This is a genomic window from Streptomyces rimosus, from assembly GCF_008704655.1.
In the GTDB taxonomy this organism is placed as follows: domain Bacteria; phylum Actinomycetota; class Actinomycetes; order Streptomycetales; family Streptomycetaceae; genus Streptomyces; species Streptomyces rimosus.
Genome location: NZ_CP023688.1, coordinates 6,216,031 through 6,327,500, shown reverse-complemented (window position 1 = coordinate 6,327,500; position 111,470 = coordinate 6,216,031). Strand labels below are relative to the sequence as shown.

The 111,470-nt window shown below is 71.9% G+C and carries 90 protein-coding genes and 4 tRNA genes (1 of these 94 running past the window's edge); 25 read left to right on the top strand and 69 right to left on the bottom strand.

What is annotated here, in order from left to right:
* Positions 1 to 657 carry the 5' portion of an AraC family transcriptional regulator gene (locus CP984_RS27355; protein WP_003984342.1) on the bottom strand. 120 nt of this gene lie to the left of the window's left edge, so only the first 657 of its 777 coding nucleotides appear in the window; its start codon is at positions 655 to 657; the stop codon falls past the left edge of the window.
* A 180-nt stretch (positions 658 to 837) separates the two neighbouring features.
* On the opposite strand from CP984_RS27355, the gene CP984_RS27350 reads away from it, so the two are divergent.
* Positions 838 to 2,070, top strand: coding sequence for an MFS transporter (locus CP984_RS27350; RefSeq protein WP_226048704.1), 1,233 nt, complete (start codon positions 838 to 840; stop codon positions 2,068 to 2,070).
* Positions 2,071 to 2,192: 122 nt separating this feature from the next.
* On the opposite strand, the gene CP984_RS27345 is transcribed toward CP984_RS27350, so the two are convergent.
* The 4 genes from CP984_RS27345 to CP984_RS27330 form a co-directional block, all read right to left on the bottom strand.
* Positions 2,193 to 3,512 (bottom strand): hemolysin family protein, encoded by a 1,320-nt coding sequence (locus CP984_RS27345; protein ID WP_003984340.1) that lies wholly within the window; start codon positions 3,510 to 3,512, stop codon positions 2,193 to 2,195.
* A gap of 14 nt (positions 3,513 to 3,526) precedes the next feature.
* The gene (gene ybeY / locus CP984_RS27340) at positions 3,527 to 4,024 is read right to left on the bottom strand and encodes an rRNA maturation RNase YbeY (RefSeq protein WP_003984339.1); all 498 of its coding nucleotides are present in this window, start codon (positions 4,022 to 4,024) and stop codon (positions 3,527 to 3,529) included.
* Positions 4,025 to 4,044: 20 nt separating this feature from the next.
* Positions 4,045 to 5,055, bottom strand: coding sequence for a PhoH family protein (locus tag CP984_RS27335; protein ID WP_030184597.1), 1,011 nt, complete (start codon positions 5,053 to 5,055; stop codon positions 4,045 to 4,047).
* Between the two features lie 159 nt (positions 5,056 to 5,214).
* On the bottom strand, positions 5,215 to 6,429 hold the full coding sequence (locus CP984_RS27330; RefSeq protein WP_003984337.1) for a carbohydrate kinase family protein: 1,215 nt from the start codon (positions 6,427 to 6,429) through the stop codon (positions 5,215 to 5,217).
* A gap of 67 nt (positions 6,430 to 6,496) precedes the next feature.
* On the opposite strand from CP984_RS27330, the gene CP984_RS27325 reads away from it, so the two are divergent.
* Positions 6,497 to 7,837 (top strand): family 4 glycosyl hydrolase, encoded by a 1,341-nt coding sequence (locus CP984_RS27325; protein ID WP_030184600.1) that lies wholly within the window; start codon positions 6,497 to 6,499, stop codon positions 7,835 to 7,837.
* Positions 7,838 to 7,844: 7 nt separating this feature from the next.
* Here CP984_RS27325 and CP984_RS27320 read toward each other — a convergent pair whose 3' ends face one another.
* From CP984_RS27320 to CP984_RS27310, 3 genes are all read right to left on the bottom strand, one after another.
* The gene (locus CP984_RS27320) at positions 7,845 to 8,483 is read right to left on the bottom strand and encodes an MBL fold metallo-hydrolase (protein ID WP_003984335.1); all 639 of its coding nucleotides are present in this window, start codon (positions 8,481 to 8,483) and stop codon (positions 7,845 to 7,847) included.
* Entirely contained in the window at positions 8,483 to 9,568 is a 1,086-nt protein-coding gene (locus CP984_RS27315; protein ID WP_003984334.1) for an S-(hydroxymethyl)mycothiol dehydrogenase, read from the bottom strand. Before CP984_RS27315 ends, CP984_RS27320 begins: the two co-directional genes overlap by 1 nt.
* A 105-nt stretch (positions 9,569 to 9,673) precedes the next feature.
* Entirely contained in the window at positions 9,674 to 11,032 is a 1,359-nt protein-coding gene (locus CP984_RS27310) for an enolase C-terminal domain-like protein (RefSeq protein ID WP_003984333.1), read from the bottom strand.
* A gap of 167 nt (positions 11,033 to 11,199) precedes the next feature.
* Here CP984_RS27310 and CP984_RS27305 point away from each other — a divergent pair, with 167 nt between their 5' ends.
* Entirely contained in the window at positions 11,200 to 11,991 is a 792-nt protein-coding gene (locus CP984_RS27305) for an HAD family acid phosphatase (RefSeq protein ID WP_003984332.1), read from the top strand.
* A 28-nt stretch (positions 11,992 to 12,019) separates the two neighbouring features.
* Here CP984_RS27305 and CP984_RS27300 read toward each other — a convergent pair whose 3' ends face one another.
* From CP984_RS27300 to CP984_RS41455, 3 genes are all read right to left on the bottom strand, one after another.
* Entirely contained in the window at positions 12,020 to 12,925 is a 906-nt protein-coding gene (locus CP984_RS27300) for a ribonuclease Z (RefSeq protein ID WP_003984329.1), read from the bottom strand.
* Positions 12,926 to 12,946: 21 nt separating this feature from the next.
* Positions 12,947 to 13,303: a histidine triad nucleotide-binding protein gene (locus tag CP984_RS27295; RefSeq protein WP_003984328.1), complete on the bottom strand. Its 357-nt coding sequence runs from the start codon at positions 13,301 to 13,303 to the stop codon at positions 12,947 to 12,949.
* A gap of 125 nt (positions 13,304 to 13,428) precedes the next feature.
* Positions 13,429 to 14,277 (bottom strand): hypothetical protein, encoded by an 849-nt coding sequence (locus CP984_RS41455; protein WP_063604361.1) that lies wholly within the window; start codon positions 14,275 to 14,277, stop codon positions 13,429 to 13,431.
* A gap of 215 nt (positions 14,278 to 14,492) precedes the next feature.
* Between CP984_RS41455 and CP984_RS27280 the strand changes: the two genes are divergently transcribed.
* Positions 14,493 to 14,921 (top strand): OsmC family protein, encoded by a 429-nt coding sequence (locus CP984_RS27280; protein WP_003984326.1) that lies wholly within the window; start codon positions 14,493 to 14,495, stop codon positions 14,919 to 14,921.
* A 102-nt stretch (positions 14,922 to 15,023) separates the two neighbouring features.
* Here the strand turns inward: CP984_RS27280 and CP984_RS27275 are convergent, their stop codons facing one another.
* The 4 genes from CP984_RS27275 to hrcA form a co-directional block, all read right to left on the bottom strand.
* The gene (locus CP984_RS27275; protein WP_003984325.1) at positions 15,024 to 15,767 is read right to left on the bottom strand and encodes a 16S rRNA (uracil(1498)-N(3))-methyltransferase; all 744 of its coding nucleotides are present in this window, start codon (positions 15,765 to 15,767) and stop codon (positions 15,024 to 15,026) included.
* On the bottom strand, positions 15,764 to 16,921 hold the full coding sequence (locus CP984_RS27270; RefSeq protein WP_003984324.1) for a nitronate monooxygenase: 1,158 nt from the start codon (positions 16,919 to 16,921) through the stop codon (positions 15,764 to 15,766). Before CP984_RS27270 ends, CP984_RS27275 begins: the two co-directional genes overlap by 4 nt.
* A 174-nt stretch (positions 16,922 to 17,095) precedes the next feature.
* Positions 17,096 to 18,232: a molecular chaperone DnaJ gene (gene dnaJ / locus CP984_RS27265; protein WP_003984322.1), complete on the bottom strand. Its 1,137-nt coding sequence runs from the start codon at positions 18,230 to 18,232 to the stop codon at positions 17,096 to 17,098.
* Positions 18,233 to 19,249, bottom strand: a complete 1,017-nt coding sequence (hrcA, locus tag CP984_RS27260; protein WP_003984321.1) for a heat-inducible transcriptional repressor HrcA — start codon at positions 19,247 to 19,249, stop codon at positions 18,233 to 18,235.
* A gap of 320 nt (positions 19,250 to 19,569) precedes the next feature.
* On the opposite strand from hrcA, the gene CP984_RS27255 reads away from it, so the two are divergent.
* Entirely contained in the window at positions 19,570 to 20,304 is a 735-nt protein-coding gene (locus CP984_RS27255) for an MBL fold metallo-hydrolase (protein ID WP_003984320.1), read from the top strand.
* A 28-nt stretch (positions 20,305 to 20,332) separates the two neighbouring features.
* Positions 20,333 to 21,166: a DUF3097 domain-containing protein gene (locus CP984_RS27250; RefSeq protein WP_003984319.1), complete on the top strand. Its 834-nt coding sequence runs from the start codon at positions 20,333 to 20,335 to the stop codon at positions 21,164 to 21,166.
* Here the strand turns inward: CP984_RS27250 and CP984_RS43040 are convergent.
* From CP984_RS43040 to CP984_RS27235, 3 genes are all read right to left on the bottom strand, one after another.
* Positions 21,144 to 21,668, bottom strand: a complete 525-nt coding sequence (locus CP984_RS43040; RefSeq protein WP_032921679.1) for a Uma2 family endonuclease — start codon at positions 21,666 to 21,668, stop codon at positions 21,144 to 21,146. The two genes, CP984_RS27250 and CP984_RS43040, sit on opposite strands and share 23 nt — an antisense overlap.
* Positions 21,669 to 22,074: 406 nt before the next feature.
* Positions 22,075 to 23,307, bottom strand: coding sequence for a radical SAM family heme chaperone HemW (gene hemW / locus CP984_RS27240; RefSeq protein ID WP_003984317.1), 1,233 nt, complete (start codon positions 23,305 to 23,307; stop codon positions 22,075 to 22,077).
* Between the two features lie 129 nt (positions 23,308 to 23,436).
* Positions 23,437 to 25,311, bottom strand: coding sequence for an ATP-binding SpoIIE family protein phosphatase (locus tag CP984_RS27235; RefSeq protein ID WP_050498846.1), 1,875 nt, complete (start codon positions 25,309 to 25,311; stop codon positions 23,437 to 23,439).
* Between the two features lie 1,339 nt (positions 25,312 to 26,650).
* On the opposite strand from CP984_RS27235, the gene CP984_RS27230 reads away from it, so the two are divergent.
* Both CP984_RS27230 and CP984_RS27225 read left to right on the top strand, forming a co-directional pair.
* Entirely contained in the window at positions 26,651 to 30,685 is a 4,035-nt protein-coding gene (locus CP984_RS27230) for a HAMP domain-containing protein (protein ID WP_050498845.1), read from the top strand.
* Positions 30,682 to 31,269, top strand: coding sequence for a response regulator (locus CP984_RS27225; protein ID WP_003987341.1), 588 nt, complete (start codon positions 30,682 to 30,684; stop codon positions 31,267 to 31,269). The genes CP984_RS27230 and CP984_RS27225 overlap by 4 nt, the downstream gene beginning before the upstream one ends.
* A gap of 110 nt (positions 31,270 to 31,379) precedes the next feature.
* Here the strand turns inward: CP984_RS27225 and CP984_RS27220 are convergent, their stop codons facing one another.
* The 3 genes from CP984_RS27220 to lepA form a co-directional block, all read right to left on the bottom strand.
* The gene (locus CP984_RS27220) at positions 31,380 to 33,269 is read right to left on the bottom strand and encodes an AMP-dependent synthetase/ligase (protein ID WP_003985017.1); all 1,890 of its coding nucleotides are present in this window, start codon (positions 33,267 to 33,269) and stop codon (positions 31,380 to 31,382) included.
* A 323-nt stretch (positions 33,270 to 33,592) separates the two neighbouring features.
* Entirely contained in the window at positions 33,593 to 33,895 is a 303-nt protein-coding gene (locus tag CP984_RS27215; protein WP_003985018.1) for a hypothetical protein, read from the bottom strand.
* 263 nt (positions 33,896 to 34,158) lie between these two features.
* Entirely contained in the window at positions 34,159 to 36,027 is a 1,869-nt protein-coding gene (lepA, locus tag CP984_RS27210) for a translation elongation factor 4 (RefSeq protein WP_003985019.1), read from the bottom strand.
* 191 nt (positions 36,028 to 36,218) lie between these two features.
* Here lepA and rpsT point away from each other — a divergent pair, with 191 nt between their 5' ends.
* Together rpsT and CP984_RS27195 are read left to right on the top strand one after the other, a co-directional pair.
* A complete protein-coding gene (gene rpsT, locus CP984_RS27205; RefSeq protein ID WP_003985020.1) occupies positions 36,219 to 36,485 on the top strand; it encodes a 30S ribosomal protein S20 in 267 nt (88 codons plus the stop codon).
* Positions 36,486 to 37,060: 575 nt separating this feature from the next.
* Positions 37,061 to 37,762: a hypothetical protein gene (locus tag CP984_RS27195; RefSeq protein ID WP_003985021.1), complete on the top strand. Its 702-nt coding sequence runs from the start codon at positions 37,061 to 37,063 to the stop codon at positions 37,760 to 37,762.
* A gap of 438 nt (positions 37,763 to 38,200) precedes the next feature.
* Here the strand turns inward: CP984_RS27195 and holA are convergent, their stop codons facing one another.
* Positions 38,201 to 39,184 carry a DNA polymerase III subunit delta gene (gene holA, locus CP984_RS27190; protein WP_003985022.1) on the bottom strand — a complete coding sequence of 328 codons (984 nt, stop codon included), beginning with the start codon at positions 39,182 to 39,184 and terminating at the stop codon, positions 38,201 to 38,203.
* A gap of 72 nt (positions 39,185 to 39,256) precedes the next feature.
* Between holA and CP984_RS27185 the strand changes: the two genes are divergently transcribed.
* Positions 39,257 to 39,502: a hypothetical protein gene (locus tag CP984_RS27185; protein WP_063604362.1), complete on the top strand. Its 246-nt coding sequence runs from the start codon at positions 39,257 to 39,259 to the stop codon at positions 39,500 to 39,502.
* A 108-nt stretch (positions 39,503 to 39,610) separates the two neighbouring features.
* Here the strand turns inward: CP984_RS27185 and CP984_RS27180 are convergent, their stop codons facing one another.
* Positions 39,611 to 40,405, bottom strand: a complete 795-nt coding sequence (locus CP984_RS27180) for an arylamine N-acetyltransferase family protein (protein ID WP_030179787.1) — start codon at positions 40,403 to 40,405, stop codon at positions 39,611 to 39,613.
* Between the two features lie 137 nt (positions 40,406 to 40,542).
* Complete coding sequence (locus tag CP984_RS27175; RefSeq protein WP_030179786.1) at positions 40,543 to 41,028, bottom strand: RrF2 family transcriptional regulator; 486 nt, start codon at positions 41,026 to 41,028, stop codon at positions 40,543 to 40,545.
* 181 nt (positions 41,029 to 41,209) lie between these two features.
* Between CP984_RS27175 and CP984_RS27170 the strand changes: the two genes are divergently transcribed.
* Positions 41,210 to 42,727, top strand: a complete 1,518-nt coding sequence (locus CP984_RS27170; protein WP_003985026.1) for a substrate-binding domain-containing protein — start codon at positions 41,210 to 41,212, stop codon at positions 42,725 to 42,727.
* Here CP984_RS27170 and CP984_RS27165 read toward each other — a convergent pair.
* The 5 genes from CP984_RS27165 to leuS form a co-directional block, all read right to left on the bottom strand.
* Positions 42,630 to 45,380 (bottom strand): ComEC/Rec2 family competence protein, encoded by a 2,751-nt coding sequence (locus CP984_RS27165; RefSeq protein WP_003985027.1) that lies wholly within the window; start codon positions 45,378 to 45,380, stop codon positions 42,630 to 42,632. The two genes, CP984_RS27170 and CP984_RS27165, sit on opposite strands and share 98 nt — an antisense overlap.
* The gene (locus CP984_RS27160; RefSeq protein ID WP_226048703.1) at positions 45,377 to 46,222 is read right to left on the bottom strand and encodes a ComEA family DNA-binding protein; all 846 of its coding nucleotides are present in this window, start codon (positions 46,220 to 46,222) and stop codon (positions 45,377 to 45,379) included. The genes CP984_RS27165 and CP984_RS27160 overlap by 4 nt, the downstream gene beginning before the upstream one ends.
* Positions 46,223 to 47,216: 994 nt before the next feature.
* A complete protein-coding gene (locus tag CP984_RS27155) occupies positions 47,217 to 48,062 on the bottom strand; it encodes a DegV family protein (protein WP_003985029.1) in 846 nt (281 codons plus the stop codon).
* A 148-nt stretch (positions 48,063 to 48,210) separates the two neighbouring features.
* Complete coding sequence (locus CP984_RS27150) at positions 48,211 to 49,020, bottom strand: hypothetical protein (protein WP_003985030.1); 810 nt, start codon at positions 49,018 to 49,020, stop codon at positions 48,211 to 48,213.
* 203 nt (positions 49,021 to 49,223) lie between these two features.
* Positions 49,224 to 52,112 carry a leucine--tRNA ligase gene (gene leuS, locus CP984_RS27145; protein WP_003985031.1) on the bottom strand — a complete coding sequence of 963 codons (2,889 nt, stop codon included), beginning with the start codon at positions 52,110 to 52,112 and terminating at the stop codon, positions 49,224 to 49,226.
* Between the two features lie 599 nt (positions 52,113 to 52,711).
* Here leuS and CP984_RS27140 point away from each other — a divergent pair.
* From CP984_RS27140 to CP984_RS27130, 3 genes are all read left to right on the top strand, one after another.
* Positions 52,712 to 53,698 carry a hypothetical protein gene (locus tag CP984_RS27140; RefSeq protein WP_003985032.1) on the top strand — a complete coding sequence of 329 codons (987 nt, stop codon included), beginning with the start codon at positions 52,712 to 52,714 and terminating at the stop codon, positions 53,696 to 53,698.
* On the top strand, positions 53,695 to 55,236 hold the full coding sequence (locus CP984_RS27135; RefSeq protein ID WP_032922857.1) for an NADH-quinone oxidoreductase subunit NuoF family protein: 1,542 nt from the start codon (positions 53,695 to 53,697) through the stop codon (positions 55,234 to 55,236). Before CP984_RS27140 ends, CP984_RS27135 begins: the two co-directional genes overlap by 4 nt.
* Positions 55,237 to 55,326: 90 nt before the next feature.
* Complete coding sequence (locus CP984_RS27130; protein WP_003986233.1) at positions 55,327 to 55,761, top strand: VOC family protein; 435 nt, start codon at positions 55,327 to 55,329, stop codon at positions 55,759 to 55,761.
* Between the two features lie 104 nt (positions 55,762 to 55,865).
* Here CP984_RS27130 and CP984_RS27125 read toward each other — a convergent pair.
* Positions 55,866 to 55,938, bottom strand: a tRNA-Ala gene (locus tag CP984_RS27125).
* Between the two features lie 163 nt (positions 55,939 to 56,101).
* Here CP984_RS27125 and CP984_RS27120 point away from each other — a divergent pair.
* Complete coding sequence (locus CP984_RS27120; protein ID WP_004571980.1) at positions 56,102 to 57,409, top strand: glycosyltransferase 87 family protein; 1,308 nt, start codon at positions 56,102 to 56,104, stop codon at positions 57,407 to 57,409.
* A gap of 14 nt (positions 57,410 to 57,423) precedes the next feature.
* Here CP984_RS27120 and phsA read toward each other — a convergent pair whose 3' ends face one another.
* The 10 genes from phsA to CP984_RS27075 form a co-directional block, all read right to left on the bottom strand.
* Complete coding sequence (gene phsA / locus CP984_RS27115) at positions 57,424 to 59,256, bottom strand: O-aminophenol oxidase PhsA (protein WP_004571981.1); 1,833 nt, start codon at positions 59,254 to 59,256, stop codon at positions 57,424 to 57,426.
* A gap of 197 nt (positions 59,257 to 59,453) precedes the next feature.
* Complete coding sequence (locus tag CP984_RS27110) at positions 59,454 to 59,687, bottom strand: hypothetical protein (RefSeq protein ID WP_004571982.1); 234 nt, start codon at positions 59,685 to 59,687, stop codon at positions 59,454 to 59,456.
* A gap of 3 nt (positions 59,688 to 59,690) precedes the next feature.
* Complete coding sequence (locus CP984_RS27105) at positions 59,691 to 59,936, bottom strand: hypothetical protein (RefSeq protein ID WP_004571983.1); 246 nt, start codon at positions 59,934 to 59,936, stop codon at positions 59,691 to 59,693.
* Between the two features lie 163 nt (positions 59,937 to 60,099).
* Positions 60,100 to 60,172 (bottom strand) — tRNA-Ala (locus CP984_RS27100).
* 151 nt (positions 60,173 to 60,323) lie between these two features.
* Positions 60,324 to 60,977 (bottom strand): histidine phosphatase family protein, encoded by a 654-nt coding sequence (locus tag CP984_RS27095; RefSeq protein ID WP_030179781.1) that lies wholly within the window; start codon positions 60,975 to 60,977, stop codon positions 60,324 to 60,326.
* Positions 60,974 to 61,408, bottom strand: a complete 435-nt coding sequence (gene rsfS / locus CP984_RS27090) for a ribosome silencing factor (RefSeq protein WP_004571985.1) — start codon at positions 61,406 to 61,408, stop codon at positions 60,974 to 60,976. Before rsfS ends, CP984_RS27095 begins: the two co-directional genes overlap by 4 nt.
* Before the next feature lie 173 nt (positions 61,409 to 61,581).
* Positions 61,582 to 63,429 (bottom strand): LCP family protein, encoded by a 1,848-nt coding sequence (locus tag CP984_RS27085; protein ID WP_004571986.1) that lies wholly within the window; start codon positions 63,427 to 63,429, stop codon positions 61,582 to 61,584.
* Positions 63,430 to 63,489: 60 nt separating this feature from the next.
* Positions 63,490 to 64,119: a nicotinate-nucleotide adenylyltransferase gene (gene nadD / locus CP984_RS27080; protein ID WP_043978447.1), complete on the bottom strand. Its 630-nt coding sequence runs from the start codon at positions 64,117 to 64,119 to the stop codon at positions 63,490 to 63,492.
* A gap of 44 nt (positions 64,120 to 64,163) precedes the next feature.
* A complete protein-coding gene (locus tag CP984_RS41450) occupies positions 64,164 to 64,325 on the bottom strand; it encodes a hypothetical protein (protein WP_004571988.1) in 162 nt (53 codons plus the stop codon).
* A gap of 172 nt (positions 64,326 to 64,497) precedes the next feature.
* Positions 64,498 to 64,677 (bottom strand): hypothetical protein, encoded by a 180-nt coding sequence (locus CP984_RS27075; protein WP_004571990.1) that lies wholly within the window; start codon positions 64,675 to 64,677, stop codon positions 64,498 to 64,500.
* 141 nt (positions 64,678 to 64,818) lie between these two features.
* Between CP984_RS27075 and CP984_RS27070 the strand changes: the two genes are divergently transcribed.
* Complete coding sequence (locus CP984_RS27070; protein WP_004571991.1) at positions 64,819 to 65,946, top strand: M48 family metallopeptidase; 1,128 nt, start codon at positions 64,819 to 64,821, stop codon at positions 65,944 to 65,946.
* A 30-nt stretch (positions 65,947 to 65,976) separates the two neighbouring features.
* On the opposite strand, the gene CP984_RS27065 is transcribed toward CP984_RS27070, so the two are convergent.
* The 13 genes from CP984_RS27065 to CP984_RS27005 all read right to left on the bottom strand — a co-directional run bounded on the left by CP984_RS27065 (position 65,977) and on the right by CP984_RS27005 (position 84,183).
* A complete protein-coding gene (locus CP984_RS27065) occupies positions 65,977 to 67,077 on the bottom strand; it encodes an SCO2583 family membrane protein (protein ID WP_030179774.1) in 1,101 nt (366 codons plus the stop codon).
* A 135-nt stretch (positions 67,078 to 67,212) separates the two neighbouring features.
* Entirely contained in the window at positions 67,213 to 67,836 is a 624-nt protein-coding gene (locus CP984_RS27060) for an SCO2584 family spore wall biosynthesis protein (RefSeq protein ID WP_030179771.1), read from the bottom strand.
* A gap of 117 nt (positions 67,837 to 67,953) precedes the next feature.
* Entirely contained in the window at positions 67,954 to 69,222 is a 1,269-nt protein-coding gene (locus CP984_RS27055; RefSeq protein ID WP_003986731.1) for a glutamate-5-semialdehyde dehydrogenase, read from the bottom strand.
* A gap of 197 nt (positions 69,223 to 69,419) precedes the next feature.
* Positions 69,420 to 69,911 (bottom strand): hypothetical protein, encoded by a 492-nt coding sequence (locus CP984_RS27050; protein WP_030179768.1) that lies wholly within the window; start codon positions 69,909 to 69,911, stop codon positions 69,420 to 69,422.
* A gap of 348 nt (positions 69,912 to 70,259) precedes the next feature.
* Positions 70,260 to 71,357, bottom strand: a complete 1,098-nt coding sequence (gene proB, locus CP984_RS27045) for a glutamate 5-kinase (protein WP_003986730.1) — start codon at positions 71,355 to 71,357, stop codon at positions 70,260 to 70,262.
* A gap of 155 nt (positions 71,358 to 71,512) precedes the next feature.
* Positions 71,513 to 72,949, bottom strand: a complete 1,437-nt coding sequence (gene obgE, locus CP984_RS27040; RefSeq protein WP_003986729.1) for a GTPase ObgE — start codon at positions 72,947 to 72,949, stop codon at positions 71,513 to 71,515.
* A 140-nt stretch (positions 72,950 to 73,089) separates the two neighbouring features.
* A complete protein-coding gene (gene rpmA, locus CP984_RS27035) occupies positions 73,090 to 73,347 on the bottom strand; it encodes a 50S ribosomal protein L27 (protein ID WP_003986728.1) in 258 nt (85 codons plus the stop codon).
* A gap of 14 nt (positions 73,348 to 73,361) precedes the next feature.
* Positions 73,362 to 73,682, bottom strand: a complete 321-nt coding sequence (rplU, locus tag CP984_RS27030) for a 50S ribosomal protein L21 (protein ID WP_003986727.1) — start codon at positions 73,680 to 73,682, stop codon at positions 73,362 to 73,364.
* Positions 73,683 to 73,907: 225 nt separating this feature from the next.
* Positions 73,908 to 77,861, bottom strand: a complete 3,954-nt coding sequence (locus CP984_RS27025) for an Rne/Rng family ribonuclease (RefSeq protein WP_030179763.1) — start codon at positions 77,859 to 77,861, stop codon at positions 73,908 to 73,910.
* Between the two features lie 250 nt (positions 77,862 to 78,111).
* Positions 78,112 to 78,855: a TIGR03936 family radical SAM-associated protein gene (locus CP984_RS27020; RefSeq protein ID WP_003987231.1), complete on the bottom strand. Its 744-nt coding sequence runs from the start codon at positions 78,853 to 78,855 to the stop codon at positions 78,112 to 78,114.
* Between the two features lie 116 nt (positions 78,856 to 78,971).
* Positions 78,972 to 79,880 (bottom strand): hypothetical protein, encoded by a 909-nt coding sequence (locus CP984_RS27015; protein WP_306464340.1) that lies wholly within the window; start codon positions 79,878 to 79,880, stop codon positions 78,972 to 78,974.
* A 409-nt stretch (positions 79,881 to 80,289) separates the two neighbouring features.
* Positions 80,290 to 82,215 (bottom strand): TIGR03960 family B12-binding radical SAM protein, encoded by a 1,926-nt coding sequence (locus CP984_RS27010; RefSeq protein WP_003987233.1) that lies wholly within the window; start codon positions 82,213 to 82,215, stop codon positions 80,290 to 80,292.
* A gap of 186 nt (positions 82,216 to 82,401) precedes the next feature.
* On the bottom strand, positions 82,402 to 84,183 hold the full coding sequence (locus CP984_RS27005) for a CYTH and CHAD domain-containing protein (RefSeq protein ID WP_030179755.1): 1,782 nt from the start codon (positions 84,181 to 84,183) through the stop codon (positions 82,402 to 82,404).
* Between the two features lie 297 nt (positions 84,184 to 84,480).
* Here CP984_RS27005 and CP984_RS27000 point away from each other — a divergent pair, with 297 nt between their 5' ends.
* From CP984_RS27000 to CP984_RS26985, 3 genes are all read left to right on the top strand, one after another.
* Positions 84,481 to 85,860 (top strand): family 2B encapsulin nanocompartment shell protein, encoded by a 1,380-nt coding sequence (locus CP984_RS27000; RefSeq protein ID WP_003985192.1) that lies wholly within the window; start codon positions 84,481 to 84,483, stop codon positions 85,858 to 85,860.
* Positions 85,847 to 87,622: a SufS family cysteine desulfurase gene (locus CP984_RS26990; RefSeq protein WP_003985191.1), complete on the top strand. Its 1,776-nt coding sequence runs from the start codon at positions 85,847 to 85,849 to the stop codon at positions 87,620 to 87,622. The genes CP984_RS27000 and CP984_RS26990 overlap by 14 nt, the downstream gene beginning before the upstream one ends.
* A 145-nt stretch (positions 87,623 to 87,767) precedes the next feature.
* Complete coding sequence (locus CP984_RS26985; protein WP_003985187.1) at positions 87,768 to 88,232, top strand: hypothetical protein; 465 nt, start codon at positions 87,768 to 87,770, stop codon at positions 88,230 to 88,232.
* A gap of 34 nt (positions 88,233 to 88,266) precedes the next feature.
* Here CP984_RS26985 and rodA read toward each other — a convergent pair whose 3' ends face one another.
* The 9 genes from rodA to CP984_RS26940 form a co-directional block, all read right to left on the bottom strand.
* Positions 88,267 to 89,475, bottom strand: coding sequence for a rod shape-determining protein RodA (gene rodA / locus CP984_RS26980; protein ID WP_003985186.1), 1,209 nt, complete (start codon positions 89,473 to 89,475; stop codon positions 88,267 to 88,269).
* Positions 89,472 to 91,613, bottom strand: a complete 2,142-nt coding sequence (mrdA, locus tag CP984_RS26975) for a penicillin-binding protein 2 (protein WP_003985185.1) — start codon at positions 91,611 to 91,613, stop codon at positions 89,472 to 89,474. The genes rodA and mrdA overlap by 4 nt, the downstream gene beginning before the upstream one ends.
* Complete coding sequence (gene mreD, locus CP984_RS26970; RefSeq protein WP_003985184.1) at positions 91,610 to 92,332, bottom strand: rod shape-determining protein MreD; 723 nt, start codon at positions 92,330 to 92,332, stop codon at positions 91,610 to 91,612. The genes mrdA and mreD overlap by 4 nt, the downstream gene beginning before the upstream one ends.
* A 3-nt stretch (positions 92,333 to 92,335) precedes the next feature.
* Positions 92,336 to 93,268, bottom strand: coding sequence for a rod shape-determining protein MreC (gene mreC, locus CP984_RS26965; protein ID WP_030179748.1), 933 nt, complete (start codon positions 93,266 to 93,268; stop codon positions 92,336 to 92,338).
* 175 nt (positions 93,269 to 93,443) lie between these two features.
* On the bottom strand, positions 93,444 to 94,463 hold the full coding sequence (locus CP984_RS26960; protein ID WP_003985182.1) for a rod shape-determining protein: 1,020 nt from the start codon (positions 94,461 to 94,463) through the stop codon (positions 93,444 to 93,446).
* Between the two features lie 287 nt (positions 94,464 to 94,750).
* The gene (ndk, locus tag CP984_RS26955) at positions 94,751 to 95,164 is read right to left on the bottom strand and encodes a nucleoside-diphosphate kinase (RefSeq protein ID WP_003985181.1); all 414 of its coding nucleotides are present in this window, start codon (positions 95,162 to 95,164) and stop codon (positions 94,751 to 94,753) included.
* 229 nt (positions 95,165 to 95,393) lie between these two features.
* Positions 95,394 to 95,753 (bottom strand): DUF4233 domain-containing protein, encoded by a 360-nt coding sequence (locus CP984_RS26950; protein ID WP_003985180.1) that lies wholly within the window; start codon positions 95,751 to 95,753, stop codon positions 95,394 to 95,396.
* Between the two features lie 2 nt (positions 95,754 to 95,755).
* A complete protein-coding gene (gene folC / locus CP984_RS26945) occupies positions 95,756 to 97,294 on the bottom strand; it encodes a bifunctional tetrahydrofolate synthase/dihydrofolate synthase (protein WP_003985179.1) in 1,539 nt (512 codons plus the stop codon).
* A gap of 69 nt (positions 97,295 to 97,363) precedes the next feature.
* On the bottom strand, positions 97,364 to 98,812 hold the full coding sequence (locus CP984_RS26940; RefSeq protein ID WP_003985178.1) for a peptidoglycan D,D-transpeptidase FtsI family protein: 1,449 nt from the start codon (positions 98,810 to 98,812) through the stop codon (positions 97,364 to 97,366).
* A 304-nt stretch (positions 98,813 to 99,116) separates the two neighbouring features.
* On the opposite strand from CP984_RS26940, the gene CP984_RS26935 reads away from it, so the two are divergent.
* A complete protein-coding gene (locus tag CP984_RS26935) occupies positions 99,117 to 100,340 on the top strand; it encodes a membrane protein (protein ID WP_043978451.1) in 1,224 nt (407 codons plus the stop codon).
* Here the strand turns inward: CP984_RS26935 and CP984_RS26930 are convergent.
* Positions 100,306 to 102,951: a valine--tRNA ligase gene (locus tag CP984_RS26930; RefSeq protein ID WP_003985176.1), complete on the bottom strand. Its 2,646-nt coding sequence runs from the start codon at positions 102,949 to 102,951 to the stop codon at positions 100,306 to 100,308. The genes CP984_RS26935 and CP984_RS26930 overlap by 35 nt on opposite strands.
* A 159-nt stretch (positions 102,952 to 103,110) precedes the next feature.
* Between CP984_RS26930 and CP984_RS26925 the strand changes: the two genes are divergently transcribed.
* Together CP984_RS26925 and CP984_RS26920 are read left to right on the top strand one after the other, a co-directional pair.
* A complete protein-coding gene (locus CP984_RS26925; RefSeq protein WP_003985175.1) occupies positions 103,111 to 104,013 on the top strand; it encodes a hypothetical protein in 903 nt (300 codons plus the stop codon).
* A gap of 45 nt (positions 104,014 to 104,058) precedes the next feature.
* The gene (locus CP984_RS26920) at positions 104,059 to 104,997 is read left to right on the top strand and encodes a hypothetical protein (protein ID WP_050498842.1); all 939 of its coding nucleotides are present in this window, start codon (positions 104,059 to 104,061) and stop codon (positions 104,995 to 104,997) included.
* Between the two features lie 87 nt (positions 104,998 to 105,084).
* Here the strand turns inward: CP984_RS26920 and clpX are convergent, their stop codons facing one another.
* The 5 genes from clpX to CP984_RS26895 all read right to left on the bottom strand — a co-directional run bounded on the left by clpX (position 105,085) and on the right by CP984_RS26895 (position 109,961).
* The gene (gene clpX, locus CP984_RS26915) at positions 105,085 to 106,374 is read right to left on the bottom strand and encodes an ATP-dependent Clp protease ATP-binding subunit ClpX (RefSeq protein ID WP_003983738.1); all 1,290 of its coding nucleotides are present in this window, start codon (positions 106,372 to 106,374) and stop codon (positions 105,085 to 105,087) included.
* Between the two features lie 162 nt (positions 106,375 to 106,536).
* Positions 106,537 to 107,220 carry an ATP-dependent Clp protease proteolytic subunit gene (locus tag CP984_RS26910; RefSeq protein WP_003983739.1) on the bottom strand — a complete coding sequence of 228 codons (684 nt, stop codon included), beginning with the start codon at positions 107,218 to 107,220 and terminating at the stop codon, positions 106,537 to 106,539.
* A gap of 71 nt (positions 107,221 to 107,291) precedes the next feature.
* Positions 107,292 to 107,894 (bottom strand): ATP-dependent Clp protease proteolytic subunit, encoded by a 603-nt coding sequence (locus CP984_RS26905; protein WP_030179729.1) that lies wholly within the window; start codon positions 107,892 to 107,894, stop codon positions 107,292 to 107,294.
* Between the two features lie 311 nt (positions 107,895 to 108,205).
* Positions 108,206 to 109,594 (bottom strand): trigger factor, encoded by a 1,389-nt coding sequence (gene tig, locus CP984_RS26900; protein WP_003983741.1) that lies wholly within the window; start codon positions 109,592 to 109,594, stop codon positions 108,206 to 108,208.
* Positions 109,595 to 109,884: 290 nt separating this feature from the next.
* Positions 109,885 to 109,961: transfer RNA gene (locus tag CP984_RS26895), tRNA-Pro, on the bottom strand.
* A gap of 182 nt (positions 109,962 to 110,143) precedes the next feature.
* On the opposite strand from CP984_RS26895, the gene CP984_RS26890 reads away from it, so the two are divergent.
* Both CP984_RS26890 and CP984_RS26885 read left to right on the top strand, forming a co-directional pair.
* Positions 110,144 to 110,217: transfer RNA gene (locus CP984_RS26890), tRNA-Gly, on the top strand.
* Between the two features lie 204 nt (positions 110,218 to 110,421).
* Positions 110,422 to 110,799, top strand: a complete 378-nt coding sequence (locus tag CP984_RS26885; RefSeq protein ID WP_003983742.1) for an arsenate reductase family protein — start codon at positions 110,422 to 110,424, stop codon at positions 110,797 to 110,799.
* Positions 110,800 to 110,843: 44 nt separating this feature from the next.
* On the opposite strand, the gene CP984_RS26880 is transcribed toward CP984_RS26885, so the two are convergent.
* On the bottom strand, positions 110,844 to 111,038 hold the full coding sequence (locus tag CP984_RS26880) for a hypothetical protein (protein ID WP_003983743.1): 195 nt from the start codon (positions 111,036 to 111,038) through the stop codon (positions 110,844 to 110,846).
* Between the last annotated feature and the right edge of the window lie 432 nt (positions 111,039 to 111,470).

The following is a 111,470-nucleotide window of genomic DNA, read 5'->3' as shown; positions in this document are numbered from 1 at the left end:
CGCGAGCAAAGTGACGGCCTGTACGAGCCTGGCCTGCTGGACCCAGCGGGCCAGGCTCATCCCGGTCGCGGCGCCGAACCTGCGGTGCAGGCTGCGCGGGCTGAGGTGGGCGTGGGCCGCGGCGGACGCGGTGGTCCAGCGTTCGCCGGGGCTGCGGCGGATCGCCGCGCAGAGGTCCACGAGCCGCGGGTCGGCCGGTGCGGGCAGGTGCAGCGCCGGTACGGGGCGCGGCGCGAGTTCGAGGAGCAGGAGTTCCATCACCCGGCCGTCGCGGCCCCGCCGGTCGTACTCGACCGGGATGCGGGTGGCCTCGTCGATCAACTCGCGCAGCAGCGGGGAGACCGAGACGACGGTGGGGTCGGCCGGCAGGTGCCAGGCCGATTGCGGCGTGATGTAGAGGGTCCGCATGGCGACCGCGCCCGCGCAGGTCATCGCGTGGGTGAGGCCGGCGGGCACCCATACGCCGCGGGTGGCGGGGACCGCCCATACGCCGTGCCCGGTGGCGACGGTGATCGCGCCGGTCGTGCCGTAGATCAGCTGGGCGCGGGGGTGGTGGTGTTCGGGGATGTGGTGGCCGTCGGGCAGGTCGCGGGCCATCGCGGCGACCGGGCGGGGCACGTTCTGGTAATCGTCGCGGTGCTCGCTCTTGCCGTACACGACGTTCGCCTCCGCCCTTCTTCCGTGCCCAGCCCCGCTCCGTACTCCGCCCTCTGCCGGGCTGAGCTCCGCCCTCCACCTGCGTGGGCTATGCCCTCCCGCACGCCTGGCACATTCTCGACACATATTGGCGCTACAACACAAGCCTGCCACCGCGCGCCCGTCTTAGCGTCAACTCATGTGATCGAACCTGCTTCCGCTCCCCCGCGCACCGACCGCCCACCCCGTCCCGGCCTGACCCGCCCGATGGCGCTGCTGCTCGCCGTGACCAGCGCCGTCACGGCCGCCAACGTCTATCTGAACCAGCCGCTGCTGGGCGCCGCCGCCGCCTCGTTCGGGGTGGCCCCGGACGTCCTCGGCGCGGTTCCCACCGCCACCCAACTCGGCTATGCGGCGGGCATCCTGCTGCTGGTCCCGGCGGGCGACAGCCACGACCGGCGGCGGCTGATCCTCGGCCTCGGCACGGCCTCCGCTCTCGCGCTCGCCGCCTGCGCTCTCGCGCCCACCGTCGTCTGGCTGGTGGTGGCCGGTTTCGCGGTCGGGCTGCTCTCGCCCGTACCGCAGCTGGTCACCCCGCTCGCCGTCGCGCTGGCCGCGGGCGGCGGCGCGGCCGGCCGGGGCCGGGTGGTCGGCACCGTACAGGCCGGTCTGCTGGTCGGGGTGCTGGCCTCGCGCGCGTACTCGGGTGCGCTGGCGGAGCAGGTCGGGTGGCGCGCGGTCTTCGGCTGCTCCTGCGTGCTGACGCTGCTGACCGTGCTCGTCCTGCGCCGGGCCCTGCCCCGCGTCCCGGCGGCTGCCTCCGCCCCGTACCGGACCACGCTCGCCTCCCTGCCGCGGCTGTTCGCCGGCCATCCGCCGGTCCGTCGGATCACCGTCTCCGGGGCGCTGGTGGGGATCGCGTTCGGCGCGTTCTGGACGACGCTGACGTTCCTGCTGGAGGGGCAGTACGGGTACGGGTCCACCGAGATCGGCCTGTTCGGGCTGGTGGCCGCGGCGAGCGCGCTGGCCTCGCCGTACGCGGGACGGCTGGCCGACCGGTTCGGGCGGCGCGGGGCGCTCGCGGCGCTGATCGGCCTGGTGATCGTGGGCTGGCTGCTCCTGCTGCCGGGCGGCGGCGCCCTGGGCTGGCTGCTGGCCGGGGTGATCGTCCTGGACGTCGGGGTCTGGGGCAGTCAGGCGGCGTCGCAGACGTCGCTGTTCGGGCTCGACCCCGCGCTGCACAGCCGCCTCAACACCCTCTACTTCACCCTGCGCTTCCTCGGCATCGCCGTCGGATCGCTGGTGGGGACGGTGGCGTGGTCCGGCGGCGGCTGGCCCGCCGTGGTGGTCACCGGGGCCACCACGGCGCTCGCCGGACTGCTCGTGGCGGTCGCTCCGGACCGGCTGCCGCTCCGACGCCGCCGCAAGCCCTGATCAGCCGCGGCCTCGCCGCCGGCCCTGACCGGGGCCACGGCCACTTCGCCACGGTCAGCCCGACCGGTCGTAGGCCCCGTAACCGCGGCCGGTCCCGACCGGCCGCGGCCCCGTAACCACGGTCAGTCCTGACCGGACTCCGCTTCCCCCTCGCCCCTGACCGGCTCGCAGAGCACCGTGACGATCTTGTTCCGACGGCCGGCCGGGGCCTCGGCGGTCAGCCGCAGCGCCTTCGGCGACAGCGCGGACGGGTTGTCGCTGAGGTCGATCTCGGCGGTGGCACCCGCGATCGGGACGCGGCCCAGGTGCTTGGCGAGCAGGCCGCCGACCGTCTCCACGTCCTCGTCGTCCAGTTCCGCCAAGCCGTACAGCTCGCCGAGGTCGCCGATGTCCAGCCGGGCGGTGACCCGGTAGCGGCCGTCGCCGAGGTCCTCGACGGGCGGCAGCTCCCGGTCGTACTCGTCGGTGATCTCACCGACGATCTCCTCCAGGATGTCCTCGATCGTCACGATGCCGGCCGTGCCGCCGTACTCGTCGATGACGACCGCGACGTGGTTGCGGTCCTGCTGCATCTCGCGCAGCAGGTCACCGGCGTTCTTGGTGTCGGGCACGAAGACCGCGGGGCGCATCGCCGTGGAGACCAGCTCCGTCTCGGCGTCCCGGCTGATGTGCACCTTGCGGGCGAGGTCCTTGACGTACACGATGCCGACCACGTCGTCCTCGTTCTCGCCGGTCACCGGGATACGGGAGAAACCGGAGCGCAGCGCGAGGGTCAGCGCCTGGCGGATGGTCTTGAAGCGCTCGACCGAGATCAGGTCCGTACGCGGCACCATCACCTCGCGTACGAGGGTGTCGCCGAGCTGGAAGACGGAGTGCACCATCCGGCGCTCCTCGTCCTCGATCAGCGACTCCTTCTCCGCGAGGTCCACCAGCGAGCGCAGCTCGGCCTCGGAGGCGAAGGGTCCCTGGCGGAAGCCCTTGCCGGGGGTGAGCGCGTTGCCCAGGAGGATCAGCAGCCGCGGGATCGGGCCCATGATCCGGGCCAGCGGCAGCAGGACGTACGCCGCGGCGGTGGCGGTGTTCAGCGGGTGCTGGCGGCCGATCGTACGGGGCGAGACGCCGACCGCGACGTACGAGACCAGCACCATCACCGCGATGGCCACGGTCAGCGCCTGCCAGGTCTCCTCGAAGGAGCGCAGACAGGCGTACGTCACCAGCACCCCGGCCGCCATCTCGCAGCCGACGCGCACCAGCAGCGCCACGTTCAGATAGCGGACGGGGTCGGCCGCGACGGCGGCCAGCTTGCCGCTGCCGCGCCGCCCCGACCGTACGGCCTCCTCGGCCCGGAAGCTCGTCGTACGGGCGAGGCCCGCCTCGGCGCAGGCCGCGAGCCAGGCGACAACGACGAGGAGGACCGCGACCGCGATCAACTGGGTGGTCACCGGAGCACCCGCCGTCAGGTGACGGTCGGGGCCGGCGAGGGCCCGGTCAGCCCGCGCTCGGCGCGCCAGCCGTCGATGATCGCCGCCTGGAGGCCGAACATCTCGGCCTTCTCGGAGGGCTCCTCGTGGTCGTACCCGAGCAGGTGCAGCACGCCGTGCACGGTCAGCAGCTGGAGCTCCTCGTCCATGCTGTGCCGGGTCGGCGCCTCCTCGCCCTGCTTCTTGGCGACCTCCGGGCACAGCACGATGTCACCGAGGAGCCCCTGCGGGGGCTCCTCGTCGTCCTTGGCCGGCGGACGCAGCTCGTCCATCGGGAAGGACATGACATCGGTCGGACCGGGGAGGTCCATCCACTGGAGGTGGAGCTGTTCCATGGCGTCGGCGTCCACGACGATGACCGACAGCTCGGAGAGCGGGTGGATACGCATCCGGGCCACGGCATAGCGGGCGACATCCAGGATCGCCTGCTCGTCGATGTCCGTACCGGACTCGTTGTTGACGTCGATCGACATGAAGTGCTGCTTCTCGTTTCTCAGGTTCGCCGGCCGTTTTGGCTGTCGTACTTCTCGTACGCGTCGACAATACGGCCGACCAGCTTGTGCCGGACGACATCCTGGCTGGTGAGACGCGAGAAATGCACGTCGTCCAGCCCCTCCAGAATCTCCTGCACCTGCTTGAGACCGCTCTTCGTGCCGCCCGGCAGGTCGATCTGCGTGATGTCACCCGTGATCACGATCTTCGAATCGAAGCCGAGCCGGGTGAGGAACATCTTCATCTGCTCGGGGTTCGTGTTCTGGGCCTCGTCGAGGATGATGAAGGCGTCATTAAGCGTCCTTCCCCGCATATATGCGAGCGGCGCCACCTCGATCGTCCCCGCCGCCATCAGCCGCGGAATCGAGTCCGGGTCGAGCATGTCGTGGAGGGCGTCGTACAGCGGGCGGAGGTACGGGTCGATCTTTTCGTAGAGGGTGCCGGGGAGGAAGCCGAGGCGTTCGCCGGCCTCTACGGCGGGGCGGGTCAGGATGATGCGGTTGACCTGCTTGGACTGGAGGGCCTGTACCGCCTTGGCCATGGCGAGGTAGGTCTTGCCGGTGCCGGCGGGGCCGATGCCGAAGACGACCGTGTGCTGGTCGATGGCGTCGACGTAGCGCTTCTGGTTGAGGGTCTTCGGGCGGATGGTGCGGCCGCGGTTGGACAGGATGTTCTGGGTGAGCACCTCGGCGGGGGTCTCGCTCGACGCGCCCCCGCCGTCCGCCGCGGAGCGCAGCATGCCGATGGAGCGCTCCACCGCGTCCTCCGTCATCGGCTGACCGGTGCGCAGGACGAGCATCATCTCGTCGAAGAGGCGCTGGATGAGGGCCACTTCCGCGGGGTCGCCGGTTGCCCGGATCTCGTTGCCGCGTACGTGGATGTCGGTGGCCGGGAAGGCGTTCTCGATGACCCGCAGCAGGGCGTCTCCGGACCCCAGGACCGTCACCATCGGGTGCTTGGCGGGGACGGTGAACTGGGCGTGCGCCTGCGGTCGTGTAGGTGTCTGAGTCATGGGCCGGCTCTGTGGCCTGCTCATCCCCCATTCGTTGCGCCGCGGACTGCTGCCCCGCGGCTCGGCTCCTTGGGATACCAAGGGTACGACGGTGCACTGACAAGCCCGAAGCCTTTTCCGGCGTTCCCCTGTTCCCATGTTCCCCGGGTGACGGGCCGCTCACGCGGGGCGGCGGAATCCGATGGTCGGGAGCGCGCGGGCGAGCGGCCAGCTGCGGGCGGCGGTGGGCAGCAGCGCGTCCAGGAAGGCGTAGCGGCGGCGGAGCGCGGCGGCGTCCTGGACATCGCAGGCGCGCGCCGGGCCGCCGTCCGGCGTGCGTCCGTACGCCCCCGCCGCGGTCACCCGCTGCCACCACGCCGCGATCTCCACCCAGCCCGGCGCGGACAGCGAGCCGCCGAATTCCTGTACGGAGAGGGCGGCGGTGAGTCCGGCGAAGGCGAGCCGGTCGGCCAGCGGCCAGCCGGCCAGCGAGCCGGTGACGAAGCCCGCCACGAACACGTCGCCGGCGCCGGTGGGGTCCATCGCCTCGACCGCGATGGCGGGCACCTCGGCGGTCTCGCCGGTGCGCCCGTCGACCGCGTACGCGCCCTCGGCGCCCAGGGTGACCACGGCGACCGGCACCAGGTCGGCCAGCTTGCGGGCGGCGGCGCGCGGGCAGTCCAGGCGGGTGTAGCGCATCGCCTCCTCGGCGTTGGGCAGGAACGCCTCGCAGTGCTCCAGTTCGGCGAGGTCGGCCGGGTCCCAGCGGCCGGTGTCGTCCCAGCCGACGTCGGCGAAGATCCGGCTGCCGCGGCGGGCGGCGCAGCCGAGCCAGCCCTCGGGGCTGCCGGGTGTCAGCGAGGCGACGCAGGCCCGGGACGGCGGCGGGCAGCCTGGCGCGTGCTTGCCGTCGAAGGCGGTGCGGGCGGGTCCGCTGGGCGCCTCGTGGCCGTGCGAGACCATCGTGCGTTCGCCCTCGTACGCCATGGAGACGGTGACCGGTGAGTGCCAGCCGGCGACGGTGCGGGACATCGACAGATCGACGTGCTCGCCGCGCTCCAGGGCCTCCCAGCAGTACTCGCCGTACATGTCGTCGCCGAAGGCCGCGGCGAGCGAGGTGCGCAGGCCCAGGCGGGCGAGCGCGGTGGCCATGTTGGCGACGCCGCCGGGGCTGGAGCCCATGCCGCGGGCCCAGGACTCCGTGCCGCGTACGGGGGCCGAGTCCAGGCCGGTGAAGATGATGTCCAGGAAGACCGTGCCGGTGAGGTAGACGTCAGTGGCCGGGTCGCCGTCGGCGCGTACGGCGGCGAGCGGGTCGAGCGCGGGCGCGGGGCCCGGCGGGACGTGGCCGCCCGTTCCGTTTCCGGGGGTCCGCTGGACATCGTGTGCGCTCACCGTGCCTGCCCCTCTCTTGTGTGCGCGTGCCGTCAGTGTGCCCGATGCTTACGGTACGTTCCGGCCCATGAGGCTCACGATTTTGGGCGGCGGGGGTTTCCGGGTACCGCTCGTGCACCGCGCGCTCCTGGACGATCCCGCGCAGGCCGTCTCCGAGGTCACGCTGTACGACACCGACGCGCGGCGGGTGGCCGTGATCGCCTCCGTGCTGGCCCGGCAGGCGGAGCGGCGGAGCGGGCCGGGCAAGCCCCCTCCCGTCCGCGTACGGATCGCCGATTCGCTGGACGACGCGCTGCGCGGCACCGACTTCGTGTTCTCCGCGATCCGGGTCGGCGGCACCGCGGGCCGGATCGCGGACGAGCGGATTCCGCTGGACGCGGGGGTGCTGGGGCAGGAGACGGTGGGCGCGGGCGGCGTGCTGTACGGGCTGCGCACGGTGCCCGTGGCGCTGCGGATCGCCGAGCGGGTGGCGGCGCTGGCACCGGACGCCTGGGTCGTGAACTTCACCAATCCGGCCGGGACGGTGACCGAGGCGATGTCCCAGGTGCTGGGCGAGCGGGTGATCGGGATCTGTGACTCGCCGGTGGGGCTGGTGCGGCGGGCGGCGCGGGCCGCGGGCGCCGATCCGGACCGGGTGACGTACGACTACGTCGGCCTCAACCACCTGGGCTGGCTGCGCTCGCTGACCGGTGAGGACGGTACGGATCTGCTGGGCGGCCTGCTGGCCGATCCCGACGCGCTCACCTCCTTCGAGGAGGGCAAGCTCTTCGGCGCGGAGTGGCTGCGGGCGCTGGGCTCGATCCCCAACGAATACCTGCACTACTACTACTTCCGCCGCGAGACGCTCTCCTCTCTGGTGAACACCGAGGAGACGCGCGGGGAGTTCCTGGACCAGCAGCAGGGCGGCTTCTTCGAGGCGGCTTCCGGTGTCTCTCCCGGGGAGGCGTACGCGCTGTGGGAGCGGACCCGGCTGGAGCGCGAGGAGACGTACATGGCGCACAGCCGGGAGGCGACCGGCGGCTGGCAGCGCGACACCTGTGATCTGGAGGGCGGCGGTTACGACCGGGTGGCTCTGGCGGTCATGCGCGCCATCGCGGGCGACCGGCACGCGCGCCTGATCCTGAACGTACGCAACGGCTCGACCGTGCCGCAGCTCGCGCCCGAGGCGGTCATCGAGACGGTGTGCGAGGTGGACGCGCGGGGCGCCCGGCCGCTGCCGTGCGCCCCCCTGCGCGAGGATCAGCTGGGGCTGATGCTCCAGCTCAAGGCCGTGGAGCTGGCGACCGTCGAGGCGGCGGAGTTCAAGGACCGGGACGCGGCGCTGCGCGCGATGGCGCTGCACCCGCTGGTGGACTCACCGGCCGTGGCCGCCCGCATTCTGGAGCGGGCGGCCACCACCGGTATCTGAGGGGACCTCAGTGCCCGCGCTTGATCCACTCGTCCAGGTGCGGCGCCTCCGCGCCGATCGTCGTGCCGTCGCCGTGCCCGGTACGGACCTCGGTCCGCGGGGGCAGCGTCAGCAGCCGCTCCCGGATCGAGTCGACGATGGTCGGGAAGTCGGAGAAGGACCGGCCGGTGGCGCCGGGGCCGCCCTGGAAGAGGGTGTCGCCGGTGAAGACCGTGCCGTGCTCGCCCAGCTCCGGCGCGTACAGGCAGACCGCGCCCGGGGCGTGGCCGGGGGTGTGCAGCACGGTCAGGTCGACGCCCCCGATGGTCAGCACCTGGCCGTCGGCCAGCGACTCGTCCGGCGCCCGGTCCGGGTGGGTCTGCTTCCACAGCGGCAGGTCGTCCGGGTGCAGGTGGATCATCGCGCCGGTGCGGTTGGCGAGCGCGGGGGCGGCGTCGATGTGGTCGTTGTGCGCGTGGGTGCAGATGATCGCGCGCAGCGTCCGGCCGTCCAGGGCCTCGTGGATCGCGTCGGCGTCGTGCGCGGCGTCGATGACGATGGCCTCGATGTCGTCCCCGACGATCCACACGTTGTTGTCCACGTCCCACGTACCGCCGTCGAGCGAGAACGTGCCGGAGGTGACGAGATGGTCGATGCGGGCCGCCATCAGAGCGTCACCACCGAGCGCAGCACGTCGCCGCGGTGCATCCGCTCGAACGCCTGCTCCACGTCCTCGATGCCGATCGTCTCCGTCACGAAGCCGGCCAGGTCGATGCGGCCCTGCTGGTGCAGGTCGACCAGCATCGGGAAGTCGCGGGACGGCAGGCAGTCGCCGTACCAGGACGACTTCAGCGCACCGCCGCGGCCGAACACGTCCAGCAGCGGCAGCTCCAGCTTCATCTCCGGCGTCGGCACGCCGACCAGCACGACCGTGCCGGCCAGGTCGCGGGCGTAGAACGCCTGCCGGTACGTCTCGGGGCGCCCCACCGCGTCGATCACCACATCGGCGCCGAAGCCGTCGGTCAGCTCGCGGATCGCCTCGACCGGGTCGGCTGCGCGCGAGTTGACGGTGTGGGTGGCGCCCATCGTCTTGGCCATGGAGAGCTTGCGGTCCTCCACGTCCACGGCGATGATCCGGGACGCGCCGGCCAGCCGCGCGCCGACGATCGCCGCGTCGCCCACGCCGCCGCAGCCGATCACCGCGACGGAGTCGCCGCGGCCCACCGCGCCGGTGTTGATGGCCGCGCCGATGCCGGCCATCACACCGCAGCCGAGCAGTCCGGCCACGGCCGGGGACATCTCCGGGTCGACCTTGGTGCACTGTCCGGCCGCGACCAGCGTCTTGTCAGCGAAGGCGCCGATGCCGAGCGCGGGCGTCAGCTCCGTGCCGTCCTTGAGCGTCATCTTCTGGCGGGCGTTGTGGGTGTCGAAGCAGTACTGCGGGCGGCCGCGCTTGCAGGCCCGGCACTTGCCGCAGACCGCGCGCCAGTTGAGGATCACGAAGTCGCCGGGCTCCACGTCGGTGACGCCCGCGCCCACGGCCTCCACGATGCCGGCCGCCTCATGCCCGAGCAGGAACGGGAAGTCGTCGTTGATCCCGCCCTGCTTGTAGTGCAGGTCGGTGTGGCAGACCCCGCACGCCTGCACCTTCACCACGGCTTCGCCCGGCCCGGGGTCCGGCACCAGGATCGTCTCCAGCCGCACCGGCTCGTTCTTCCCCGGCGCGATGACGCCACGCACTTCCTGTGCCATCGGTACAGCTCCCTCCAAAGATCACGTACGGGATGAATACGGTACGCGCCCCGGGCGCCGGGAGCGCCGGCCCGTCGGCGGCCGGGACGCGCCGCTCGGCACCGTTCACCACCGTGGCACCTGGGGCACCACCCACCCCGGATCGGCGGCCCGCATCGCCGCCGCGTCGTCGCGGTCGCGCAGGGTGCCGTCGTCGGCGAGCCAGCGTGCGTGGAGGGCCGCGAGGCGGTCGCGGTCGAGGGTGACGCCGAGGCCGGGCGTGTCGGAGACCGGGAGGCGGCCGTCCCGGAAGGTGAGGCGTTCGGTGAGCACGTCCTCCGTCTGCCAGGGGTAGTGGGTGTCGCAGGCGTACGCGAGGTCCGGCACCGTCGCGGCGACGTGGGTCATGGCGGCGAGGCTGATGCCGAGGTGGGTGTTGGAGTGCATGGACAGGGCGACGCCGAAGGTACGGCAGACGGCGGCCAGTTCACGGGTGTTGCGCAGGCCGCCCCAGTAGTGGTGGTCGGCGAGGACGACCTGGACGGCGTCGCGGGTGAAGGCTTCGCGGATCTCGGCGAAGGTGGTGACGCACATGTTCGTGGCCAGCGGGAGGTCCGTGCGGGACGCGACCTCGGCCATGTGGGCGGTGGTACTGGTGGGGTCCTCCAAGTACTCGAGGACATCATCGAGTTCGCGGGCCACATGGAGGGACGTGGGGACGCTCCAGGCGCCGTTCGGGTCGAGGCGCAGGGGATGGCCGGGGAAGGCGGCGGCCAGGGCCCGGATCGCGGCGATCTCCTGTGCGGGTTCGAAGACGCCGCCCTTGAGCTTGAAGGAGCGGAAGCCGTACGTATCGCGGAAGCGGCGGGCCTGGGTGACGATGCCGGGCGGGTCGAGGGCCGCGCCCCAGTCGTCCGGCTCGCCGCGGCCGCCGGGGTGGGCGGCCCAGCGGTAGAAGAGGTACGCGCTGTACTCGACGTGGTCGCGGACCTTGCCGCCGAGCAGGGCGTGCACGGGCAGCCCGGCGTGCCGGCCCCATGCGTCCAGGCAGGCCACCTCGAAGCCGGAGAGGACGGACAGGCGCAGCTTGTCGGCGGTGCGCACGCCGCGCAGGCCGCCCGCGGTGACGTCCTCGGCGCCGGTGGCCGCCGGGGAGTCGCCGCAGACCTCGGCCGCGAGCAGCGGCAGCGTGTTCAGCTCCGTGACCTGACGGCCGATCAGCGCGTCGGCCAGGGGCCGGGCGAGGTCGAGGTACACGGTGTCGCCGTAGGTCTCGCCGAGGCCGGTCGCACCGCCCGCCGTGGTCACTTCGATGATCAGGCGGGGGGTGTGGGGCTGGTGGACGCCCTGGACGTTGAGCAGGGGCGGGTCGGCGACGAGGACCGGGGTGAGGTGGACGGCGGTGATGGTGGTGGGCGGCGGCGCGCCGGCCGGCCGGGGAGGAGGCGTGGGCTGCGTTTCCGTACGTAGACGGTGTCCATCCATGGGGACGGAGCGTAAGGAGGCGGGTGGGCAGCGTCAACGGCGCCTACGGGCCGGCAACCACCGCGAACCGGGCAGCCTTTGCCAACCGTTGAATCTTCGCGCGTAGATGGCCACGTAAAGGCTCTGTTAAACCTAGGTGGCCCCCACCGTTCACCTAGGAGCAGCACATGCGCCACCCCCTCCTCTCCCGCCGCCGTGTCCGCTTCGGCGCCGCGGCCGTCACGGCGGTCGTCGCCGGTACCGCGGCGTTCGGCGTCGGCCAGGCCACCGCCGAACACTCCGTACCGCGTACGGACAAGGAGGTCCCGAACCTCACCCAGGTACAGGACAAGATCAAGGCGTACTACGGCGACACGGTGACCGCGGACGGGCAGCACTACGCCTCGCCCCGCAGCAACTACGCCAAGCAGGTGCGCGGCATCACCGACTCGGCCCGTGACTACCTGGCCAAGGCCGCCGGGAAGAAGCACCACGGCAAGCCCGCCATCGTCCTGGACATGGACGACACGACGCTGCTGACGTACAACTACGAGCTCCAGGTCGGCTTCCACCACACCGAGGCGGCCCAGGACAAGTACCTGGCGAGCACCGACATGGCGCCGGTCTTCGGCATGGACCGGCTCGTCAACTGGGCGCGCGGCAAGGGGTACGAGGTCTTCTTCGTCACCGGCCGCAAGGAGGCGCAGCGCGCGTGGAGCGTGCGCAACCTGAAGAACGTCGGCTACAAGGTGCCGCTGGATCGCACCCACGTCTACCTGAAGGACAAGAAGAACCCCCCGGCCTACCTGCCGTGCGGCGCCAACTGCACCACGGTCCAGTTCAAGTCCGGCACCCGCAAGCACATAGAGGCGCAGGGTTACGACATCGTCGCCAACTTCGGTGACCAGTACAGCGACCTGAACGGCGGCTACGGCGACAAGACGTTCAAGCTGCCGAACCCGATGTACTTCCTGCCCTGATCCGCCGGACGGCGTACGCGTCCCGTCCTCAGGTGCGCTTGGGGACCGGGACGCGCATCAGGTCGCGGGCGATCGTCAGCTCTCCTTCGAAGCCCGCGGACCGGGCCTGGCGCTCGAACTCCGAGGGGTCCGAGTAGCGCTGCGAGAAGTGCGTGAGGACCAGGTGGCGTACGCCCGCGTCGGCGGCGACGCGCGCCGCCTGGCCCGCCGTCAGATGGCCGTGTTCGGTGGCCAGCCGTACGTCCTCGTCCAGGAACGTGGACTCGATGACGAGCAGGTCGCAGCCCTCGGCGAGCGCGTGCACCCCGTCGCACAGCCGGGTGTCCATGATGAAGGCGAAGCGCTGGCCGCGCCGGACCTCGCTGACCTCGTCGAGGGTGACGCCGTTCAGCGCGCCCTCCCGCTGGAGCCGGCCGACGTCCGGTCCGGCGATGCCGTGCGCGGCGAGCTTCTCCGGCAGCATCCGGCGCCCGTCCGGCTCGGTCAGACGGTAGCCGTACGCCTCGACCGGGTGGGACAGCTTGCGCGCCTCCAGGGTGTACGAGGGCGTGTCGGCCAGTACCCCGTCGGCCGCCACCGGCTCCTCGGCCAGCCGCACCGTCTCCCGGTAGGCGGTGGCGTACCGCAGCCGGTCGAAGAAGCGCCGGCCGCTCGCCGGGAAGTGCGCGGTGACCGGGTGCGGCACCCGGTCCAGGTTGATGCGCTGGATGACCCCGGCGAGCCCGAGCGAGTGGTCGCCGTGGAAGTGGGTGACGCAGATCCGGTTGATGTCGTGCGCGGCGACCCCGGCACGCAGCATCTGCCGCTGGGTGCCCTCACCGGGGTCGAAGAGGATGCCTTCGCCGTCCCAGCGCAGCAGATAGCCGTTGTGGTTGCGGTGCCGGGTGGGCACCTGGCTGGCGGTGCCGAGGACGACGAATTCGCGTACGGACAAGGCGCTCGGGCTCCCGCTCCGTCAGACCAGGCGCTGGAGGTCGCGGCCGCCCAGGACGTGCGCGTGGGCGTGGAAGACCGTCTGGCCGGCGCCGGGGCCGGTGTTGAAGATGATGCGGTAGCCCGTCCCGTCGACCTTCTCGTCGGCGGCCACGGCGGCGGCCTCGCTCAGCACCTCGCCGGCGATACGCGGCTCGGCGGCGGCCAGCTCACCGGCGTTGGCGTAGTGCACCTTGGGGATGACCAGGACGTGCGTCGGCGCCTGCGGGCTGATGTCCCGGAAGGCGACGGTCGTCTCGGTCTCCCGCACGATCGTCGCGGGCACCTCGCCGGCCACGATCTTGCAGAACAGGCAGTCGGCCTGCGGTTCTCCCGCCACCGGTGGGCTCCTCCCGGGTTGCCATCACGTCTTAGGGTCCGGATGTTACCGGGCCGCCCTTGGGAGGTGGTGCGGCGGCCGGGCCGGTGGCGGGGGGAGCCCGGGGCGGCGCGCCGGACGGGTGGTCAGTGGTCGGCGGCCCAGGTCTGCTTCTGGCCGTCCTTTCCGTCGTGGCCGTTGCCGTTCTGGCCGTCGTGGTTGCCGTTGCCGTCGTGGTTGCCCTGGTCGTCGTGGTTGCCGTTGCCGTTGTCGTGACTGTTGCCGTTGCCGTTGTCGTGGCCGTTGCCGTCGTGGTTCCCCTGGCCGTCGTGGTCGTGCGAGTCGTCCGAACAGGTGTCGCTGGGCGACGGGTCCGGATCGGGCTCCGGGTTCGACGGCTGCGCCGTGACCGTGACCGTGACGGGCGGGGTGTACGGCGGCTCGTGCGACGTGTGGCCGCTGCTGGGCGGCTGGACGGTGCGGGTGACGGTCGGCCGCGAGGTGCCGGTCGGCTCGTCCGCGTTGCAGTTGCCGAGCACGCCCACCTGGAAGACGACCTGCCCGGCGACCCGCGCGGTCAGCCGGCCGCGTACGCAGCGGCCGTCGACCTCGGAGGTGACCCGGCCGGTGATGGTGATCTTGCTGTGGTGGGCGGTCTGGCCCTGGCAGTCCACCGTGACGACGGTGTGGTGGCTCGCCGTGGCCGTGGCGTTGGCGGTGCTCTGCTGGTCGCGCGGAACGGTCGCCGTACAGCTCAGCCAGCTGACGTTCACACCGATGCGCTTCAGCGCCGCGGTCCCCGCCTGGTCGGTGGTGTAAGCGATCGACGAGGTGTTCAGCCCGCCGGCCGGCTCACACGCGGACACCGCGACGACCGCCGCGCCCGCTGCGCCCACCACCGCGAGCAGCCTGCCGCGCCGGGCCGATCCGGCCCGGGACCTGCCGGTCCGCGCGAGCCGCGGCCGTACGTACGGTACGTCTCGTAAGCGCCCCATGGACCCCATGTCCGGCAGCGTCCCACCACCGCCCCCGGACCAACAGTCCCGGCTCGGCCAGTGTGCGCCGCCGCCCGTACGGACCGCGTACCGCCCGGTCCCTCCCCGTACGGACCGACGCGTTCCGCCTGTCCGGGTCCCGCCGTGCGCCGCGCCGGAATCACTAAGCTGATCCACACAGACCGCCAACCGCCCACGACCAGGAGTCATCCACCATGGCAACCACCCGCACCGCGCAGACCCACTGGGAAGGCAACCTCATGGAGGGCAAGGGCAGCGTCGCCCTGTCGTCCTCGAACGTCGGCACGTTCGACGTGAACTGGCCGGCCCGCGCCGAGCAGCCGAACGGCGTCACCAGCCCCGAGGAGCTGATCGCGGCGGCTCACTCGTCCTGCTACTCGATGGCCTTCTCGCACGGCCTGGCCGGCAAGGGCTACACCGTCGCGGCCCTCGACACCAAGGCCGATGTGACGTTCCAGCCGGGCGAGGGCATCACCGGCATCGTGCTGAGCGTCAAGGCCAGCGTGCCGGGCCTGTCCGAGGAGGACTTCCAGGCCGCGGCCGAGGACGCCAAGAAGAACTGCCCGGTGAGCCAGGCGCTGGCCGGCGTCAAGAACATCACCCTCAACGCCGAGCTGGTCTGATCCGGCAGGCGATACGACGACGGCGGGGCCGTGGCATCACGCATGCCGCGGCCCCGCCGTTCAGCTGTTGCGGGCAGGCCGTCGCCGCCTTCTGGCGCTACGTCAGCTCCAGCGCCCCGTACGGCCGAGCAGCAGCGCCGTGGCCGCCGTGCCCGCCGTGGACGTCCGCAGCACGCTCCACCCGAGCCGGTACGCCTTGGCCCCCGCCTCCTCGAACGCCGCCAACTCTTCCGGCGACACGCCGCCTTCGGGGCCGACGACGAGCACGATCCGGCCGGACGCCGGGAGTTCGACGGACGCCAGCGGGGCACTGCCCGCGTCCCGGTCCTCATGCAGGACGGCGGCGAAATCCGCCTCCGCGAGCAGCGCCGCGACCTGCTTCGTGGACATCAGGTCGGTGACCTCGGGAAAGCGCAGCCGGCGCGCCTGCTTGCCCGCCTCGCGCGCCGTGTTGCGCCACTTGGCCAGGGACTTCGCGGCCCGCTCACCCTTCCACTGGGTGATGCACCGGGACGCGGCCCACGGAACGATGGCATCCACGCCGGTCTCCGTCATGGTCTCCACGGCCAGCTCGCCGCGATCGCCCTTGGGCAGCGCCTGTACGACGGTGATCAGCGGCACCGGCTCCGGCTCGGACTGCTCGCCGGTCACCTCCACGACCAGCCGGTCCTTGCCCTCGGCGGCCCGCACCACGCCCACCGCTCCACTGCCGCGCCCGTCCGTCAGCACCACGGGCTCGCCCGCGCGCAGCCGGCGCACGGAGACCGCGTGCCGGCCCTCGGGCCCGTCCAGCACGGTCTCCCCCGGACCCGGGACGCTGTCGACAAGAAAGACCGGCGCCGTCACAGCGCACCTCCCAGCTCACCCGTGACCCCCGGACCGGCCTGCTGGTCCGGGTGCGCCGCCGGACCGGCGGCCTGTCCGGCGCCGAGGCCCAGCCCGGCGCGCGCCGCGTCCAGTTCGGCCATCAGCACCTCGACCAGCTGCCCGGCCGGCATCTGCCGCGCCAGCCGGTGCCCCTGCCCCGCCCACAGCGCCATGCCCTGCGCGTCGCCCGTCTTCGCGGCGGCCTTGCGCAGACCCGAGGTCAGGTGGTGTACGGCCGGATAGGCGGCCGGGGCGTACGGGCCGTGCTCGCGCAGGAAGCGGTTCACCAGGCCGCGGGCCGGGCGCCCGGAGAAGGCCCGGGTCAACTCCGTACGGGTGAACAGGGGGTTGGTCATCGCCTGCTTGTGCAGCGCGTGCGCGCCCGACTCCGGGGTGACCAGGAAGGCCGTACCGAGCTGCGCCATCGCCGCGCCCGCCGCCAGCACCCCGGCGATCTGCGAGCCGCGCATCAGGCCGCCCGCCGCGATGATCGGTATCTGCACGGCCTCGCGCACCTGCGCGATCAGCGACAGCAGCCCGAGCCCGGAGCCGGTGCCGTCGGCCTGCGGGTCGTCCCGGTGGGTGCCCTGGTGGCCGCCCGCCTCGACGCCCTGCACACAGACCGCGTCGGCGCCGGACCACTGCGCGGCCTGCGCCTCGGCCGCGGTGGTGGCGGTCACGATCGTGTACGTACCGACCTTGGCGAAGCCGTCGAGCACCGCGCGCGAGGGACAGCCGAAGTGGAACGAGACGACCGGCACCGGGTCCTCGCGCAGGATGGCGAGCTTGGCCTCGTACCCGTCGTCGACGCCGCCGTACGGGTCGATCTCGTCCAGCGGGGTCTCGTACCAGGCCGACTCGCCCGCGAGCTGCTCGCGGTAGACCTCGACGGCCGCGTTCTCGGCGAGCGAGGGCTGCGGCATGAAGAGGTTCACGCCGAACGGCCGGTCGGTCAGCCCGCGCAGCTGTTTGATCTCCTGGTACATGCCGTCCGCGGTCTTGTACCCGGCGGCCAGGAAGCCGAGCCCGCCTGCTCCGCAGACGGCGGCGGCCAGCTCCGGGCGGGCCACCCCGCCCGCCATCGGAGCCTGCGCGATCGGATAACGGCAGAGATCGGTCAGCGCTGTGGGCATGCGCACATCGTGTCACGCCACACGCCCGGGCCCGAACCGGGTCCGTCCGCACCAAGATCAAACACGCCTGGCCATCGGGGCAGTTCGGGCACGGACGGGAGGGCGGCGGGCGGGTGAACGAGAACGGCGGCCGGGCACGGAGCCCGACCGCCGTCCACCTGGCCCTCGTACGGATCAGCGCCCGTTGAACGCATCCTTCAGCCGCGAGAACAGTCCCTGCTGCCCCGGCTGGAACTGTCCCTGCGGGCGTTCCTCGTTGCGGAGCTTGGCGAGGCGGCGCAGCAGTTCCTCCTGCTCCGCGTCGAGCTTGTTCGGCGTGATGACCTCGACGTGCACGATGAGGTCACCGCGGCCGTTGCCGCGCAGGTGGGTGACGCCGCGGCCGTGCAGCGGGATCGACTGGCCGGACTGGGTTCCGGGCCGGATGTCGATCTCCTCCACGCCGTCCAGCGTCTCCAGCGGGCACTTCGTGCCCAGCGCCGCCGCCGTCATCGGGATCGTGACCGTGCAGTGCAGGTCGTCGCCGCGCCGCTGGAACGTCGGGTGCGGCAGCTCGTGGATCTCGACGTACAGGTCGCCGGCCGGGCCGCCGCCGGGGCCGACCTCGCCCTCGCCGGCGAGCTGGATGCGCGTGCCGTTGTCCACACCGGCCGGGATCTTGACCGTGAGCGTACGGCGCGAGCGGATGCGGCCGTCGCCGGCGCACTCGGGGCACGGGGTCGGCACGACCGTACCGAAGCCCTGGCACTGCGGGCACGGCCGGGAGGTCATGACCTGGCCCAGGAAGGACCGGGTGACCTGGGAGACCTCGCCGCGGCCGCGGCACATGTCACAGGTCTGCGCCGAGGTGCCGGGCGCGGCGCCCTCGCCCGAACAGGTCGTGCAGACGACGGCGGTGTCGACCTGGATGTCCTTGGTGGTGCCGAAGGCCGCCTCGTCCAGCTCGACGTCCAGCCGGATCATCGCGTCCTGGCCGCGGCGCGTGCGGGACCGCGGTCCGCGCTGCGAGGCCGTGCCGAAGAACGCGTCCATGATGTCGGAGAAGTTGCCGAAGCCCGCGCCGAAGCCGCCGGCCCCGCCGCCGCCACCCGCCTGCGAGAGGGGGTCGCCGCCGAGGTCGTAGACCTGCTTCTTCTGCGGGTCCGAGAGCACCTCGTAAGCGGCGTTGATCTCCTTGAACCGCTCCTGGGTCTTCGGGTCGGGGTTCACATCCGGGTGCAGCTCGCGCGCCAGCCGCCGGAAAGCCTTCTTGATCTCGTCCTGCGAGGCGTCGCGCCGTACGCCGAGGACCGCGTAATAGTCCGTGGCCACTTACGACTCCGCGAGGATCTGTCCGACGTAACGTGCCACTGCGCGTACCGCTCCCATCGTTCCGGGGTAGTCCATGCGGGTCGGTCCGACCACGCCGAGTTTGGCGACTGCCTCGTCGCCCGAACCGTAGCCGACCGCGACGACCGATGTGGACGTCAGGCCCTCATGGGCATTCTCATGCCCGATGCGTACGGTCATGCCGGAGTCCTTGGCCTCCCCGAGCAGTTTGAGGAGCACCACCTGCTCCTCCAGAGCCTCCAGCACCGGCCGGATGGTCAGTGGGAAATCGTGCCCGAAGCGCGTGAGATTGGCGGTGCCGCCGATCATCAGCCGCTCTTCGGTCTCCTCCACCAAAGTCTCCAGCAACACCGACAGGACTGTCGAGACCGTCCCCCGGTCCTCCTGCTCGAAGGACTCCGGGAGATCCTGCACGAGCTGCGGCACGTCCGTGAACCGCCGGCCCACCACGCGGCTGTTCAGCCGCGCCCGCAGGTCCGCCAAGGAGGTCTCACCGAACGGCGCCGGACAGTCCACCATGCGCTGCTCGACCCGGCCGGTGTCCGTGATCAGGACCAGCATCAGCCGCGCCGGAGCCATCGACAGCAGTTCCACATGACGCACCGTGGACCGGGTCAGGGACGGGTACTGCACGACGGCGACCTGCCGCGTGAGCTGCGCCAGCAGCCGTACCGTACGCCCCACCACGTCGTCGAGGTCGACGGCGCCGTCCAGGAAGTTCTGGATGGCGCGCCGCTCGGGGCTGGAAAGCGGCTTGACGCCCGCCAGCTTGTCGACGAAGAGACGGTAGCCCTTGTCCGTGGGGATGCGCCCGGCGCTGGTGTGCGGCTGGGCGATGAAGCCCTCGTCCTCCAGCGCCGCCATGTCGTTGCGGACCGTGGCGGGTGAGACACCGAGCTTGTGCCGCTGGGTCAGCGCCTTGGAGCCGACCGGCTCCTCGGTCCCGACATAGTCCTGGACGATGGCGCGCAGCACTTCGAGTCTGCGTTCACTGAGCATCGCGCACACCTCCAGTCCGGCCGTGTCACCGGCGCGGGGCCGGTTCTTTCCCGGGTCGTCTTCCCTGGCACTCATCAGGTCCGAGTGCCAGACCCGGACCAAGTGTACGGCCGGGTCACGTGGGCAGGGCAAGGGCCGCGGTACCGGGGACGTGCCCGGCACGGCCGGGGCGGCGCATCGCGGCGTACGGGCGGCGGGCCGCGCGTACGTGCGGGAGGCCGGGAACCACCGGTCCGGCGGGCCACCGTATCGCGGCGCGGAAGGCGCGGGTCCGACGGTCCGGCGGGCGGAGGTCCGCCCCCGGCGGCTAGCGTCTCGGTATGCGTACGACGTGGGAAGAAGCCGGGTGGGAAGAGCTCGGCGCGGGGGTCGGGCGGCGCCGGATGCCCGGCTGGGACGAGACCGTCGGTGCCGTCGTCGGCGCCACCGGCGTGCTGATCGTCGACACCGGCGCGACGCTCCGGGACGGCGCCCGGCTGCGCCGCGAGCTGCGCGGCATCGTGGGCCGTGACGTGACGCACGTCGCGCTGACCCACCCGCACTTCGATCACGTGCTGGGCGCCGCGGCCTTCGCGGGCGTCCAGGTCTTCGGAGCGGCGGGTCTCGATACGTATCTGCCGCGCGCCCAGGAAGAGCTGCGGCGCGACGCGGTGTCGTACGGCGTGGACCCCGACGCCGCCGCCGAGGCCACCGATCTCCTCGTCCGCCCGCACCACCTCGTCTCCGGCGAACGCGTCCTCGACCTCGGCGGCCGGCAGGTGCTGCTCGCCAACGTCGGCCCCGGGCACACCGCCCACGACCTGGTGGTCCTCGTCCCCGGTACGCACGGCTCGCCCGAGGTCGTCTTCTGCGGCGACCTGGTCGAGGAGTCCGGCGAGCCCCAGGCCGGGCCGGACGCGGTCCCCGGGCAGTGGCCCGCCGCGCTGGACCGGCTGCTGGCGCTCGGCGGGGAGGACGCGGTGTACGTACCCGGGCACGGCGCTGTCGTGGATGCCCGATTCGTCCGTGAGCAACGTGACGCGCTCAGCCGTCGCTTCGGCGTGTCGCGGCGCTGACCGGCCATCCCTTCTTATCGTCTGTCGGATGCGCAGCAGACAGTACGGCCCGGGCCTGACCCCGCCGTGGAAGAAGCAGCAGCCGGCCCCCGAGGTCGCGGCGGAGCCGGACCTGGTGGTCGAGGAGGCCGTGACCGGGTTCTGCGGCGCGGTGGTCCGCTGCGAGAAGACCGCCGAGGGCCCCACGGTCACCCTCGAAGACCGCTTCGGCAAGCACCGGGTCTTCCCCATGACGCCACGCGGCTTCCTGCTGGACGGCAAGCCCGTCACGCTCGTACGGCCGTCGGCCCGGCCCGCCGCGCGCGGCCCCGCCCGTACGGCGTCGGGTTCGCTGGCCGTCCCCGGCGCCCGCGCACGGGTCGCCCGCGCCGGGCGCATCTACGTGGAGGGACGCCACGACGCCGAGCTGGTCGAACGCGTCTGGGGCGACGACCTGCGCATCGAGGGCGTCGTCGTCGAATACCTGGAAGGCATCGACGACCTCCCCGCCATCGTCCACTCCTTCTCCCCCGGCCCCGACGCCCGCCTCGGCGTCCTGGTCGACCACCTCGTCCCCGGCTCGAAGGAATCCCGCATCGCGGCCTCGGTCACCGACCCGGACGTCCTGGTCGTGGGCCACCCGTACATCGACGTCTGGGAAGCCGTGAAACCGTCCTCGGTCGGCATCCCCGCCTGGCCGACCGTCCCCCACGGCCAGGACTGGAAGACAGGCGTGTGCCGGTCCCTGGGCTGGCCGGAGAACACGGGCGCCGCGTGGCAGCGCATCCTCGGCTCGGTCCACTCCTACAAGGACCTGGAGCCGGCCCTGCTGGGGCGGGTGGAGGAGTTGATCGACTTTGTCACGGGTGGGAGTGGGGCCTGACGTTGGTGAACGTCTGGAACTCGGTGGTGTCCAGCTTTACGCCGAGCAGGTCCAGTGGGATCGGATCGCCGAACTTGGTGGTGCGCTGCACCGTGTAGTCGGCGTCTTCGCGGGTGCCGGTGGGGTCGGTGAGCAAGCGGCATTCGGCCGCCGCCGGATCGATGATCAGGTAGGTGGGCACCTCGCCCGCCGCATAGATGTTGCGCTTGACGCGGTGGTCACGATCAAGGCTGTTGTTGGAGACGACCTCGACGAGCATGGTGATCAGCTCAGTCGGCACGGGCTTTCCGGCGACCTGGGTCTTGGGACGCCCCCGACGATCCCCCGGCACCTGGTCCCGAACGCTCTGGATGATCCGGTTGTGGACCACGTCGGTCCCGGCCGTCATCACGATTTCCCCCCGCAGGAGTTCCGCCTCGAACGTCTCGGGAACCTCGAGTTCTTCGAAGAACGCGACGAGGGGGTGGGTGGTCAGGGGCCGAGCGGCCGACGGAGCGCTCACCGGCGCGGCCGACAGTGAAGCTTGGCCCCGGGAGGCGTCGGTGGCGGCGTCCCGCGCCAGGATCACCAAGTCGGGCTGTGTCTCGCTGCCCGACCTGGGAAACGAGACACAGTGTCTCTGCTGCCGGTGCCGATGCCAGTACGGAACCTGATCTGTCACGGACTTGACGACGTCGTCATCCACCCAGTCGCACTCCGCCGACACCAGGATGTCGCCCCGGAGAAGCTCCGCCTTGCAGCCTTCCGGTACTTCCAGGCGCAGGCGCCGGAAAACCTCGATCGCGTCCGTGATCTGTCGGCTGTCCACCATGCCCACCCCGCTTCCACATCCTGTTACGTGGACCGCAGGCTAGGGACACCCCGGACAGCCCGCCGGAAACATCGCAGATGTTCACCCCGCCGAGTGATCAGTCCACCAGATCCCGCACCACCGCATCCGCCAGCAGCCGCCCCCGCAGGGTCAGTACGGCGCGGCCCGCCTCGTACGGGCCCGGGTCCAAGAGGCCGTCGGCGAGGGCGCGGCGGGATGCGGCCAAGCCGGCGGGGGCGAGGATGTCCAGGGGGCAGCCGGCCGCGAGGCGCAGTTCCAGGAGGATGCGTTCGACGCGGCGGTCCTCGGCCGAGAGGAGTTCGCGGCCCGCGCCGGGGGACCGGCCCTCGCCGAGGGCCTGGGCGTAGGCGCCGGGGTGCTTCACGTTCCACCAGCGGACGCCGCCGACGTGGCTGTGCGCGCCGGGGCCCGCGCCCCACCAGTCGGCGCCGGTCCAGTACAGCTCGTTGTGGCGGCAGCGGGCCGCCTCGGAGGTGGCCCAGTTGGAGACCTCGTACCAGTGGAAGCCCGCGCCGGACAGGGCCTCCTCCGTGATCAGGTAGCGGTCGGCGTGCACGTCGTCGTCGGTCATCGGGACCTCGCCGCGCCGGATGCGGCGGGCCAGCTGGGTGCCCTCCTCGACGATCAGCGCGTACGCGGAGACGTGGTCGGGCGCCGCGCCGAGCGCGGCGTCGAGCGTGGCCCGCCAGTCGTCGTCCGACTCGCCGGGGGTCCCGTAGATCAGGTCGAGGTTGACATGCTCGAAGCCCGCCGCGCGCGCCTCGGCGACACACGCTTCCGGGCGGCCGGGCGTGTGCGTACGGTCGAGGATCTTCAGGACGTGCTGCCGGGCGCTCTGCATCCCGAAGGAGACCCGGTTGAAACCGGCTTCCCGCAGTTCGGCCAGGTAGCGCGGATCGACGGACTCCGGGTTGGCCTCGGTGGTGATCTCCGCGCCGTCCGCGAGGCCGAACTCGTCGCGGATCGCGGCGAGCATCCGGCCCAGGTCGGCGGCCGGGAGCAGGGTCGGCGTGCCGCCGCCGACGAAGACCGTCTCGACCGGCCGCGGGTCGTCGCCCAGCACCTTGCGGGCGAGCCGGATCTCCTCGGCGACCGTGTCCGCGTAGTTCTCCCGCGAGGCGAGCGCGCCGCCCGAGCCGCGCAGCTCGGTGGCCGTGTACGTGTTGAAGTCGCAGTAGCCGCAGCGCGTCGCGCAGTACGGCACGTGCAGGTAGAACCCGAGCGGCCGGGTGCTCGCGCCGGTCAGGGCGTGACCGGGCAGCGCCCCGTCCTCGGGCATGGGCTCACCATCGGGGAGTGCGGAAGGCATGCCTTCCATTGTCCGGCATACGGCGGGGAGCTTGACGGGAGCTGCCGGGAGGCCGGGGCGGGCCCGGTGGGCGGCGCCCCGGCGCACCGCTTCGCCCCGCCGCTGCCGTCCCTCCAGCCCCTTCCTCCCCTACCGCCGCTCCGTCGCCTGGAGCACCAGCAACGCAAGATCGTCGTCCGGCGGGGTGGCGGCGAACGCGTGGACCGCCCGCCGGATGTGCTCGGCGACGGCGGTGGCGCCCAGGCCCGTACAGGCGGTGAGGTGGCCGGCCAGGCCGTCATCGTCGTCGAACAGCCGGTGGCCGCAGCGCCGCTCGGTCACGCCGTCCGTGACGCACAGCAGCGTCTCGCCGGGCGCCAGGTCGAAGGACTCGGATTCGTACGACGTGTCCTCCACCACCCCGAGCAGCATCTGCGGCGCCGCGGCGACCCGTACGCCGCCGCCCGTGCCGAGCACCAGCGGCAGCGGGTGTCCGGCGCTGGCGAGGGTGCAGCGGGCGCCCGCCGTGCCGTCGGCGTGCGGCACGATCTCGCCGTACAGGAGGGAGAGGAAACGCGTCTGCTCGGCCTCGGCGCGCAGTTCGACGGCGGCGTCCGGGCCGGGGCCCGCCGCCGCGACCGCCGCGGCGACGGCGGCCACCGAGTCCGTGGCCTCACGGGCCATCGTCTTGTTGAGCCGGTCCAGCACCTCGCCGACGCCGTACCCGTCGCGGGCCAGCAGCCGCAGGACGGGCCGGGCGAGGCCGGTGACCGCTGCGGCCTCCGGGCCACTGCCGCACACGTCGCCGAGGGCGAAGCACCAGCGCCCGTCCCCGGCGTCGAACAGGTCCCAGAAGTCGCCGCCGGCCCAGGCGCCCTCGCGCGGTTCGTACACGACGGAGGACTCCAGGCCCGGGACGGTGGCCGGGCCCCGGGGCAGCAGACGGCGCTGCAGCACCTGGCTGATCCGCTCCTGGTTGCGGTACGCGCGGGCGGTGGCCACGGCACGGGCGACCCGGCGGGTCAGATCCTCTATCAGGCCCACGACCTCGTCGGGGAAGCGCATCAGCCCGGCACGGCCGATCAGCAGCGCGCCCTGGTCGCGGCCGCCGGCCAGCAGCCGGCAGGCCAGCGCGGCGCCGCCCGGACCGTACCCGCTCGGCTCCTGCGGCCACGGCCAGGGCACCGCAGCCCCGGCACCGTCGCGCTGCGGACCGGGTACGGGCAGCACCGGCGGGTCCTTCTCCAGGGCCATACGGAGCGCGTCGATGCGGCCCTCGCTGGAGTGCCAGACGCGGGCGAGCCGCGGCGGCGCGCCCGAGCTGTCCCGGCTGCCGCCGTCGTACAGCCACACCGCGCACCAGTCGGCGAGCCGCGGTACGACCAGTTGCGCGGCCAGCAGCGCCACCTGCTCCTCGTCGAGCTGCCCGGACAGCAGGTCGGACGCCTCGGCGAGGAAGGACAGGGCGCCGTGGTTGATCCAGTCGGCGTCGGAGCGCCGCGCCGGGGACCGGCGGACGGGCGCGGGGGCCAGCAGCTCGGCGGCCCGCAGGTCGCGCTGGAGATCCGGGTCGTCCTGGGAGAAACGGGCCGGCGGGCCGTACACGCGGTCGTGCGGCCCGGCCAGGAGCCGGAACCACACGGTCTTCAGGTCGCGCCGGTACGTGATGCCCCAGGACTCGGCGACCGCGCCGACCAGTTGCAGGCCATGGCCCCTGGTCTCGTCGGCGGAGGACGCCTGGCGCGCCCGTACGGCACGGGCCGGGTGGTGGTCGGACACCTCCACGACGACCACGGCGCGCCCGCCGTCCGGCGTCGGCTCGGTCTCCAGGCGGCACAGCAGCTCGACGGTGGTCCCGGCGTGCACGACGACGTTCGTGACCAGCTCGCTGACCAGCAGGACCGCTTCGTCGGCGAGGCGGTCGCCGATGGTGTCGGCGCCGGGCAGCGACCGGACGAGCCAGTCGGCCAGTACGGCGCGTACGAACTGGCGGGCCGCGGCGGCGGCCCGCGGATTGCCGGGCAGGCTCGACCGGCGGACGCTGTCCCGGGCGTCACAGCGGTCACGCCAGTTACGCCGGGCCCGGCCGCCCCGTCCCTCGCGCGCGCCCTGACCGCCGCGTTGATCACGGGTGGCCGGCCCGCGCCGCTCCCGACGCGGCCCACCGGCCGGCGGCGCCGCGGGCGGATCGGGCGCCTCCGGAAGAGCGGCGGAAACGGTGCCGGGGGCGGAGGTGGGGTTTATGGGGGCGGGGGCGGGGTCGGAGCCGGGGGCTTCGGCAGGGGTGGGGTGCTGGACGGAGCCCTGGGTGGGGTTCTGCTGGGTGACGGGCTCCCGGGTGACGGTCTCCCGGGTGGCGGGGGCTTCAGAGGCGCCGGGATTCCGGGCGGCGGGATCTTCGGAGGCGCCGGGTTTCCGAGCGGCGGGATCTCCGGAGGCGCCGGATTTCCGGGCTGCGGGGGCTCCAGAGGCGCCGGGTTTCCGGGTGGCAGGCTCCGTACCGGGTTCCTCGGGAGCGGCGGCTTTCCGGGTGCGGGGCTTACGGGCGCCCCCTCCCCGTACGGCAGCCTCCTCGGAACCGGCGGCCTTCCGGGCACCGGACTTACTGGTGCCCGGCTTACGGGTACCGGTACCGGTACCGGACTTCCGGCTGCCGGACTGACGGGTACCGGGCTGACGGGTACCGGGCTGGCGGGCGTCCCCTCCCCGTACACCGCCCTCCGAGTCCGAGCCCTCCCGCCTCACACCCTTTCGCCCCGCGCCCTCCGGAACACCGCCCTCCGGCCCGGCCCCCTCGGCCCCACCATCCCCGCCACCCGCTGTCCCCGCTCCCCCGTCCGTGACCGAATCCTTCATCCGTACAGCCCCCGTTCCCCTGGCCGAATTCGTCGGGCGGGCCGCCTTCGTGGCCGCTTCCTTGCGGAAACCCACCGGCCCGCCCCCTTCGAGAAGCCCGCCGGAACGCTCCGCCCGAGGCCTGTCGGCAGCCGCTTCGGTCATGACCTGCGGACTCGTCCGGGCCTTGATCGCCGGGGCGGCCCCCGCAGGGGTGCCGCCGGAGGTCGCCGACCCGCCGGGCGCGCCGTCGCAAGGGCGGGGCCGCTCCCGGGCCACCGCGGCGCCCCGGTCCGGGACGTCCCTGTCCGACGAAGTTGTCGTCCGCATTGAGCAACTCCCGAGCAGTTCCGCAATAGCGCCGAATACGCCACCCCAGAGTGACAGACTGAGCGCACCCATAAGCACCGAGTTACTGAAGTGGGAAGCCATGGCGGTCGATTCGGCAGTGCCCCGAGTGTCCCTGGAGTCCAGTGGTGATGTGGTCCGCGCGGCTGACTTGCGACCACTTCTGACCGCCTTGACGTCAATGGCGGCCGGAGATTTCCGGACTCGACTGCCAGGGGCGCAAGAAGGTCTGGTGGCCGAACTGTCCGCGGTGTTCAACCAGATAGCCGCCCGCAACCAGCACCTGTCCGACGAGCTGTTACGCCTCCGGTCGGAGGTCGTACGCCAGGGCAGGCTGGACGAACGGATGTCCGCCAGCCCGGGCCCGGGCACCTGGGCCACCTCCGTACAGGCCGCCAACGCCATCATCGACGCGCTGGTCATCCCGACGAACCAGGCCACCCAGGTGCTGGACGCGGTGGCGGGCGGCGATCTGACCCAGCGGGTGGACCTCCACGACGGCAACCGACCGCTGCGCGGCGACCGCCGGCGGCTCGGCCGGGCGGTCAACCGCATGGTCGACCAGCTGTCGCTGTTCACCGGCGAGGTCACCCGGGTGGCCCGCGAGTCCGGTACGGAAGGCCGGCTCGGCGGGCGTGCCAAGGTGGCCGGGCTGTCCGGGAGCTGGCGGGACGTGACCGAGGCGGTCAACACCATGGCGGCCCGGCTGACCGCCCAGGTGCGCGACATCGCGCTGGTGACGACGGCGGTGGCGCGCGGCGACCTGACCCGTCAGGTGACGGTCGAGGCGGCCGGCGAACTCCTGGAGCTGAAGCTCACCGTCAACACGATGGTCGACCAGCTCTCCGCCTTCGCCGACGAAGTCACCCGCGTCGCCCGCGAAGTCGGCACCGAAGGGCAACTGGGCGGCCGGGCGCAGGTACGGGGCGTGTCGGGCGTCTGGAAGGACCTCACCGACAACGTCAACTTCATGGCGTCCAACCTCACCAGCCAGGTGCGCAACATCGCGCAGGTCACCACGGCCGTGGCCAACGGCGATCTCAGCCAGAAGATCACGGTGGACGCGCGCGGCGAGATCCTCCAGCTGAAGCTGACCGTCAACACGATGGTCGACCAGCTCTCCGCCTTCGCCGACGAGGTCACCCGCGTCGCGCGCGAAGTCGGCACCGACGGGCGGCTCGGCGGCCGGGCCCACGTACGCGGGGTTTCCGGCGTCTGGAAAGACCTCACCGACAACGTCAACTTCATGGCCGACAACCTCACCTCTCAGGTGCGCAACATCGCCCTGGTGGCGACGGCGGTCGCGGAGGGCGACCTGGGCCGCAAGATCACGGTGGAGGCGAAGGGCGAGATCCTGGAGGTGAAGTCGACGATCAACACGATGGTCGACCAGCTCTCCGCCTTCGCCGACGAGGTCACCCGGGTCGCGCGCGAGGTCGGTACGGAAGGCAACCTCGGCGGGCAGGCCCAGGTGCGCGGCGCCTCCGGCGTCTGGAAGGACCTCACCGACAACGTCAACTTCATGGCGTCCAACCTCACCTCCCAGGTGCGCAACATCGCGCAGGTGACCACCGCGGTGGCCGACGGCGACCTGTCGAAGAAGATCACGGTCGACGCACGCGGCGAGATCCTGGAGCTCAAGGACACCGTCAACTCGATGGTGGAGCAGCTGCGGGCGTTCGCCGACGAGGTGACGCGGGTGGCCCGCGAGGTCGGCACGGAAGGCAACCTCGGCGGCCGGGCCCAGGTGCGCGGCGCCTCCGGCGTCTGGAAGGACCTCACCGACAACGTCAACTTCATGGCGTCCAACCTGACCACCCAGGTGCGCAACATCGCCCTGGTGGCCACCGCCGTCGCGCAGGGCGACCTGTCCAAGAAGATCGACGTGGACGCGCGCGGCGAGATCCTGGAGCTGAAGACGACCCTCAACACGATGGTCGACACTTTGTCGTCGTTCGCGTCGGAGGTCACCCGGGTCGCCCGCGAGGTGGGCAGCGAGGGGCAGCTGGGCGGCCAGGCCCGGGTCGAGGGCGTGTACGGCACCTGGAAGCGCCTGACGACGAACGTCAACGAGCTGGCGTCCAACCTCACCACCCAGGTGCGGGCGATCGCCGAGGTGGCCTCCGCGGTGGCGTCCGGCGACATGACCCGTACGGTCACCGTCGAGACCCAGGGCGAGGTCGCCGAGCTGCGCGACAACATCAACCTGATGGTCTCCAACCTCCGCGAGACCACCCGTGCCAAGGACTGGCTGGAGTCGAACCTGGCCCGGCTGGCGGCTCTGATGCAGGGCCACCGCGACCTGATGGAGGTCGCCGACCTGATCCTGCGGGAGCTGACGCCGCTGGTGAACGCCCAGTACGGGGCCTTCTTCCTGGCCGACACCGACCGCGAGGACCTGCAGCTGGCGTTCATCGCCGGGTACGGCTCGTCCCAGGACGCCACGCTGGACACGCCCGGCTCCTTGGACCACGGTCTGGTGCGCCAGGCCGCGCTGGAGAAGAAGCGGATCCTGGTGGAGGACGCGCCGCCCGACTACATCAAGATCAATTCCGGGCTGGGCGAGGCGAAGCCGGCGACCCTCGTCATCATCCCGGTGCTCTTCGAGGACCAGACGCTCGGCGTGATCGAGCTGGCGTCCTTCTCCCGCTTCTCCGACGTGCACCTGGCCTTCTTCGACCAGTTCGTGAACACCATCGGCGTGGCCATCAACACCATCGTCGCCAACTCCCGTACGGAATCGCTGCTCGGCGAGTCCCAGCGGCTGGCCCGTCAGCTCCAGGAGCGCACCGGCGAGCTCCAGCGGCGCCAGGCGGAGCTGCAGCGCTCGAACGAGGAGCTGGAGGAGAAGGCCGCGCTGCTGGCCAGCTCGTCCCAGTACAAGTCCGAGTTCCTGGCGAACATGTCGCACGAGCTGCGCAACCCGCTCAACTCGCTGCTCATCCTCGCCCGGCTGCTCGCCGACAACCAGGACGGGCACCTGAACGAGCAGGAGGTGCAGTTCGCGATCACGATCCACCGGGCCGGGTCCGATCTGCTCCAGCTGATCAACGACATCCTCGACCTGTCCAAGATCGAGGCGGGCCGGATGGACGTACGGCCCAAGCGGCTGCCGCTGATCAAGCTGCTCAACTACGTCCACGACACCTTCCGGCCGATGACCCTCGACCGGGGGCTGGCCTTCGAGGTGTCGGTGAGCGAGAGCGTCCCCAAGGAGCTGTTCTCCGACGAGCAGCGCCTCCAGCAGGTGCTGCGCAATCTGCTGTCCAACGCGGTGAAGTTCACCGCGGCCGGGAAGATCGATCTACGGGTGGACCGCGCCGGCGACGGGTCGATCGCCTTCACCGTCACGGACACCGGCATCGGCATCGCGCCGGAGAAACTGCCGGTCATCTTCGAGGCGTTCCAGCAGGCGGACGGGACCACCAACCGCAAGTACGGCGGCACCGGCCTGGGCCTGTCGATCAGCCGGGAGATCGCGGGGCTGCTCGGCGGCCGGATCACCGCGAGCAGCCGCCCCGGCGTCGGCAGCATCTTCACCCTGCACGTCCCCATCGAGTGCCCCGGTTACGCCGAACCGCTCGACGCCCTGCCCGTCGCCCCCGAGCAGCATGCGGACGGCGCCCTGCACCTGGCGAAGACGCCGCGCCACGCCCCGCGTTCGGGCCCGCCCGTCGCGCGCGACGACACGCCGTGGCCGACCAGCGCCCGGCTGGAGGACTGGGTGAACGGGCCCTCGGGCCCTTTGCTGTCCGGCTGCCAGGTCCTGGTCGTCGACGACGACATCCGTAATGTCTTCGCTCTCACGAACGTCCTGAGCCGGGTCGGCATGCGGGTGCTGTACGCCGAACACGGCCGGGAAGGCATCACGATGCTGGAGAAGAATCCCGGCATCAATCTGGTCCTGATGGACATCATGATGCCGGAGCTGGACGGCTACGAAACCATTCGCGCGATCCGCCGCACACCGCGGTTCGCGAATCTGCCCGTCATCGTCCTGACGGCGAAAGCGATGCCCGGGGACCGCGAGCAATCCCTGGAGAGCGGAGCCAACGAATACGTACCCAAACCCGTCGACGTGGACCGTCTGCTGGCCGTGGCCGTCGAGCTTCTGTCCCGGCACGGCTCCGGCGCCCCGGCCCCGGGCGGTGAATCAGGCACGCAAGACCCCGACGCGACCTCTTCGAGGTCCCAAGGCATCGAAGGCCCATCATGACCCATGCACCCGACACCGACGGGACCGACGAACGGGCGGGCATCCTCCTTGTCGACGACATGGAAGACAACCTCGCCGCCCTCGAAGCGGTCCTGGGCTCGCTCGGCGAGCCCCTCGTCCGGGCCCGCTCCGGAGAAGAGGCGATGAAAGCGCTGCTGCGGCAGGAATTCGCGGTCGTTCTGCTGGACATTCTCATGCCCGGCATGGACGGCTTCGAGACCGCCTCCAACATCAAACGTCTCGACCAGACCAAGGACATCCCGATCATTTTCCTGACCGGGACGGAAAGCGATTCCGGCTTCGCCTTCCGCGGCTATTCGACCGGCGCCGCCGACTACCTCACGAAACCCTTCGACCCGTGGGTGCTGCGCGCCAAGGTCAATGTGTTTCTCGATCTGCACCGCAAGAACCGGCAGTTGCGCCGGCTCATCAAGCAGGACAACGCCCGGATGGGCGAACTGGCGGACCGTATCTCCGAGATCGAGCGCCGCCTCTCCGCCAGCGACGACCCCGGCGAGCGCGACCTGAGCGAGAGCGTGGCGCGCATGGCGGAGTCGGTGCGTTCCCTGCGGCGGGGGCGGTAGGAGCGCGCCGGGCCGGTGGCCGGTGCGCCGGGCAGCGACAGGCACGCCAGACGGCGCGCGCCGGTACGGTCACCGGGTGCCGGTGACCGTACCGGCGCGCGCCGCCCGTCTCACGCCTCGCGCGCGCCCTCGTACATCTCCTCCAGCAGGTCCTTGAAGGCCCGCTCCACCACCGGCCGCTTGATCTTGAGGCTGGGCGTCACCTCGCCGTGCTCGATGTCCAGGTCCCGCGGCAGCAGCCGGAACTTACGGATCCGCTGCCAGCGCTGGAGCCCTTCGTTGACCCGCTCCACGTACCCGTCGATCAGCTCGCGGGTCTGCTCCGCGCCCACGACCTCGGCGTACGTCCTGCCCTTGAGCCCGTGCTCGGCGGCCCAGCCCATGATCGTCGGCTCGTCGAGGGCGATCAGCGCGGTGCAGAAGTTCCGGTTGGCGCCGTGGACCAGCACATTGGAGACGAACGGGCAGACCGCCTTGAACTGCCCCTCGACCTCGGCCGGCGCGATGTACTTGCCGCCGGAGGTCTTGATCAGGTCCTTCTTGCGGTCGGTGATGCGCAAGTATCCGTCCGGGGACAGTTCGCCGATGTCGCCGGTGTGGAACCAGCCGTCCGACTCCAGCACCTCGGCCGTCTTCTCCGGCAGCCCGTGGTAACCCTCCATGATCCCGGGCCCGCGCAGCAGCACCTCGCCGTCCTCGGCGATCCGCACCTCGGTGCCGGGCAGCGGCTTGCCGACCGTGCCCGTACGGTACGCCTCGCCCGGGTTCACGAAGCTCGCCGCGCTGGACTCGGTCAGGCCGTACCCCTCCAGGATGTGGATGCCGGCGCCCGCGAAGAAGTAGCCGATCTCGGGCGCCAGGGCGGCGGAGCCGGAGACCGCGGCGCGCAGCCGGCCGCCGAACGCCTCGCGCAGCTTGGCGTAGACGAGCGCGTCGGCGATCTTGTGCTTGGCGCCGAGCGCGAAGGGGACGGAGGCGTTGCCGGTGCGCCGGAAGTTGTCCTGGGACGCCTTGGCGTACTCGCGGGCCACGCCCGCCGCCCACTGGAAGATCTTGTACTTGGCGGCGCCGCCCTCCCGGGCCTTGGCCACCACGCCGTTGTAGACCTTCTCGAAGATCCGCGGCACGGCCGCCATATAGGTCGGCCGGACCACCGGCAGATTCTCAATGATCTTGTCGACCCGGCCGTCCACCGCGATCACATGCCCGACGGAGATCTGCCCGGCGGTCAGCACCTTCCCGAAGACGTGCGCCAGCGGCAGCCACAGATACTGCACGTCGTCCTCGGTGACCAGGCCGGTCGCCTGGATCGCACGCGCCATGTACGCCCAGCAGTCGTGCGGCAGCCGTACGCCCTTGGGGCGGCCGGTGGTGCCCGAGGTGTAGATCAGCGTCGCGAGCTGGTCGGCCCGCAGCGCGGCGACCTGCTCCTTGACGCACTCCGGATGCTTCTCCAGGTACGCCGCGCCGCGTTTTTCCAGCTCGGCGAGGGAGAGCACCCAGTCCTCCGGGTCCCCCTCGGCGGATTGCGCGCCGGCCTCCTCGATGACGACGACGTGCGACAGCTCCGGCAGCTCGGCGCGCTTCTCGCGGGCCTTGGCGAGCTGCCCCGCGTCCTCGGCGATCAGGACCCGGCTGCCGGAGTCGGCGAGGATGAACGCCGTCTCGTCCGCGTTGGTGCTGGGGTAGACGGTCGTGGTGGCCGCGCCGGAACACAGCACGCCGAGGTCGGTGAGGATCCACTCGACGCGCGTACTCGACGCGAGCGCCACCCGCTCCTCGGGCCGCACCCCCAGCGAGATCAGCCCGGCAGCCACCGCGTACACCCGCCGGGCGGCATCGGCCCAGCTCAGCACCTTCCAGTCGTCGGGTCCCCGGCCCGCGGCGGACGGCACCGGATAGCGGTACGCCTCGTGGTCGGGGGTGGCTGCGACACGCTCCAGGAAGAGGGTCGCCACGGAAGGTGGCCGGTTCTCGATCAGCGTCTGGGTGTCCGTCACGGCATCCTCCGGGGCCCGCTACGTTGCTGGTGACTCGCGAGTAACCTTCGAGCAGTGATCAGACTAGAACGCGTCGCGCCATGGCGTAAGGGGCTGCGACCGACTGGTTCAGGATGTGACCAGCGCGATGCTTGGCGGGTACATATTTCGGCCGGGGCGGGCGGGAAGAGAGCCCCGGCGGGGGCTTTCCGGGGTGCGCGGGCCGGTTCCCGCGGTACGGGGGCCAGGTGCCGGGCGGGCCGCGACGGGCCCGGCCCGGACAGGTTCGAGTCGTGGCTACGGGGGTGGGCCGACGGCCCGGCGCGTGCAACGGCCCGGCGCCCTCAGCTCCCCATCGAAGCGGCCTGGAGCCCGATACCGTCGGCGCTGGGCGCGTTCGAGGCGGCCGAATCGCCGATCATGTGACCGACCCGTTCGTCGCCGCGCAGCGTGCCGTTGATCTTCTTCACCCCGTCACCGAGGGAGGTGACGGCCCGCTGCACGTCCTCCGCCGTTCCACTGACGCCGCTCTTGAACTTCTCCGCCCCCGTCCGGTCGGCGTAGGCGGGCGTGGCGAAGGCGGGCGCGGCGGCGCCCACCGACAGCGCGGCGCCGGCCAGCAGCGCGGCGGCCTTGACGTACTTCATCCGTATCCCTTTCCGGCGCGGACTCCTCGGCGGCACGGCGCTCATGCCGCCCGGACGCGCCCCTGGAGCGCCCGGAACACCGCTGCCACCCACGACAACGCCGTGCCGCGCGTCCGGGAAACCGTTTGCGCGCCGATTTCCCGGCCGACCGCCCGGATGCCGTACGGCCCGGACGGCCGTTCCGTACGGGTACACGGCACGCAGCCCCCGGCCTGGACCGGCCGGGGGCTGTGTGAGACGTGCGGGACGGGACTACGGGCGGGTTACTTCTTGCCCTTGGCGTCGCCGTCGGAGTCGGAGGACAGCACCGCGATGAAGGCTTCCTGCGGAACCTCCACGCTGCCGACCATCTTCATCCGCTTCTTGCCTTCCTTCTGCTTCTCCAGCAGCTTCCGCTTACGGGAGATGTCGCCGCCGTAGCACTTGGCGAGCACGTCCTTGCGGATCGCGCGGACCGTCTCACGGGCGATGACCCGGCTGCCGATGGCGGCCTGGATCGGCACCTCGAAGCTCTGCCGCGGGATCAGCTCGCGCAGCTTGGCGACCAGCCGCACGCCGTACGCGTACGCCTTGTCCTTGTGGCAGATCGCGGAGAACGCGTCGACCTTGTCGCCGTGCAGCAGGATGTCGACCTTGACCAGGTCGGCGGCCTGCTCGCCGGTGGGCTCGTAGTCCAGCGAGGCATAGCCGCGGGTCTTGGACTTGAGCTGGTCGAAGAAGTCGAAGACGACCTCGGCGAGCGGGAGGGTGTAGCGGATCTCGACGCGGTCCTCGGAGAGGTAGTCCATGCCGAGCAGGTTGCCGCGGCGGTTCTGGCACAGCTCCATGATCGCGCCGATGAACTCGCTGGGCGCCAGGATCGTGGCCCGTACGACCGGCTCGTGGACCTTGTCGACCTTGCCGGTCGGGAACTCGCTGGGGTTGGTGACCTCGTGCTCGGCGCCGTCCTCCATGTCCACGCGGTAGACCACGTTGGGGGCGGTGGCGATCAGGTCGAGGCCGAACTCGCGCTCCAGGCGCTCGCGGATGACCTCCAGGTGCAGCAGACCCAGGAAGCCGACGCGGAAGCCGAAGCCGAGGGCCGCGGAGGTCTCCGGCTCGTAGACCAGCGCGGCGTCGTTGAGCTGGAGCTTGTCCAGCGCGTCGCGCAGCTCCGGGTAGTCGGAGCCGTCGAGCGGGTACAGACCGGAGAAGACCATCGGCTTCGGGTCCTTGTAGCCGCCCAGCGGCTCGTCGGCACCCTTGCTGAGCTGGGTGATCGTGTCGCCGACCTTGGACTGGCGGACGTCCTTCACGCCGGTGATCAGGTAACCGACCTCGCCCACGGACAGGCCGTCGGCGGCCGTCATCTCGGGCGAGTTCGTGCCGATCTCCAGCAGCTCGTGGGCGGCGCCGGTGGACATCATCCTGATGCGCTCGCGCTTGCTGAGCGTGCCGTCGACGACCTTCACGTACGTCACGACGCCGCGGTACGCGTCGTAGACCGAGTCGAAGATCATCGCGCGCGCCGGCGCGTCCTTGACGCCGACCGGGGCCGGCACGTCGCGGACGACCTTGTCGAGCAGCTCGGCGACGCCCTCGCCGGTCTTCGCGGAGACCTTCAGCACGTCCTCGGGCTCGCAGCCGACGAGGTTGGCCAGCTCCTTGGCGAACTTCTCGGGCTGCGCGGCCGGCAGGTCGATCTTGTTCAGCACCGGGATGATCTGGAGGTCGTGCTCCATCGCCAGGTACAGGTTGGCGAGGGTCTGCGCCTCGATGCCCTGGGCCGCGTCCACGAGGAGGATGCAGCCCTCGCACGCGGCGAGGGAACGCGAGACCTCGTAGGTGAAGTCCACGTGGCCCGGGGTGTCGATCATGTTGAGGATGTGGGTCGCGCCACCGTCCTCGTCGGAGCGGGCCCAGGGCAGCCGGACCGCCTGGGACTTGATCGTGATGCCGCGCTCGCGCTCGATGTCCATGCGGTCGAGGTACTGCGCGCGCATCTGCCGCTGCTCAACGACGCCGGTCAGCTGGAGCATCCGGTCGGCGAGCGTGGACTTGCCGTGGTCGATGTGCGCGATGATGCAAAAGTTACGGATGAGAGCCGGGTCGGTACGGCTCGGCTCCGGCACGTTCGTAGGGGTCGCGGGCACGCAGGGTCCATTCAGAGAACGCGGGTAGGCGGGACTCGGTTGTTTTTCGTCTCCCCCATCGTCCCATGCGCGGCGGTCCTGGTCCGGTTTGGGAGGCTGTGGAGGCTGCTGGTAGCCTGGTCCACTGCGCTTTGTGCACTCTCTCGTGCGAGGCGCGACTCGTAATCCAACGAACCTGAAAAGGCTCTTTCGTGGCGAACATCAAGTCCCAGATGAAGCGGATCAAGACCAACGAGAAGGCTCGGCAGCGCAACAAGGCTGTGAAGTCCTCGCTGCGTACCGCGATCCGTCGCACCCGTGAGGCCGTGGAGGCCGGTGACCTGCAGAAGGCCGCCACCGCCCAGGCCGAGGCCGCCAAGAAGCTGGACAAGGCCGTCAGCAAGGGTGTCATCCACAAGAACGCCGCCGCCAACAAGAAGTCGGCGCTGGCCAAGAAGGTCGCGGCCCTCAAGGGCTGAACCCCGTTCTTGACGCACCACCTCTGCCGGTAAGGGCCCAGCGGCCCCTCTCTCCGCTCCTTCCGGTGCACCACCGCGCCGCACACGGCCAGCGTTCGCCACGCGGGTACGGCGCACACACAGCTTGAAACGACGGACCTCGCGGTCGCCCTTCCCCAGGGTGCCGCGGGGTCCGTTGTTGTTATGGGGGCGCCAGGGGTCGTACGGGCGCGCGCGACGGCGCGTTCGGCGGGGTGGCTGTGGTCCCGGTCACCGCGGGGGCCTGGGTGCCGTCCCGGTCGGCTACGCTGCCGCGCATGTCGATTCCGGGGGATCCGAACAATCCGTATGCGCAGCCACAGCCTGGGCCTGGGGCCTTTGGTTCGGGGGTGCCGCAGCAGGGGCCGTATGGGGCGGGGGCTGGGCCCGGTGCAGGGCCCGGCGTGGGGCCCGGCGTGGGTGGTGCTTACGGCTATCCGGCGGGCGGGGGGCCGCAGCAGGCGGGTACGGGAGCGGGTGCGGGAGCGGTCGGGCCTGGTGTTTCCGGAGGGCCCGGCGTTTCCGGAGGGCCTGGTGGGTCTGGTGGGCCCGGTGGGGTGGCGGGCGGTTCCGGGGGCGGGGGTACACAGCACTGGCTGTGGGCGCTCGGCGGGGCGGTCGCCGCGTCGGCGATGGGCGGCGCGATCCTCTTCGCGGCCGGCGCGTTCGAAGAGGCGCAGCCCGACCCCGATCTGGCGGGCTACTCGTACACGTCCGACCTGTGCAACCGCACCTCGTTCACGCCCTTCGAGAGCTCGAACTACAAGATCAAACCGGCCGGCAGCTCGTCCTCGTCGTCCGGCGCGTCGGGCAGCAGCGCGCAGAACCCGCAGTACAGCGGCGTGCAGCAGGGCGCGGTCGACTCGATGTGGTGCAACGCCGAGCTGAAGGCATCCGACGCGGGCAGCAACGACTACTCCTCGACCTGGGTCTACAGCGCCGCCACCCTGCACAAGAAGACCGACCCGACGGCGGAGTTCGCGGACGGCTACCGCGCGTACGAGAGCCAGCGCGGCTCGATCGCGTACAAGGTCACACCGGTGTCCGGCATCGGCGACGAGGCGTACCTCGTCAGCCGGTCCGACGACAGCAGCGGCTCATACGTGATCCTCGGCGTCCGCGACGGCTGGATGACCTACCAGATCACATGGTCGAGCTACACCTCCCGCACCACCTCGACCAAGCCACCGACGACCGACCAGGTCGCCGGAATGCTCAAGAGCAGCGCGGGGGAGACGTTGCGGAAGTTGGGGGGATGAGGGGGCGGGGGGCCGGGCCGGGGGTGGTGCGGGGGCTGGCGGTCCGGGCAAGGGCGGTGGGCGGTGGCCCCTGCGGGATCCGGCGGACAGCGGCCTCGGTAGGGGCGGTGGGCGGGGGTGGTTCTGGGAGAGCTTGGTGGGCGGTGGTCCTGGCAGGGGCCGGTGGGCGGTAGCCCCGGCAAGGCCCGCCGAGCGGTGGTCCCGTCAGGCCCGGTGGGCGGTGGTCCCGGCAGGGGCGGTGGGCGGTAGCCCCGGCAGGATCGGGAGGCGGCGGTCCCGACGGGAGGCCCGGTGGGCGGTAGCCCCGGCAGGGCCCCGTGGAGCCATAGGCCGCCGAGCAGCGATGGCCCCGGCAACGCTCATACGTAGCGCCGCCCACGCGGCACTCACAGCGCGGGACCTGCGCTTCCCCCTCCCCCACCCCTCAGCGGGAGCGAATCAGCGGGAGCGGGCCGCGCGGGCGATCGTGACGACGGCCTTTTCGAGCGCGTACTCGGGGTCGTCGCCGCCGCCCTTGACCCCCGCGTCGGCCTCGGCCACCGCGAGCAGCGCCGTGGCGACGCCGTCCGCCGACCAGCCGCGCATCTGCTGCCGCACCCGGTCGATCTTCCAGGGCGGCATGCCCAGCTCGCGGGCGAGGTCGCCGGGGCGGGCGCCGCGCGGGGCGGAGGCCAGCTTGCCGATGGCGCGGACGCCCTGGGCGAGCGCGCTGGTGATCATGACGGGGGCGACGCCCGTCGACATGGCCCAGCGCAGCGCCTCCAGGGCCTCGGCGGCCCGGCCCTCCACGGCGCGGTCCGCGACGGTGAAGCTGGACGCCTCGGCCCGGCCGCGGTAGTAGCGGCCGACGATGGCGTCGTCGATCGTGCCCTCGATGTCGGCGACCAGCTGCGAGCAGGCCGAGGCCAGCTCGCGCAGGTCGCTGCCGATCGCGTCCACCAGTGCCTGGCACGCCTCGGGGGTGGCGGAGCGGCCGGCCGTACGGAACTCGCCGCGCACGAACGCCAGGCGGTCGGCGGGCTTGGTCATCTTGGGGCAGGCGATCTCCCGCGCGCCGACCTTGCGGGCGGCGTCCAGCAGGCCCTTGCCCTTGGCGCCGCCGGCGTGCAGCAGCACCAGCGTGATCTCCTCGACGGGGGCGCCGAGGTACGCCTTGACGTCCTTGACCGAGTCCGCGGACAGGTCCTGGGCGTTCCGGACCACCACGACCTTGCGCTCGGCGAACAGCGAGGGGCTGGTCAGCTCGGCGAGCGTGCCGGGCTGGACCTGGTCGGGCGTGAGGTCACGCACATCGGTGTCCGCGTCGGCGGCGCGGGCCGCCGCCACCACCTGCTGCACGGCGCGGTCCAGGAGCAGGTCCTCCTGGCCCACGGCGATCGTGATCGGCGCGAGCGGGTCGTCGTTTGCTGTCTTCCTGGCCATCGCGGTCCAGCATCCCACGCCCCACTGACAGCGCCGTTCGGCCCTCGCCCCGCGCTGCCGGACAATGTCCGGGTGAGCGATGTACGACATGTTCTGGTGCTGCCCGACCGCGACTCCGCCGAGGAGGTCGCCGAGGCACTGGCCGAGCGCTTCGGCGTCATGGAGGAACCCCAGCTCGTACGGGACGCCCTGGCGGGCGAGGACGACGCCGAGGACGCCCAGTGGCTGGTGGTGGTCGAGGACCCGAAGGGCGTCCACGACCCGGCGAAGCTGGACGCCCTGGCCGATGAGTACGAGGGCTGGCTGGAAGCCGAGTAGGCCGAGGGCCGACGAAGGCCGAGCAGGACGTACGGGGGCAGGTACGGGGCAGGCACGCGGCGCCGGTACGGCGTGCACGTACGCGATGCCGCGCGGGCCGGGCCGCCGTCAGCCCCGCAGCACCGGTATCCGGTCCAGCGTGATGCCGAAGTGGGTTCGGTAGGCGGGGAGCACCTCGGCGTCGGTCAGTTCGCGCTCCTCGCGGCTGCCGTCGGCGGCCGTGGTCACGAGCGTACGGCCGGAGAGCGTGACGCGGCCGGACTCCGTCAGCCGGGAGCAGACCAGGGACCGGGTGAAGTGCGACTCCGGCGAGGTGCGGTGGTACCAGCAGCCCGCCGCGAAGTCCGCCAGGGCGCGCGGCCGCTGTTCGAGCCGGTACTGCGGCAGGCCGTCCCGCAGGACGTCGAGGTCGCCGTCGGCGGTCTCCTCGATGCGGAACACCCCGGCCGGGTCGGGCTGTTCCTCGCGGCTGTCCAGGCGCAGCGGGTGATGGCTGTTCCTGCCGAAGCCGATGTCGGCGAGCCACGGCCCGTCGTGCCCGTCTCCGCCGTGGACGCGCAGCGCGAGGTGGTCGTACGGGATGCCGGGGCCGTCCGGGCCGAAGACCCGGGCGGCGAGGAGCTCGACCCGGTAGCCGAGGGCGCGGAGCAGGGCGGCGAAGGCGCCGTTGAGTTCATAGCAGAAGCCGCCGCGCGAGCCCCCGACGATCTTGTCCACCAGCGCCTTGGGGTCCAGGGCGATGTCCTCGTCGAGGTGCACGGAGAGGTTTTCGAAGGGGACCGCCCGCAGATGCCGCAGGTGGAGGTCGCGCAGCGCCTCGGCGTCGGGCGTCGCCGGGCGGGTGGCGCCGAGGCGCCGGAGGTAGGCGTCGGTCCGCGCCGGGTCGAGCGGTTCGGTACGCATCCGCTCGGCGTCCGAGGGCCGGGCGAACGGCGCCTCGCCCCCGGACTGCGGTGCCGGGGACGCTTGTGGCGTCTCGGGCTTCTGGGGCGCGTGCGGTTCCGTCGGTACCGACTCGGAGCGCGGCTGCCGGTCGTCCATCAGGTGCTCGTCCTCTCGGTGGCGAACCAGCGGCGGGTGCGTTCCGCAGCCGATCCCGGGGTGCCGGCCAGGATGTCGGCGAGGGTCTGTCCGGCGAGCTCGCGGCGCCAGGCCAGCTCGGCCTTGCGCATCGCGGTGGAGATGCCGCAGGGGCGGCGGAAGTCCCGGTCGGGCGCCTCGGCGCCGGAGCCCCGGCGGCGGATCTCCGTACACCGGAAGACGTCTTCGGTGCCCTCGATGGCGGCGACGACGTCCATCAGGGTGATCCGCTCGGGCGGCCGGGCCAGCCGGAAGCCGCCGCGGGCGCCGGGGGTCGAGGACAGGACGCCGGCCCGTACCAGCGCCTGGAGGCGCTTGTTCAGGTAGGCCGGGGGCAGTTCGAAGGAGGCGGCCAGCCGCGCTGTCGACACCGGCCGCTCGTCGCCGAGCCAGGCCAGGGTCACACAGCAGTGCAGGGCCCACTCGACGCCCTCGCTCATCCTCATATTTCTGGAGCCTACAGGTCCTGATTCCAGGGGTCGCGGGATACGGCGGGACTGCCACGGCCTCCGGCCGCAGGGACGGTGGATGAACCTCTGGTGACGGGTTGCCGAAGCCCTCCCGGGCACCCCGGGGCGTCCCTACATTGCAGGCATTCCGCCATCCGATCAGCTGTGCGAGGTAGTCGTGACCCTGCCGGACACCGAGACGCTCCTCGCCGCGGCCGGGCTCGTCGTCACCGCCGTGCTCTGGGCCGTGGAGCGGTTCCTGCCGGGCCGCAAGCGCATCGGCTATCGCGTCCAGATGGACACCGCGATCGGCATGAACCCGCGGGACGCGCACAGCCTCGTACAGTTGCGGCTGCTCCGGCGGGACCAGGAGATCACCGATGCCACGCTGGCGCTGCTGCGCTTCGAGAACGACGGCGGCAAGGACATCGTGCGGCAGGACTACCAGGAGCCGCTGACGGTCGAGTTCACCGGTCGCACGGTCATCGGGGTGGAGGTGCCGGACGCCAATCCGCCGGACCTGGTGGGCATGCTGACCCGCAACGGCGGCGGCCTGCGGCACAGCGGCGGCCGTCTCGTCGTCCCCAAAGTGCCGCTGAACAAGCGCAATCACTTCAAGCTGCTGGTGCTGCTGTCGGCGGACGAAGGGAGTGGGGGCGGTGACGGGAGCCGCCCGAGCGAGGTCGTCGTCGGCGGGTTCATCAGCGGCGGGCGGATCCGCCGCAACACTCAGCGCTGGGGCCCGCGCAAACTGAGCCTCGCCCTGGGAGGCGTGTGCATCATCCTCGTCGGCCTGCTCAGCGGACTGCTGCTCAACAGGCAGACGGTCGTGGTGAACGCGGAGTGCGCCACCGGGCGGCTGACCGTCGACGGCTCCACGGCCTTCGCGCCGCCGATGCGGGAGATCGCCGATCAGTACGAGGCGCGCTGCCGGGGCGCGCGGATCGATGTGGCGGAGAGCGGCAGCCTGTCCGGGCTGGGGCGGCTGAGCAAGGCGGGCACATCCGCGCCGGGCGGCGGACCGGCCTTCCTCGCCGTGTCGGACGTGGCCGCGCCCTCCATCTACCGCAGGCTGGAGGGCCGTCGCGTCGGCGTCATCCTGCTCGCCCTGGTCGTGAACGAGCGGACCGGCGTCGACAACCTCACCACCGAGCAACTGCGCGGCATCTACGACGGCCGGTACACCAACTGGAAGCAGCTCGGCGGCAACGACCTGCCGGTCGGCATCGTCGGGCGGGACGCCGCCTCGGGCACCCGACGGGCGTTCGAGACGACCGTGCTGCGCGGGTCGGAGCCGGGCACGGTGTCGTCGTACGACTGCAGCGGCAAGGACCGGGACGCGACGGCACGCGTCACGCGCTGCGAGGTGAACAGCACCGGCAGCCTGCTGGACGCGGTGGGCCGCGTGCCGGGAGGCATCGGATACGCGGAGGTGTACGCGGCGGCCAAGCACCCGCGGGTGGTCGGCATCCGGCTGAACGGGCGCGAGCCCGACATCGAGTGGGGTGGACAACGTAACTATCCCTTCTGGACGGTGGAGTACCTCTACACGTACGGGCAGCCCGAGGACGGCTCGCTCGCCGCCAAGTTCCGCGCGTTCATGGACTCCGACACGGCGAAGAACATCCTGCGCAAGTACCGGCACGTGCCCTGCGCCGACCAGTCGGCCGCCCCCGGCTCCGCCTGCCATTCCTGACGGTGGTGGTGAGCCGGTCCCGGCCGCCCAGGACCGCGACGGCACCGTCGGTGTCCGTACGCAGCACCCTCGCGCCCTGGAAACGCAGCGCCTGGACGGTGCGCGGCGCCGGATGGCCGTACGGATTGCCCGCACCACAGCTGATCAGGGCGACGCGCGGCGCCAGACGGCGTATCAGCCACGGATCCTGGTACCCGGAACCGTGGTGGGCGACCTTGAGCACATCCACGGCGGTCAGCTCCGGATGCGCGGCCGACAGAGCTTGTTGGGCCACCGGTTCGAGGTCGCCCAGCAGGAGGAACGTCAGGCCCGCGGTGCGCAGCAGCAGCGTGACACTGGCGTCGTTCGGGCCCTCGACCGCGCGGAAGGAGGCGCGGGAGAAGGCGGGATCGCCGGGGTCGGTGACGGGCGGCCACAGAACCTGCCAGCTCAGCGGCCCCGCGCTGCGCCGCTCCCCGGGCGCGGCAGCGATCACCGGCACTCCGGCGGCCGCTGCCGTATGGCGTACGAAGGCGGCCTGGCCGGGTGGTTCGGGCAGGGTCGTGGTCTCGATGGCGCCGACCGAGCGCCCGCGCAGGGCGCCGGGCAGCCCGCTGACGTGATCGGCATGGAAATGCGTGAGAACGATGAGCGCGATGCGGCGTACTCCCAGGTCGGTCAGGCAGTGATCGATGGCGGCCGGCTCCGGGCCGGTGTCCACGACCAGGGCGGTCCCCTCCCCTGCGCTGAAGACCAGGCCGTCGCCCTGCCCCACGTCACAGGCCACGGCGCGCCACCCCGGCGGCGGCCAGCCGATGAGGACGCGGGTGAGCGGCGCCGGGCGCAGCACCGCGACCAGCAGGGTCAATACGCCGAGGACGCACAGCCAGGGTCGGCGCAGCAGCCGGCGCCCCACCAGTACGCCTGCGACCGTGACGGCCACGAGCAGCAGCGCACCGCCCCAGCCGCCCGGCCAGCCCAACTCCGCGCCGGGCAGCGCCGCTCCCGTACGGGCGACACCGGCGATCCACTCGGTCGGCCAGCCGGCACACCAGGCCAGCGCCTTAGCCAGGGGCGGAACCAACGGAGCGGTGGCGAGCGCCGCGAAACCCAGCACGGTGGCCGGGGCGACGGCCAGTTCGGCCAGCAGGTTGCAGGGCACGGCGACGAGGCCGACGCGGGCGGCGAGCACCACGATGACGGGCGCACAGACCGCCTGCGCCGCGGCTGCCGCGGCGATCAGCTCGGCGAGGCGCGGCGGCACCCGGCGACGTTGCAGGGCGGCGCTCCAGCGAGGGGCGAGGAGGAGCAGCGCGCCGGTGGCCAGTACAGAGAGCAGGAAGCCGTAACTCCGGGCGAGCCAGGGGTCGTAGAGCACCAGCACCAGAACCGCGGCGGCGAGGGCGGGGACGAGGGAACGGCGGCGTCCCGTACCGATCGCGAGCAGCGTGATCAGGCCACAGGCGGCGGCCCGCAGCACGCTGGGGTCGGGTCGGCAGACGATCACGAAGGCGAGCGCGACCGAGCCGCCGACGAGGGCGGTCGTGCGCAGCGAGAGGCCCAGGAGCGGCGCCAGGCCACGGCGTTCGGCCCGTACGGAGAGGTGGGGCGGGCCGATGAGCAGGACGAGCAGGATGGTCAGATTGCTTCCGGAGACGGCGAGCAAATGGGTCAGGTCGGTGGCGCGAAAGGCATCGTCGAGGTCGGGCGGGACGCGCGAGGTGTCGCCGACCACCAGGCCCGGGAGCAGCGCGCGGGCGTCGGGGCTCAGATCGTCGGTGGCCGCGCGGAGGCCGGCCCGTAGATCACCGGCGAAGCGCTGCAAGGCGTCGGGCGCGCGCACCACTTGGGGGCCGGGGCCCGCGGTCACCCTCAGGACGGCGGCAATGCCGTCGGTCGATTGGAGAGGTGTACCGGCGCGGGCCGCGATACGGATGCGGGTCGACGGCAGCAGATGCTGCCAGGTGGAGAGCTGTTTCGTACGTTGCACGACGACCAGGACGGGAGTGCGGGTGGTGGTGACCGCGCCGTCCGCCGCACTGACACGAAGTGCGTCAGCGGTGAACACGACCGACGGAGGCGCCTGTTGAGCGCCGCGCACCCGTGGGCGGGTCAGCCGCGGGTCGCCGGTCACTTCCACCTCGGCCGTGACCGGGGCGTCCCGGCGTGCCAGCTCGGGCAGCGGTCCGCGCCGTGTGTCAGCCGCGTGCAGTGCGGCGGAAGCGGCTCCTGCGACCGCGCTCAGCAAGATCGCGGCGAGGGCGACCAACGCTCCGGCGACCCGCCGGTCCGGCCGACGGACCGCACCGAGCACCACGAGCCCCGCCACCACCACCGCCACCACACAGACCGCTGCCACCGCACCGCCGGACCACCCCAGGGCCAGCGCCGCCGCACCCCAGGCCGCGAGCGCGGGCCCGACCAGGCGAAGATCGACACCTTCGTCCTGCCGAGGGTCGGCGGCACCGTAGGGGGAGGACGCGGTGGCGTGGATGGGGGTGCGGTCGGGGTGGTCCGAGCCAGCATGGTCGGGGTAGTCCGAGCCGGCGTGAGCGGGGTGGTCGGCGCGGTCTGAGGGGTCGGCGTGAACTGGGTGGTCGGGATGGACCGGGCCGTCGGTGGCGGCTTCGGGGGCGGGTGGCGGTGGGTGCAGCGTGGCACGGTCGGTTGTCATGGCTGGACCAGAGGGCGCAGGTCGGCGAAGCGTCGGTCGCCGATGCCGTTCACGTCACGGAGCTGTTCCACGGAGGTGAATCCACCGTGTGCGGTGCGGTATTCGATGATGTGCCGGGCCAGGACGGGGCCGACTCCAGGAAGGGCGTCGAGCTGTTCCACGGTCGCGGAGTTGAGGCTCACGGGGGTGGCTCCGGCGCCCGTACCGCCCGTACCGACGGAGGCCCCGGCGCTGCCGGACGATACGCCGCTGGCCGCCCCGGCTCCGGACGCCGACGAGCCAGACCCGGCGCCAGGCACCCCTCCCAGGCCCGCGCCTTGACCCACCGCGCCCGGCCCCGCCCCCGGCGCGTCCACGCCGATCTGCTCGCCGTCGACCAGCAGCCGCGCCCGGTTCAGTCCGCGGAGGTTCGCGCCGTCCAGCACACCACCCGCCTCCCGCAGCGCATCGGCGACCCGGGCCCCGGGTGGCAGCCGGTGGATACCGGGCCGGTGCACCTTTCCGACGACGTCGACCACGAGGAGGCGCCCCGTGGCGGCCGCCGGCACACCGGCCGACGCCGTCACCTGGGGCCGCGGCGCCGGAGCCGGGGCCGGCGCCGGTGTGGCCTGTGTGGCGGCCGGGGCCCGTACGGGCTGGGGCCGGGCCGCCCAGAAGTGGTGAACCGCGAGAACCACCGCCACCAGGAACACCACGACCAAGGCGGCCAGCGCCCTCGGGTCGATCGCGCATCTCATCTGCACCCACAGCGGCAGCCGTTCCCGAACGGCGAGGCACAGGCGGGCGATAGGCCCGGGGTGGGCAGGGCGTGCGTCCGGCGGGCGCTCCTGGGGCGGGTCCACTGCCGGATCGTCGTCCCCTGCGGCCTCTGGTCCCGTCGGGCGATCCGATGGACCCACCTCACGATCCGATGGGTCCACCCGACGATCCGGTGGGTTCACCCGACGATCCGGCGGGCCCGCCCGGCGATCCGGCTCCGGTGGTCCTCGGAACAGCGCCTCGGCCCGTGCACGTACCGCCGCCGCGGTCTCCGCGCGCCGGGCCGACCTGCCTCGTACCGTCATACGCATCGCTCGGCGGCGAGACGGACGGTCCGGCAGCGGACCGGGAACGATCCCTGAGCCGAAGTCCGGGTCGACCCCGGCGTCACGGCCAGCGGCCGGGTCCGGAACGAGGCCGGACCGCTGACCGGCATCGAGATCGGAGTCGAGGCCGGGCCAGAGGCCGGAATCAGCGTCGGAGGCGGCGACAGGCCCGCCAGGGGTGGTTGCGGAGAGTGATTGTTGCGTCATGCCCACCGACGTTAGACGGCTCACGCAGATTCTGCCGCGAGTCGTCAAGTTCCGTGGATAACCTGCGGGTTGTGGATAACGGCGTCACCCGGCGGACCGTTTCAGCGCACCTACCCCTGTGTTACCCCTGCCCAGCGGGAGCCCTTCACAATCACGCTCCGTGAGGAAGCGGTAGAGGGGTGGAGGAGAGGCCGGAGTGTGAGCGGAGAGGGGCTGAAGAGGGGGCGAGGAGGGCCGGAGAACGGCCCAAGCAGGGACGGAGGGCGGGCCAACAAGCGGCAGAGGACTGGACGATCAGGGCCAGGGGACGACAAGGAGAGGCGGAGGACGGGCCGAGCAGGGTCAGAGGAGGCGCCAAGGAGGGCCAGGCAAGCCGAAGTAGAGCCGGGGAAGACCGGAGGAGAGACCGGGGAAGACCGGAGGAGGGACTGGGGGGCCGGAGGAGAAGCCAAGGAGGGTCGGGTAGGGCCGGGGGAAGGCCGGAGGAGGCGCCAAGGAGGGATGAGGGGAGAGCCGATGAGGAACGCAGGAGGCCAGACACCCCCTACCGAGGCGACACCACAACCCCCAACAACCCCGGTCCCGTATGCGCCCCGATCACCGCGCCCACCTCGCTCACATGCAGTTCGGCGAGGCCCGGCACGCGTTCTCGTAGGCGGTCGGCCAGGGCGTCCGACCGGTCGGGGGCCGCGAGGTGGTGTACGGCGATGTCCACCTGGCCCTCCCCCGCCCGTTCCACGGCGATCTCCTCCAGCCTGGCGATCGCCTTCGAGGCCGTGCGGACCTTTTCCAGGAGATCGATCCGGCCCTCGGCGAGCTGGAGCAGCGGCTTGACCGCGAGCGCCGAGCCGAGCAGTGCCTGCGCGGCCCCGATCCGGCCGCCCCGGCGCAGGTAGTCGAGGGTGTCCACGTAGAAGTAGGCGGAGGTCTGTTCGGCCCGCTTCTCGGCCGCGGCGACCGCCTCGTCCAGGCTCCCGCCGGACTCCGCCGCCTCGGCCGCCGCCAGGGCGCAGAAGCCGAGCGCCATGGCGACCATGCCGGTGTCCACGACCCGTACCGGCACGGGAGCCTCCGCGGCCGCCAGCACCGCCGCGTCGTACGTACCGGAGAACTCCGAGGACAGATGCAGGGAGACGATGCTCTGCGCCCCCGCCTCGGCGATCTCCCGGTAGGTGGCGGCGAACGCCTCGGGGCTGGGCCGCGATGTCGTCACGTACCGGCGCTTCTGCAGGGCCTGGGCGACCGATCTCGCCGAGATCTCGGTGCCCTCCTCCAGGGCCTCGTCCCCGAGGACGACGGTGAGCGGTACCGCCGTGATGGCGTGGCGTTGCAGTGCCGCCCGCGGCAGGTAGGCCGTTGAATCGGTGACGATCGCGACATGGCGGGACATGACTGGGAGGTTATCCGGGTCGCCCGGCCCCCGACAGTGCGGGCCCTTTCATGATCCCGCAGGTTTGGCCAGAGATTTGCCAAGAGTCGGCGGTCGGCGTGTCACGGGGCGCTCGCTACAGGCCCGACCGTGCGGCGGCTCCCCGGAATCAGGTCGTCCGTTCCGTGCGCGGCGCCTTCTGCCACGGGTACGAAGGCTGCGTACGCGGGTCGCGGGCCGTGATCGCGGGCGTCTCGTCCTCGACGGGACCCCACGGCTTCCGTACCGCCTCGCCCCCGGCAGTGCCGTCGGCGGAACCGGCGGCCGAAGCCGGACCGGAGGCCCCGCTCCGGGACGTGCCACCCTCGGCCGTCCCGGCTGCGTGCGCGCTCCCCGGCGCCTCCCCGGACGCCTTGATGCGGTCCTCCAGCGGCTCCTTCGACCAGTGCCGCAGCGCCCCGGCCTCCATGTCGATCTGCTCGTTCAGCGCGGCCAGATCGTCGTCCGCGAACTGCCGGGCGCGGTCCCTGGCGGCCCACCGCAGCGACTCGGCGGAGTGCGTGATGCGCTCCAGCCGCTCGCGCAGCTCCGGCAGCCGGGCCGCGACGCTGCCGCGGTCGGGCTCCCGCTCCAGCCGCTTCAGCTCGTCGTCCAGCTCGTGGCCGTGGGCGCTGAGCCGCTCGAACAGGCCCAGGGCCTCCTTCAGCGAGGCGTCGTCCGCGGCGCCGGCGTGCAGCACGTCCTGGGTGGCCCGCATCGACGTACGCAGCGACAGCCGCAGCTGCGCCAGCTCGCCGGCCACGCCCGGCTGGGTGAGCCGGCGCGCCCTGAGCGAGGTGTCCTCGACCGTCCGGCGCGCCTGGGCCATGCCGCGGTCCACCCCGCGCTTGGCCGCCTGTACGGCCTTGACCGTGACGAAGACACCGGCCGCCACGAACAGTACGAAGAGGAGACCGACGATCGCGATGACGGCTTCCATGGGATCTCCTCGTCATGACAACGGCAGGGTGACGGTGGCGCCGGGGCCCGGCTCTTCCACCGTAAACGCCACGGGCAGGTTGGAGGTTCCCTTCGAACCCCCAACCTGCCCGTAGTGGTAATCCCTTAGCCGCGCTCCGCGACGGTCCCGGCCGACGGGAATCGGCCACGGCCCGCAGCGGTTCCGCCGCCCGGAACAGCGCCTTACACAGGGACGATGTTCACCAGCTTCGGCGCCCGCACGATCACCTTGCGGATGCCGGCGCCGCCCAGCGCCGCCAAGACCGCCGGGTCCGCCAGCGCCGCCGCCTCCAGGTCCGCTTCCGTGATCGACGGCGCGACCTCCAGGCGGGCCTTGACCTTGCCCTTGATCTGGACGACGCAGGTCACGGTCTCGTCGACCACGTACGCCGGGTCGGCGACGGGGAAGTCCTGGTGGACCACGGAGTCCTGGTGGCCCAGCTTGCGCCACAGCTCCTCGGCGATGTGCGGTGCCAGCGGCGCGATCAGCAGGACCAGGCGCTCGGCCACCGTGCGCGCGACCGGGCCGCCCGTCTTCGTCAGGTGGTTGTTCAGCTCCGTCACCTTGGCGATGGCGGTGTTGAAGCGCAGGTTGGCCAGGTCCTGGTTGACGCCGTCGATCGCCTTGTGCAGCGCGCGCAGCGTGTCCTCGTCCGGCTCGGCGTCGACGACGGTGACCTCACCGGTCGCCTCGTCCACGACGTTGCGCCACAGGCGCTGCAGCAGGCGGTACTGGCCGACCACGGCGCGGGTGTCCCACGGCCGCGAGACGTCCAGCGGGCCCATCGCCATCTCGTACAGGCGCAGCGTGTCCGCGCCGTACTCCGCGCAGATCTCGTCCGGCGTGACGGCGTTCTTCAGGGACTTGCCCATCTTGCCCAGGACGCGGCTGACCTTCTCGCCCTGGTAGTAGTACGCCCCGTCGCGCTCCTCCACCTCGGCGGCGGGTACGGCGATGCCGCGGCTGTCCCGGTAGACGAACGCCTGGATCATGCCCTGGTTGTACAGCTTGTGGAAGGGCTCCGAGGAGGCGATGTGCCCCAGATCGTGCAGCACCTTGGACCAGAAGCGGGCGTACAGCAGGTGCAGCACCGCGTGCTCCTGGCCGCCGACGTACAGGTCGACGCCACCGCTCGGCTGCCCCTCACGGGGGCCCATCCAGTACTGCTCGATCTCCGGGTCGACCAGCGCGGTGTCGTTGTGCGGGTCGGTGTAGCGCATCTCGTACCAGCAGGAACCCGCCCAGTTGGGCATGGTGTTGGTCTCGCGGCGGTACTTCTTGGGGCCGTCGCCCAGGTCCAGCTCGACGTTGACCCAGTCCTCGTTGCGGGACAGCGGGGTCTCGGGCTGGGTGTCGGCGTCGTCCGGGTCGAAGGTGCGCGGCGAGTAGTCGTCGACCTCGGGCAGCTCCAGCGGCAGCATCGACTCGGGCAGCGCGTGCGCCACGCCGTCCTCGTCGTAGACGATCGGGAACGGCTCGCCCCAGTAGCGCTGCCGGCTGAACAGCCAGTCGCGCAGCCGGAAGTTGACGGTGCCCTCGCCGATGCCGTTCGCCGACAGCCACTCGGTGATCTTTACCTTGGCTTCCGGGACGGTCAGGCCGTCCAGCGAGATGTCCGCGCCCGCGATGTCCGCACCGGACGAGTTGACGATCTTCGCTTCGTACGAGTCGAAGGCGTCGTCCCAGGTGGCGGGGTCCTGGCCGCGGCCGTCCGACGGCTCGACCACGCAGCGCATGGGCAGCTCGAAGGCGCGCGCGAAGGCGAAGTCGCGGCTGTCGTGCGCCGGGACCGCCATGATCGCGCCGGTGCCGTAGCCCATCAGCACATAGTCGGCGATGAAGACCGGGACGCGCTCGCCGCTGACCGGGTTGGTCGCGTACGCGCCGGTGAAGACGCCGGTCTTGTCCTTGGCCTCGGCCTGCCGCTCGACGTCCGACTTGGCCGCGGCCTGCTTGCGGTACGCGGCGACCGCCTCGGCCGGGGTCCCGTAACCGCCGGTCCACACCTCGTGGGTGCCCTCGGGCCAGGCGTCCGGGACGATCGAACGCTCGCCGGAGACCAGCTCGTGCTCGGGTGCCAGCACCATGTAGGTGGCGCCGAACAGGGTGTCCTGGCGGGTGGTGAAGATGGTGATCTTGTCGTCGCCGACCGGGAAGTCCACGCGCGCGCCCTCGGACCGGCCGATCCAGTTGCGCTGCTGCAGCTTGATCGCCTCGGGCCAGTCCAGCCCGTCCAGGTCCTCCAGCAGGCGGTCCCCGTAGGCGGTGATGCGCATGTTCCACTGGCGCAGCTTGGCCTTGAAGACCGGGAAGTTGCCGCGCTCGGACCGGCCCTCGGCGGTGACCTCCTCGTTGGCCAGCACGGTGCCCAGGCCGGGGCACCAGTTGACCGGCGCGTCCGAGGCGTACGCCAGGCGGTACTCGCCCAGCACCTCGGCGCGCTCGACGGCGCTCAGCGCGCTCCACGGGCGCCCGTCCGGGGTCGCGCGCTCACCGGCCTCGAACTGCGCCACCAGGTCGGCGATGGGGCGCGCCTTCTTCGCGTCGGTGTCGTACCAGGAGTTGAAGATCTGGACGAAGATCCACTGGGTCCACTTGTAGTAGGCCGGGTCGATCGTCTCGACCGACCTGCGCAGGTCGTGGCCCAGGCCCAGCCGGCGCAGCTGGCGCCGCATGTTGACGATGTTGGCCTCGGTGGAGACCCGGGGGTGGGTGCCGGTCTGTACGGCGTACTGCTCGGCGGGCAGCCCGAAGGCGTCGAAGCCCAGCGTGTGCAGCACGTTGTGGCCGGTCATCCGCAGGTGGCGGGCGTAGACGTCGGTGGCGATGAAGCCCAGCGGGTGGCCCACGTGCAGTCCCGCACCCGAGGGGTACGGGAACATGTCCATGATGAACTTCTTGGGCTTGGCCACCAGCTCCGGGTCGCCGGCCAGGTCACCCTTCGGGTTCGGGGCCTCGTACGTCCCCGCCGCCTCCCAGAAGTCCTGCCAGCGCGCCTCGATGTCGGCGGCCAGCGCTGCCGTGTAACGGTGCGGCGCTGCCACCTCGGCAGCCGAAGTCGTCTCGCTCATCGTCCTCAAAGCTCCATCGGTCGTCTCTGCCTGCGGCTACTGCGAGAAGTGCGAATTTCTGCGGAAACAAAAAGGCCCCTCGCACAGGAGGGGACGCCGCGCCGATGCCGACCGGAAGCTCACCGGTCGGTACTGATCAGCGCGGCCCGCTAAGCAGAAGGTGTACCGCACGCATGGCGCCAGGGTACCGCAGGGGGCGCCGGGCCCGCTGGGAGCTTACGGCGGGGTGGCCGGGCAGGTGGCGCGATCGGGCGGTCGTAGTGGCGCGACAGGGGCTGTGGAGCGTGGAACAGCCGCGTACGGGCGCAAAAAGCCCCCGGGCCCTGCACGCGAACCCGGCACCCGCGCCTTTCCCCCGGACCCGACACCGAATCCTTGGCGGACACCCGCTCCGCGCCATTCACCCAGACCCGACACCGGCCCCTGGGCGCGAACCCGACACGAACCCTTAGCGCAAACCCGACGCCGGCCCCTTAGCGCAAACCCACCCCGCGCCTTTCGAACAAGCCCGACGACCGACCGTAGCAGCGCGCCGCCCCGCACCACCCCGCTTATGCAAAGCCCGCCACCCCGGCCCGGGGCCCGCCTACCTTTCCCGCATGCGCCCCCACCGCAAGCGCCGCGCCGTCCCCGGCCCGCGCCTCCCCGGCTTACCCCGGCCCGGTCTGTCCCTGCCCCGCCTCCATACGGAGGGCCCGATCCGGCCGCCCTCCGGTCTTCACCGCCCGGGGCCCCGGGACGGCCCGCACGCCGCCTCGCCCAGCGCGCTGACGGTCCAGGCCCCCCGCCGTCCCCGCGCGCGCCGCCGTCCGGCGCTCATCGCCGGAGCCGCCGCCGCTCTCACCCTCCTGCTGCTCTCCGGGACCGACCCGCTACGCGCCTTCCTCGACTTCACCGGCGGCGTGCTGGCCCTCGTATCCCTCACGTCCGCCGTCGTCTGGGGGCTGGTCGCCGCAGGCCGTACAGTCCTCCTGCCGCGCAGCAGGCTGCTGGCCCAGGGGGTGCACCGGGCCCTCGGCACCGCCTCCCTCGGCTTCCTGGTCCTGCACATCGCGGTCAAGGTCGCCGAGGAGCACATCCACGTACGCAACGCGCTGCTCCCCTTCACCGGGACGCCCGCGCCCGAAGCGGCCACGCTGATCGGCTTCGGCGCCGTGGCGGGCTATCTGATGGTGCTGGCCGCCGCGACCGGCGCGCTCCGCAGCGCCTTCGCCGGCCGCGGCCGCGCCTCGGAACGCTGGCGCGCCCTGCACGCCTGCGCGTACCCGGCCTGGTGCCTGGCGCTCGTGCACGGCCTGAAGGCGGGCCGCAGCCCCTCGGGCTGGGTCACCGCCGGATACGCACTGTGCCTGGCGGCCGTCGCCGCCGCCCTCCTGGCACGTGCCTTCCTCCCCCACGTCCTACGGGTCCGCCTGCGCGCCCGCAGTGCCGCTCCACCTCCGGAGCCTCAGACGCCCCCGCCACCCCAGGAAGGCGCGCCACCGCCGTACCCGCCCACCGCGCCCTCCCTCTACGGACAGCACGCCTTCCACCCCGAGCCCACCCCGTTCCCCCGTCCCGCCTCGCACGGCCGGATCCGCCCATGAGCGGCCCGCTGCCCGACGTCCCGCCCGTCTTCGCCCTCGGCCCGCCCCGGCTGACCGCGGGCCTCGACCAGGCCGAACGGCTGGACCGCCGCGCGCACCTGCTCGTCCACGGCTCGCCGCCGTCCCTGACCGCCGACCGGCTGGCCGAGCTGGCCGACGCCATCGCGCTGCGCGGCCGCGGCGGCGCGGGCTTCCCGCTCGTACGGAAGCTGACGGCGGTCGCCCACCACGCGCGGCGCACCGGCGTGCGGCCCGCGGTCGTCGTCAACGGCTGCGAGGGCGAGCCGGCCTGCCGCAAGGACACCGTCCTGCTGTGCCGCGCGCCCCACCTGGTCCTGGACGGCGCGCTGCTCGCCGCCGACGCGCTCGGCGCCCGCACGCTGGTGGTGGGTGTGACCAAGGACACGGCCGAGCGGTCGGTACGGGACGCGCTGGCCGAGCGCGGGCTGCGCGACCGCCGGCGCGGGCGGTCGCCGCGCGCCCGGCTCGCGCGGGTACCGGAACGGCTGGTCTCCGGCGAGGCGTCCGCGCTGATCCGGGCGGCGGAGGGCGGACCGGCGCTGCCGCCGGGGCGGCGCGTGCGGGCCGCGGAGTCGGGACTCGGCGGTGTGCCGACGCTCTTCTCCAACGCGGAGACGTTCGCCCAACTCGCCGTCGCGGCCCGGCTGGGCGCGCACCGGTACGCCGCGACCGGCGCGCCCCGCGAACCCGGCACCCTGCTCCTGACCGTGTCCGGCGCGGTGCCCTCCCCCGCCGTCGTCGAGGCGCCGAGCGGGGTGCCGCTCCCGTACGTCCTCCAGGCGTGCGCCGCCGATCCGTCCCCCGGCGGCGTCCTGGTGGGCGGCTACCACGGCGCCTGGCTGGACGCCGCGACCGCGTACGGCACGGTCGTCACCCGCGAAGCGCTCGCAGCCGGCGGCGGCGCGCTTGGCGCGGGGGCGGTGCTGCCGGTACCCGCCGACACCTGCCCGCTGGGTGAAGCCCTGCACGTAGCGCGCTGGCTGGCGGCGGAGTCATCGGGCCAGTGCGGGCCCTGCCGCCTGGGCCTGCCGTCGATGGCCGAAGCGCTGGCGGACGTCCTCGCGGGCGGCGGCCAGGAGGCACTGGAAGCCGTACGGCGCGCCGCGCAGGCCGTGCACGGGCGTGGCGCGTGCAAACACCCGGACGGCGCCGCCCGATTCGTACTCTCCGCACTGGCCGCCTTCCCCGACGATCTCGCCGCGCACGTACTGGGCGGCGGATGCGGCCGGGAGACCACCGGCGTACTCCCTCTTCCAGCACCGGAACCGGCGGGCGCGGCCGACGGTACGGGCGCCGGGGCCGCGGACCCGGCTGCCGCCGGGAGCCGGCTGGCCGTGGACTGGACGCTGTGCGAGGGCCACGGCCTGTGCGCGCGGCTGCTCCCCGAGACCGTACGCCTGGACCCGGACGGCTACCCCCTGATCGCAGACGCCGCCCTCCCGCCCCGCCTCCACCCCCACGCCCAGCGCGCCGTCCGCCGCTGCCCCGCCCTCGCCCTGCGCCTGGAGAAGCCCTGAGCGGCCGGGCGTCACCGGGCCGTCCTGCGGCGGGCCGGGACGTTCCGGAAACGCCCCTCGTCCGGCGCATGCCCATGCCAAGCTGATCACATGGACGGACACCACGCCCCCGCCACCGTGCGGCGCAAGCGCACCGACTCCTCCGGTCTCGCCGAACCGCGTGTCCTCATCCGTGTATTCGTGGAGCCGGGCGGGCTGGACGCGAGCATCGCGTTCTACGAGCGTCTGCAGGACCGCGAGGCGGACGCCCGGTTCTCCTTCCCCGCCGAGAACCTCCGGCTGGCGACGGTCGGCGCCTTCCTGCTCATCGAGGGCGGCGAGGAGGACCTGCGCCCCTTCCGCTCCACCGTCGGCACGCTGCTGGTGGACGACGTGCGCCCGTACCACGAGAAGCTCGTCGCCGAAGGGGCGGAGATCATCTTCCCGCTCCAGGAGGTACCGACCGGGGCCGCGTTCAACGCCCGGCACCCGGACGGCACGGTGGTGGAGTACGTCCATCACCGGCCGACCCCGGACGGCCACTGACCCCGCGGACCGCGGAAGCACCGGCAAACGAAAGATCCCGCCCGGTCGCATCGACCGGGCGGGATATCGTGGACTCCGTGAGCTGACTCACTGTCGTCCTGCTGTGGAGCTAAGGAGAATTGAACTCCTGACCTCCTGCATGCCATGCAGGCGCTCTACCAACTGAGCTATAGCCCCTTACTTGGTCCGCCGCGGTTTCCTTCCGGCTCCCCGCTGCGGCATCGCCTACATTACACGGACCTCCCCGCCTTCTGCCAAATCGATTGCCCGCGGCCCCCTCGGGGCGGCTCGATGTACTGTCGGCGGGCCGTGCCCGATTCGTCCTGGGGAGCTGTACGCCGTGTCCGCGCTGGAGCTGGAACGGTCCGCCGCACCCGGCGGCCGTACCCCGCTGAGGGACTTCGTCCGCCGCCGTCCGCTGCTGATGGCGGCGGTGGGCTGTGCGGTCTCCTTCGCCGCCTTCTGGATCGTGCAGCGGCTGGCGCACGTGACGATGATCGATCTGATGGTCTACCGCGCCGAGGGCTGGACCGCCCGCAACGGCGAGGACCTCTACGACATGGTCGCGACCTCCGCGAACCTGCCCAACACCTACCCGCCCTTCGCGGCGCTGCTGTTCACGCCGCTGACGCTGGTCGGCGTGCCGGAGATGCGCACCCTCGCCACCCTTGGCAACCTCCTGCTGCTGGTGGCGGTCGTGCACCTCGGCCTCCGGCTCGCCGGCCGCCCCCGGCGCATACCCCCGCTCGCCGCGGCGCTCGCCGTGGCCGCGGTGCTGGTCTGGTGCGAGCCGGTGTGGACGACGCTGCGCTACGGGCAGATCAACCTGCTGCTCGCCGTGCTGGTCCTGTGGGACCTGACCCGCAAGGACACCAACCGGTGGGCCGGTGTCGGCATCGGCCTGGCGGCGGGCATCAAGCTCACCCCGGCCCTGTTCGCGGTCTTCCTCGCGCTGGCCGGTCTCGTACGGGGCTGGCAGCGCCTGCGCGCAGGCTCGGGTCCGCGGGGCGCGTGGAACCCCTGGCTGCGGCAGGCCGCCGTGGCCTGCCTCACCTTCCTGGGCACCGCCCTGCTGTCCGCTCTCGTGCTGCCGCACGACTCCCGGCGCTTCTGGACGGAGATCATCTTCGCCGCCGACCGGGTCGGCGAGGTCGAGATCACCGCCAACCAGTCGCTGCGCGGCGCGCTGGCCCGGCTGCTGCACACCCACGATCCGGGTCTGTGGTGGCTTGCGGCAGCGGCGATCGTCGCCGTCCTCGGGCTGGCCCTCGCGGCCGGCGCGCTGCTGCGCGGCCGCCGGGCCTGGGCGGCCGTCGCCTGCGCGGTGACCGCCCTGCTGGTCAGCCCGATCTCCTGGTCGCACCACTGGGTGTGGGGCGTGCCGATGCTGATCCTGCTCGGCTCGGAGGCGATGGCCCGCGGCAGCTTCGGCAGCCGCAGCGGCAAGCGGTGGTGGGCGGGGACGCTCGCGATGGGGCTCCTCTTCTGCTCGTACGCCCTCTGGTTCGTGCCGCACCGCTACCACCACCACGAGGAACTCCACCAGAACGGCGGCCAGATGCTGCTGTCCGGCATCTACCCGATCGCCGGACTGGCCTTCCTGGCCCTGACCGCCGTGCTGCTGCGGCGGGACCGTACAACCCCGTAGGTTCCCGGCCCCTCTCAGTGGCCGTCGTGGCCGTGCCCGCCCGGCGCATGGTGATGGAACTTCAGCACCTCGCGCGGCATGACGACGAACGGGCGCATCATCCCCGTGTCCTCGTGCTCCAGGATGTGGCAGTGGTACATGAACCGGCCCGTGGCGCCCTGGAAGCGGCCGATCACCTCGACCATCTCGCCCGGCGGGACCTGTATGACGTCCTTCCAGCCCTGGTCGCCGGGGGAAACCGGCTCCGGACCGCCGTGGTCGAGCGGGGCGCGGGTGCCGCCGAGATCGCGGTCGTACGGGGTGTTCGGGTCGGCCGGGTAGCGGTGCCGGGCCAGCACCTGGAAGTCGACCAGGTGGAGGTGCATCGGGTGGCTGATGCCGCCCAGGTTCAAAAAGCTCCACTGCTCCCAGTCGCCGTGCCGGATCAGGTGGCCGAGCGCGTCGTCGAACATCCGGGCCGTACGGCGGTAGGTGCGCACCGTGCCGTTCGCGCCGCGGATCTGGATGACGCCCTCGGAGGGAATCCGCACCTCCGCCTCGGGAACCTCCCGCATCTCCCACATCTCGGGGTGGTAGTTGCCGACCGCGCCGGGCGGGGTGAGGGCGATGAGCCGGTGCTCGTGGGCGGGCACCGAGCCGTGGGTGAGCCGCTCGAACGACGGGGAGATCACCTGCGGCAGCACGAACGGGTCGGGCACCCGCGCCGCGCCCACCCGGAACTGCATCACGTCCGGACACGCCACCCTGGGGTCCGCGTTGACGAGCCGGAGCGTACGGCCGCGCAGCCGGGCGAAGTCGACCAGCACGTCCATCCGCTCGGCGGGCGCCACGGACAGTTCCTCGTCCCCAGGGACCGGGCGCGGCAGCAGCCCTCCGTCCGAGCCGATCTGCCACACCGCGCCCGTCACCGGCACACCGGTCGCGTCGTCCACCAGCCGGAGCCGGAAGGTGCGGCTGTTCGCCGCGTTCAGCACCCGGAAGCGGTACCAGCACGCCTCGACGTCGGCGTACGGCCAGATGACGCCGTTGACGAGGGTGTACGGGCCGACGAAGGGCTGGGTGACGTTCTTGCCCTCCTTGCCCAGTCGCCCGATCAGGGTCTTGTGGAGCAGACGGCCCGTCAGGCAGCCCTCGGCGTCCGTGTCGAGGTTGCGGTCCTGGATGACGAGCGGTATCTCCCGCCGCCCGGAGGGCAGATGGAGCATGTCCTCCTCGTCGTCCCGGATCAGGTACATGCCCGTCAGGCCCGCGAAGACGTTCCAGCGCGTGATGTCCATGGCGTGGTCGTGGTACCACCAGGCCGTCGCACGGTGGTCGTTGGGATACTCCGCGCGCTGGGTGTCGCCGGGCAGGACGGCATTCTCCGACCAGCCGTCGTTGCCGCCGCCGGTCACCGCGCCGTGCACATGCGTGACCGTCCAGGGCGGGAGGGCGGCGACGCCGTCCAGTAGCGTGCCGTCCCCGCGGCGGCCCGGCTCGTCGGTCGGCGGCGGTGCGCCGACGGCCTGCTTCGCCTCGAAGGCCGTCACCGGATGGGCGCCGGTGAGGCGGTTGTTCCAGTTGACGCGCAGCCGCCGGCCGCGGCGCACCTCGATCGTCGGGCCCGGATAGTGGCCGCCGTACGCCCACACCTTCGTCGGCGGCAGCTCGGAGTGCAGCCGCACCCAGGTGGTGGTCTGGTCGATGTCGATGCCGCGCAGCGCCTCCTTGCGGCCCGGCCGCAGGACGGGCGGGACGCGCAGCGCGTCGATGAAGGGTGTCAGTCCGGCCATGGCCGCCCGCTTGTGCGCGTCGCGGGGCGGATGCGCCGGTGCCTGCCGGACAGGATTGATGGTCATGTCGCTCATGACGCGACCCCCGTAGTGCTTCCCCCGTGCCGCCGGCCGTCTCCGGCGGCAGCTTTCGCCCCGTCAACGCACCCGCGTTCCGGTGGAGTTCCGCCCTCCCGGAGAAATCGGCGGAAGATTTCGCGCGCCTGCCGCACCACCGGGCCGCGCCCGGCCGCCTACGGACCGTCCCGCCGGGATCCGTCCCCGCCCCGTACCTAAGCCGTGGCGAACGAATAGAAACGCTTCAGCGTGCAGTGCTCGTCCAGCAGCCGCCCGTAGATCGGCTCCCCGTCGAGTTCGCGGTACGTCTCGATGGGGTCGCCCTTTATGACGAGCGCCCGCGCGCACTCCTCGCACCAGTACTGGTAGTCGGCGTTGACCGGCTCCATGTCCCGCACGATCGGCGTTCCGCTGCCGCACCAGTCGCATTTCCTGCTGTGAGCGCCCATCCGTCAGCTCCAGCTGTGGCCGCAGGCCGTACACACGAACGAGATGCCGCCGTTGTCGCCCAGCACCTGGGCCACGTGGGGCGAGCCGCAGGAGGGGCACTGGAGGACGGCGCCGGCCGTGCCGCACACGGCACCGGCGGGCCGGGCGCAATGGCTGGGGCGGGGCGCGGCCTCCGGCAGCGGGCCGGATCCCCGGGCCGCGGGCGCGGCGTACGGGTCCTCGACCTCCTCCATGATGCTCGTGGGCATCGCGTCCTCTCCTCCCCTGCCGGCGCCGTCCGAATTCTGCCACGGACCGCCGACCGGGTCAGTCCCGCTGCCGTGGCGGCTTCGATCAGCACACCGCCGCTGCCGGGCGTCGGATACGCAATGATCCCGCCTCCCTGAGCGGGAGACGGGATCATCCGAGGTGTGGAGCTAAGGAGAATTGAACTCCTGACCTCCTGCATGCCATGCAGGCGCTCTACCAACTGAGCTATAGCCCCGGGTCTTGTTCCGCTCCTCCGGGGTTTTCCCCGGCGGCGCCGCGAACAAGAAGAACTTTAGCCTGCGACCTGCCCAGATGTGAAATCCGGTCCCTCCGGGCCGCCGGCGGGGCGGTCCGCGGGGCCTCGCCGCGGCCCGCGGCAGGCCCGCTCAGGTGTCGTCGCCGAGCACCGGCTCCGGCAGCGTGCCGGCGTTGTGCTCCAGCAGGCGCCAGCCGCGCGCGCCCTCGCCGAGCACGGACCAGCAGCAGTTCGACAGGCCGCCCAGTCCCTCCCAGTGGCGGGACTCCAGACCCAGCAGCCGTCCGATGGTCGTACGGATCGTGCCGCCGTGGCTGACCACGACCAGGGTGCCGCCGTCCGGCAGCTTGTCCGCGTTGCGCTCCACGACGGGGGCCGCGCGGTCGGCCACCTCGGTCTCCAGCTCGCCGCCGCCGCGCCGTACGGGCTCGCCGCGCTTCCACGCCGCGTACTGCTCGCCGTACAGCTCCACGATCTCCTCGTGGGTCAGGCCCTGCCAGGCGCCCGCGTACGTCTCGCGCAGCGCTTCGTCGTACGCGACCTCCAGGCCGGTGACGGCCGCCAGCTCACCGGCCGTGGCGGCGGCGCGGCGCAGGTCGGAGGCGATGATCGCGTCCGGTTCGAGGGCCGCGAGCAGCCGGGCGGCGCGGCGCGCCTGCGCCAGGCCCTCCTCGGTCAGCTCGATGTCGGTGGTGCCCTGGAAGCGGCGCTCCAGGTTCCACGCCGTCTGGCCGTGGCGCCACAGGACTATGCGGCGGCCCCGGCCGCCCTTGGTGCCGTTCAGCTCAGCTCTCCGTCCTGCTCGGCCGCGGTGGCCTCGGCGTGCGCGGCGGCCTTGCCGCGGGTGGCCTTGGCCTCCTCGGGCAGGTCGAGCTCGGGGCAGTCCTTCCAGAGCCGCTCAAGGGCGTAGAAGACGCGCTCTTCGCTGTGCTGGACGTGGATGACGATGTCCACGTAGTCGAGCAGCACCCAGCGGGCCTCGCGGTCGCCCTCGCGGCGCACCGGCTTGGCGCCCAGGTCCTTGTTCAGCCGCTCCTCGATCTCGTCGACGATCGACTTGACCTGGCGGTCGTTGGGGGCCGAGGCCAGCAGGAACGCGTCGGTGATGGAGAGCACGTCGCTGACGTCGTACGCGATGATGTCGTGCGCGAGCTTGTCGGCGGCCGCCTGTGCGGCGGCCTGGATGAGCTCGATGGAGCGGTCGGTGGCGGTCACAATCCAGCTTTCGGGATCGGTGGTCAGGTACCCACCAAGGGTCTCACGGACCGCCGACACTCCCGCCGGACTTTACGGGCGGGGGCCCGGTGCCGGGGCACCGCCCTCGTACGGGGCCCGGCCGGGCCGGGGCGGCCGGGCCCGTCGGCCCGTGCCGCGCCCCGCCCGGCCCCTCAGCCCTTGTAGTCCTGCCCCAGGACGATCATCACGTCCGCGTTCGGGGCGGCCTTGCCCTGCTTGACCGCGCCGGCCGGCAGGCCCAGCGTCTTGGCGGCCTCCTCGGCCTTCGTCTTCTGGGCGGCGTCCGCGTACGTCACCTCGGAGGCGGGCTTCGCCGCCGCCGTACCGCCGTCGACGAACGAGTAGCCGCCGTTGACCAGGGCGATCCGCGCCTTGTCGGTCGCTTCCTTCTTGCCGGTGGCGTTCTGGACGCTGATCCGTGCGGTGGCGGTGGGGTCGGCCTTCTTGAGGGTGCCACCGAGCACCTCCTTGACCACGCCGTCCGCCGCCTGCTTGCTGAGCGTGCCGTCCGGCTGCACCGGCAGCAGGGTGGTCCCGTAGGCGCCGGACTTCGCCAGCTCGGCCCGCTGGGCCAGCGAGCTGCCCAGCTCCGCCTCGGTGAGCGGCGGGTCCAGGATCTGCAGGAGCGACTTCACGGTGGCCGTCGCGCCGTCCGCGTCGCTGGAGACCTTCTTCAGAGTGGCCTGCATCACCTGTCCGAAGCGCTCCAGCTGCTTGGTCTGCGGCTCGCCGGGCGCCTGGTAGGTGGCGTACGCGACGGCCGCCTGGCCGTTCAGCTCCTGCGCCTTGCCCTGCTTGACCAGCGGGTTGTCGCCCTTCTTGGCGCCGGGCACGGTGGCGTCGGTGTCCACCGTGATGCCGCCGGTCGTCTCGACCAGGTTCTCCAGGTACGGGGTGTCCAGCCGCCAGCTGGCCTTGATGTCGGCGCCGAAGAGGGTGTTCAGGGCCTCCCTGGTGGTGTCGATGCCCTGGTCCTTGACGGACTTGGCCAGGGTCGTGGACCCGCCGTCCTCGGTGGAGACCGCGAGATTGTTGGGCAGCAGGACGGTGGTGCCCTTGTGGGCGCCCTCGTTGTCCACCAGGAGCGCGGTGCTGCTGTTGCCCTTCGGGTCCTTCAGGTGCACGACGAGCACGTCGCGCTTCTGTCCGGCCGCCCCGCCTTCCTTGCCCGCCCCGGCACCCGAGAGGCCGGGCAGTTTGCCCGCCCACCACAGGTAGCCGACGCCGCCGACGAGCAGCAGGACCAGCAGCACTATCAGCATGACCTTGCGGCTGCGCCCGCGCCGCTTGGCCTCCTCGCGCCGCTCGGTGCGGCTCTCGGTGAACTTGAGCCAGTCGATGACGTCTTCCGAGTCCTCGGCCGGCTCCTCTATGAACGAGAACTGCTCGGTGCGGTAGTCCGGGGCGCCGTCGGGGCCCGGGGACGCCGCCCGGTCCGCGGTGTCCGCCGTCCGGCCGCGCGGCGCCCGGTCACCGGTCTCCTGGGCGGGCGGCTGGGCGTGCGACTGGACGGGCTGCTGAGCAGGCTGCTGGGCGGGCTGTCCGTACTGCTGCTGCTCCGGCTCCTGGTAGGAGACCTGCTCGTACGACGGCTGCGCCGACTGCTGCGGAATCCACCCCTGCTGCTGCTGTTGCTGCTGAGCCTGCTGGGGGTTGCCGTACGGGTCGTACTGCTGGCCGTACTGCTCCTGGGGCGCCTGCTGGTGGCCGTACGGGTCGTAGCCGTATCCCTGGTGCCCCGCGCCGGGCTGTTCCGGCCCCTGCTGCCCGCCGTGCTGCTGCTGGCCATAAGGGTCGTACGGAGCCTGTCCGCCATACGGGTCGTAGCCCACCGGCTGCCCGTACTGGTCGTACGCGACCTGCTGCGGCGCCTCCTGGTAGACCGGCCGCCCGTAGGCGTCATAGGCGTACGGCCGGCCCTGCTGCTGCGCTTGCTGTCCCTGCTGCTCCTGGTGGGCATACGGGTCCTGCGGCACGTACGGGTCCTGTCGGTCGTTCACCGGTGCCCCTTTCCGTGAGCCCCGTCGGCGGTCGTCGTCGGCGGCCGTCGTCAGCGGATGTCAACGGCCGTCGTGGCCGGCCGGGTCCTCGCGGTACAGGTCGCGCTTGTCGATGTAGCGCACGACGCCGTCCGGAACCAGGTACCAGACCGGATCCCCCTGGGCGACGCGCGCCCGGCAGTCGGTCGAGGAGATGGCCAGGGCCGGCACCTCGACCAGGGACACCGCCCCTTCGGGGAGCCCTGGGTCGGCGAGTATGTGCCCGGGCCTGGTCACCCCGATGAAGTGGGCGAGCGAGAACAGCTCCGGCGCGTCGTGCCAGGTCAGGATCTGGCCGAGCGCGTCGGCGCCGGTGATGAAGAAGAGGTCCGCGTCACGGTGCTGCTGGTGCAGCTCGCGCAGCGTGTCGATGGTGTAGGTCTTGCCGCCGCGGTCGATGTCGATGCGGCTGACGGAGAACTGCGGGTTGGACGCGGTCGCGATGACCGTCATCAGATACCGGTCCTCGGCCGGGGACACCGTCTTGTGGCTCTTCTGCCACGGCTGCCCCGTCGGCACGAAGATGACCTCGTCGAGGTGGAACTGGCTGGCCACCTCGCTGGCGGCGACCAGGTGTCCGTGATGGATCGGGTCGAACGTTCCGCCCATCACTCCGAGCCGCCGCTTCACGGGCCCTGTCTGCTCTCCCATGCGTGCAGACCCTACTGGGCGCTGCGCGGTGCCGGGTGCCGCCCTCAGCGGTCCCGGTTGAAGCGGGTGGTGATCCACAGCAGGAGAAGCAGGGCAATCAGGGCGCCGCCACCCGTGACGAACGGGCTGAGGCTCTCGTGGCCGCCCCCCTCCTGACCGCCTTCGGCGAGGGTGACCAGGTGCTGTGCGGTGGTGTGCAGGCTCATCGTCGGCTAGGCCAATCCAGGATGGGTTCGGACAGAGACTTCCGCCACATCGTATGCGTGAGCCCGCCCGCGGCTCACGCCGACTCCGCCGGGAGGGCGCTCGCACGCCCGTGCGCGCGGGTGTGCGGTGCCCGCCCCGGCGGGTGAACGGGCGGACGGCGGGACGGGACGGTCAGCGGCGGTCGTCGCCGTCGCCGTCCCTGTCGTCCTTCCCGTAGTTGCGCAGCAGGACCCACGCGAGGAACACCGCGCCGAGGATGCCGACGATCAGGACGGTGCGCAGGACCCAGCCCGGCCCGTCGTTCTTCGAGGTCTCCGCCGCGGCGGCGAGCAGCACGCTCGTGTTCGGCATGAGTCAAGCGCTCCCTTTGTACGGGCATGTGGGCATCTGCGCGCCCCTGGTGCGCTCGCCAGCGTACGCCTGGGCATCCAAACCGCTGTCAGTGGCGTCCTCTAGTCTGAATCACACGCAGTCGAACAGGGGGAGGCCCCAATGACGGAGAGCCCAGGCGGCAGCGAGCGCGTACCGAGCCGGGACCGCAGGCGGTTCCCCGGGATCTCGTCCCGCGCCTACGAGCACCCGGCGGACCGCTCCGCGCTCGTGGCCCTGCGCAAGCTGAGCGGGTTCGACACCGTCTTCAAGACGCTCAGCGGCCTGTTGCCGGAGCGCAGCCTGCGGCTGATGTTCCTGTCGGACTCGGTGCGGGTCAGCGACCAGCAGTTCGCGCATCTCAACGACATGCTGCGGGACGCGTGTTACATCCTGGACCTGGAGAAGGTCCCGCCGATGTACGTGAACCAGGACCCCTCGCCGAACGCCATGTGCATCGGCCTGGACGAGCCCATCATCGTCCTGACCACCGGCCTGGTCGAGCTGCTCGACGAGGAGGAGATGCGCGCGGTCATCGGCCACGAGGTCGGCCACGCGCTGTCCGGCCACGCGGTCTACCGCACCGTCCTGCTGTTCCTGACCAACCTCGCGTTGAAGATCGCCTGGATTCCGCTGGGCAACGTCGCGGTGATGGCGATCGTGACGGCGCTGCGCGAGTGGTTCCGCAAGTCGGAGCTGTCGGCGGACCGTGCGGGACTGCTGGTCGGGCAGGACCTCCAGGCGTCCATGCGCGGTCTGATGAAGCTGGCCGGCGGCAACCACCTGCACGAGATGAACGTGGACGCGTTCCTCCAGCAGGCCGAGGAGTACGAAGCCGGCGGCGACCTGCGCGACTCCGTCCTGAAGGTGCTGAACATGCTGCCGCGCAGCCACCCCTTCACCACCGTGCGCGCCGCCGAGCTGAAGAAGTGGTCCGCCAGCCGCGACTACCAGCGCATCATGGACGGCCACTACCCGCGCAAGGAGGAGGACAAGGACACCTCGGTCTCCGACTCCTTCCGCGAGTCCGCCGCGCACTACGCCGAATCGGTGCGGACGAGCAAGGACCCGCTGATGGGTCTGGTGCGCGACATAGCCGGCGGCGCCGGCGACCTGGGCGGCAAGCTGCGGGACACGGTCTTCCGCGGCGGCTCCCGGCCCGGCGGCTCGGGCGGCGCCAACGGCACCGGTGGCACCGGCGGTACGGACGGCCCGGACGCCGGCGGCCCGGAGGGTCCGAGCGGACGCTGACGGCAGGGAAGGCGAGAGCCCGGCCGGGCACTAACGGTCCGCGGAGGCCGGGCCCGGCTGGGCGCCGGCCGCCAGCTTCCCGCACAGGCCCGTGTTCGTCCGGCCGCGGGCGTACGGATCGGTGCCCTCGGGCCCGGTGTCCGCGGCGCGCTGCCCGGCGAGCAGCGGGCGCAGTTCGCTCGCCGCGCCGGCCGAGCAGGACATCGGCCCCGCCTGGAGGTTGCTCTGCAGCACCTCCAGGCGGTGGTCGTTCAGGTCGTCGCGCCCGATACGGAAGCGCAGATCACGGCGGACGGTGAACAGCGAGGCGGCGGGCGACCGTTGGCCCGCCGCGCCCTTCGCGGTGGCCGGGCGCACCGCGTAGGCGAAGGTGAAGTCGGCGCTGACCTCCAGCGCGTCCGCGCCGACCTCGGTGGCCGAAAGCGTGCCGCTCACCCGTACGTTGGGATCGGCCAGCTCCACCCGGCCCGGGTCGAAGCGGGTCAGCCAGCCGGTGGCCGCGTGCCGCCCGTCGTCGGCCGGGTGCGCGAGGCTCCGGTCGAACTGGTCGAGCTGGCTGGGCTTGAGCAGCAGCCCCACCGGCCGTACGGACCCGCCCGTCAGGGTGGCCGGGTCGATCGAGGAGCGCACGAGATAGTCCTTGACGATGGACAGGGCGGAGACGACCTGGCCGTCGGAGAAGTGCTCGGTGCGGCCGACGGCGGGCAGGTTCACGCCCGCCGCGCCGACGCGGTACTGCGCGGCCGGGCTCCGCGCGAAGAGGTCCGCCGCCGTGCCGCCCGGTACGGCGCCGGCCGGCGCCAGCGGCACGACCGTGGACCGCAGCGGCTCGGCCGCCAGCGGCTCGGGCGGCCGGTACGGATGCCGGATGCCCATGTAGATCGCGGTGCCGAAGGCGAGGACGATCAGCAGGGCGAGGATGACGGCCTGCCGGGCGCCGCCGAGCCGGGCCCAGGCGTGCCGGGTGCGTACGGCCCGTGCGTGGTCCCCCATGCGTTCCCTCGCGGAATACTCCTGAAGGCGTGCAGCCCGTACAAACGATTCGTCGAAGACGACGGATCGGTATTCGTCCTCTCCGCCTCCCGCGGCGCCCTCGGGGGTCCCTTCGGGAGGGTCACCAGCACCGGCCATACCCCAAGAGTAGGTCTGCGGGGCCGTCGGTAAACGCCCTGGTACGGGACAAGTTCGGCGGGCCCTTACGGAGTCGCGCCACCCACTTGCGGCGCGCCGGGGCGCGGTCGCTACCGCCCGGCGCGCCGGGCGCGGTCAGCGGGCGCGCGGCGTGGCCGGTACGGGCGGCGCCTCCGAGGCGGCCGAGGCGGACGCCGAGGGCAGGACGCTGGGGCGGGCGGTCGGCGGGCCGTCCACGCCGCTGGTCGCGGGCGGTGGTGCCGGATTCTGGGTGCGCCCCCCGGAGGCGCCCCGGTAGACCGCGGAGAAGGCCAGCGCGACCAGCCCGATTCCCATGATCACGGCGAGCACCCAGGCCACCGGGCGGTGCCAGCGGACGCTGGAGCGGTACGGGCGCAGGGCGCCGCCGTACGGGCCGTACGGGCCATAGGGGCCGTACGCGTCCGGGTCGGTGGTCGCATGGGCGTCGGCGGAGCCGCGGCGGCGGCCGAGGCCGCGCGGCCGGCCGTCCGGGCCCGCGGCGTCCGGGTCGGCGGCGAACCCCGGGCGGGAACGGGCCGCGTCGGCCTCGGCGCGGGCCCGGGCGGCGGCCAGCATCCGCTCCACCGCGGTGGGTTCGTGGAAGCGCGCGGACCGCACGAAGTCCTCGTCGAGGACCACGGAGGCGAACTCCTCGTCCGCTGCCCCGTGGCTCGGATGGCTGTGCTCGTCGGGCTCCTCGCCGTCCGGGAACGGCTTGCCCCCCACGTCGTCCGGCACCCGTCCAGACTAGCCCCGGGCGGCCGCCCGTGGGCGGGGAGATACGGGAATTCGGCCGCGGCCCGGTGTGCCGCCCGCCCGTACCGCCGGGGTGCGGCGCGCTCCCCGCCCGTTGGGTCAGCGCGTGTGGCCGTCCCCTGTGACCACGTACTTCGTCGAAGTCAGCTCCGGCAGACCCATCGGCCCGCGGGCGTGCAGCTTCTGCGTCGAGATGCCGATCTCGGCGCCGAAGCCGAACTGGCTGCCGTCGGTGAAACGGGTGGAGGCGTTCACCGCGACGGTCGTTGCGTCCACGAGTTGGGTGAAGCGGCGGGCCGCCGCCTGCGAGGTGGTCACGATCGCCTCGGTGTGCCCGGAGGACCAGCGGCGGATGTGCGCCACCGCGGCGTCCAGGTCCTGCACGACGGCCGCGGCGATGTCGTACGAGAGGTACTCGGCCGCCCAGTCCTCGTCCGTGGCGGGCGCGACCAGGCCGGGCCCGGCCTGCTGCCAGGCGGTGTCGCCGTGCACGACCACCCCGGCCTGGGTCAGCGCCTCCAGGGCCCGCGGCAGGAACGTCTCGGCGATACCGGCGTGCACCAGAACCGTTTCGGCGGCATTGCACACGCTCGGCCGCTGCGCCTTGGAGTTGATCAGGATGTCCAGGGCCATGTCGATGTCGGCGTGCTCGTCCACGTAGACATGGCAGTTTCCGGTGCCGGTCTCGATCACCGGGACGGTGGACTCCTCCACGACCGTACGGATCAGCGAGGCGCCGCCGCGCGGGATCAGTACGTCGACCAGGCCGCGCGCCCGCATCAGCTCGCGCACCGACTCCCGGCTCTCCCCCGGCACCAGCTGGACGACGTCGGCGGGCAGCCCGACGCTCGCGACGGCGTCCCGCAGCACCTCGACGAGGACGCTGTTCGTGGCGTACGCGGAGGACGAACCGCGCAGCAGCACCGCGTTGCCCGCCTTCAGGCACAGCGCGGCGGCGTCCACGGTCACGTTCGGGCGGGCCTCGTAGATGATCCCGACGACGCCCAGCGGGACGCGGACCTGCCGCAGGTCCAGGCCGTTGGGCAGCGTGGAGCCGCGCACCACCTCACCCACCGGGTCGGGCAGCGCCACCACGTCCCGGACGTCGGCGGCCATCGCGGTGACCCGCTCCGGGGTCAGGGTGAGCCGGTCCACGAGGGACTCGCCGGTGCCCGCGGCCCGTGCCTTGGCGACGTCACCGGCGTTGGCGGCGACGATCTCCTCCGTACGGGCCACCAGGGCGTCGGCGATGGCGAGCAGCGCGCCGTCGCGCGCGGTGCGCGGCTGCGGCGCCAGGACGGCCGCCGCTTCCTTGGCGCGCCGTGCGGTCTCGATGACGGGTGAGGAGTGCGCTGATTCGCTGGTCATGGCGGAAAGCCTAGCCGGGCGGCGGACCGTGGCCCGCCGCGTTCCAGCTGGCAAGACGCCGCGGGCCGCCGGGGCGCCGCGGTCCGTCCGGCAGGCCCACACGGACCGCCGGGGCACACGGCCCATCCGCCAGACCCGCACGGACCGCCGCGAACACCACAGCCCCTCCAGCAGCCCCACACCGCCCGCCGCCCCCGTCAGTACGGATGCACCCCCATCCGAGCCGCAGGCGGCGGTCCGTACCCCTCCGCGACCCGCTGGTGGTACGTCTCCCGGTCGATGACCTCCAGGCCCACGATCTCCCACGGCGGCAGTCCGGCCGAGGAGCGGTGCTCGCCCCACAGCCGCAGCGCGACCGCCGCCGCGTCGTGCAGGTCGCGGGCCTCTTCCCAGTAGCGGATCTCGGCGTGGTCGCCGGCGTAGCGGCTGGTCAGCAGGAAGGGATGGTCGTGCGCGAGCTGTTCGAGTGCCCGCCGGACCTCCTGTACGGGGGCCTCGGCCCCCGAGACGCTGAGGGTGACGTGCCACAGCCGGGACGCCTCGCGCCGCTCGCGCGCCGGCCCGCCGTGCGCCGCCGGGCCCGGCCCGGCACGGTCGTCGTCCGTGCCGGCCGGACCGGCGGCCTGGACGCTGGTCAGTGCCCGTTCCGCCGTCCCTCGGGGCAGCGCCCCTGGGCGCCCTCGTCTCACCGGCGGCCTCCTGTTGTGCGTAGCGCTCCGCTCGTCCGGGCGGAGCCGATCCATGCGGTCCTCTTCGCCGGTGCCGGCCGCCGCGGGTCGCGCCACCGCGCCGGGACGCCCCGGGCACCGCGGGTCGCGCTGCTCCGGGCCCCGGCCGCGGGCGGTTCCCCGGCAGTGGTCCGGCACTGCTGTGACGTAGCGCGCGCTCGCGCGCGGGACGGTGCTCCCCTGACGCGTCCCCGCAACAAAGTTGACCAGCCCGCGGCCCGTCGCGGGGGCATTTTCGAGAAGGTCTCCGTGGAAAGGCTGGTCTTTGGGCCGTTCCCGGCCGGTGTCCGCGCTCCCCCGTGACGGGCGTCAGTGGTCCAGTACGACCAGATCGTCGCGGTGCACGACCTCGCGTTCGTAGGCGGGCCCGAGTTCGCGGGCGAGGTCGTGGGTGGAGCGGCCGATCAGCCGGGGGATCTCCCGGGCGTCGAAGCTGACCAGGCCGCGGGCGACGGCGCGGCCGGTGGTGTCGCGCAGTTCGACCGGGTCGCCGGCGCTGAACTCCCCCTCCACCGAGGCGATGCCGGCCGGCAGCAGCGAGGAGTGCCGTTCGACGACGGCCGTCACGGCCCCGTCGTCCAGCACCAGCGCGCCGCGCGGGGTGGAGGCGTGCGCCAGCCACAGCAGCCGGCCGGCGGAGCGGCGGCCGGTGCGCAGGAAGTGGGTGCCGGTCGGGCCGCCGGCCAGGGCCTCGGCGGCGTGTACGGCGGAGGTCAGCACGACCGGGATGCCGGCCGCGGCGGCGATCCGGGCCGCCTCAACCTTGGTCACCATACCGCCGGTGCCGACGCCGGCCCGGCCCGCGCTGCCGATCGAGATGCCCTCCAGGTCGGCCGGGCCGCGTACCTCGGCTATCCGGGAGGTGCCGGGGGTGGCCGGGTCGCCGTCGTAGAGCCCGTCCACGTCCGAGAGCAGGACGAGCAGGTCGGCGCGTACGAGGTGGGCGACCAGCGCGGCCAGCCGGTCGTTGTCGCCGAAGCGGATCTCGTCGGTGGCGACGGTGTCGTTCTCGTTGACGATCGGTACGGCGCCCATCGCCAGCAGCTGGTCCAGGGTGCGGAAGGCGTTGCGGTAGTGGGCGCGGCGGCTGGTGTCGTCGGAGGTGAGCAGGACCTGGCCGACGCGGCGCCCGTAACGCGCGAAGGAGGCGGTGTAGCGGGCGACCAGCAGGCCCTGGCCGACGCTGGCGGCGGCCTGCTGCCGGGCCAGGTCGCGGGGCCGCCGGTCCAGGCCGAGGGGCGCGAGGCCCGCCGCGATGGCCCCGGAGGAGACCAGCACGATCTCCTTGTCCTGGTGCTTGGCCAGCACGTCCACCAGCGCGTCCACCCGGTCGGCGTCCAGGCCGCCGCTCGCCGTGGTCAGCGAGGACGAGCCGACCTTGACCACGATCCTGCGGGCGTCCGTCACGTCCTGCCTTGCGCCTGCCACTGCTACCCCTGCCTGCTTCGTGCTCGCCTGTCCCCCGTCGCGTACGGGAGGTTTCCGTACGGACGCCTTCGTACCACCGCGGGGAAGGCCCCAGGAGTCCGGCCGGGGCCTTCCCGTTCGCGCGCCCGTGTCCGTCAGAAGGGCTGGAAGCCCTCGTACTCCTGCTCGGACTCGTCCCGCGCCGCCTCGCGGTCGCGACGGCGCTGCACGGCCGGGCGGGGCGCCTCCATACGGTGGTCCTCGCCGCGGCGGCCGAGCATCTCGGCGCCCGCCGCCATCATCGGCTCCCAGTCGAAGACGACCGCGTTGTCCTCGGGGCCGATCGCAATGCCGTCGCCGGCGTGCGCGCCGACCTTGCGCAGCTCGTCCTCGACGCCGAGGCGGTTGAGGCGGTCGGCGAGGTAGCCGACGGCCTCGTCGTTGTTGAAGTCGGTCTGGCGGACCCAGCGCTCGGGCTTCTCGCCCCGTACGCGGAAGAAGCCCTCGCCCTCCGGCGTGACCGTGAAGCCCGTGTCGTCCACGGCCTTCGGGCGGATGACGATACGGGTGGCTTCCTGTACGGGCTTGGCGGCGCGCGCCTTGGCGACGATGTCGGCGAGCGCGTACGACAGCTCCTTGAGGCCGGTGCGCGCGACGGCCGAGACCTCGAAGACGCGGTAGCCGCGCTCCTCCAGGTCGGGGCGGATTATGTCGGCGAGGTCCTGCCCGTCCGGGATGTCGATCTTGTTGAGGACGACCACCCGCGGCCGGTTGTCCAGGCCGCCGTACTGCGCCAGCTCCGCCTCGATGACGTCCAGGTCGGAGACCGGGTCGCGGTCGGACTCCAGGGTGGCGGTGTCCAGCACGTGCACCAGCACCTCGCAGCGCTCGACGTGCCGCAGGAACTCCAGGCCCAGGCCCTTGCCCTGGCTGGCGCCGGGGATCAGGCCGGGCACGTCCGCGATGGTGTAGACGGTGGAGCCGGCCGTGACCACGCCGAGGTTGGGCACCAGGGTGGTGAACGGGTAGTCGGCGATCTTCGGCTTGGCGGCCGAGAGCACTGAGATCAGCGAGGACTTGCCGGCGCTCGGGTAGCCGACCAGCGCGACGTCCGCGACGGTCTTGAGCTCCAGCACGATGTCGCGGGCGTCGCCGGGCTCGCCGAGCAGCGCGAAGCCGGGGGCCTTGCGCCGGGCGGAGGCCAGGGCCGCGTTGCCGAGGCCGCCGCGCCCGCCCTGGGCCGCGATGAAGGTGGTGCCCTGGCCGACCATGTCGGCGAGCACATTGCCCTTGCGGTCGAGGACGACGGTGCCGTCCGGGACCGGCAGGACCAGGTCCTGGCCGTTCTTGCCGGCGCGGTGGTCGCCGGCGCCCGGCTGGCCGTTGGTGGCCTTGCGGTGCGGGTGGTGGTGGTAGTCGAGGAGCGTGGTGACGTCCTGGTCGACGACCAGGATCACGTCGCCGCCGCGGCCGCCGTTGCCGCCGTCGGGGCCGCCGAGCGGCTTGAACTTCTCGCGCATCACGGAGGCCACGCCGTGGCCTCCGTTACCCGCGGCGACGTGCAGCTCGACGCGGTCCACGAAGGTGGTCATGGTGCGTGCCTCCAGGTACGACGGAATGTCTCTGTACTAACACGCCAAGGGCGGACCGGCCTTCCCGCACTGCTGCGGGGTAAGGCGGTCCGCCCTCGGAGTGGTGCTGCTGAGCTATCGCCCGATGCCGAAGTGGTGGGTCACTCGGCGATCGGGACGATGTTCACGACCTTGCGGCCACGGTGGGTGCCGAACTGCACCGCACCGGAGGCCAGGGCGAACAGGGTGTCGTCGCCGCCGCGGCCGACGCCGGTGCCCGGGTGGAAGTGGGTGCCGCGCTGGCGGACCAGGATCTCACCGGCGAGGACGGCCTGACCGCCGAAGCGCTTCACGCCGAGCCGCTGAGCATTGGAATCGCGACCGTTCCGAGTGGACGATGCGCCCTTCTTGTGTGCCATGTCTCCTCAGTCCCTTACTTCGCCGGAGCGTCGATGCCGGTGATCTTCAGCGCGGTGTGCAGCTGGCGGTGGCCGATCCGCTTCTTGTAACCGGTCTTGTTCTTGTACTTCTGGATGCGGATCTTGTCGCCCTTGTGGTGGTCCACGACCTCGGCCTGGACCTTCACGCCAGCCAGCACCCACGGGTCGCTGGTGACCGACTCGCCGTCCACGACGAGCAGCGTCGAGAGCTCGACGGTGTCGCCCGCCTTGCTGTCGGACATGCGGTCAACTTCGATGACGTCGCCAACAGCAACCTTCTGCTGACGGGCGCCGGTGCGCACGATGGCGTACACGCGGAACTCTCTCTCACTCGATACGGGCCCACTGATGCCAGCCGCTCACACGGGTTCGTGACGATCCCGTGGAATCCGGATCGGACGAGCGGCCTCCCCCGGCGAGCCGGGAGGTGTGTGCTCAGAGGTTTGGCGTACTACAGACGCCGACGGTCAAGGTTACGGAACCTGGACCGGGGGGTCAAACCGGCCCCGGGCCGCGTACGGCCCGGGGCACGGTCCTGATCAGTCCTCCGTCGAAGCCGACACCGACGCGGCCGGGGCCTGCTCGGCGGCAGCGGTCTTCTTGGCCGCCGCCTTCTTCGTCGTGGTCTTCTTCGCGGCGGTCTTCTTGGTGGCCGCCTTCTTGGCCGTGGCCTTCTTGGCGGTGGTGGTCTTCTTCGCCGCCGTCTTCTTGGCCGTGGTCGCCTTCTTGGCCGCCGTCTTCTTGGCGGTGGCCTTCTTGGCGGCCGTCTTCTTCGCCGCGGTCTTCTTGGCGGGCGCCTCCTCGGCGGCCTCCTCAGGGGCCTCCTCGGCGGGCGCCGCCGCGTCCGGGCTCACGGCCTCGTCCGTACGTACGGCACCGTCGGCGGCCGGCTCGGCCTCCGGCTCCGCGACCGGCTCGGACGCGGGCTCCGCCACCGGGGTGCTCACCTCGGCGGCCTGCGCGGTGTCCTCGACGGTCTCGGAGACCTTCGGCGAGCCCGCCGGAGCGGACGCCTTACGGGTGGCCCGGCGGCGCGGCCTGGCCGGCGCGGGCTCCGCGGCGGGCGCCTCCGCGACGGGCTCCGGCTCGGGGGCCGGGGCCGGCGCGGTCTCCAGCACGATCGCGGCGGCCTCGGACGCCTTGGGCGCGCCCGCCGGAGCGGTCGCCTTGCGGCTCGCGCGACGGCGGCCCCGGCCGCGTACACCGGCTGCCGCCTCGGCCTCGGCCGGGCTGCCGAACCACTCGTCGGTGCCGTCCACCGCGGGCCGCAGCTCCGCCTCGGTCACCGCGACCGGCTCCAGCTCCGGGTGCTCGTCGGCCCGTGCGGCCTCCGCCTCGGGCTGCTCGTCCTGGTGCTGGTGGTCGTGGTGCTGGTGGTCCTGGCCGGACCCGCCCGACTTGCCCTTCTTCTTGCGCTTGCCGCCACCGCCGCCACCGGCCGAGGACGGCTGGTCCATGTGGACGATGACGCCGCGGCCGTTGCAGTGCACGCACGGCTCGGAGAAGGACTCCAGCAGGCCCTGGCCGACCCGCTTGCGGGTCATCTGGACCAGGCCCAGCGAGGTGACCTCGGCGACCTGGTGCTTCGTACGGTCGCGGCCCAGGCACTCCAGCATCCGCCGCAGCACCAGGTCCCGGTTGGACTCCAGGACCATGTCGATGAAGTCGATGACGACGATGCCGCCCAGGTCGCGCAGCCGCAGCTGGCGCACGATCTCCTCGGCCGCCTCCAGGTTGTTCCTGGTCACGGTCTCTTCGAGGTTGCCGCCCTGGCCGGTGAACTTTCCGGTGTTCACGTCGATGACGACCATGGCCTCGGTCTTGTCGATCACCAGCGAGCCGCCGGAGGGCAGCCAGACCTTGCGGTCCAGCGCCTTCATCAGCTGCTCGTCGATGCGGTACGTCGCGAAGACGTCGACGTCCGAGGTCCACTTCTGGAGGCGGTCGACCAGGTCGGGGGCGACGTGCGAGACATAGCCGTGGATGGTCTGCCACGCCTCGTCACCGCTGACGATGACCTTGGAGAAGTCCTCGTTGAAGATGTCGCGGACGACCCGGACGGTCATGTCGGGCTCGCCGTACAGCAGGCTCGGCGAGCTGGTGGAGCCCGCCTTGGCCTTCTTCTGGATGTCCTCCCACTGCGCCTGGAGGCGCTCCACGTCGCGGCGCAGCTCGTCCTCGCTGGCGCCCTCCGCGGCGGTACGGACGATGACGCCCGCGTCCTCGGGAACGATCTTCTTCAGGATCTGCTTCAGACGCGCCCGCTCGGTGTCCGGCAGCTTGCGGCTGATACCGGTCATCGAGCCCTCGGGCACGTAGACCAGGTAGCGGCCGGGCAGCGAGACCTGGCTGGTCAGCCGGGCGCCCTTGTGGCCGATCGGGTCCTTGGTGACCTGCACCAGCACGGACTGGCCGGACTTCAGCGCGGTCTCGATGCGGCGCGGCCCGTTGGCCATGCCGAGCGCCTCGAAGTTGACCTCGCCCGCGTACAGCACGGCGTTGCGGCCCTTGCCGATGTCGACGAAGGCGGCCTCCATCGACGGGAGGACGTTCTGCACCTTGCCGAGGTAGACGTTGCCTACGTACGAGGTCGCCTGCTCCTTGTTGACGTAGTGCTCGACGAGCACGTTGTCCTCAAGGACGCCGATCTGGGTGCGCTCGCCGCTCTGGCGGACGACCATGACGCGCTCGACGGCCTCGCGGCGCGCCAGGAACTCCGCCTCGGTGATGATCGGCACCCGGCGGCGGCCCTGCTCGCGGCCCTCGCGGCGGCGCTGCTTCTTGGCCTCCAGACGCGTCGAGCCCTTGATGGACTGGACCTCGTCGGACGGCTCGTCCTTCTTGCGCGGCTCGCGGACCTTGACGACCGTACGCTCCGGGTCGTCGCCCTGGTGGGCGGCGTCCCCGTCGCCGAGGTCACCGCTGCGACGGCGGCGGCGACGGCGCCGACGGCTGCTGGCGGAACCGGCGCCCGGCTGCTCGTCCTCCTCGGCGGCGGGCTCGGCCTGCTCGGCCGGCTCCTCCTCCGCGGCCTGCTGCCCGGCGTCGGCCTGGCGGCCCTCGCCGGTCTGCTCGTCGGTGCCGTCGGCGGCCTCGCCACGGCGACGGCGGCGGCCACCGCGACGACGACGGCGGGAGGGGCGGTCGCCCGACTCGTCGTCGCCCTGCGCGGCCTCGGCCTGCTCGTCGTCGGAGTCGTCGTCGGCCTCGTCCTCGGCCTCGTCGACGTACTGGGCGTCCCGGGCGGGCGCCTGCTGGACGACCTGCTGCTCGGCCTCGGCGGCAGCGCCCCGGCGGCGACGGCGGCGGTTGCCGGTCGCGGGCTGCTCCTCCTCCTCGGCGGCGGGCTCGGCCTGCTCGGCGGCGGCTGCGGCGGCGGCCGCGGCGGTCTCCGGGGTCTGGAACATCGGCTCGGTGAAGACCGGCGCCTGGAACACGACCGTCGGCGCGCGCCGCTCGCGGCGGCGGCTGCCGCGTACGGGCTCCTCGGGCGCGGCCTCGGCCTCGGCGCGCGACTCCGCGGCGGGCTGCTCCTGCTTCGCGGCCGGAGCCTCGGAAGCGCGCTCCGCGCGGCGGCGCGAACGGCGGCGGGGCGCCTCGGTGGCCTGCTCGGCTGCCGGGGTCTCCGCCTCGGCAGACTCGGCGGCCGGGGCGCTTTCCACGGCGTCGGCGGCCTGCGGGGAGCCCGAGGGGGCGGTGGCCTTACGGGTCGCGCGGCGGCGCGTACGGGCGGGCTTGGTGTCCTCGGCGGGCGCGGCGGCGGTCTCAGCGGCCTCGGCGGTCTCCTCGGCCTCTTCCTCGTCCTCGGCCTGCGCCGCGGCGTCCGTGCTCGCGGGCTCGGCGCTCTGCGGCTCCGTGGCGCCCTGCGGCGGACCGGCCGGGGCGGTGGCCTTACGGGTCGCGCGGCGACGCGTACGGGCGGGCTTGGTCTCCTCGGCGGGCGCGGCGGCCGGAGCCTCGTCGGCGGGGACGGTGTCCTCGGCGGCGGGCGCGGTGTCCTCGGCGGCCTGCGGCGCGGCGGCGGTCTTAGCGGCCTCGGCCGCGGGCGGACCGGCCGGCGCGGAGGCGCGGCGGGTGGCACGGCGGCGGGGCCGGGCGCGCGGCGCCTCGTCCTCGGCGGCGGGCTGCTCCGGCTGCGCGGCCGGGGCCTCGGGCGCGCTCTCCGCGACCTCGCCGGCCTGCGGGGAGCCCGCGGGGGCGGTGGCCTTACGGGTCGCACGGCGGCGCGTACGGGCGGGCTTGGCGTCGTCGCCGGAGACCACCGCGGTGGCGGCGCCCGTATCGTCCTGCGCGGCGCTCGCGGGCGTGGCGGCGGCGCCGCTGTCGGCGGTCACCGGGGCCTCGGCCGGCGTGCTCGCCGCCGTGGGCGGACCGGCCGGCCGGGAGGCGGCGCGGCGCCGGCGGCGCGGCGGCAGCGTGTCGCTGGGGGTGCTGCCCTCGGAAAGCTGTTCCGCAGGGCCGCTGGATTCGTTGGGCTCAATGGGTTCGAGCATGCGGGCGGTTCTCCCGTCACGCTCCCGGGCGCCGCGCCTGGTTCCGGACGCGGCCCGCGTGATGTGCGCGGTGCCGCCCTCCGGGGCGCGGGCGCCGCACGGGAGCTGTCGTCTCGCTCGCCGGGCCCGTCTGGCGGGACCGGCGAAAGTCTGCTGGTCAGTGCGTCTGCCGGACCGGGGTGGCTCCCTGGTTGATCGGCGACGCGACGACGGCGGTCCTGCTACCGGACCGTCCGGCGCCTCGCGGCACTCAGCCGGCGGCCGTCGTTGTGTCGGCCTCGGCAGCGTCGCGGTCGGGCGCGAGCGGGTCGGTCACCGCGCCGGTCTCCTCATCGAGCAGCCCCTGCGCCAGCCTGGTCACCGCAGCGGGGACCGGCGGCGCCAGGTCGGCCGTAGCTCGGAGGCCGGACAGGACGTCGTCGGGTCGTACGGCAGGTGTCGCATGCCGAACAACCAGCCGCAGTATCGCACAGGCATCGCCACCCGGCCTATCGCCCTCGGGCGCCGCGGCTTCGAGGCGGGCCACCGCGGCCCGCGCGTCGAAGGTCCGGATGCCGTTCTTCGTACGGCGTTCGACCTGCACTTCCTCGGCGGCGAGGAAGGTTTCGACGGCGTGTGCCGCGTCGGCGGGAGCGACGCCGTCCAGGCGCAGCTCCCACACCGACGCCTGGAGCCGGTCGGCAAGCCCGGACGTACGGGCCTCGACCGCGTCGGTGATGTCCAGGCCCGCCGGCAGCGACTCGTCCAGCAGGGTGCGGAGCATGTCCGGGTCGCGGCGCTCGGCGAGCTGGATCTCCAGGTACTCGGCCTCGCTGCCGGTACCGGTCGGCGCGGCGTTGGCGTACGACACCTTGGGGTGCGGGGTGAAGCCCGCCGAATACGCCATGGGGACCTCGGCGCGGCGCAGCGCCCGCTCGAAAGCGCGCTGGAAGTCGCGGTGGCTGGTGAACCGGAGGCGGCCGCGCTTGGTGTAGCGCAGTCGGATGCGCTGCACCGCCGGTGCGGGCGGCGGGCCTTCGGGCTGTCGCTTGCCCAGTGTTACTTCTCCTTGGTGTGAGGGCGCTACTGGACGTCACCCCCGCGTGGGGCGGGGACGGTCCCGGATGACGCCTACCCAGCGTCGCCCAGTCCGGGCCCCCGCGTGGGCGGGGACACGTCGCGCCCGGACGTCTTACCTAGAGTACGTGCCGTCGGTACCGACTGTTCCCGCCGGGGCTCGGGCACCACGCCCGGCTCCGGCCGCTCCGGCGCCCCGGAACCCCCGAACACGGCCCGCCGGATCTCGGCGCGGGTCCGGCGTACGGACTCCCGCGCGGCGCCCAGCGCACGGCGTACGGACCGGCCCGCCTCGCGTACGGCGTTGCGCACCGGGCGCCACAGCACGTCCCGTACGGCGTGGCCGACCGGGGTGAGGACGGCGCGGTAGACCCACCGGAACGGCTCGACGAAGACCCACCGCAGGAGTGTGCCGACGAACCGGCCGACAGCCCGGGAGACGTACCCGGCCACCCGCCAGGCATGCCCGAAGGCGGCGCCGGTCTCGCGCGCCACCCCGGTGACGGCCGTCCCGATCGCCCGGCCGGCCGGGGCCAGGACGTACCGCCACACCGCGACGGCCGGCACGACGACCGTCCACCGTACGAGTGCGGCGACGGCGGCACCGATGCCGCGGACCACCCAGGCGATGCCGTGCCCGACCGGCGTCAGTACGCGCCGGTAGCACCACCGGGCGGGAAGCACGACCAGATGAAGACCGAGCCAGGCGAAGCCCGCGCCCAGCCCCCGGAACACCCACAGGACGGCGTGACCGACCGGCGTCAGCACCCGGCGGTGGATCCAGAGCGCCGGCACCACGATCAGGTGATGCGCCAGCCAGGCCACGGCCACACCGACGGCCGTGCCGACCGGCACCAGCACATACCGCCACAACCCGACCCACGGCCAGTAGAAGAACGCTTTCCCCACCCAGCCCAGCACCACCCCGAAGGCCCGCAAAGTCCAGGCAATGCCATGCCCCACCGGAGTAAGAATCCACCGATACACCCAGATCAGCGGCGCAACGACCAGAACCCGCCCCACCCAGGCAAGCCCACGCCCAACAGGCCGAAGCACCCCCCGCTCAATCCCCCGCGCACCAGCAACCACCAGATCCCACACCAACCGCACCGGCACCACAAACACCAGCACCACAACCCGAACCGGCACCCGAACCAGCCGGATCAGACACCCCTCCCCCGGCTGGTAGGGCGCGGGCACCCGCTCCCGTACGGGCACCCGGCCCTCTTCATGCTCCTTGGACAGCGACGGCCCACTCGTGGGCTCCATATGACTTTCTCCCCCTCGCACCCGATATGGGCACTGTCGCGTACATGCCGCGGCCCGGCTCCCGCATCACGCGGGGCCGGGCCGGGGCACGTACCTGGAACGCTTACTTGACGACGGTCAGCGGCAGCAGTTTCTTGCCGGTCGGGCCGATCTGGATCTCGGTGTCCATCTGCGGACACACCCCGCAATCGAAGCAAGGCGTCCACCGGCAGTCCTCGACCTCGGTCTCGTCGAGGGCGTCCTGCCAGTCTTCCCAGAGCCAGTCCTTGTCCAGGCCGGAGTCGAGGTGGTCCCAGGGGAGGACCTCCTCGTAGGTGCGTTCGCGGGTGGTGTACCAGGCGACGTCGACGCCGTACTCGGGCAGCGTCTCCTCGGCGGCCTTCATCCAGCGGTCGTACGAGAAGTGTTCGCGCCAGCCGTCGAAGCGGCCACCGTCCTCGTAGACGGCGCGGATGACGGCGCCGACGCGGCGGTCGCCGCGGGAGAGCAGGCCCTCGACGATGCCGGGCTTGCCGTCGTGGTAGCGGAAGCCGATGGAGCGGCCGTACTTCTTGTCGCCGCGGATCTTGTCGCGCAGCTTCTCCAGGCGGGCGTCGGTCTCCTCGGCGGACAGCTGCGGCGCCCACTGGAACGGCGTGTGCGGCTTGGGCACGAAGCCGCCGATGGAGACGGTGCAGCGGATGTCGTTGGACTTGGCGACCTCGCGGCCCTTGGCGATGACGTTGACCGCCATGTCGCCGATCTGGAGGACGTCCTCGTCGGTCTCGGTGGGCAGGCCGCACATGAAGTACAGCTTCACCTGCCGCCAGCCGTTGCCGTAGGCGGTGGCGACGGTGCGGATCAGGTCCTCTTCGGAGACCATCTTGTTGATGACCTTGCGCATCCGCTCACTGCCGCCCTCGGGCGCGAAGGTCAGTCCCGAGCGTCGGCCGTTGCGCGTCAGCTCATTGGCAAGATCGACGTTGAAGGCGTCGACGCGGGTCGACGGCAGCGACAGACCGATCTTGTCTTCCTCGTACCGGTCGGCGAGGCCCTTGGCGATGTCGCCGATCTCGGTGTGGTCCGCGGAGGACAGCGACAGCAGGCCGACCTCCTCGAATCCCGTGGCCTTGAGGCCCTTGTCCACCATCTCGCCGATGCCGGTGATGCTTCGCTCCCGCACGGGGCGCGTGATCATGCCGGCCTGGCAGAAACGGCAGCCGCGGGTGCAGCCACGGAAGATCTCGACCGACATCCGTTCGTGGACGGTCTCGGCCAGGGGGACGAGGGGCTGCTTGGGGTAGGGCCACTCGTCCAGGTCCATGACGGTGTGCTTGGACACCCGCCACGGGACGCCGGAGCGGTTGGGCACGACGCGCGAGATGCGCCCGTCGGGCAGGTACTCCACGTCGTAGAACTTGGGGACGTACACGCTGCCGGTCTTCGCGAGGCGGAACAGCAGCTCGTCGCGCCCGCCCGGACGACCCTCGGCCTTCCAGGCGCGGATGATGTCGCTGATCTCCAGGACGGCCTGCTCGCCGTCGCCGACGACCGCGCAGTCCAGGAAGTCGGCGATCGGCTCCGGGTTGAACGCCGCGTGGCCGCCCGCGAGGATCAGCGGGTGCTCCTCCGTACGGTCCTTGGCCTCGATCGGGATGCCCGAGAGGTCCAGGGCGGTGAGCAGGTTGGTGTAGCCCAGCTCGGTGGAGAAGGAGACGCCGAGCACGTCGAAGGCGCTCACCGGGCGGTGCGCGTCGACGGTGAACTGCGGCACGTCGTGCTCGCGCATCAGCGCTTCGAGGTCCGGCCACACGCTGTAGGTGCGCTCGGCCAGGATGCCCTCGCGCTCGTTGAGGACCTCGTAAAGGATCATGACGCCCTGGTTGGGCAGCCCGACCTCGTAGGCGTCCGGGTACATCAGCGCCCAGCGCACATCGCAGGCATCCCAGTCTTTGACGGTGGAGTTGAGCTCGCCACCGACGTACTGGATGGGCTTCTGGACATGCGGGAGAAGCGCTTCCAGGCGCGGGAAGACCGTCTCGACAGGCATCGCGGCGTCTTTCATGAGCTGGCAGGGGTGACCATCCAGCGTACCCCGGGAACGGGGTGCCGTTGACGGGCCGCATCCGGGAGGCATCGATGATGGGCGGGCGGTTATCGCATGGCTGCGGTGGGTCACGGGCGGGCGGCCGGGGCCGCGTCGCCCGCGCCGCAACCGGTCACCCCGTCCGCCCCGTCACCCGCCCAGCTTCCTGCGCAGCCCCGGCCTCGATGCCTTGCGCCACACCTCGGGCAGCTCGCGCTCCCGGGCGGCCGCCGCCGCTTCCTCCCGTCCGTACAGCAGCCCGAAGCTGAAGCCGCCCTCGCCCGCGCCGTGCGCCTGTACGGCGAGATCGCGCAGCGCCTCACGGGCCAGCACGCTGTCCTGGTGGTCGCCGAGCAACTGCTGCACCCGCTTCATGCGCTTGGCGAACTTCTTCGCCGGGCCGCCCAGCGCCGGCCCGGCCGCCTCCGCCGCGTACCGCACGCGCTTGGCCGCCTTGCGGGCGCTGTGCAGCGCCTCGTCGCGCTCCGGCCCGGCCGGCGCCGCCAGCGCGGCCTCCACGCGCCCGGCGAGCCGCCGGTAGTCCTTGAGCACGGCCTTGCCCATGGGGCGCGCCGGCGGACGGGCCGCGGCCGGGCGCAGCGGCGGGTCCGCGAGGAGCGCGTGCAGGCTCTCCAGCAGCGCCAGGTGCCGCGCGCCGTCCAGGACCGCGAGCAGTGTCTGCCGCGAGCCGAGGCGGCGGCGCTGCGACCACAGGCGCAGCCGTGCGGCCACCGGTCCGAGCCGCAGCTCGCGCGGCAGGTCCGCCAGCCCGGCGCGCAGCCGCGCCGCCAGCACCTCGCGGTCCCGGTCAACACCCAACTCCCCTGCCAGCCACTTGAGTTCGTCACCGATCGGGTCGGTCACGGAGCGGTCCAGCACCGTGCCGTACGAGCGGAAGGCGCTGCGCAGGCGGCGGGTGGCGACGCGCATCTGGTGCACCGAGTCGGGCAGGTCGCGGCGGACGGCGGGGTCCAGTTCGACGAGGGTGCGTACCTGCTCGCGGACGTACGCGAGGACGGCGTCGCCGGCGGTGCGGGGGGTCGGGGGTGCGGACTTGGATTTCTTGGCGTTCTTGGATTGCTCGGGTGCCTTGGGCTTCTTGGGTTGTTGTTCGGTGGTCGTGGCCTTGGTCTTGGTGGGCTTCTTGGCGGTCCCGCCGGTCTTCTTGATCGTCTTGGTGTCCGTCGCCCGACCGGCGTCCGCCGTCTCGGCCAGCGCGCGGGCCAGCTTGGACGCCGAACCGGCCGGGCGGATTCCCGCGGCCGCGAAGATCTCGTCCACCGCGTCCAGGAGCCCGGCGTCGCCGTCGCCCACCAGCTCCACCTCGATCTCGCGCCAGCGGACCCCGGTGGTCACCCGGTCCGGCTGCGCCGGCCGCCGCTCCGCCTCCGCCGCCCCGTTCGCATGGGCCACATCACCCGCATCGCCGTGGATCTCGTACGCCACATCCGCTGCGCACGTCGCCTCGCCCGTCCCGTACGGAACCGCCCCGTCGCCCAGGCGGTGCGCCACCACGTCGTCCACCGCGACCTCCGCGAGCGGTTCGCCGCCCGCGGTCTCCAGCACCCACAGCGTGCGCCGGGTCCGCAGGTGCGCGACCGGTGTCAGGGGCGCGCCGCGCACCCGTGAGCGTACGAGGGCGGCGAGCTTGCGCGGCAGCCGCTCGGCCAGCGGCATCCGCACCTCGTCCCGTACGCCGGGGGCCACCGGGAGCTTGAGGTGCCAGCCCGCGTCGCCGCCGCCGGTGCGCCGCCGCAGTGTGATGCCGTCGGCCGCGAGCCGCTGGTCAGGGGTGTCGTAGTAGGTGGCGGACAGGACGACGGTGCCCTGGTCCGCGAGGGCCGCGACCCCGGCGACGCCGGTCAGGTCGGGCAGTTCGGTGCTGCCGTCGGCTTCGTACTTCCGCTCGATTTCCCGCACGGTGTCCGCCATGGATCGAATCTAGCCGCGTGTGGGGCGCCGAGGCAGTCCCCGATCGGACGTTCGTGCGGCGCCGTCCGGCCCGGCGGACGGATTCCGGGCTGGCCACACGGCACACGCGGCAAAAACAGTTCATCTCTGCACGAACACCTGCGAATGCCGGATAGCTCCTTTCCGGCCGGTTGCGGAAATACGCCGTCTTGCCGTCGGCAGTTGCCGCTCGGACGATCGGTCCCCTCCATACCGTGCGGACCGCGGCGGCCACGAGAGCCGCCGCCTGCCCGCGCGCCCTTTCACGAGGAGGTCGTGATGACCACAAATGGCCGTTTGAGCCTCGGTCCCGATGCGGCACGGCAGCTCGCCACCACCACCAAGACCACGCCGCAGATGCGCGGCATCACCCCGCGCTACCTGCTGCGCGCCCTGCCGTGGGTGGACGTCGAGTCCGGCGTCTACCGCGTCAACCGCCGCCGTACCTTCATCCTGGGCGACGACCGGATCAGCACCTTCTCCGAGGGCGACCGCCACCGCATCGTCCCCGAGGACCTGCGGGAGCTGCCGTTCCTGCGGCAGGCCGACGAGGGGCAGCTGCGCGAACTGGCCGAGACGTGCGACGAGATCACCTTCGACGCCGGGCAGACGCTGTGCTCCGAGGGCGAGAACGCCGACCGCCTGTGGGTGCTCGTGCGCGGCCGCGCCGAGAAGCGGGTGACCGGGCGGTACGGCGAGGACGCGTTACTGGAGGTCGTCGGTGACGGCCAGTTCTTCGACCTGGAGGCCTGGGCCAAGGGCGAGTCGCAGCCGTACCAGGTGCGCGCGCTGACCCCCGGTGTCGCGCTGTGCATCAGCCGCGCCAAGCTGGCGGAACTGGCCGACCGCGACGAGTCGCTGCGCACCACGCTGGAGTCCTACTGCGCCGGCGAGATGCCGACGCCGGGCGCCGAGGCGCCGGTCGACCTGGCCGCCGGGCACGTCGGCGAACCGGACCTGCCGGGCACGTACGTGGAGTACGAGGACACGCCGCGCGAGTACCACATGAGCCTCGCGCAGACCGTGCTGCGCGTGCACACCCGCGTCGCCGACCTGTACAACCAGCCGATCGACCAGACCCGGGCGCAGAGCAACCTGACCGTGCACGCGCTGCGCGAGCGCCAGGAGTCGATGATGCTCAACCACCCGGACTTCGGGCTGTTCAACCAGGTCGCGCCGGGCATGCGGGTGCAGCCGCGCACCGGCGCCCCGACGCCGGACGACCTGGACGAGATGCTGGCCAAGGTGTGGAAGCAGCCCGGGTACTTCGTCGCGCACCCGCGGGCGATCGCCGCGTTCGGCCGGGAATGTACCCGCCGGGGTGTGCCCCCGGTGACCGACACGCGGTTCGGCAGTCCGCTGCTGACCTGGCGCGGCGTGCCGCTGCTGCCGTCCGACAAGGTGAACATCAACGGCGCGGGCACGACCGAGATCCTGCTGATGCGGGTGGGCGAGGCGGAGCAGGGCGTGGTGGGCCTGCGCCCGGCCTCCGTACCGGACGAGGTGGAACCGGGCCTGTCCGTACGGAACATGGGCGTCGACCAGAAGGCGATCACCTCGTACCTGGTCACGGCGTACTTCAACACGGCCGTCCTGGTGGAGGACGCCCTCGCCGTCCTCCAGAACGTCGAGGTGTCCAAGTACCATGACTACTCCTGAGTTCACGGGGCTCGCGGCACCGCTGAGCGCGCTCCTGGGCAAGGAGGCGAAGACCGGCGCGGCGGATGCGGCAGCGGCCCCTGCCACCGGCACGAACACGGCCGTCCGTACGGACACGGCCACGAGCACGGCACCGGCCCCCGGCACAGGCGCGGCTCCGGGCGCGGGGGCGACCGTCGTCCCGGCCGCCGCCATGGCGGGCCTGCCGGGCATGCAGCCGGCCCCGAGCGCGGCGACGGGTACGAGTGCGGTGCCGGGTACGAGTGCGGTGCCGGACGCGGGCGCGGTGCCGGGCATGAGCCCCGTCCCGGGCACGAGCGCGCTGACGGATACGAGCGCCGTACCGGGCGTGGGAACGGTCCCGGGCATGCAGGCGGTCCCGGGCTTGGAGGCAGCCCCGAGCATGGGGACGGGCCCAGGCGTGGAGACGGTCCCGGGTATGGAGACGGTCCCGGGCACCCCGTCCAGCCCACTCCAGACCCCCGCCGCGGCCGTCCCCACCGCCAACCCCACAACCACCCAACACCTCCCCGGAGCCCAACGCGGCGCCTTCTCCCCTGAGATGGCGCGGCGGGACTTCCCGATCCTGCACCGGCTGGTCAACGGCCGGCCGCTCGTGTGGCTCGACAACGGGGCCACCACCCAGAAGCCGCGCCAGGTGATCGAGGCGGTGGCGGCCTTCTACGGTTCGGCCAACTCCAACATCCACCGCGGTGCCCACACCATGGCCCGCGACGCCACCGCCCTGTACGAGGCGGGCCGGGCCGCCGTCGCGGACTTCCTGGGCGCCCCGTCCCCCGAGGAGATCGTCTTCGTCCGCGGCACCACCGAGGCGATCAACCTGGTCGCCGAGACCTGGGGCCGGGCCAACATCGGCCCGGGTGACGACATCCTCGTCCCCGTGCTGGAGCACCACTCCGACATCGTTCCGTGGCAGCAGCTGGCCGCCGAGACGCATGCCCGGGTGGTGCCGGTGCCGCTGCTGCCGGACGGGCAGATCGACCAGTTCGCCTACGCCGACCTGCTGTCCTCACGTACCCGGCTGGTGGCCGTCAGCCACGCCTCCAATGTGCTGGGGACCGTTCCCCCGGTGGCGGAGATGACGGCGCTGGCCCACCGGTACGGCGCCAAGGTGCTGGTGGACGGCGCGCAGGCGGTGGCCCATTTCCCGGTCGACGTACAGGCCATGGACGCCGACTTCTACGCCTTCTCCGGCCACAAGCTGTTCGCGCCCACGGGCATCGGCGCGCTGTATGCCAAGCCCGAGCTGCTCGCGTCCATGGTGCCGTGGCAGGGCGGCGGGAACATGATCGAGTCCGTGTCCTTCGACCGGACGACGTTCGCGCCCGCGCCGCACCGCTTCGAGGCCGGTACGGGCCATATCTCCGGCGTGGTCGGGCTGCTCGCCGCCCTCGACTGGCTGTCGTCCTTCGACCATGAGGCCATCGCCAAGTACGAGGCCGACCTGCTGGCGTACGCGCGGCAGGCGCTGGCCATGGTGCCCGGCCTCGAAGTCCTGGGGGACGCCCCGGACCGTATCGCGGTGCTGGCGTTCACGCTCGCGGGCCACGACCCGACGGCCGTGGCGCAGTCCCTGGACCTGGAGGGCATCGCGGTCCGCTCCGGCCACCACTGCGCCCAGCCCGCCCTGGCCCACTACGGCCTGGACAGCGCCGTACGCGCCTCCCTGGCCCTCTACAACACCCCCGAGGAGGTTGACCAGCTGGTGGCTTCGCTGCTGCGGCTGCAGCAGTCACCGTGACCCGACCGGAGCGCCCGTCCCGAGCCACCGGGGCGGGCGCTCCCCGGCCCGCTCGGTGCGGTGATCATCAGCCCCGGTCCTTCGTTGTCACTGCCTCCCGGTACAGTTCCTTCCTCGGTTGGCGCACATCCGGCAGGGGGGGACGATGCTCGCGCATCTGGCGGACACCGCACGGCAGTTGGCGGCCGTTCTGTGGCAGCGGCACACGGTCTACCGCGACCGCACGGGCGGTGTGGTCATACGCGGCGAGCACGTCGAGCGGTGGATCAGCCTGTCCGTCACCGGCACCCGTGGGGAGGTGCTCATACGGGCGGGCCGCATCCTGGACGGCGGTACGAGCGCGCCCGCGCGGGCGGAGACCGTCATGCGGCTGGACAGCGGCACGGGCGAACTGGCCGCCGCCTGCCGCCGCTTGCTGGCCGACATCGCGATGAGCTCCGAGCCGCCGGCGCTCCGCATGCCGGAGTACGCGCGCTCCCCGCGCCAGGCCCGCAATCGGCCACGGAAGGCCCGTATCGCCCTGTGGGTACTGCTCGCCACCGTGACCAGCGCCTCCGTGCTCGCCGTCCTCGTCGCGTACAGCTCCTACAGCGCCGCGTCCGGCCGCTGACGTACGCCCCAACGGCCCGGGGGCGTACCCCCCGTCAGGCGGTCACCGGCCGCTGTACGTGAATCGACTGCAGCAGCCCTATGGCGATCCAGACCGCGAACATGGACGTGCCGCCGTACGAGACGAACGGCAGCGGCAGGCCGGTGACGGGCATGATGCCCAGCGTCATGCCGATGTTCTCGAACGACTGGAACGCGAACCAGGCGATGAAGCCCGCCGCCACGATCGTGCTGTACAGCTCACTGGCCTCGCGGGCGATGCGGCAGGCACGCCACAGGACGACGCCCAGCAGCACGATGATCAGGCCCGCGCCGAGGAAGCCCAGTTCCTCGCCGGCGACGGTGAAGATGAAGTCGGTCTGCTGCTCGGGCACGAACTGACCGGTGGTCTGGCTGCCGTGGAAGAGGCCGGAGCCGGTCAGCCCGCCGCCGCCGATGGCGATGCGCGCCTGGTTGGTGTTGTAGCCGACGCCCGCCGGGTCCAGGCTCGGGTTGGCGAAGGCGGCGAACCGGGCGATCTGGTAGTCGTCCAGCAGGCCCAGCTGCCAGATGGCCACACACCCGATGACACCGGCGCCCAGCAGCCCCAGGATCCACCGGTTGGAGGCGCCGGAGGCGAGCAGGACGCCCAGGATGATCGCGCCGAGGACCATGACCGACCCGAGGTCCGGCATCAGCATGATGATGGCGACCGGGACGGCGGCCAGGCCCAGGGCCTGGACGACGGTGCGGTGGTCGGGGTGCGGGCGGTCGCCCGCGTCGACCCGGCCCGCGAGGATCACCGCCATCCCCAGCGTGATCGTGATCTTGGCGAACTCGGCGGGCTGGAGGGAGAGGCCGCCGGGGATGGCCAGCCAGGAGCGGGAGCCGTTGATCGTGGCGCCCAAGGGGGTGAGGACGAGCAGCGACAGCACCAGCGAGAGGCCGTAGAGGATCGGCACCGCGCCGCGCAGCGTGCGGTGCCCGAGCCAGATCGCGCCGGCCGCCAGGGCCAGTCCGATGCCGGTGTTCAGCAGGTGGCGCAGGAGGTAGCCGTACTCGTCGCCGTGGGTGAGTTCGGTGCGGTTGCGGGTCGCGGAGAACACCAGCACCGCGCCGATCAGGGACAGGGCCAGGCTGCACAGCAGCATGACCCAGTCCAGCCGGCGCACGACCGAGTCGCGCGCCGTCAGTTTGCCCCAGGCGCCGCGGTCGGGGCTGTAGCGGCGGACGGTGAAGCCGTTCGCCGTGTGCGAGCTGGTCACTGGCCCCGCCTTCCGGCCGCGGCGGGCTGCTGGGGGGCGGTGACGGGCTTGATGGGCTGGGCCTGGATCGTGCCGTCGCCGAGGATCTTGGGCAGTCCGGTCTGCGGCCTGGGCAGCAGCGCCTTCGACTCGTCGATCTTGCCCTTGTCGTCCACCCCGTACAGCGCGTTGTAGATCTTGCGCACGGCGGGGCCGGCGGAGCCCGAGCCGGTGCCGCCCTGGGAGATGGTCATGACGATCGTGTAGTCCTTGGTGTACGTGGCGAACCAGCCCGTCGTCTGCTTGCCGTAGACCTCGGCCGTACCCGTCTTGGCGTGCATCGGGATCTTGTCCTGCGGCCAGCCCTGGAAGCGCCAGGCGGCGGTGCCGCGGGTGGCGACGCCGGCCAGCGCGCCGTCGATCTGCGACAGGGTCTTCTCGGTGACCGGCAGCTTCCCGTGCGACTTGGGCGCGATGTTCTCGATGCGCTTGCCGTCGGGGCTGACGATCGCCTTGCCCACGGTCGGGTTGTACAGCGTGCCGCCGTTGGCGATGGCGGCGTAGATCGTCGCCATCTGTATCGGGGTGACCTGGGTGTCGCCCTGCCCGATGGAGTAGTTCACCGAGTCACCGGCGCGCATCTTCATGCCGGACTCGCAGTTCTCCCGGGCGATCTTCGAGACATAGTCGTCGCCGGACTTGCCCTGCTTGCACCAGCTGTCCTTGTTGGCCTCCCAGTACCGCTTCTTCCACTCGCGGTCCGGGACCCGGCCGGTGACCTCGTTGGGCAGGTCGATGCCGGTCTCCTTGCCGAGGCCGAACTGGTGGGCCGTCTTGTAGAACCAGTCCTTCGGGTTCTTCGGCTTGTTGCCGCCGTCCTTCTGCCACTGCTGGTAGGCCAGGCCGTAGAAGACGGTGTCGCAGGAGACCTCCAGCGCGCGGCCGAGGTTGATCGGCCCGTAGCCCTTGGACTCGAAGTTCTTGAAGACCTGGCCGCCGATGCTGAACGAGGCGGTGCAGGGGTAGGTGCCGTCGAAGTCGTACCCGGCGGCGACCGCGGCCGAGGTGGAGATGACCTTGAAGATCGAGCCGGGCGCCGACTGGCCCTGGATGGCCCGGTTGAGCAGCGGGTAGTTGGAGTCCTTGCCGGTCAGCTTGGCGTAGTCCTTGCCGGAGATGCCGCCGACCCAGGCGTTGGGGTCGTAGGAGGGGTTGGAGGCCATGGAGACGATCCGGCCGGTCTTGTTCTCCATCACGACCACGGCACCCGCGTCGGCCTTGTAGTTGGTGCCGGTGTTCTTGTCGTGCTCCTTACGGGCGTCCTTCATCGCCTGCTCCAGTTCCTGTTCCGCTATGGCCTGGACGCGGGCGTCTATGCTCGTGACGACGTTGGAGCCGGGGATCGCCTTGTCGCTCTTGGCCTTGCCGATGACCCGGCCGAGGTTGTCGACCTCGTACCGCGTCACCCCGGCCTTGCCGCGCAGCTGGCTGTCGTAGGTGCGCTCCAGCCCGGAGCGGCCGATCTGGTCCGAGCGCAGCAGCGGCGAGCGGGTGTTCTTGGCCTTTTGGATCTCCTCGTCGGTGACCGGCGAGAGGTAGCCGAGGACCTGGGCGGTCTGGGCCTTGCCGGGCGCGGCGTAGCGGCGTACGGCGGTGGGCTCGGCGGAGATGCCGGGGAAGTCCTCGGAGCGCTCGCGGATCTGGAGTGCCTGCTGGGTGGTGGCCTCGTCGGTGATCGGGATGGGCTGGAAGGGCGAGCCGTTCCAGCAGGGCTGCGGCGTCTTGGCGTCGCACAGCCGGACCTTGTTGCGGATCTCCTGCTCCGACATGCCCAGGACCTTGGCGAGGCGGCCGAGCACGGCCTTGCCGTCGTCCTTCATCTTCAGCAGGTCGGTGCGGCTGGCGGAGACGACCAGACGGGTCTGGTTGTCGGCGAGCGGGATGCCGCGGGCGTCGAGGATGGAGCCGCGGGTGGCCGGCTCGACGACCTGCTGGACGTGGTTGTTGCGGGCCTCGTCGGCGTACTCCCGGCCGTTGCGGATCTGGAGGTACCACAGCCGGCCGCCGAGGGTCAGCAGCAGCGAGAAGACGAGGATCTGGATGGCGACCAGCCGGATCGTGACGCGTGAGCTGCGGCCGGTCTCCGGGAGGTTGGTCACAGTCGTTTGACCCCCTTCATGCGTCCTGTCTTGCCACGGGCCGATCTGCCGAGCAGTCCGCCGCGCTGGCCGCCGATGCGGGCCGGCTTGGACGGGAGGCTGGTGCGCATCGAGCGGCTCGCCTTGAGGCCGGTGCCGGAGCCGAGCCAGCCGTAGGCGCTCTTGCGGCCCTTGCCGGAGCCGCCCGGCCCGCCGGCCCCGTCGGTGGCCAGCGGGTCGTGTTCGGTACGGCGGGCCAGTGCCATCACCACGGGTACGGCGAACGGGGCGAGCAGCAGGTCGTAGAGCGTGGCGGTGAACAGCAGCCAGCCCAGGCCCACCCGGGCGGCGGCGGAGTCGCCGACGAGCGAGCCGACGCCCGCGTACAGCAGGGTCGAGCCGAGGGCCGCGCCGATCACGACCACCAGTGGCATGGTCGCCGAACGGTGCTGTCCGCTGTCCGGTTTGGTCAGCCCGGCGACGTACCCGATGACGCACAGCACCAGGGCGTAGCGGCCGATGGCGTGGTCGGAGGGCGGTGCGAGGTCGGCGAGCAGGCCGGCGCCGAAGCCGATCAGGGCGCCGGAGACGTGCCCGTAGACCAGCGCGAGGCCGAGGACGACCAGGAGCAGCAGGTCCGGTACGGCGCCGGGCAGCTGGAGCCGTGCCAGCACGGCGACCTGGACCAGCAGCGCCACGACGACCAGCGCGGCCGAGAGCAGGATCCTCTTGATGCGCATCGGTCAGCTCCTGGGAGAGGCGCTCGCGGTGGGGGTGGCCGTGACGGTGACCGTCGGCGTCGGCTTGGGCTTGGCGGGCTTGGGCGGCAGGACGGTGTCGCGCGGGTCCTCGCGGGGCGGCTGGACGACCACGCCGACGACGTCCAGCTTGGAGAAGCCGACGAACGGGCGGACCTGGAGGGAGCGGGTCAGATCGCCGTTGGACGGATCGACCCTGACGACCTGTCCGACCGGGACGCCGGGCACGAAGGGCTTGTCGGCACTGGAGCCGAAGGTGACCAGCCGGTCGCCCTTGTTGACCTCGGCCTTGCCGTTCAGCAGCTGCACGCCCAGCGAGTTGCCGCCCTGGCCGGTGGCGAACCCGATCTCGTTGGTCTTCTCCATGCGGGTGCCGACGGTGAAGTCGGGGTCGTTGGCGAGCAGCACGGTGGCGGTGGTGCGGCCGACGGTGGTGACGCGGCCGACCAGGCCGTCACCGTTGAGGACCGTCATGTCGCGGGCGATGCCGTCCTGGGAGCCGGCGTCGATGGTGACGGTCCAGGAGAAGCCCTGCGCCGCGCCGATGGCGATGACCTGGGCGCCCTTGATGCCGTACTGGCCGGTGCCGGCGGTCTTGAGCATCTTGTCCAGCTCGGCGGCGCGGTTGCGGTTGCGGTCGGAGGAGCCCAGCTTCGCCTTGAGGGCGGCGTTCTCCCGCTCCAGGGCGCTGATACGCGTGTGCCGCTCGCCGGAGTCGCGTACGGCGCCGACGGCGTTGCCCACCGGGTCGACGACCGTGGCGATGCCGCTCTCGACCGGCCCGAACACCGCGGCGGCGGCCTGCCGGGCACCGGCGAGCGGGGACCGTTCGCCGCCGCGGATGTCCACCGTGATCAGCGCGAACGCGATCGCGACCAGCAGCACCAGTAGCAGCCGGCTCTCTCGTGTGTCCCTCACGTGCGGCGGCCGTGTCCTTCCTCGTAGGACCGGCCGGCTGCGGGCCCGCGCCGGTCGCGCTGGGGAGTGCGTTGTGCCTTTATACGCAGTGCTCGCCTGTTGGGGCGTGGTGCCTGTATATCAACGATCCGCCGTACGGACGATCAGCCGCCCGTACGGCGGAATGTCGGGTTCCTCAGCGGCGCGGCTGGGAGTCCAGGACCTGCTGGAGCGCCTCGAACTCCTCGACGCACTTGCCGCTGCCGAGTGCGACGGAGTCGAGCGGGTCCTCGGCGATGTGGATCGGCATGCCGGTCTCGCGGCGCAGGCGCTCGTCGAGGCCGCGCAGCAGGGCGCCGCCGCCGGTGAGCACGATGCCGCGGTCCATCACGTCGCCGGAGAGCTCCGGCGGGCACTTGTCGAGCGTCGTCTTGACCGCGTCGACGATGGAGTTGACCGGTTCCTCGATGGCCTTGCGCACCTCGGCCGCGGAGATCACGACGGTCTTGGGAAGTCCGGAGACCAGATCGCGGCCGCGGATCTCGGTGTGCTCGTCCTGCTCCAGGTCGTACGCCGAGCCGATGGTGATCTTGATGCTCTCGGCGGTGCGCTCGCCCAGCAGGAGGCTGTACTCCTTCTTGATGTGCTGGATGATCGCGTTGTCCAGCTCATCGCCGGCCACCCGGATCGACTGCGCCGTGACGATGCCGCCGAGCGAGATCACCGCGACCTCGGTGGTGCCGCCGCCGATGTCCACGACCATGTTGCCGGTGGCCTCGTGGACCGGGAGGCCGGAGCCGATCGCGGCGGCCATCGGCTCCTCGATGATGTGCACCTGGCGGGCGCCGGCCTGGGTGGACGCCTCGATGACCGCGCGGCGCTCGACTCCGGTGATACCGGAGGGGACACAGACGACCACGCGCGGGCGGGCCAGGTAACGGCGCTTGTGGATCTTGAGGATGAAGTAGCGGAGCATCCGCTCGGTGATCTCGAAGTCGGCGATCACGCCGTCCTTCAGCGGACGCACCGCGACGATGTTGCCGGGGGTGCGGCCGATCATCTTCTTCGCCTCGGCCCCGACGGCCAGGATGCCGCCGGTGTTGGTGTTGATGGCCACGACCGACGGCTCGTTGAGGACGATCCCGCGACCCCTGACGTACACCAGCGTGTTGGCGGTCCCGAGGTCGACAGCCATGTCACGGCCGATGAACGACATGTTGTTCCCCATGAGGATACGTCTGGCCTTCCCAACTGGAGCGAATGCTTACTTGAGGTCGGCAGGTGTGGTGCGCCGGGGCGCGGAAACTCCATCGTAGTCACGAAGTCCCCACCGCTCGAACGCAGTGCGGGGTTCCTTCGCCATTGTCGGCGGAACACGGACCCGCCCCCTTCAATGGGACGCCGTGTCGCACCGAAGCGTTCCCCCGTTCGCCGCCGGCTTGCCGTGGGGCGGCCGCGGCGGCGCGGTCGCCCCAGGTCACCGGGGTGCGAACGGACGGAAGGTCAGGAAAGACCGGGGAAGAAAATCTTGATCTCGCGCTCGGCGGACTCCTCGGAGTCCGAGGCGTGGATCAGGTTCTCCCGGGTGATGGTCCCGAAGTCGCCGCGGATGGAACCGCCCGGCGCCTTGATCGGGTCGGTGGGGCCGGCCAGCGTCCGCACGCCCTCGATCACCCGCTCGCCCTCGACGACCAGGCTGACCACCGGGCCCGAGGACATGAACTGCACCAACGGCTCGTAGAAGTCGCGGCCGACGTGCTCGGCGTAGTGCTGCTCCAGGATCGCGCGGTCGAGGGTGCGCAGTTCCAGCGCGCTGATCGTCCAGCCCGCCTTGCGCTCGATACGGCCGAGAATCTCACCGACCAGGCCGCGGCGGACCGCGTCGGGCTTGAGGAGGACGAGCGTGCGCTGGCTCACGGGAAGGACTCCTTGGGTGACGGAAGTCGGCAGGTGAACTGAGGCTACATGGGTGACGGCGCTGGTCCGTACGCGGTATCGGAGCCGGTACGGGGCCGTACGGGTGACGCGGGCCGGGTTTCGCACAGACGTCCGGAGCGGACGCGGACAGATGTCCGGTCCGGGCACGTACGTCCCACTTGCCCGGACCGCTGAACCCGCTTGCGGACGCGGCCGTACGCGGCCGTCCTCACGCAGCGCCCGGCTGCGGCCCCTCCTCGGCCTGCGCAGCCCAGCGGGCCTTCGCCTCGTCGATCTTGCGGCCGAAGTGCACCGACGCCCACCACAGCGCGGCGAAGACCGCCCCGAGGAAGAACATCGTGCCGACCACGAAACCGCTGGCGATCAGCGCGGCCTGGAGCACCCAGCCCAGCTGCACGCCGCCGGGGCGGTTGAGCACACCGCACAGCAGGACGCACAGCAGCATGGCGACGCCGCTGACCGTCCAGACCGTGGCCGTGGAATGGCCGGAGGTCTGCATCGCGACCAGACCGGCGAAGCCGATCACGAAGAACTCGCCGATCAGCGTGCTCGCACACAGCGTGCGCATGGTCAGTTCCTCCCCAGGAGCAGCCGGGCCTCGCCGACCGTGATCACGGAGCCGGTGACCAGCACGCCGGCGCCGGCGTACTCGCCCTCCTCCTCCGCGAGGGTGATCGCCGCCTCCAGCGCGTCGTCGAGCCGCGGCTCGACCTGCACCCGCTCGGAGCCGAAGATCTCCACCGCGACGGCGGCCAGCTCGTCCGGGTCCATGGCGCGGTGGCTGGAATTACGGGTCACCACGACCTCGGCGAAGATCGGCTCGAAGGCTTCGAGGACGCCGCGCACGTCCTTGTCGGCGCTGGGGGCGACCACCCCGACGAGTCGGCTGAAACCGAACGCCTCGCTGACCGCCTCGGCCGCGGCGCGCGCGCCCGCCGGGTTGTGCGCCGCGTCCAGGATGACGGTCGGGCTGCTGCGCACGACCTCCAGGCGGCCGGGCGAGGCGACCGCGGCGAACGCGGAGCGGATGGTGTCGATGTCCAGGGTGCGGGCGTGCTCGGAGCCGATGCCGAAGAACGCCTCCACGGCGGCGAGCGCCACCGCGGCGTTGTGCGCCTGGTGGGCGCCGTGCAGCGGCAGGAAGATCTCCGGGTACTCGCCGCCGAGGCCGCGCAGTGTCAGCAGCTGGCCGCCGACCGCCACCTCCCGGGCGAGCACGCCGAACTCCATGCCCTCGCGGGCGACCGTGGCGTCCACCTCGACCGCGCGCTTGAGCATCACGGCCGCCGCGTCCACCGGCTGCTGCGCCAGCACGACCGTCGCGTCCTTCTTGATGATCCCGGACTTCTCGCCGGCGATCTGCTCGGGCGTATCGCCGAGGCGGTCGGTGTGGTCCAGCGAGATGGGCGTGACGACGGCGACGTCCCCGTCGATCACGTTCGTCGCGTCCCAGGTGCCGCCCATGCCGACCTCGACGACCGCGACATCCACCGGGGCGTCCGCGAAGGCCGCGTACGCCATGGCGGTGAGCACCTCGAAGAAGGACAGGCGGTACTGCTCGCGCTCGTCGACCATCTGTACGTACGGCGCGATGTCGCGGTACGTCTCGATGAAGCGCTCGGCGGAGATCGGGGCTCCGTCCAGGCTGATCCGCTCGGTCACGGACTGCACATGCGGGCTGGTGTACCGGCCGGTGCGCAGGTCGAAGGCGGTCAGCAGGGCCTCGATCATGCGGGCGGTGCTGGTCTTGCCGTTGGTGCCGGTGATGTGGATGGAGGGGTACGCGCGCTGCGGCGAGCCCAGGACGTCCATCAGCGCCTCGATGCGCCGCACCGAGGGGTCGAGCTTGGTCTCGCCCCAGCGGCCGGCCAGCTCGGCCTCCACCTCGCGCAGCGCGCGGTCCACCTCGGGGTCTTCGGGACGTGCGGGAATGCCGTCCCCCTGGGGCGGTCCGGCCTGCGCGCGCAGGGTCCGGCTGCCGGCCTCGATCACCGCGAGGTCGGGGTCCCTGTCGGTCTCGGCCTCCACCATCTCCTCGAAGGGGTCGGCCGGGCCGTCCGGGCCGGGAATCGGGTCGGGGTCGTCGTTCTGGGGGCGGTCGTCGCTCACACACTCCAGTCTACGAGCCACCACCGACACGGGCGGGCGGCGGGCGGCGCCCGCCCGCCGCCCGAGCCGCTACGACAACGCCGCCTTCATCATCGCCTTCGCCACCGGCGCCGCCAGCCCGCCGCCGGAGATCTCACTGCGGGCCGCGTCGCTGTCCTCGACCATGACCGCGACGGCGACCTGATGGCCCTTGCCGTCCTTGGCGTAGGAGACGAACCAGGCGTACGGGGTGCCCTCGTTGTTCACGCCGTGCTGGGCGGTGCCCGTCTTGCCGCCGACCGTCAGGCCGTCGATCTTGGCGTTGGAGCCGGTGCCCTCGTTGACGACGGTCTCCATCGACGACTGGAGCTGCTCGGCGGTGCGCCGCGAGACCGCCTTGCCGTACTTCTTCGGCTCGTACTCCTGGAGCGTGTTGCCGCCGCCGTCGGTGAGCTTGTCCACCATCTGCGGCGTCTGGAGGTCGCCGCCGTTGGCGATGGCCGAGGAGACCATGGCCATCTGGAGCGGCGTCGCCGTGTCGTCGAACTGGCCGATCCCGGACAGCGCGGTCTGCGGCTTGTCCATGCCCTGCGGGTAGAGGCTCTTGCCCGCCCGTACGGGGGTGTCCAGCTTGCCGTTGTTGAAGCCGAACTTCTCCGCCTGCGCGCGGACCTTGTCCTGGCCCAGGTCGGCGGCCATCTTCGCGAAGACGGTGTTGCAGGAGTACTGGAGCGCGGTGCGGATGGTGGCGTTCTTGCAGGGGGCGGAGGCGCTCTCGTTCTTCAGCACCGTGCGGGTGTTGGGCAGCGTGTACGGGTCGGGGCTGTCGGTGGCCTCGTCCACGGAGGAGTAGAGGCCGTTCTCCAGCGCGGCCGCCGCGACGACCAGCTTGAACGTGGAGCCGGGCGGCAGCGGCTGGCGCAGCGCGCGGTTGATCTCGGGGTGGGCCTTGTTGCCGGAGAGGTCCTTCCACGCCTTCTGGTCGCCGCTGCCGGACCCGGCGAACTTGCCCGGGTCGTACGACGGGGTGCTGACCATGCCGAGGATCTTGCCGGTGGCCGGGTCGAGGGCGACCGCGGCGCCGCTCTTGCCGCCGAGCGCCTTGTAACCGGCCTGCTGCACCTTGGCGTCGATGGTGGTGGCCACATCGCCGCCCTTGGGGCGCTGGCGGGTCAGCGCGTCGCCCGGGTTCTGCAGGCGGCTGTCCGAGCCGTCGAGGAGGTCCCCGTACAGGCTCTCCAGCTGGTTGCTGCCGAAGATCTGCGAGCTGAAGCCGGTCACGGGCGCGTAGAGCGGGCCGTTCTTGTACGTGCGCTGGTACTTCAGGGTGCCGTCGGTGGCGGTGGAGCCGGTCACCGGCTGTCCGCCGACGAGGATGTTGCCCAGCGGGTTCGCGTACTTCGCTATGGACACGCGCGGATTGTGCGGATCGTCCGAGAACGTGGCCGCCTTGGCCCCCTGCAGCCAGGTGACCCACGCCAGCAGCGCGAGTATCAGCAGGATGCAGAAGACCGAGACGCGGCGCAGCGGTTTGTTCATGGGTGGCGCGGCTCCTCGTCGCTGGCCGGCGTGTGCGGCCGGATCGTGCGTTTTTGCCGGATTCCCCGTTCGCGGGCCATGCTCCACCGTCTCCATGAGAGACCGATGAGAACGCGGACGCCCGCCGCCCCACCGTGACACACGCCTCTGATCGCCGGTCCCGGGCAACGCACCACCCCCCTGCCGTCATCTTCACCGGCGGGCTCTGTGAGCCTTTACGACAAGAAGATCAGAGGTTCCGGGGGACGGCGGCGGTCGGCCGCAGGGTTCTCCCGGGCAGGGTGGGAGCTGAAGAAGCGTGCGCATGCCGGCAATCAGTCAGCGGATGCACCTGGTGCTGCTCACCGCGTGGACCGTGCTGTGGTTCGTCGTGGTCGAGCCGAACGGGGGTTTCTCCTGGCACTACCTGCGCACCGGCGGCGAGCTGATCTACCAGGGCTCCTCCGGCGACGGCACCGGCGGCCTCAACCTCTACGCCCACCACCCCGAACTCCAGATGGGCCCCGTCAGCTTCCTGGTGGCGGGCCTGTTCAACCCGTTCCCCGAACACACCGGCCAGTTTCTGGCGGCGGCCCTGATGTCGCTGCTCGGCCTGGTGATCGTGGTGCTGGCCGGGCGCAGCGCCGCCTGGCACTTCCTGGGTACGGGCACCAATCACCAGCGGCTGCGGCAGCGCGTCCTGATAGCGGGCCTCGCGTTCATCCCGATGTGGATCGAGGTCTCGGTCCGCTTCGGGCACCTGGACGATGTGCTCGCGCTGTTCTTCACCGCGCTGGCCGTACGGTCGGTGACCCGCGGCAACGCCGCGCTGACCGGCGCCTGCCTGGCCCTGGCGATGGACTCCAAACCGACGGCGCTGGCCTTCGTACCGCTGCTGCTCGCCCTGCCGAAGGAGAAGTGGCTGCGCGCGGGGCTGTGGATGGCGGGGCTGGTCGCGGTGGCCTGGCTGCCGTTCTTCATCGGCGACATGAATTCGTTCTCGGCGGCCAAGTTCGCCATCCCCAACCATCCGGCGTCCGCGCTGCGCTGGCTGGGCGTCGCCGACCCCGAGACGCCGGGCTGGGACCGGCCCGCGCAGTTCGCGCTGGGCCTGCTGCTGGGCTGCCTGGCGGTGTGGCGGGGACGCTGGGCGGCGGTCGTCCTGCTGGGCGCCAACGCCCGGATCGTCCTGGACCCCAGCGTCTACACGTACTACACCGCGTCCGTCCTGCTCGGCACGCTGCTGTGGGACGTCATCGGGCAGCGGAGGCTGGTGCCCTGGTGGAGCTGGCTGGCGCTGCTGATCCTGTACGGCAGTGTCTTCGCGGTGCCGGACGACTCGGCCCGCGGCTTCATCCGGCTGGCGTTCGTGGCCGTGTCGACGGCGTACGTCCTGCTCTGGCCGGTACGCGAACGCGGCGACCGGCGCGGCAAGGGACGGCGCAGGCCCCCCGCCCGTACGGACGAGGGGCCTGCGGAGATGCGCGCGCCGGGGCCGTTCCCGGCGCCGGGCGCTACGCCTTGGGCAGGGCCTCCAGCTGCGCACTGATGCGCACGATGTCGGCCTCGGCCGTCTCCAGCCGCGTACGGATCTTGGCGACGACGTGCTCCGGGGCCTTGCCCAGGAACGCCTCGTTGCCCAGCTTCGCGTTGGCCTGCGCCTTCTCCTTCTCGGCGGCGGCCAGATCCTTCGACAGCCGCTTGCGCTCGGCCGCCACGTCGATGGCGCCCGACAGGTCCAGCGCCACGGTCGCGCCCGCGACCGGCAGCGACGCGGTGGCGGTGAAGTCCTCCCCCGCCGGCTGGAGGCGCAGCAGCGACCGCATCGCGGCCTCGTGCGCGGCGAGCTGCGTACCGGCCAGGTCCAGGCGGGCCGGGACCTTCTGGCCGGGCTGCAGGCCCTGGTCGGACCGGAAGCGGCGGACCTCGGTGACGACCTGCTGGACGGTCTCGATCTCCCGCTCGGCGGCGGGGTCGCGGAAGCCGCTGTCGGCGGGCCACTCGGCGATCACCAGGGACTCGCGGCCGGTCAGCGTCGTCCACAGCGTCTCCGTGACGAACGGGACGACCGGGTGCAGCAGGCGCAGCGTGACGTCCAGGACCTCGCCGAGGACGCGGCGCGACACGTCGGCGGCCGGGCCGCCCGCCATGAAGGTCGTCTTGGACAGCTCGACGTACCAGTCGAAGACCTCGTCCCAGGCGAAGTGGTAGAGCGCGTCCGACAGCTTCGCGAACTGGTAGTCGTCGTAGTACGCGTCGACCTGCGCGACGACCGTGTTCAGCCGGGACAGGATCCAGCGGTCGGTCGCCGAGAGCTCCTCCGCCGGCGGCAGCTCGCCCTCCAGCGTGGCGCCGTTCATCAGCGCGAAGCGGGTGGCGTTCCAGATCTTGTTGGCGAAGTTGCGGGACGCCTGGACCCAGTCCTCGCCGATCGGCACGTCCGCGCCCGGGTTGGCGCCGCGGGCGAGCGTGAAGCGGACGGCGTCCGCTCCGTAGGCGTCCATCCAGTCCAGCGGGTCCACCGAGTTCGGGTTGGACTTGGACATCTTCTTGCCGTGCTCGTCACGGACCAGGCCGGTCAGCGCGATGGTGTGGAACGGCGCCTGCCCGTCCATCGCGTACAGGCCGAACATCATCATCCGGGCGACCCAGAAGAAGATGATGTCGTGCCCGGTGAGCAGGACGTCGGTCGGGTAGAACTTCGCCAGGTCCGGGGTCTGCTCCGGCCAGCCCAGCGTGGAGAAGGGCCACAGCCCGGAGGAGAACCAGGTGTCCAGGACGTCGGACTCCTGGGTCCAGCCCTCGGCCTCGGTGCCCGGCGGCTCCTCGTCGGGTCCGACGCAGACGACCTCGCCGTCGGGGCCGTACCAGACCGGGATGCGGTGACCCCACCACAGCTGGCGCGAGATGCACCAGTCGTGCATGTTGTCGACCCAGTCGAAGTACCGCTTCGACATGTCCTCGGGGTGGATCTTGACCCGGCCGTCGCGGACCGCGTCACCGGCGGCCTGGGCGAGCGGGCCGACCTTGACCCACCACTGCATGGAAAGCCGCGGCTCGACGGTGGTCTTGCAGCGCGAGCAGTGGCCCACGGAGTGGACGTACGGGCGCTTCTCCGCGACGATCCGGCCCTGCTCACGCAGCGCCGCCACGATCGTCGAACGCGCCTCGAAGCGGTCCAGGCCCTCGAAGGGACCGTGCACGGTGATGACACCGCGCTCGTCCATGACGGTCAGCGACTCCAGGTCGTGCCGCTGGCCGATGGCGAAGTCGTTGGGGTCGTGGGCCGGGGTGACCTTGACCGCACCGGTGCCGAACTCCGGATCCACATGGGTGTCGGCGACCACGGGGATCGTGCGGTCGGTCAGCGGCAGCTTGATCCGCTTGCCGATGAGGTGCCGGTACCGCTCGTCGTCCGGGTGGACGGCCACCGCGGTGTCGCCCAGCATCGTCTCGGCGCGGGTGGTCGCGACGACGAGGGTGTCCTCGCCCTCGCCGTACTTGATCGAGACGAGCTCGCCGTCGTCGTCCTGGTACTCGACCTCGATGTCGGAGATCGCGGTCAGGCAGCGCGGGCACCAGTTGATGATGCGCTCGGCGCGGTAGATCAGCTCGTCGTCGTAGAGCCGCTTGAAGATCGTCTGGACGGCCTTGGACAGGCCCTCGTCCATCGTGAAGCGCTCGCGCGACCAGGCGACGCCGTCACCGAGGCGGCGCATCTGGCCGAGGATCTTGCCGCCGTACTCGTGCTTCCACTTCCAGACGCGCTCGACGAACTCCTCGCGGCCCAGGTCGTGGCGGGACTTGCCCTCCTCGGCGAGCTGCTGCTCGACCTTGTTCTGGGTGGCGATGCCCGCGTGGTCCATGCCCGGCAGCCACAGCGACTCATAGCCCTGCATCCGCTTGCGGCGGGTCAGGGCGTCCATCAGCGTGTGCTGGAAGGCGTGCCCGAGGTGCAGGCTGCCCGTGACGTTCGGCGGCGGGATGACGATCGTGTACGGCGGCTTCTCGCTCTTCTCGTCCGCCTCGAAGTAACCCCGCTCTACCCAGCGCTCGTACAGCGGCCCCTCTACCTCGGCCGGCGCGTACTGGGTCGGCAGTTCAGTGGGGCTGCTGTTCGGCCCGCCGTCTCGGGGGCTCTGCTGAGTGTTCTCGGTCACGACGCTCAGTGTACGGGCGTGGATGTCGCGGTCTCGAATCGGTTTGGCCCCCGGAGCACCGGCTGACAGTGGCGTCGTACAGGATGTGGGAAACGCAGAGACATCAACTGTGACGGGCGTCATCGGACGCCATCAGTTGCCACGAGGGGAACCCGCTCCATGAGCTTCAACCAGCCGCCTCCCGGCCCGTACGGCCAGCCGCCCCAGCAGCCCGGCCCGTACGGCCGGCCCGTCCCGCAGCCGGTCGGGCAGCCCGGCTACGGCTATCCGCAGCAGGGCGGCCAGGTTCCCCCGCAGCAGCCGTACGGCTACCCGCAGCAGGCTCCCCAGCCCGGCTACCCGCAGCAGCCCCCGGCACCGTACGGCCAGCAGCCGCCCTATGGGCAGGCTCCCCAGAACGGCGGCAAGGGCAAGGGCCTGAAGATCGGCCTGAGCGTTCTGGCGGTGGCGGCCGTGGCGGGCATCGGCGTGGGGGCGTATTACGCGTTCGGGCCGGGTGGGGATGTGAAGCCGTACACGATCGCCTTCCCGGCCGACCTGCTCGGCGGGACGTACAAGAAGGCGGAGGGCAAGGACAAGACGAAGGACGAGTCCAACGACGCGGAGACCAAGGCCATGGGCATCACCGGGGCCACCAGCGTCGAGAGTGCCTACAGCGACGCCAAGGGCCGGCAGCTCATGATCATCGGCGTTTACGGGAAGGTGGCCGACCCCAAGAGCGCGGTGAACAAGATGACGGCCGAGATCGACAAGAAGGCCGTCAACGGGACCGATGCCAAGGGCGTGAAGACGGAGATCGTCACGCCGGTGACGGAGTACTCCCCCGACGGCTTCGACGGCTCCGTCATGAAGTGCAAGGCGATCAAATCCTCCAAGTCGGTGGGCAGCATCAGCGCGTCGTCCACGACGACGTACTGCATCTGGGGCGACTCCAGCGCGGTCGCCGTGGTCATGAACCAGGGTCTGAACACACCCACCCGTTCCACCGGCGACGCCTTCTCCGCACAGGAATTCTCCGAGAAGACCCGCGAAATCCGCGACGCCGTCCGCCACGAGAAGTAACCACCGCGCCGCGCCGGGCCGCCGGCCCCCAGGGGAGGACACGCCATGAGCTTCAACCAGCCGCCGCCGGGCCCGTACGGAAGCAGCGGGCAGCCGCAGAGCGGGGGCTTCGGCCCGCCGCCGGGTCCGCCCCAGGGCCCGCCGCCGGGTCCGCCCCAGGGCCCGCCGCCGGGCCCGCCTCCGCAGCAGCCCGGCCCGTACGGCTACGGGCCGGCCCCGCAGCCGATGCAGCCCCCGCAGTTCCCCCCGCCGGGACCGCCCGGCCCGCCCCAGGGCCCCGGCGGCAGCAACACCGGAAAGATCATCGCGGGGGTGGCCGCGGGCGTCGTGCTCGTCGGCGCGATCATCGGCGGGGCCGTCATGCTCACCGCGGGCGAGGACAAGGGCGGCCGCGCCCGGGCCGGCGGCGGAAGCTCCCCCGCCCCCACGGCCGGTTCGGACGCGAACAACTCGTCCCAGGAGTCGCCGGCCGCGGAGGACACCGGCCGGCCGATGCGGCTGACGACGCCCCGTACGGTCGACGGCGGCGCGTACACCCTGGAGAAGGACAAGGCGGCCCTCCAGCGCGACGGGCTGAAGCTGGGCTCGCCGCCGCCCGGTATGACGCAGGAGATCGCCCGCTACCGCGGCACCCGCGACAGCAGCACCACCGGTCTGATGATCTCCGGCGGCTACGGCACCATCGCCCACCCGGACAGCGTGGTGGACGGCATGTTCAGCGGTGTGTCCGGCGCGGGCACCACGGTCGTCAAGCAGCGCGAGACGTTCCGGCCCGACGCGGCCGGCGGCAACGTCAAGATCGACTGTGAGGTCGTCCGGAACGCGTCGTTCGGCTACGCGCCGGTGTGCGGCTGGGCCGACGGCTCGACCGCCGCGGTGCTGCTCTACATGAACGGCGAGCTGCGCTCGTCCTCGGACATCAATCTGTCGCAGTACGCGGACACCACCGCCGTGGTGCGCGGCGAGACCCGTAAGCCGGAGTAGGCGGCAAGCGGAAGGGCCGCCCCGCGACCGGTGGTCGCGGGGCGGCCCTCGCCGTCCGTGCGGGGGGAACGGACGGCGGCTTCGCGCTTACGCGCTCTTCTCGTGGTGTTCGCCCGACTCGCCGCCGCGGTTGCGCGGCACCAGCGTCGGGTTCACGTTCGAGTGAACGACCTCTTCGGTGATGACGACGCGGGCCACGTCCTTGCGGGACGGGACTTCGTACATCACCGACTGGAGGACCTCCTCCATGATGGCGCGCAGGCCGCGCGCGCCGGTGCCGCGCAGGATCGCCTGGTCGGCGATGGCCTCCAGGGCCGGGCGGTCGAAGTCCAGCTCCACGCCGTCCAGTTCGAACAGGCGCTGGTACTGCTTGACGAGCGCGTTGCGCGGCTCCAGGAGGATCTGCAGCAGCGCCTCGCGGTCGAGGTTGTGCACCGAGGTCAGCACCGGCAGCCGGCCGATGAACTCCGGGATCATCCCGAACTTCACCAGGTCCTCCGGCATCACGTCCTGGAGCTGGTCCTTGGCCTCGACCTCGCGCTTGGAGCGGATGTTGGCGCCGAAGCCGATGCCCTTGGCGCCGGACCGGGCCTCGATGATCTTCTCCAGGCCGGCGAACGCGCCGCCCACGATGAACAGCACGTTCGTCGTGTCGATCTGGATGAATTCCTGGTGGGGGTGCTTGCGTCCGCCCTGCGGCGGCACCGAGGCGGTAGTGCCCTCCAGGATCTTCAGCAGGGCCTGCTGGACGCCCTCGCCCGAGACGTCGCGGGTGATCGACGGATTTTCGCTCTTGCGGGCGACCTTGTCGATCTCGTCGATGTAGATGATGCCGGTCTCGGCCTTCTTGATGTCGAAGTCCGCGGCCTGGATCAGCTTCAGGAGGATGTTCTCGACGTCCTCGCCGACATAGCCGGCCTCCGTCAGCGCCGTCGCGTCGGCGAAGGCGAACGGGACGTTGAGCATCCGGGCGAGCGTCTGCGCGAGCAGCGTCTTGCCGGAGCCGGTGGGGCCGAGCAGCAGGATGTTGGACTTGCCGAGCTCGATGCCGTCGTCGCCGCCGCGCCCGCCACCGTTCTCGCCCGCCTGGACCCGCTTGTAGTGGTTGTAGACGGCGACCGAGAGCGCCTTCTTGGCGGGCTCCTGGCCTACGACGTAGCTCTCCAGGAACTCGTAGATCTCCCGGGGCTTGGGCAGTTCCTCCCAGCGGACCTCGGAGGTCTCGGCGAGCTCCTCCTCGATGATCTCGTTGCAGAGGTCGATGCACTCGTCGCAGATGTACACACCAGGACCCGCGATGAGCTTCTTCACCTGCTTCTGACTCTTCCCGCAGAACGAGCACTTGAGCAGGTCGCCGCCGTCACCGATGCGTGCCACGAGGTGCTTCCCCTTCGCCTGGGATCCGCATTGCTCCGCGGACCCGGGTGCTTGCCTATCGACGGTACCTTGCCGGGCCCCCCGTACGGGCCCCCCTTGGACCGACTCGGTCAACCCGGTCCAAGGGGGCGTGTCTCCGGCTCACTTCGCGATGGGACGCGATCAGACCGAGGCGGCCGTCTTACGGGTCGAGACGATCTGGTCGACCAGACCGTACGCCAGGGACTCCTCGGCGGTCAGGATCTTGTCGCGCTCGATGTCGTCGCGGATCTTCTCGATCGGCGTGGTGGAGTGCTTGGCGAGCATCTCCTCCAGCTGCGTACGCATCCGCAGGATCTCGTTGGCGGCGATCTCCAGGTCGGAGACCTGGCCGCGGCCGGTCTCGCTGTACGGCTGGTGGATCAGCACACGGGCGTTGGGCAGCGCCATCCGCTTGCCGGGGGTGCCGGCGGCGAGCAGCACGGCCGCGGCGGACGCCGCCTGGCCCATGCAGACGGTCTGGATGTCCGGCTTGACGAACTGCATCGTGTCGTAGATCGCGGTCAGCGCCGTGAAGGAGCCGCCGGGCGAGTTGATGTAGATCGAGATGTCCCGGTCCGGGTCCATCGACTCCAGGCACAGCAGCTGCGCCATGACGTCGTTCGCCGACGCGTCGTCGATCTGCACGCCGAGGAAGATCACGCGCTCCTCGAAGAGCTTCGCGTACGGGTCGTACTCGCGCACGCCCTGCGAGGTGCGCTCGACGAAGCGCGGGACGATGTAGCGGGACTCGGCGGGCATGCCCTGGAACTCGGCCTGCGGGGCGTCGTGGCGCTCGTAGAGGCTACGGCCGGGGAAGTTGTTCATCTGGAGGTTCACCGTCCTGGTGGCGGTCAGAAGAGGCTGGGGTCGGCTGCTGGGTGCGTCGTGCGGGGCGCTCAGGCCCCGGTGCCGCCCCCGCCCGGAACGCCCGCCGCGGTGGTCATGACGTCGTCGATGAGGCCGTACTCCTTGGCCTCCTGCGGGTCGAACCAGCGGTCCCGGTCGGAGTCGCGGGTGATCTGCTCGACGGTCTGGCCCGTGTGCCGGGCGGTGAGCTCGGCCATGCGCTTCTTGGTGTGCAGCAGCCGCTCGGCGTGGATCTTGATGTCCGACGCGGAGCCCGCCAGGCCCGCGGAGGGCTGGTGGATGAGGATCTCGGCGTTGGGCAGCGCGAAGCGCTTGCCGGGGGTGCCGGCGCTCAGCAGGAACTGGCCCATCGAGGCGGCGAGGCCCATGGCGATGGTGACCACGTCGTTCTTGATGTACTGCATGGTGTCGTAGATCGCCATGCCGGCCGAGATCGAGCCGCCCGGGCTGTTGATGTAAAGGAAGATGTCCTTGTCCGGGTCAGCGGCGAGGAGCAGCAGCTGCGCGGTGATCTTGTTGGCGATGTCGTCGTCGACCGGCTGGCCGAGGAAGATGATCCGCTCGCCGAGCAGCCGGTTGTAGACCTGGTCGCCGAGGCCACCGAAGGTCGGCTCAGCGGCGGCGGAAGGCATCGGGATCGTCACGTGTCCACCTGCTCGTTGTCGGACGGCCCGGGGCCGTCTCAGCGTCGTCTTCTGGGGGCGTGGGGAGGGCGCGGCGTGCTCCGCCGGCGCGGTTTCGGGTACTCCCCTGCCCTCGTATCTACGGACCCTAACGCGCTGGTCGGCGGGCGCCATCCCGCATTGTCAACTGTTCGCTGTGAGCGCAGGCTCACCGGCGTCCGGGGGCCCTTCCGAGGGGCCCGATGACGTACGGGCCCGAACACGCGGGCGTGGCGTGTTCGGGCCCGTACATACGACTGGCGCTACCGGGCGGCCGGGGCTCAGCCCTCGGTCTTCTCCGCCTTCTCGGCGTCGGTGCCCTCGGCCTCGGAGGCCTCGACGGTCTCGGCCGTCTCGTCCTCGTCGTCCAGGTCCACGACCTCGCCGTTGGTGTCCTTGACGGTGGCGGCCTCGACGACGACCGCGAGGGCCTTGCCGCGGGCGACCTCGCCGACGAGCATCGGCACCTGGCCGCCCTCGACGACGGCCTGGGCGAACTGGTCGGGGGACATGCCGGAGGACTGCGCGCGGCGCATGAGGTGCTCGGTGAGCTCCTCCTGGCTGACGTTCAGCTTCTCCTTGTTGACCAGCTCATCGAGGATGAACTGGGTCTTGATGCCCTTCTCCGCCTGCTCCTTGGTCTCGGCGTCGAACTCTTCCTCGGTCTTGCCCTGGATCTCCAGGTACTTCGCGAGGTCCAGGCCCATCTGGGCGAGCTGGTGGTTGACCAGGTTGTGCTTGCGGGTCTCGATCTCGTCCGCGAGCAGCTTCTCCGGCATCGGGACCTCGACCAGCTTCAGCAGCTCGTCGAGGACCTTCTCCTGCGCCTGGGTGGCCTGGTCGTACTTCTTCATCTGGGCGAGGCGCTTGGCGCTGTCGGCGCGCAGCTCCTCCAGCGTGTCGAACTCGCTCGCCAGCTGGGCGAAGTCGTCGTCCAGCGCGGGCAGCTCACGGGCGGCCACGGCGGTGACGTCGACCTTGACCTCGGCCTCCTTGCCGGCGGCGGAGCCGCCCTTCAGCTCGGAGGTGAAGGTGCCGGACTCGCCGGCCTTCAGGCCCTTGACGGCGTCGTCGATGCCGTCGAGCAGCTCGCCGGAGCCGATGGTGTAGCTGACGCCCTGGGCGACGCCGTCCTCCAGGACCTCGCCGTCGACCTTGGCCTCCAGGTCGACGGTGAGCACGTCGCCGTCCTCGGCGGCGCGCTCGACCGGGGTGGTGGAGGCGAAGCGCTCGCGCAGCTGCTCGACGGACTTGTCGATGTCCTCGTCCGACACCTCGACGGCGTCGACCTCGACCTCGATGCCGGAGTAGTCCGGGATCTCCAGGGCCGGGCGGATGTCGACCTCGGCGGTGAAGGCCAGCAGCTCGCCGTCCTTCAGCTCGGTGATGTCGACCTCGGGCTGGCCGAGGACGTTCAGCTCACCCTCGTTGACCGCTTCGGTGTAGAACTTCGGGAGCGCGTCGTTGACGGCCTCCTCCAGCACGGCGCCGCGACCGAACCGCTGGTCGATGACGCGGGCCGGGACCTTGCCCTGGCGGAAGCCCTTCACCGTGACCTGCTGGTTGATCTTCTTGTACGCCGCGTCGAGGCTGGGCTTGAGCTCCTCGAAGGGCACCTCGACAGTGAGCCGAACCCGGGTCGGGTTCAGGGTCTCCACGGCGCTCTTCACGGTTCGGTCTCCTTGGGGCTGACTTCTGGGGTTCTGCTTGAGATCTGCCGGCGCCCGGGGTCCAGGCGCCCTGCGGATCGCGCCCGGGAGAAAGACACACGGGCACGCAGCTTGCATAGTAACCGCAAGCGGGTTGGCAGCCGCAATGTGATCTTGATGGGCCGCTTACGGGCCCGCCGGTCCGCGGCCGTGACGACCGGGGGAACGGGGCGCGCACGGCGCCGCCGCGCCGTACGGCCGGCCGGAAACCACGGGCCGGGACGCCGTACGGCTGAACGAGAAGAACCTGCTGGTCGGGGTGGCCGGATTCGAACCGACGACCTTCCGCTCCCAAAGCGGACGCGCTACCAAGCTGCGCCACACCCCGTCGGTGCGACACGTAGGGTACATGGCCGCGGACGGCACGGCTGCCGGATATCCACGGGCACACGCCCTGGACACGGGGCGGCGCCCCGCCGCGCGCCGGGCGGAACGGGGCGGAGTGTGCGGCGGACCCGGTTGACCCGCTACGATGCATCGCGTGCCACGGTCACCCGACCGGCGGCGCATGCGGGCGTAGCTCAATGGTAGAGCCCCAGTCTTCCAAACTGGCTACGCGGGTTCGATTCCCGTCGCCCGCTCCATGGGGTCCAGGGCCAGGTCAGAGGATGTTTTCTCGGCCTGGCCCTGAATCGTTTTCCGGCTCCCGCCCGAAGCCGCTCGGCACCGGGCAAGCGGTACCGGGCCCGCGGCCCTCCGTGGCTCCATACGAGGCCACGGCCACCGTTTCTTGTCATGCGCCGAGCAGGACCGACCACTCCCCCCGGGCGCCTGACTAGGCTGCCCCCATGGAGATCTGGCTCAATCCCGCGTGTTCCAAGTGCCGTTCCGCCGTCGATCTGCTCGACGGGGAAGGGGTGCGGTACACGGTGCGGCGCTATCTCGAACAGCCGCCGAGCGCCGCCGAGTTGCGGGAGGTTCTGGACCGGCTGGGGCTGGAGCCGTGGGACATCACGCGTACGCAGGAGGCCGAGGCGAAGGAGCTGGGGATCGGCGACTGGGGGCGTACGGAGGCCGAGCGGGAGCGGTGGATCGAGGCGCTGGCCGGCCATCCCCGGCTGATCCAGCGGCCGATCATCACGGCGGACGACGGCACGGCGCTGGTGGGACGCAGTGAGGAGGCCGTACGGGAGGCGGTCGCGCGGAGCGGACGCGACGACCGCTGACGTGCCGGCCGGGCCCCTGCGGGCGCGGTAGGGGCCCGGATGCGCTAGAAGCTGATGTTGTTGATGGTCTCGGCCACCGAGTTCAGGAACCGGTTGATGGACGGCGCGATGCCGGTGGACGCGAGGAAGAAGCCGAAGAGGATGGCGACGAGCGCCGGACCGGCCTTGAGCGATTTACCGCGTATCAACACGACCATGATGATGCCCAACAACAGCACGACGGACAGCGAAAGAGCCACAACTGATCACACCCTCGGTCGGAACGCCTGGCCGGCCCCGGAAGCATGCAGCCGCGCACACCCCCGCTCGGCACCATCGTGCCACCAAGTCCTTGCCCAGTGGAGGCGGGTGGCGAATCATCGGCCAAGGCTTTGCCAGGAGGCGGCGCGGCCCGGCGGCACCTCCCGGCCGTACCGCCGTCGGCCGCACGGGAATTGACGCCACCGGGCGCGTTCCGGCCAACGGCCGGATCCTTTCGCGGCATCCGGCCGAAGGTCGGCAGGCGGCCCGGACCCCCTTTGTGCGTACGTGAATTCACTTGACGCGGACACGATCGACGACCCCCTTCCGCCACCGACATACCGTCAGCGAAGCGGACATCACCCCCGCGTCCACCGTGGCGCATATGCCCTTCCATGACCGGAAGAGCGGTACGGAACCAGTTATTCACC

Bases quoted from the DNA above. Each gene is read 5' to 3' on its own strand.
- ybeY (WP_003984339.1), bottom strand. From the start codon at position 4,024: ATGTCGATCGACGTCAACAACGAGTCCGGTACGGACATCGACGAGCAG.
- CP984_RS27335 (WP_030184597.1), bottom strand. From the start codon at position 5,055: ATGACTCAGACACCTACACGACCGCAGGCGCACGCCCAGTTCACCGTC.
- CP984_RS27325 (WP_030184600.1), top strand. From the start codon at position 6,497: ATGAGGCTCACGATTTTGGGCGGCGGGGGTTTCCGGGTACCGCTCGTG.
- CP984_RS27320 (WP_003984335.1), bottom strand. From the start codon at position 8,483: ATGGCGGCCCGCATCGACCATCTCGTCACCTCCGGCACGTTCTCGCTC.
- CP984_RS27315 (WP_003984334.1), bottom strand. From the start codon at position 9,568: ATGGCACAGGAAGTGCGTGGCGTCATCGCGCCGGGGAAGAACGAGCCG.
- CP984_RS27310 (WP_003984333.1), bottom strand. From the start codon at position 11,032: ATGGATGGACACCGTCTACGTACGGAAACGCAGCCCACGCCTCCTCCC.
- CP984_RS27305 (WP_003984332.1), top strand. From the start codon at position 11,200: ATGCGCCACCCCCTCCTCTCCCGCCGCCGTGTCCGCTTCGGCGCCGCG.
- CP984_RS41455 (WP_063604361.1), bottom strand. From the start codon at position 14,277: ATGGGGCGCTTACGAGACGTACCGTACGTACGGCCGCGGCTCGCGCGG.
- CP984_RS27280 (WP_003984326.1), top strand. From the start codon at position 14,493: ATGGCAACCACCCGCACCGCGCAGACCCACTGGGAAGGCAACCTCATG.
- CP984_RS27270 (WP_003984324.1), bottom strand. From the start codon at position 16,921: ATGCCCACAGCGCTGACCGATCTCTGCCGTTATCCGATCGCGCAGGCT.
- hrcA (WP_003984321.1), bottom strand. From the start codon at position 19,249: ATGCTCAGTGAACGCAGACTCGAAGTGCTGCGCGCCATCGTCCAGGAC.
- CP984_RS27255 (WP_003984320.1), top strand. From the start codon at position 19,570: ATGCGTACGACGTGGGAAGAAGCCGGGTGGGAAGAGCTCGGCGCGGGG.
- CP984_RS27250 (WP_003984319.1), top strand. From the start codon at position 20,333: ATGCGCAGCAGACAGTACGGCCCGGGCCTGACCCCGCCGTGGAAGAAG.
- hemW (WP_003984317.1), bottom strand. From the start codon at position 23,307: ATGCCTTCCGCACTCCCCGATGGTGAGCCCATGCCCGAGGACGGGGCG.
- CP984_RS27230 (WP_050498845.1), top strand. From the start codon at position 26,651: ATGGCGGCCGGAGATTTCCGGACTCGACTGCCAGGGGCGCAAGAAGGT.
- CP984_RS27225 (WP_003987341.1), top strand. From the start codon at position 30,682: ATGACCCATGCACCCGACACCGACGGGACCGACGAACGGGCGGGCATC.
- CP984_RS27215 (WP_003985018.1), bottom strand. From the start codon at position 33,895: ATGAAGTACGTCAAGGCCGCCGCGCTGCTGGCCGGCGCCGCGCTGTCG.
- holA (WP_003985022.1), bottom strand. From the start codon at position 39,184: ATGGCCAGGAAGACAGCAAACGACGACCCGCTCGCGCCGATCACGATC.
- CP984_RS27180 (WP_030179787.1), bottom strand. From the start codon at position 40,405: ATGCGTACCGAACCGCTCGACCCGGCGCGGACCGACGCCTACCTCCGG.
- CP984_RS27175 (WP_030179786.1), bottom strand. From the start codon at position 41,028: ATGAGGATGAGCGAGGGCGTCGAGTGGGCCCTGCACTGCTGTGTGACC.
- CP984_RS27165 (WP_003985027.1), bottom strand. From the start codon at position 45,380: ATGACAACCGACCGTGCCACGCTGCACCCACCGCCACCCGCCCCCGAA.
- CP984_RS27155 (WP_003985029.1), bottom strand. From the start codon at position 48,062: ATGTCCCGCCATGTCGCGATCGTCACCGATTCAACGGCCTACCTGCCG.
- CP984_RS27150 (WP_003985030.1), bottom strand. From the start codon at position 49,020: ATGGAAGCCGTCATCGCGATCGTCGGTCTCCTCTTCGTACTGTTCGTG.
- leuS (WP_003985031.1), bottom strand. From the start codon at position 52,112: ATGAGCGAGACGACTTCGGCTGCCGAGGTGGCAGCGCCGCACCGTTAC.
- CP984_RS27140 (WP_003985032.1), top strand. From the start codon at position 52,712: ATGCGCCCCCACCGCAAGCGCCGCGCCGTCCCCGGCCCGCGCCTCCCC.
- CP984_RS27135 (WP_032922857.1), top strand. From the start codon at position 53,695: ATGAGCGGCCCGCTGCCCGACGTCCCGCCCGTCTTCGCCCTCGGCCCG.
- CP984_RS27130 (WP_003986233.1), top strand. From the start codon at position 55,327: ATGGACGGACACCACGCCCCCGCCACCGTGCGGCGCAAGCGCACCGAC.
- phsA (WP_004571981.1), bottom strand. From the start codon at position 59,256: ATGAGCGACATGACCATCAATCCTGTCCGGCAGGCACCGGCGCATCCG.
- CP984_RS27110 (WP_004571982.1), bottom strand. From the start codon at position 59,687: ATGGGCGCTCACAGCAGGAAATGCGACTGGTGCGGCAGCGGAACGCCG.
- CP984_RS27105 (WP_004571983.1), bottom strand. From the start codon at position 59,936: ATGCCCACGAGCATCATGGAGGAGGTCGAGGACCCGTACGCCGCGCCC.
- nadD (WP_043978447.1), bottom strand. From the start codon at position 64,119: ATGGGAGAGCAGACAGGGCCCGTGAAGCGGCGGCTCGGAGTGATGGGC.
- CP984_RS41450 (WP_004571988.1), bottom strand. From the start codon at position 64,325: ATGAGCCTGCACACCACCGCACAGCACCTGGTCACCCTCGCCGAAGGC.
- CP984_RS27075 (WP_004571990.1), bottom strand. From the start codon at position 64,677: ATGCCGAACACGAGCGTGCTGCTCGCCGCCGCGGCGGAGACCTCGAAG.
- CP984_RS27070 (WP_004571991.1), top strand. From the start codon at position 64,819: ATGACGGAGAGCCCAGGCGGCAGCGAGCGCGTACCGAGCCGGGACCGC.
- CP984_RS27065 (WP_030179774.1), bottom strand. From the start codon at position 67,077: ATGGCCGGTGCTGGTGACCCTCCCGAAGGGACCCCCGAGGGCGCCGCG.
- CP984_RS27055 (WP_003986731.1), bottom strand. From the start codon at position 69,222: ATGACCAGCGAATCAGCGCACTCCTCACCCGTCATCGAGACCGCACGG.
- obgE (WP_003986729.1), bottom strand. From the start codon at position 72,949: ATGACCACCTTCGTGGACCGCGTCGAGCTGCACGTCGCCGCGGGTAAC.
- rpmA (WP_003986728.1), bottom strand. From the start codon at position 73,347: ATGGCACACAAGAAGGGCGCATCGTCCACTCGGAACGGTCGCGATTCC.
- CP984_RS27025 (WP_030179763.1), bottom strand. From the start codon at position 77,861: ATGCTCGAACCCATTGAGCCCAACGAATCCAGCGGCCCTGCGGAACAG.
- CP984_RS27010 (WP_003987233.1), bottom strand. From the start codon at position 82,215: ATGCCTGTCGAGACGGTCTTCCCGCGCCTGGAAGCGCTTCTCCCGCAT.
- CP984_RS27005 (WP_030179755.1), bottom strand. From the start codon at position 84,183: ATGGCGGACACCGTGCGGGAAATCGAGCGGAAGTACGAAGCCGACGGC.
- CP984_RS27000 (WP_003985192.1), top strand. From the start codon at position 84,481: ATGACCACAAATGGCCGTTTGAGCCTCGGTCCCGATGCGGCACGGCAG.
- CP984_RS26990 (WP_003985191.1), top strand. From the start codon at position 85,847: ATGACTACTCCTGAGTTCACGGGGCTCGCGGCACCGCTGAGCGCGCTC.
- CP984_RS26985 (WP_003985187.1), top strand. From the start codon at position 87,768: ATGCTCGCGCATCTGGCGGACACCGCACGGCAGTTGGCGGCCGTTCTG.
- mreD (WP_003985184.1), bottom strand. From the start codon at position 92,332: ATGCGCATCAAGAGGATCCTGCTCTCGGCCGCGCTGGTCGTCGTGGCG.
- CP984_RS26960 (WP_003985182.1), bottom strand. From the start codon at position 94,463: ATGTCGTTCATCGGCCGTGACATGGCTGTCGACCTCGGGACCGCCAAC.
- CP984_RS26950 (WP_003985180.1), bottom strand. From the start codon at position 95,753: ATGCGCACGCTGTGTGCGAGCACGCTGATCGGCGAGTTCTTCGTGATC.
- CP984_RS26940 (WP_003985178.1), bottom strand. From the start codon at position 98,812: ATGAACAAACCGCTGCGCCGCGTCTCGGTCTTCTGCATCCTGCTGATA.
- CP984_RS26935 (WP_043978451.1), top strand. From the start codon at position 99,117: ATGCCGGCAATCAGTCAGCGGATGCACCTGGTGCTGCTCACCGCGTGG.
- CP984_RS26925 (WP_003985175.1), top strand. From the start codon at position 103,111: ATGAGCTTCAACCAGCCGCCTCCCGGCCCGTACGGCCAGCCGCCCCAG.
- CP984_RS26920 (WP_050498842.1), top strand. From the start codon at position 104,059: ATGAGCTTCAACCAGCCGCCGCCGGGCCCGTACGGAAGCAGCGGGCAG.
- CP984_RS26910 (WP_003983739.1), bottom strand. From the start codon at position 107,220: ATGAACAACTTCCCCGGCCGTAGCCTCTACGAGCGCCACGACGCCCCG.
- CP984_RS26905 (WP_030179729.1), bottom strand. From the start codon at position 107,894: ATGCCTTCCGCCGCCGCTGAGCCGACCTTCGGTGGCCTCGGCGACCAG.
- CP984_RS26885 (WP_003983742.1), top strand. From the start codon at position 110,422: ATGGAGATCTGGCTCAATCCCGCGTGTTCCAAGTGCCGTTCCGCCGTC.